Origin of the sequence: Paramylibacter kogurei (assembly GCF_002742285.1) — a bacterium.
Lineage (GTDB): Bacteria > Pseudomonadota > Alphaproteobacteria > Rhodobacterales > Rhodobacteraceae > Amylibacter > Amylibacter kogurei.
On record NZ_MDGM01000012.1, the window covers coordinates 1 to 113188 of the forward strand.

Here is a 113188-nt window from a genome sequence, read left to right on the forward strand (position 1 = left end):
TGCTAAACGCCGAATGGTTCCACAGTGTCAGGCAAGCACAGGTGGCTATAAATCTGTGGCTCAGAGAATATAACCACATCAGGCCACACCAGGCATTGAATATGCGCCCGCCAGTTCCAGAAACCTTATTAGAGAAAGCCAAAATTAGTGGTACAGAAAAATGGGGCTAGACAGACACATGAGCCGCGTCGCTCTGAAAATTGGTTTAATTCGGGTTACGGATTGTACATGACAAGTCGACTTGCTCGAAATGGTGGTAATTTCGTGATGGCGAGTGGCAACACCGCAATAAACCTAACGCCCAAAAATAAGTACAACCATGTAACTTCGTTTCCGGGTACAATTTTAAGAGTGAATCTAAATGTAGGTGAGATCGGAGACGTTCAGGATAGACTCAAAGAGTTCCAACAAGATGGGGCGAAGATCGCATCCCAAATCAAAGGGAGCGGAAATCGCCCTCCGTCGGCGATGTCGTTGTTGTTGAGGAAAGATTATAAATAGCTCCATAAGAAACGGTTATTGGTTTTAGTTGTATAACCCCAACAAAAACAGCACCCAACCACTTGCCACCCGCAGCTTTCCCTGATACTCCCCACCAATCAGCCGGCTTCGGATTCGTTCCGAGGCCGTTTGGTTTTGGAATAATTGGGGTTTTCCCTGAATAACCGTGGACCTATGGCGTTATCGCATAAGGGGCCACATACACTTGCGGACCTACGGGGCCGCGCAAACTTTCGGCCCGAATATTTCGGTGTCGAACACAAAACGGAAGACAGAAAGAATGGCACTTAAGTCGTATAAACCGACGACGCCAGGCCAACGTGGGTTGGTTCTGATTGACCGTTCCGAGCTTTGGAAAGGTCGCCCAGTTAAATCACTCGTAGAGGGTTTGACAAAAAACGGCGGTCGTAACAATACCGGACGGATCACAATGCGTCGCAAAGGCGGTGGGGCGAAACGCCTGTACCGTATCGTTGACTTTAAACGTAACAAATTTGACGTACCAGCGACAGTTGAGCGTATCGAATATGACCCTAACCGGACAGCATTCATCGCCTTGATCCGCTACGAAGATGGTCAACAATCCTACATCATCGCGCCACAACGTTTGGCAATTGGTGACAAGGTGATCTCTTCTGCCAAGGCTGACGTTAAGCCTGGCAACACAATGCCTTTTACTGGTTTGCCAATCGGTACAATCATTCACAACATCGAATTGAAACCTGGTAAGGGTGCACAGCTTGCACGTTCTGCTGGTACTTATGCTCAATTCGTTGGTCGTGATGGTTCCTATGCGCAGATCCGCCTGTCTTCTGGTGAATTGCGTTTGGTGCGCCAAGAATGTTTGGCCACTGTGGGCGCTGTATCAAACCCTGATCACAGCAACCAAAACCTTGGTAAAGCTGGCCGTAACCGCCACAAGGGCATCCGCCCGTCTGTGCGTGGTGTGGTTATGAACCCTGTCGATCACCCACATGGTGGTGGTGAGGGTCGTACATCCGGTGGTCGTCACCCAGTGACACCATGGGGTAAGCCAACCAAAGGTGCACGCACCCGTTCCAACAAGACCACGGATAAATACATTATCCGTTCGCGTCACGCCAAGAAGAAGGGTCGTTAATCGATGTCTCGTTCAGTATGGAAAGGCCCATTTGTCGATGCTTACGTGCTTAAAAAAGCCGCAGCAGTTCGCGAATCTGGCCGTAACAATGATGTAATTAAAATCTGGTCTCGTCGTTCGACGATTCTGCCACAATTTGTTGGTCTGACTTTCGGCGTTTATAACGGCCAAAAGCACATTCCGGTAAACGTATCAGAAGATATGATTGGCCAGAAATTTGGTGAATACAGCCCGACCCGTACCTATTACGGTCACGCGGCTGATAAAAAAGCGAAGCGGAAATAAGCCATGAGTAAGTCTAAGAACCCTCGTCGCGTTGCAGATAACGAAGCGTATGCCGTATCTCGCATGCTCCGCACTAGCCCACAGAAACTGAACTTGGTTGCGCAAATGATCCGCAACAAGCCAGTTGAAAAGGCGCTTGCTGATTTGACATTCTCCAAAAAGCGTATCGCAGAAGACGTAAAGAAAACGTTGCAATCTGCAATCGCGAATGCGGAAAACAACCATAACCTTGATGTGGACGAATTGATCGTTGCAGAAGCTTATGTTGGTAAGAACCTGACAATGAAACGTGGTCGTCCTCGGGCACGTGGTCGTTACGGTAAAATCCTGAAACCTTTCGCACAGGTCACGATCAAAGTGCGTCAGCCATCAGAGGAGCAAGCATAATGGGTCAAAAGATCAATCCAATTGGCTTTCGTATGCAAGTCAACCGTACATGGGATAGCCGCTGGTACGCCGAAGGCGAAAACTATGGTAACCTGTTGTTGGAAGACATCAAAATCCGTGAATTCATCAAGAAAGAGTGCATGCAAGCCGGTGTTGCACGTGTGATCGTTGAACGCCCACACAAAAAATGCCGCGTGACAATCCACTCTGCACGTCCTGGTGTGATCATCGGTAAAAAAGGCGCGGATATCGAAACTTTGCGTAAAAAGGTTGCAGCCCTGACAGAGTCAGAATTGCACCTGAACATCGTCGAAGTTCGCAAACCAGAAATGGATGCGCAATTGGTTGCTGAATCAGTTGCACAACAGCTGGAACGCCGTGTGTCTTTCCGTCGTGCGATGAAACGTGCGGTGCAAAACGCAATGCGTATGGGCGCGCTTGGTATTCGTATCAACTGTGCTGGTCGTCTTGGTGGTGCTGAAATCGCGCGTACTGAATGGTACCGCGAAGGTCGCGTTCCGTTGCACACATTGCGTGCGGATATCGACTATGCCCGTGCAGAAGGTCTGACAGCTTATGGTATCATCGGTATCAAAGTTTGGATCTTTAAGGGTGAGATCATGGAACATGATCCAGCCGCGCGCGATCGTCGTGTAGAAGAAATGCAAAACAGCGGTGGACCACGTCCACAAGGCGGCAATCGCCCGCCACGCCGTTAAGCGAAAGGGAGAGATATAATGCTTTCACCAAAACGTACTAAATTCCGCAAGGCGTTCAAAGGTCGTATCAAAGGCCAAGCCAAGGGCGGTTCTGATCTGAACTTTGGTTCATTCGGTTTGAAAACAATCGAGCCAGAGCGTATCACTGCACGTCAAATCGAGGCGGCTCGCCGCGCGATGACACGTCACATGAAACGTCAAGGCCGTGTTTGGATCCGTATTTTCCCAGATCTTCCTGTCACCAAAAAACCAACCGAAGTTCGGATGGGTAAAGGTAAAGGTTCTGTGGAATTTTGGGCTGCCAAAGTAAAACCAGGTCGTATCATGTTTGAAATCGACGGTGTGTCAGAGGCCGTTGCTGTTGAGGCGTTGCGCCTTGCTGCAATGAAATTGCCTGTAAAAACACGCGTCGTTCAACGCGAAGATTGGTAAGCAGCGAACCGCGTTCGTGAGCCAAATTTACGCGCAAGCGAAAATCTGGGGCTGCACACCAGTTTAAAAAATTTAAAACCCCTGACCGTTTGGTTGGGGGTTTTTACATTTGAATGTATCATCAACGCGTGGTTGAATAATGCGGTGAATATATTTGTGGGGTACATTATCGTGATGCGTAAATTTGTTACCAGTGTGTGGGTTGTGGCTGTTTTAGGGTTCGCGCAAGCAACCACATCATATGCCCAAACCACCCAAAGGATAGAGCCAAGCGATGAACAGATAGTCCAAGAGCTATTAGCCGGTGAAGACAAAGGCTTTTATATTGCGCTGGCAAAATATTTCCCGACCGAAGGGGAGGAATATGTTCAGGTGGTAAAACGCGTGATCACCGAAAAAGATGACGGTAAGCCAAAACTCGAACAATGGCTTGATGATACGGTGGATCGACTTAAATCCAATCTGGAATACGCGCCTGACGCATCGCTTAAATTGATTATTGATGAGTATGTTCAGAATCTGATCCGATTGCAGGATCGACCAGAGTTGTGTGAAATCTATGCGAATAAAGGTCTCTGGGGGCTAATGACTTGGGGCGAACACGATGCGCCAAAATTCGTTGAAACGAATTTTGAAACGCATTTCGCTGCTATGTATCAAGGTCAAAAAAATCCCGTTAAACGCGCGGCGACGACAGGTGATGATTTTCGGCGATTTAAAAACGCATTCTTGGAAAACGGTGGGACAGAGGCGGATTTAGATGTCATTCGTGGTAAGAGCAAAAAGGGTGCTGATAAGTGCGCATCTAACATTAAATATTTTGCTGCCCTGCGTGATAACGAGCTCGAAGGCGGTGATAAGGTTCGCGCCGATTTATTTTGGACTACTGCCAGTATACGCTGATGCGCGGGGCAACGGCATATCTTGTCACTGATCAACTCCGCACACGGGGGCGTGGCCACGCGCTCTTGATTTGCCGTTCGCGGGGGCGCGGACATAAATGATGCCGATCATGATAAATCAATGCTTATGAGATTTATTGTTCAATCCGTGCAAACCTTCCCCAGATATTTCATGTAAACATGCTCGTCCTGTTCTAGCTGGCGTTTGGCGTTAGCCTTGCGCTATGAAAGGGCATGACCCAGATCGAATCTCTCTTTGTGACCCGCCTATATCAATCCACGCTGAATGCGCATGGTGATGCCATTGATGCAGGGGAATTGGAAAACACGTGTTTGTCCATCGCCGATGATGACGAGGCGGGGCAAGAATGGTGCGAGGAAAACGATTTCCCTGGCTACACCAGTTATGCATCGCTTGATGATCTGGCGTGGCGCTTTCCGATTTTTAAGGACGTGGTTGCGGCATTGGATAAACATGTCGCCGCATTTGCCAAAGATTTGGAATTTGATCTGGATGGCAAATCGCTTTCACTTGATTCAATCTGGATCAATATCCTGCCAACGGGTGGGATTCATACATCCCACATTCACCCCCACAGTGTGATCAGCGGCACAACATATGTGACCATGCCAACCGATGCGAGCGCGATCAAATTCGAAGACCCGCGATCCGCCATGATGATGGCAGCACCCATTCGCAAGAAAGGTGCGCGCAAGGATCAACGCAATTTCGTTTATGTTGAGCCAAGCGTTGGTGATGTTCTGCTCTGGGAAAGCTGGCTGCGCCACGAGGTGCCGATGAACATGTCCGATGATGAACGGATATCGGTGAGTTTCAATTACCACCTGTCGGAGTAGGGCAAGCAGCGCCGCGGTATAGGCGAAACGAAGTTTCGACCACACCGCGTTGGGCAATGTCACAGATCAAGCCACCGTCAAACAGGCGCATTTTGCCAGATGGTTGATTTTTTGTGATGTGCTGCCTTGGATCAAACTGCCAATGGTGCCAAGCCCACGGCGCCCTGTTACTATCAAATCCGCACCGCAGTTTTCTGCTACCTTCACAATTTCTGTTGCAGGGTCGCCGATATCGGAATGGATGTGGGTGATGGTCTGCCCCATGGATTTTGCGATCTCTTTGCCAGAATTGATGATTTTATCAGAGGCCTCTTTCACCTCTGATGGGTCTGGCATGGTGGTGACCGCATGATACCCACCAACCGCGCCCATCGCATAGGCCACGGTTTGGGGCTGGGGCGTGTGCACCAAATGCAATTCAGACCCATATTTCCCCGCCAAATCACAGGCCATTTGCAACGCGGTTTCAGACATCGCTGATCCATCAAGCCCAACAACAATTTTACGAAACATGTTTTTACCCTTTCCGTTTGGATTTAAGGGTATTGTAACATATTACGGTGGGGCGTCTTTGATGTGGGTCAAGGTTGCGATACCACCTTTCGCCCAAATCCAAATGAGTCTGGCTTTCCCCCTTGCCATATTGGGGAATCCCCGCTAAAGAGCGCCTTCATCATGTACTCCACTGGAATCACGGTGACCTGCGCGTGTGCGATACACATGCAAATGGGGCCTACCAGTGATGTTGAAAGGAAAAGGCTATGAATGCCAACGAACTACGCGATAAAACGCCTGATCAGCTTCAAGAAGAGCTGGCTCAGTTGAAAAAAGAGCAGTTTAATCTGCGTTTCCAACAGGCCACTGGCCAGTTGGAAGGTACTGCACGTATGAAAGCTGCGCGTCGCGATGCAGCACGTGTAAAAACTATTCTAAACCAAAAAGCTGCTGCTGCAGCTGCTGAAAAGGAAGCGTAAGATGCCAAAGCGTATACTTAGCGGCACTGTGACCGGCGATCAAAACGAGCAAACAATCACTGTTTCTGTTCAACGTGCGTTTCAGCACCCTGTTTTGAAAAAAACGATCCGTAAGTCCAAAACATACCGGGCCCACGATCCAAAGAACACTTTTAAGATCGGCGATAAGGTTCGCATTCAAGAATGCCGCCCTATCTCTAAAACGAAACGCTGGGAGGTTTTGCCAGAGGCGTAAGCCAACAGCAAACCAACCGGTTTAACGAAACCGTGGGGCGTAAATTGCATCGTCCCCAAAGGTCGGAGGAAACTCAATGATTCAGATGCAAACAAATCTGGATGTAGCTGACAACAGCGGCGCGCGCCGTGTTCAGTGCATCAAGGTTTTAGGCGGCTCTAAACGGAAGTATGCTTCTGTTGGAGACGTTATTGTCGTTTCTGTGAAAGAAGCCATTCCACGTGGTCGCGTGAAAAAAGGTGACGTTCGCAAGGCGGTGGTTGTACGTACAGCCAAAGAAGTTCGTCGTGAAGACGGCACAGCAATTCGTTTCGATCGTAATGCTGCTGTTATCTTGAACAATTCAAATGAACCAATGGGCACACGTATTTTTGGCCCAGTTGTTCGTGAATTGCGCGCGAAAAACTTCATGAAAATCATCTCACTTGCACCGGAGGTGTTGTAAGATGGCTGCGAAATTGAAAAAGGGTGACAAGGTTATTGTCCTAACTGGCAAAGACAAAGGCAAAGAAGGTGTTATCGCATCTGTAAGCCCGTCAACAGGCAAGGCAATCGTAACTGGTGTTAACCAAGCGATCCGTCACACAAAACAATCACAAGCGTCACAGGGTGGTCGTGTTCCAACGGACATGCCAATCCAATTGTCAAACTTGGCAATCGTTGATCCAAAAGAAGGCGGCGCAACACGCGTTGGTTTCAAAATGGAAGGCGACAAAAAAGTACGCTTTGCTAAAAAATCAGGAGCGTTGATCGATGGCTGATTATACTCCACGTTTGAAAACTGTTTACACAGACAAAGTGCGTGCTGCTTTGAAAGAAGAGTATGCATACAAGAACGACATGATGATCCCAAAATTGGAAAAAATCGTGTTGAACATGGGTGTTGGTGAAACTGTTAACGACACGAAAAAAATCCGTTCTGCTGTTGCTGACATGACTGCAATCGCAGGTCAGCAAGCTGTGATCACGAAAGCAAAGAAATCAATCGCTGGTTTCCGCGTTCGTGAAGACATGCCTTTGGGCTGTAAGGTAACGTTGCGCGGCGCCAAGATGTACGAATTCTTGGATCGTTTGATCACCGTTGCTATGCCTCGTATCCGCGACTTCCGCGGTGTGTCAGGCAAAAGCTTTGACGGCAATGGCAATTATGCCATGGGTTTGAAAGAGCATATCGTGTTCCCAGAAATCAACTTTGATAAAGTTGACGAAATGTGGGGCATGGACATCGCAATCTGCACGACCGCGAATACAGATGCAGAAGCAAAGAGCCTGTTGAAGCAATTCAACATGCCTTTCACTAACTGATCGCGGAAGGAGAAACACTATGGCAAAAGCTGCAATGGTTCAACGTCAGGTAAAGCGTGAAAAATTAGTCGCACAATATGCTGCTAAACGCGCCGCGTTGAAAGAAATCATCAACAATAAAGATCTTCCAGTAGAAGAGCGTTTCAAGGCTGGCATGAAATTGGCCGAACTTCCGCGCAATTCTTCTGCAACTCGTCTGCACAATCGTTGTCAGGTAACGGGTCGTCCGAAGGCTTATTATCGTAAACTGAAAATGTCACGTATCGCGTTGCGCCAATTGGCGTCTGACGGTCAGATTCCTGGCATGGTCAAGTCAAGCTGGTAAGGGAGAGATTTTATGAACGATCCTATCGGTGATATGTTGACACGCATCCGCAATGCTCAATTGCGCGGCAAGTCAACTGTGAAAACACCAGCGTCAAAGCTGCGTGGTTGGGTGCTCGATGTTCTTGCGAACGAAGGCTATATCCGCGGTTATGAATCATCAACATCCGATGCAGGCCACCCTGAAATGGAGATTTCTTTGAAATACTTCGACGGTCAACCTGTGATCAAAGAACTGAAACGTGTTTCTACACCTGGTCGCCGTGTTTATTCCGCGTCCAAAGAGATCCCAACAGTTCGTCAAGGTCTGGGTGTTGCAATCGTTTCTACGCCAAAAGGCGTGATGTCAGATGCACAAGCACGTGCTGCCAATGTTGGCGGTGAAGTGTTGTGCACAATCTTCTAAGGGGGTTTTGATGTCTCGTATTGGTAAAAAACCGGTTGAACTGCCATCAGGTGTAACTGCATCTGTTTCAGGTCAAACTGTCGAAATCAAAGGCCCAAAAGGTGTGCGCACCTTTAACGCAACTGATGACGTAACAATCACATTGGAAGACAACGCGGTACAAGTAATGCCACGTGGTAAATCCAAACGTGCGCGTCAACAGTGGGGCATGTCACGCACACAGGTTGCCAATTTGGTAACTGGTGTGACCGAAGGCTTTAAGAAAGAGCTGGAAATTAACGGTGTTGGTTATCGTGCTGCAATGGAGGGTAAAAACCTGAAATTGGCACTTGGCCTGTCACATGATGTTATTTTCGCGGTTCCAGACACAGTGACTGTGACTGCACCAAAGCCAACTGAAATCATCGTCGAAGGTATTGATCAGCAAATCGTTGGTCAGGTTGCCGCGAAAATCCGCGAATACCGTAAGCCAGAGCCATACAAAGGCAAAGGTATCAAATACAAAGACGAATATATCTTCCGCAAGGAAGGGAAAACCAAGTAAGGAGCGCATAATATGGCTATTTCTCGAAGAACTCTGTTCCTCAAGCGCCGCATGCGCAACCGGAACAAAATGCGTAAGGTGGCTAACGGTCGCCCACGTTTGAGCGTACACCGTTCATCTAAAAACATCAGCGTTCAATTGATCGATGATGTGAACGGCGTAACATTGGCATCCGCATCCAGCCTTGAAAAAGGTTTGGGCGTTGTTGGCAAAAACAATGTTGAAGCATCCGCAAAAGTGGGTTCTGCAATTGCAGAACGTGCGAAAAAAGCAGGTGTTGAAGAGTGTTATTTCGACCGTGGTGGTTTCATCTTCCACGGCAAAGTGAAAGCACTTGCAGACGCAGCCCGCGAAGGCGGTCTGAAATTCTAAAATTGCAGGAGGGCGTTCTGCCCTCCTCGATGATCCGGGGGATGTTTTATCCCACTTGGATTGACATTAACGGGCAATGCCCAATCTTAGGAGGCCGCAATGGCTAGAGAAGATAACCGTGGTGGACGTCGCGAACGCGATGAAGCACCTGAATTTGCAGATCGTCTGGTTGCGATCAACCGTGTGTCCAAAACAGTAAAAGGCGGTAAGCGCTTTGGTTTTGCGGCATTGGTTGTTGTTGGCGATCAAAAAGGCCGTGTTGGTTTCGGTAAAGGCAAAGCGAAAGAGGTTCCAGAAGCCATTCGCAAAGCTACCGAACAAGCAAAACGCCAAATGATCCGCGTTCCATTGCGTGAAGGTCGTACATTGCACCACGACGTAAATGGTCGTCACGGCGCAGGTAAAGTTGTGATGCGCACAGCACCACAAGGTACTGGTATCATCGCAGGTGGTCCAATGCGTGCCGTTTTCGAAATGCTTGGCGTACAAGACGTTGTTGCGAAATCAATTGGGTCACAAAACCCATATAACATGATCCGCGCAACAATGGACGGTCTGACCAAAGAAGCATCACCACGCAATGTTGCACAGCGTCGCGGCAAGAAGGTCTCTGACATTCTGCCTAAAGAAGCTGCGGAGGCTTAAACCATGGCAAAAACGATTGTTGTAAAACAGATTGGTTCACCAATCCGTCGCCCAGCCAAACAGCGTCAAACGCTGATCGGTCTTGGCCTAAACAAAATGCACAAAACACGCGAGTTGGAAGATACACCAGCAGTACGCGGCATGGTGCGCAAAGTTTCCCACATGGTGGAGATCATCGAAGAGAAGGGTTAGCAACGGTTTTTGCCGCAAGGCAAAATACCGGACAGTTTTTGCCGTTAGGCAAAATACCTTACCTTACTTTGAGTTTAAAATTAGAACGCCTCGTAGGAAACTGCGGGGCGTTTTTTATTTTGCGGGTGAAAATTGTATTTTGATCTCGCTTGATTGGCGAGTTAAGTTCCGTTAACCTTTATTAATATTAGGTTAAATATATACTTATATTCATTTAGGAAATTCTCATGAAACTGGTACTTACACTCGCGTTATCATTGAATCTTTTAGTAATGACACCTTTTGCATCCGCTCAACAATTAGGGCTAAATTCCTTTTCAAATGAGACTGGTCATAGTGGTGGATGCCGAAAGTCATCACCTAAAGGGCAATGTTGTCATGCGGGTTCAAAGCCCCTGCACTGTCATTAATTTTGCTCTAAATAGCTGATTTTAAAGTTGGAATGTATAAAGTGGGGAATTGATTTGTAATTCCGTACATCTCATGGGGAGGGCGCTATCGCAACCACCCCGAAGTCCTGATGTTGCAATTTAAATGCACCGCCTATCTACCCCACCGCATTTTTTCGCGTTGCCAGATAGACGCCCACCGCTGCGATCACCATGCCAAGCCAGCCAATGGGTGGAAGGATTTCGCCAAGGCCGATCCATGCCATCAGGGCGGCGATGGGCGGGACGAGGAACATCAGCGAGCTTACCGCGCTGACGTCACCTGCGCGGATCATGGCGAGCAGCAATCCAATGGCAAGGATCGAGTTGCACAACACCAGATAAGCCACCGCAATGCCAAATTCCCAATTCCAATCGATATGCATTGTGTCGAGCGTCAACATGAATGGCAAAACCCCGATAAAGCCTGCGCCATATCCGATCATGTTTTGCGTAATCGGGTGATGCGAGCGCCCAAAGCGTTTTTCCCAAAGCGATGCAATGGTCATGCCAAGCAACCCCATGATCATAAAGAAATAGCCGATCAACCCAGCGCCAGCGACCTCGGTTCGTGAATTGATTACGATTGCCGTGCCGACCAATCCGATGATCAGACCAATCCAGCGGCGCATGCCAACGGGTTCACCCGTCCAACGCGGGGCGATCAATGCAACCAACACGGGCTGAAATGACATGACAAGTGCCACGGTTCCCGCCGCCACGCCCACGCGAAACGCCAGCCAGCAAAATCCGAAATACACGGTTTGGATTAAAAAACCGACGATGGCCAAATGCATCCAATCGGCACGGCGTTCGGGCAGGGGCGGGCGGATGATAAAAAACAGCGGGATCATAATGGCCAAGACACAACCGTATCGCAGCGCAAGCAGCGTCATCGGTTCGGCAGATTCCAGCGCGATTTTCGCAACGGTATAGCCACCAGACCAGAGCAGCAGAAAAATAACAGGGGCAAAGACCAACCAGCGTGGGGACATATTGAAACCTTAAATCAATTTATCGCCACGCTAGCGAAAATTGCCCCAAGGCAAAGCGGTTTATGACGGTTTTTGAAAGAATAAACCAAGGCGCGGGTTTTGCGCCACGCAAAGCGCCCGCCAATGTGGGGTACATTGGCAGGGGATAGCGATTATTGTCATCGTTATGGTAATTGGCGGGCCCGCCGTTGCGGTGTTGCCGTACAGGGGAGAAATCCTGAACCGTGTGCGCCGGGGCTTTAATCCGGTGCACAGATGATCGTATCGGTTATGGCGTATTGCACGTTTGTTAAGCGTGCAAAGGTTTACCACAGTGAGCTCAAGGATTGTTATACGCACCATCGGTTGCGATTTAGTTAAACTTGCGTGCGCTGTTGGGTCTTGAAACCCGATGCATTGGCGCGTATACGCCCCAAGTGGTTCTGGATTACCAGAATCAATTTTGTGAAACGCCGTGTTTGCCCCTTTGTCGCTAATCGGGGGTAGTTCCGGCAAAAGGAGATAGCGACATGAAACTGAATCAGCTTTCAGATAACAAAGGTGCCAACAAAAAACGCAAGCGCATTGGCCGTGGACCAGGTTCTGGTACAGGTAAAATGGGTGGTCGTGGTATCAAAGGCCAAAAATCACGTTCAGGTGTATCATTGAACGGTTACGAAGGCGGTCAAATGCCATTGTATATGCGTCTTCCAAAGCGCGGCTTTAACAACATCAACGCCAAAACACATGCTGTTGTGAACCTTGGTCTGTTGCAAAAATTTATCGACGAGAAAAAACTGGACGCGAAAAAGCCAATTACAGAGGCTGTATTGGTTGAATCAGGTTTGGTTCGTCGCGTGAAAGACGGCGTTCGTATCCTTGCCAAAGGCGAGTTGAAAGCGAAGCTGGACATCACAGTTTCCGGTGCTTCTAAATCAGCAATCGCTGCTGTTGAAAAAGCTGGCGGTAAACTGACAGTAACAACTGCGCCAAAAGCGGAAGCAGCGGCGGAATAACACTTGTAGGTCGCGCCGTCGCGACTTACATTTCAAACAGTTTCTTGCGTCGCGGTATCTGGAAACAGGATATCGCGACGTTTGTTTTTGAAAGGTTTACTAAACATGGCTTCAGCCGCAGAACAAATGGCATCCAACCTAAGCTGGGGTGCATTTGGTAAAGCAAAAGAATTGCAACAACGCATTCTTTTCGCACTTGGTCTGTTAATCGTGTACCGCATTGGTACATTCATCCCTGTTCCTGGCATCGACGCAGAAGCGTTGCGCCAATTCGTTGAACAGGCGCAAACAGGCGTTGGCGGCATTTTGAACATGTTCTCTGGCGGTGCGATTGGCCGTATGGCGATCTTTGCGCTGGGAATCATGCCTTATATTTCGGCTTCGATCATTGTTCAGTTGATGACGGCGATGGTGCCGCAATTGGAGCAGTTGAAAAAAGAAGGCGAACAAGGGCGCAAGAAAATCAACCAATACACCCGTTATGGTACGGTTTTATTGGCGTTCTTTCAGGCTTATGGCCTGTCCAAGGGGATCGAGGCCAGCGATCTGGCGCATTCACCCGGTTTCCTGACATTCCAATTGCCATGTATCATCACATTGGTGGGCGGTACGATGTTCCTGATGTGGCTGGGTGAACAAATCACCGCACGCGGCATTGGTAACGGTATTTCGTTGATTATTTTCGTGGGTATCGTTGCCGAATTGCCTGCGGCCTTGGCTCAGTTTTTCGTGCAAGGGCGTTCAGGCGCATTGTCACCAGCGGTGATTATTGGCGTGATGGTTATGATCGTGGCCGTGATTGCGTTTATCGTGTTTATGGAACGTGCATTGCGCAAGATCCACATCCAATACCCCAAACGCCAAGTGGGCATGAAGGTTTATGGTGGTGAATCAAGCCATCTGCCGATCAAATTGAACCCCGCGGGCGTGATCCCACCGATCTTTGCCTCTGCATTGTTGTTGTTGCCCACAACCGTTTCGACGTTTTCTGGCACGCAAACATCACCGTTCATGAACACTTTGTTGGCCTATATGGGCCCGGGGCAACCATTGTATTTGGTGTTCTTTGTTTTGATGATCGTGTTCTTTAGCTATTTTTACACCGCGAACGTATCATTCAAATCGGATGAGGTTGCGGATAACCTGAAAAAGCAAAATGGTTTTGTGCCAGGGATTCGCCCCGGTGCGAAAACACAGGAATATTTGGACTATGTAACCACACGTATTTTGGTTCTGGGTTCGGCTTATCTGTCTTTCGTGTGCTTGTTGCCCGAAATTTTGCGTAGTCAGCTGGCGATTCCATTCTACTTTGGTGGTACTTCGCTACTAATTGTGGTGAGTGTGACAATGGATACCATTAACCAAGTGCAGTCACATCTGCTAGCACATCAATACGAAGGCTTGATCGAGCGTTCGAAATTGACGGGCAAGAACCGTGCAAAGGCACGCCGCAGAAAGCCACGTCGCTAGTTTGGGAGGGCTCGCGCCAATGAACATTATTCTTTTAGGCCCACCGGGCGCAGGTAAAGGCACACAAGCAGAACGTTTGGTTGCCGAACGTGGCATGGTGCAATTATCCACCGGTGATATGCTACGCGCCGCGAAATCATCAGGCACCGAAATGGGCAAGATGGTTGCAGGCGTGATGGAACGCGGTGAATTGGTTACGGATGAAATCGTGATCGGTTTGATCGAAGAAAAGCTCACTGGCGGCGACGCGGGCAATGGTTTCATTTTCGATGGGTTCCCACGCACATTGGCACAGGCCGATGCATTGGGTGATTTGTTGGACCGTGTTGGGCAAAAGCTGGACACCGTTATTCAGTTGCAAGTGAATGATGATATTTTGGTCGAGCGTATCGTTGGACGTGCGCAAGAGGCCATCGCCGCTGGCAAAGAAGCACGCGCCGATGACAATGAAGAAGCGTTGAAAATTCGCTTGATGGCCTATTACAAGGATACGTCGCCATTGTTGGGCTATTACTATGCCAAAGGTCTGTTGCAACAGGTTGACGGGCTTGGCACCATTGACGGCGTTGCATCAGATATTGCCAAAGCAATGGATGCGGTATCTTAAGGGGTTATTTACCCCTTGTGCACTTGACGTTTTTGCCAATTTCCCATATGGCACACACTTCTAGGCCAAAACCCCTGTGGTTTTCCTGAAAACTGGCGAATCGCCAAAGTGTCAGGGTGGCGTAGAAACCTAAATCAGCCCAGCGCAAATCGCTGGGCTTCGTTGTGAAAATAGGTTCTGGAGATACGGAACCGCAACCTTGAAGGATAAACGACTTGGCACGTATTGCTGGCGTTAACTTGCCCACACATAAACGGGTTCCAATTGCCCTCACATATATCACAGGTATCGGCCACACATCTGCGGCGAAAATCTGTGAAGATGTAAAAATTGACGTAACACGTCGCGTAAACGAATTGTCGGACGCCGAAGTTTTGGCCGTTCGCGAATATATCGACGCGAATTTTGACGTAGAGGGCGACCTTCGCCGCGAAGTATCCATGAACATCAAACGCTTGATGGATTTGGGTTGCTACCGTGGTTTGCGTCACCGTCGCGGATTGCCGGTTCGTGGTCAGCGCACCCACACAAATGCACGTACACGCAAAGGCCCTGCAAAGGCCATTGCTGGTAAGAAGAAATAAGGGGAGCTGATAACATGGCACGTGAAACACGTACGAAGCGTAAAGATCGCAAAAACATCACATCTGGTGTTGCGCATGTAAACTCTTCTTTCAACAACACAAAAATCTTGATCGCCGATGCGCAAGGCAACGCCATTTCATGGTCGTCTGCTGGCACAATGGGTTTCAAAGGTTCACGTAAATCAACACCTTATGCGGCGCAGATGGCTGCTGAAGATGCTGGTAAAAAAGCACAAGAACACGGCATGAAAACTTTGGAAGTTGAAGTTCAAGGCCCCGGTTCTGGTCGTGAATCAGCATTGCGCGCGTTGGCGGCAATTGGTTTGAACATCACATCAATTCGTGACGTTACACCAATGGCGCACAACGGCTGTCGCCCACCAAAGCGTCGTCGCGTTTAATTATTATTGGCCGGTCCCTGTTCGGGGCTGGCCCTTCCGTCATTTCAACCTCGAGCGTTCACTGGTTCGGATCCATACCAGCGAACAAGAATGGAGGCCCATATGATCCATAAGAATTGGCAAGAGCTTATTCGTCCAACACAGTTGGAAATCAAGCCAGGCAATGACCCGTTGCGTCAAGCTGTTGTAACAGCTGAACCGCTGGAACGTGGTTTTGGTCTGACACTTGGTAACGCGCTGCGTCGCGTTTTGTTGTCATCTTTGCAAGGTGCGGCAATCACATCTGTGCAAATCGACAATGTTCTGCATGAATTTTCATCTGTTGCGGGCGTTCGCGAAGACGTAACAGACATCGTTTTGAACCTAAAAGGCGTTGCCATCGGCATGGAAGTCGAAGGTCCAAAGCGTTTGGCGATTTCTGCCAAAGGTCCTGGTGTTGTTACCGCAGGTGACATTTCAGAAACCGCAGGCATCGAAATTTTGAACAAAGAACACGTGATCTGTCACCTTGATGATGGCGCGAACTTGTTCATGGAATTGACCGTTGAAACGGGCAAAGGTTATGTCGCCGCTGACAAAAACCGCCCAGAAGATGCGCCAATTGGTTTGATCCCAATTGATGCGTTGTTTTCACCTGTTGTGAAGGTCTCTTATGACGTTCAGCCAACACGTGAAGGTCAGGTTTTGGATTATGACAAGCTGACCATGAAAGTGGAAACAGACGGGTCTGTATCACCAGAAGACGCAATCGCGTTTTCTGCGCGTATTTTGCAAGACCAGTTGTCTGTGTTCGTGAATTTCGACGAACCAGAAGCCGCAACACGCCAAGACGAAGAAGACGAGTTGGAATTCAACCCACTATTGTTGAAGAAAGTGGACGAATTGGAACTGTCTGTACGTTCTGCAAACTGCCTGAAAAACGACAACATCGTTTACATTGGCGATTTGATCCAAAAAACAGAGGCAGAAATGCTTCGCACGCCGAACTTTGGCCGCAAATCTTTGAACGAAATCAAAGAAGTGCTGACAGGTATGGGCTTGCACCTTGGTATGGATATCGTGGATTGGCCACCGGACAATATCGAAGAGCTGGCCAAGAAATTCGAAGACCAGTTTTAATGAATTCGGGCGGGCTTTCGGGCCCGCTCAACCCATCGGGATGCAACGACATCTTGGTGTAAAAATGCCCACGCATGGTGGGGAACATGACGGGATTGGCAACATGACTGTCTCGGGCAATAACGCCCCAAGGAGTGTGAGACCCACGCAGGCTCGCCAGACAAAGTAAAACGAGACGAAAGAAGGATATATATCATGCGTCACGCAAGAGGCTATCGCCGCCTAAACCGCACACACGAACACCGTAAAGCGTTGTTCGCGAATATGGCTGGCTCTTTGATTGAACACGAGCAAATCAAAACGACTTTGCCAAAAGCAAAAGAATTGCGCCCAATCATCGAAAAAATGATCACATTGGCAAAACGCGGCGATTTGCACGCGCGTCGTCAAGCAGCATCAAAATTGAAACAAGAAGCATATGTTGCGAAATTGTTCGAAGTTTTGGGCCCACGTTACAAAGACCGCAGCGGTGGTTATGTGCGCGTATTGAAGGCTGGTTTCCGTTACGGCGACATGGCACCAATGGCGATTATCGAATTTGTTGACCGCGACGTAAACGCAAAAGGCGCTGGCGACAAAGCCCGCGTTGCAGCGGAAGAAATCGAAGAATAAGACCGAAAACGTACGTTTACGTTACGGTAACTAAAAAAAGGCTCCGATTCTCGGGGCCTTTTGCATTTGGTGAATATTAAACCTGGCGCAAAATTACGACGTTACGACTTTGCGTTTACGATAGCGTCACTATTTTCTTGCAATAAATCGTTTGCCTTCATAACCTTAGCGCCTAATTCAGCAAGTAAACTCAACCGCTGGTCGATTGGATATTTCATGGCACTTAAGAATGCGATTGTGTTAATATTTGCTGCGTTCTGCATAATAAGGAACAGGCTCCTGTACGTTTCAAATAACAATTTAAGGTTGACGAGTTCAATTGCAACTTGTCTAAAAAGACATGTCTAGAATAATAGGTTTAGATAACGAGTTACATCGACTGGAGGCACTTTCGCCTTCTGGTTATTTTTTGGGAATGCATATTCGTTTCACGTCGCCGCTGATTACGCTGCGCACGTATTCACAAGAATGGCAGGATCATTACACCGCGAATGTATACGTGGTGCGTGATCCGTTGATCGCATGGGCGTTCTCTAAGAAAGGAGTGAATCGCTGGAGTGAGATTAAGATTCCTGATCCGTTCAATATTATGGGTCAGGCTGCAGAGTATGGTATGAAGTATGGTGTTGCTGTGTCGTGTGGCCCGTTAGGCTCGCGTTCAATTGGAACCGCTTCGCGTAATGATCGTGAGTACAATGATGAAGAAATGGCCGAAGTTAAACGGTTGGTTGAATATCTTCATGAAAAAACAGAACCGCCCGAGAGTCTGACACAGGCTCAACAGGAGGCTTTGGGACTAATAGCAGCGGGACATCGCCATGCGGAAGCGGCGGCACGACTAGGGATTTCAGAGAGTGCATTAAAGGTCAGGTTAACATCGGCTAGGAACCGATTGTTAGCTCGAACAACTGCCGAAGCAATACAAAGGGCAAAGGATTATCGTCTTTTGTAGGATTATGGACCGCCAGCTCAATTAAATACTGGGACAAGCTGGAGGCTTACAATGCAAACGACTACATTATCTTTCGACAATATTCACCATCATGGTGATTTGTTTTCTAATTTACTGCGCGCAAGACGTAACTGTTTTATCGTGGAAAAAGAATGGGATCTGCCAGAAGCGGACGGGATGGAATACGATCAGTATGACAATCCATCAAGCCGCTGGATTGCTGTGCATGAGAACAACCAAATTCTGGCTGGTGTACGTATGACACCAACCAATGCGCGCTGTGGTATCTATTCATATATGATTCGTGATGCGCAACGTGGATTGCTGGATTCGATTCCTGCAAACCTGATGGATGCAGAGGCACCTGTTGCCGCCAACATCTGGGAAGGATCACGTGTGTTTGTATCAAGCCACGTACCCGCAGAACAGCGCATGAAAGTTCAAATGAACCTGATGAGCGAATTGATCAAAGCATCACGCGAAAAAGGTGCGACACAACTGTTTGGTTTGGTTCCAGCATTGTGGCCACGTTGGGTCCGCCGTTTGGGCATCGAGGCAAATGCCGCTGGCCCCGTTTTGAAAATTGACGGTGTGCCGCATCAAGTTGCGCAAATGCATTTGGGAACACATTTACACTAATAATATTATCTCCAGCTGGCGGGTTTCCGAGGCTCTGCGGAAACTCGTCATAGGAATTTTTTATTGAAAGTATTATGATCTGCGGATGGCAGATTTATTCGATCACACCAGCACAGAAAATCAGACGCAAAATGCGCAGCGCCCTTTGGCGGATCGTATTCGCCCGCGTGCGCTTGATGATGTTATTGGCCAGCAACAGGTTGTTGGCCAAGGCGGCCCCTTGCGCACCATGCTGGATGCGGGAAGCCTGTCATCGTTGATATTTTGGGGCCCACCAGGGGTTGGAAAAACAACCCTAGCGCGATTGCTTGCGGATGAGGTGGACCTACATTTCGTCCAAATCAGCGCGATTTTTTCCGGTGTGGCAGATTTAAAGAAAGTGTTCGAATCGGCGCGACTACGCGCGCAAAACGGTCGTGGCACGTTATTGTTTGTGGACGAGATCCACCGATTCAACAAAGCGCAACAAGACGGATTTTTGCCATTCATGGAGGATGGCACAATTATTCTGGTCGGCGCGACCACAGAAAACCCATCGTTTGAATTAAACGCAGCGCTCATGTCGCGTGCTCAGGTCATGGTTTTAGAACGCCTGTCATTGGCGGAATTGGAATTGATGTTGCAACGCGCAGAAAAGGAATTGAAAAAATCCCTGCCACTGACGGGGCAGGCGCGTGAAACATTGTTGGAAATGGCCGATGGCGATGGGCGCAGCCTGTTAAATTTGGCGGAACAGTGTTTTGGCTGGTCTGATACCAAAAAGGTTGATGTGGATGAATTGGCCAAACGCCTGTCCAAGCGAGCGCCAAAATACGATAAATCGGGTGAAGAACATTACAATCTGATTTCCGCATTGCACAAATCCGTGCGTGGTTCCGACCCTGATGCGGCACTGTATTGGTTTGCAAGAATGCTCAAGGGTGGCGAAGACCCACGATATTTGGCGCGGCGCATCACGCGCATGGCGGTCGAGGACATCGGGTTGGCCGACCCGCAAGCGCAACATTTATGTTTGCAGGCATGGCAAACATACGAACGCCTTGGCAGCCCAGAGGGCGAATTGGCTTTGGGGCAAGCGGTGGTGTATCTGGCACTCGCGCCCAAATCCAACGCATCCTATGTGGCATATAAGGCCGCGATGAAAGCGGCGGAAAAAACTGGTTCGAAACCACCGCCCAAACATATCTTGAACGCGCCAACGGCGATGATGAAAGACATCGGTTATGGCGAAGGTTATGATTACGATCACGATGCCGAAGATGGGTTTTCTGGCCAAAATTATTTCCCCGACGATATGGCGCGCGGGATATATTATCTGCCTGTTGATCGCGGGGCTGAGCGGGAAATGAAAAAACGCATTGATTATTTCGCAAAGCTGCGCGCAAAGCGTGGCAAAGGTTGACAATGGGCGCGTTCCACGTGACAGACAGGCCATGAGTTTACTGCATGTTGCAATTGGTGGCGCCTTGGGCGCGATGCTGCGTTATCTCGTTGGGATCAGCGTGGCATTTCCGTATGGCACATTGGTGGTGAATGTATTGGGGTCATTCATCATGGGTCTGGTATTTGTGATGTTTGTGGACAATGGGTTGGATCGTTGGGTGCCATTGGTGATGGTGGGGTTGCTGGGTGGTTTTACCACATTTAGTGCCTTTTCATTGGACGTGCTTCGCCTTATTGAAACCGATCGTGCGGCGGCGGCATTTGGATATGTTCTGGCGTCCGTCGTATTGTCATTGGCTGCGATTTTCGTTGCTGTTTTTATCGCAAGGAGCTTTGCGCAATGAGTGGTGTTCAATTACTGGAAGTCGCCGAAGATCATGACGGGCAGCGCCTGGATCGTTGGATGCGCAAGATTTTCCCACATCTGAGCCAAGTGCGTATCGAAAAGATGTGTCGCAAGGGCGAAATCCGTGTGGATGGTGGACGGGTCAAGGCATCAACACGTGTTGAATCTGGTCAATCTGTGCGCGTCCCCCCGATCAGCGATGCCGAAGAAAAACCACGCGGTGAACGCGCGATGAATATCACCAAAGCGGATGCAGAAATGATCCAAGCCTGTGTGATTTACAAAGATGACGATATTATCGCGATCAACAAACCCGCAGGGTTGGCGGTGCAGGGTGGGTCGAAACAGACGAAACATCTGGATGGTTTGTCCGAGGCGTTGAAATTTGGATATGACGCGAAACCAAAGCTGGTGCATCGTTTGGACAAAGACACATCGGGTGTGATGTTGTTGGCGCGCAATGGCAAGGCCGCTGCCGGATTGGCCAAGGCATTTCAATCACGCGAAACCCGCAAGATTTATTGGGCCGCCGTGGCCGGATGCCCTACGCCAAATCTGGGCACGATCAAATTTGGCTTGGTCAAGGCCGCAGGGCATGGCCCAAACCAAGCGGGCGAAAAGATGATCTGTATCCACCCGCGCGAGGTGGAGCATCACAAGGGCGCGAAACACGCCACCACCGATTACATGGTATTAGAAGACGTGGGTAAACGCGCATCATGGTTGGCGATGGTGCCGATCACCGGTCGCACCCATCAATTGCGTGCACATATCGCCGAGCTGGGTAGCCCGATTGTGGGCGATGGCAAATACGGCACCAACGCGCAAACCAATGATGGCGATGGCTGGGGTGCGCAATTGGGTGGCGACATCAGCCGCAAATTGCATCTGCATGCACGGTCATTGACATTGACCCACCCGATCACAAAAAACAAATTGCACCTGACGGCAGAATTGCCAGATCACATGCAAAAAACATGGGACATGTTTAATTGGCAAACCAAATACGCCCCTGTTGACCCGTTTGAGGATATGAAGTGACACCATCGTTAAAGAAACGGTTCTGGAAAGATGTGACAATCACGCAAAGCGATGCGGGATTTGGCATTCAGCTGGATCAACACCATTTGCGCACACCAGAAAAGGCAATGTTTATTGTCCCAACACAAGCATTGGCAGAAATGGTGCGCGATGAATGGGATGCACCAGAGGGCAAAGTTGATTTATCGGTGATGCACGCTACGCGCATTACAAATGCAACGATTGATACGATCACGGTGAATACGCAAACGGTGGTGGATGGTATTGGTGAATATGGTGGCACGGATTTATTGTGTTACCGCGCTGACAGCCCAGAGGCGTTGGTGCAACGCCAAGCGGCGGCTTGGGATCCGATTTTGGCATGGGCGGCAAAGGAATTGAACGCACCACTTAATGTCACCACGGGTGTTATGTATGTGGCACAGCCCGATCAATCTGTGGCACAGCTAAAATCCAAATTACAGGACATGAACCCGTTTCAAATCGCGGCCATGCACGATCTGGTCGCGATATCGGGATCGCTGGTTTTGGCACTGGCTTTGGTTGCGAATCACCTGACGCTGGAACAGGCATTTGCCGCATCGCGCGTGGATGAGCACTGGCAAAAAGAACAGTGGGGCGCAGATGAAGACGCAGAAATCAAAGAAGCGGCGAAAGCAAAAGAATTTGAATTCGCGTTAAAGTTTTATCGTGCGTCCTAAATTTTAGGCAAGCGTCAAAAATTGATCAAAATGCAAATATTAAGTCAGCTTAGTTGACTTAATGCGCTGACAGCATAGCGGGTATGTGTTGCGATTGTCGCAAGTTTGAATAATTTTTTGCCATTGGGTAAGTTTTAGCGACCTAATTTTAGGCGTAAAATATTGTTACCTTACGACCCTTAATCAACCCTTGACCCATACGCCATATTCGCCCCACAATAACCGCCAGCGCTAAGGGGGAGTCTCTTGGCCTGTAAGTCTGATCGCAAGATTGGAATATCAGCCCGAATTCTAGGGCTACATCAGGATGAGGTAAAAATGAAAAAATCTACATTTATCGGCACAGTCGCCGCTGCCACGCTTGCAGCAGGTTTTGCTGCAGCTGGTACATTGGACGAAGTTAAAGCAAAAGGTTTCTTGCAGTGTGGTGTGACCACCGGCTTGGTTGGTTTTGCTGCTGCTGACGCGAATGGCAACTGGGACGGTTTCGACGTTGCAGTATGTCGTGCGGTTGCTGCTGCTGTTTTGGGTGATCCACAAGCGGTTAAATTCACACCAACAACAGGTAAAACACGTTTTACTGCGTTGGCATCTGGTGAAATCGACCTGTTGGCACGTAACACAACATGGACATTCAGCCGTGACGTTGACCTGAAATTCACTTTCGTAGGTGTAAACTACTACGATGGTCAGGGCTTCATGGTTCCAAAAGCATTGGGCGTAAGCTCTGCAAAAGATTTGGACACTGCAACTGTTTGTATCCAAACAGGTACAACAACCGAATTGAACTTGGCTGACTTCTTCCGCTCAAACAACATTTCGTATGAGCCAGTGCCAATCGAAACAAACGCAGAAGCACAAGCACAATACCTTGCTGGTGCATGTGACGTTTACACAACGGACGCATCTGGTTTGGCTGCGACACGTGCAACATTTGAAAATCCTGGCGACCACGTTGTTCTGCCAGAGATCATTTCAAAAGAGCCTTTGGGCCCACTTGTACGCCACGGCGACGACCAATGGGCGGATATCGCACGTTGGACATTGAACGCGTTGATCACAGCAGAAGAGCTGGGCATCACATCAGCGAACATCAAAGAAGCTGCGATGTCTGCGGGTGACAACCCTGAAATCAACCGTCTGTTGGGCACAGAAGGCAACCTGGGCGAAATGCTTGGTCTGTCTGCTGATTGGGCAAAGAACGCGATTGCTGCTGGCGGCAACTACGGCGAAATCTTTGAGCGCAACATCGGTGAGAAAACAGCGATTGGTATCTCTCGCGGTTTGAACGCACAGTGGACAAATGGTGGTCTGCTTTATTCACCACCATTCCGTTAATCGGAATTTGAAAGGGCGCGGCAATGACCGCGCCCTTTTGCCTATACAACAATAATAATAAAATGCAGGGAATTTCAGTCACCGCCGCGATTGCGACGATGCGGATTTTCTGTACCAAAAACAGGGGGACATTATGTCAGTTATAACGGACCCACCCCAAGAAGGGTTTCGAATAAGCCAGCTTTTGTACGACACGCGTTATCGTTCAATGACAATTCAAATTGTTGCATTGATTGGTTTCTTGTTGGCCATCGGTTGGTTGATAAACAACACATTGGTCAATTTGGCCGCGCTGGGTAAGCCGCTTGGCTTTGGGTTTCTGTGGGAACCCGCGGGCTATGACATTAACCAACGGTTGATTGAATATAATTCACAAATGACAAACGCCCGTGCGGCGTTGGTTGGTGTTTTGAACACATTATTGGTGGCCGTTTTGGGCTGCATCACCGCGACCATATTGGGCGTGTTGATCGGTGTTTTGCGTCTGTCTAAAAACTGGTTGGTGTCACGGTTAATGACCGTTTACATCGAAGGTTTCCGCAATGTCCCCGTATTGCTATGGATCCTGATGGCGATGGCGATTTTCATCGAAGTATTCCCACAACCAAGGGATTTTCGCGGTGAAGACCCTGCTGCGACGATGAAGATATTTGAATCCGTTGCGATTACAAACCGTGGTGTTTATCTGCCCGGGCCTATCTTTAACGCAGGTTCTGGCATAGTTATCGCGGCATTCATTGCATCATTGGCGGCGATCTTTTTCTTTGGCAAATGGGCCAAGGCGCGCCAAGAACAGACAGGGCAAATTTTGCCTACGTTTTGGATCAAGCTGGCGATTTTGATTGTACCTTCCTTGTTGATCTTTTTCATCATGGGCAAGCCGATTGATTTGGAAATACCTGCAATCAAGGGTTTCAACTTTGCTGGTGGTATTTATATGCGTAACTCGTTGATCGCGTTATGGTTGGCGTTGTCGCTTTATACTGCGGCGTTTATCGCCGAGACAGTGCGTTCTGGTATTATGGCCGTTTCCAAGGGCCAATCAGAAGCAGCCGCTGCATTGGGGTTACGCCCCGGGCGCATCATGAATTTGGTGATCTTGCCTCAAGCGTTACGCGTGATTATTCCACCAATGATTTCACAATATTTGAACCTGACCAAAAACTCGTCTTTGGCGATTGCGGTGGGGTATATGGATATTACCGGGACTTTGGGTGGTATCACATTGAACCAAACAGGGCGTGAAATGGAATGTCTGATTATCCTGATGGGGATCTATCTTGTGATTTCATTAACCATTTCAACGATCATGAACTGGTACAATGAACGCGTAAAGTTGCAGGAGCGCTGATATGTCAAAATTATCTTATGTCCGTACGGAAATGCTCCCTGAACAGGCGCCACCTGTGGCGCAAGCTGGGATCGTTAAATGGCTTCGTGAAAACCTGTTTTCATCGATTCCAAACAGCATTTTAACTCTCGCATCCTTGGCATTTCTTTATGTCATCCTCAGCCACGTATTGCCGTGGATGTTCCAATCATCTTGGACCGCAAATAGCCTGAGCGAATGTCGATCCATGATCGCAGCCGCATATGGCGAAGGAACGCATGGTGCATGTTGGGCGGTTATCCGTGAACGTTTTTTACAGCTTGTTTTTGGGTTCTACCCTGCCGAGCTTTATTGGCGTCCGATTGTTGCATTTATCTTGATGCTGGTTGCCTTGGCACCTGTGTTGTTTGATAAACTGCCACGCAAAATGCTTTGGTTTTCAGCGATCTTTCCATTCCTTTGCTTTTGGCTCTTGTGGGGTGGTTCAATCTGGGTTCCGATTGTTGCGCTTGCCGGTTTTGTTTTGGGCGGTGTTGCCTATGCGTTGATCGGGGCAAAGTTTGGTAATTTGCCAGCAACGATTGCGGCATTCCTTGTGCCTGTGTTGTGGTGGTTGCTGCTGGCAAATCCTGTTTCAAACGGATTGCACAGCATTATTCCACTGGGATTGGAAGCGGTTGAATCTGCGAAATTTGGTGGTTTCATGCTGTCGGTTTTGATCGGTATTACAGGGATTGTGATGTCCTTGCCGATCGGGGTTTTACTGGCACTTGGGCGCCAATCTGATCTTTTGATCGTCAAAGCAATCTGTGTTGGGTTCATCGAATTTATTCGCGGTGTGCCGTTGATTACGCTGTTGTTTGTGGCATCGGTTTTGTTGAACTACTTCCTGCCACCTGGCACGACGTTTGACATTATTTTGCGCGTTATCATCATGGTAACATTGTTTGCATCTGCCTATATGGCCGAGGTTATTCGCGGTGGTTTGGCCGCGTTGCCCAAAGGCCAATACGAAGGTGCAGACAGTTTGGGGTTGGATTTCTGGCAATCAACACGCCTGATTATCATGCCACAAGCGTTGAAAATTTCGATCCCATCGATCGTTTCAACCTTTATCGGTTTGTTCAAAGATACAGTGTTGGTGTCGATTATTGGTCTGTTAGATCCAATCGGTCTGACCACCAATATTCGTGCGGACGCTGCATGGAACGGGATTATCTGGGAACTGTATGGGTTTATCGCCCTTGTGTTCTTTATCTTCTGTTTCTCTATGTCGCGTTATTCGATGTATTTGGAACGCAAACTGCAAACCAGTCACTAATGTTTGCGCCTTGCGATGAGCAGGGCGCAACACCGAAACAACCGTGACCCTTGCAATCAAGCGCGTCACAGAAACAACGCTAAAGGGAGACCCTTAATGGCAAACGCAAAGAAAATGGACGTATCTGACGAAGTTGCGATTCAGATCGAAAAAATGAACAAATGGTACGGCTCGTTCCATGTGCTCAAAGATATCGACCTTACGGTTTATCGCGGCGAGCGCATCGTGATTTGTGGCCCGTCTGGTTCAGGTAAATCAACATTGATCCGTTGCATCAACGCATTGGAAGAACACCAACAAGGCAAGATCACCGTTGATGGTACGCATCTGTCGTCTGATTTGAAAAACATCGACGCCATCCGTTCAGAGGTGGGAATGTGTTTCCAACACTTTAACCTGTTCCCGCATCTGTCGATTTTGGAAAACTGCACACTTGCACCGATTTGGGTGCGCAAAATTCCGAAAAAAGAAGCCGAAGAAACGGCGATGCATTTCTTGGAAAAGGTTAAAATTCCTGATCAGGCATTGAAATACCCTGGTCAATTATCAGGTGGTCAGCAACAACGTGTGGCGATTGCGCGTTCATTGTGCATGCAGCCGCGTATCATGCTGTTTGATGAACCGACATCCGCGCTTGACCCCGAAATGATCAAAGAGGTTTTGGATACCATGATCGAATTGGCGGAAGAAGGCATGACAATGTTATGTGTGACCCACGAAATGGGTTTCGCCCGTCAGGTTGCCAACCGCGTGATTTTCATGGATGCAGGTCAGATCGTTGAACAAAACGAGCCTGAAGAATTCTTTAACAACCCACAATCCGAACGGACACAATTGTTCCTAAGCCAGATTTTGGGCCACTAAGAATTTTACGAATTTATTGAATGGGGCGATGGTGGAAACACCGTCGCCCTTTTTATGTGCGCAGATCACGCGGGGTGACAAAATCAACCGCCGTACCCGTGCCAAATCCGACAGATGCCCAATCGGGCGTGTCAAAATCGATCACGGTAATTGCCGCTGTTGGGTAATACATAAATTTGGGGTGGTTCGGTGCAAGTTTAACCAAACGTGCTGCAAAATCACCGATTCCGGGATTATGCGCCAACAGCATCACCGTATCCGTCGTTCCCTTTTGCAATTGCGTCATAAGACGTTCCGCCGTTGCGTGATACAGCGATTTTTCGTATCGCACGGGGGGATCAAATTGTGCCGCCATGCCAACCGCTTCCCATGTTTCCATGCATCGTGAAGCGGTGGAACAGATGACCTCTGTCGGGGTGTAACCCTTGGCCACGAGCCACGCCGCCATCATGGGGCAATCGGTTCGCCCGCGTTCATTCAATGTGCGATCATGATCCGTAAGGCGCAGATTATCCCAGCTTGATTTCGCGTGGCGCATTAAAATTAGTCGCTTCATTCATTCCCCCTAAACACCCGCATATAATGCGCGGATTGTGCAGCATCGCGTTTTGCGCCCGCGCTCATCGGACAGGCGCGTCGCACTGCACAGCCTTGGGACATGCAATCGTTTTTGGGGTTGGAACGCAAGTATTCTTTGCATTTCGGTACGTCATATCCTGATGGCGTGAGTGCATGAACAGGGCAGGCGGTGGCACAAGGTTTTGGGATACATGTTTCACAAGGGGATTGGCGTGGTGTGGCGGGCAGATCAAAGCGTTCATTAAACGCAAGCGCACCGCGATATGATATCATCAGGCCAAATTGATCATGGATCAACATGCCAACATGGCTGTTCCATGCGCGCCCCGATTGTTTGGCATAATCCAAAAACGGCGCATAGGGTGGCCCCCCAAATGGTAGAATTGCACGTGCATCTAATTGATCGGCGAGCATTGCAAAAACGCGGGCCGACCATCGATCAACAGGATCATCGCCGCGATATTCGGGTGCATCTGTTAGACGCGCCCAAAAATCAGCGGCGGGGGCAAATAGCACAAGCGTGCCAATATCAGGATCATCGGGATGAAACGCCCCAACCTGCGCAAGCCCCGCATCATTTGCTGCCTGTTCAATCCGCGCCAAATTCATTTGCGAAAGGGCAAGAGCAATGACCAGCCAAGCTTTGCCGGGCGATCATCCTGCCATTGCAACCCTGTAATCATATCATCATGCCCCGCTGTGGGTTGCGCGATATAGGTGCGAAACATTTGATCCCAGATGGAAAGGGAAAAGCCATAGTTGCTGTCGTGTTCGAACCGATGCACCGAATGATGCACACGGTGCATATCGGGGGTGACGATGATACGGCGCAGCATGGCATCCATTCGCGGTGACAGGCGGATATTGGCGTGATTAAACATCGCCATCCCGTTTAACATCACCTCGAATATCACCACGGCAATGGCCGCAACACCCAACAGATAAACCACACCGATTTTCAAAACCATCGACAGGGCGATTTCGATGGGATGAAACCGAATAGCGGTTGTTACATCCACATCGCGATCTGCGTGATGCACGCGGTGTAATTGCCACAACAGCGGAATTTTATGGCTGATCAAATGTTGCGCCCAGATGATGAAATCCAAGATCAAAACCGCAAGTATGATTTCCAGCCACGTGGGCAGGTTCAACCAATTGAACATTCCCCAACCCGCCGCATTTGCATCCATTGCTGCGCCAACGGCAAGCAAGGGCACAACAACCGCCATTAATTTCAATGTGATCGTATTGGCGATGGTGATGCCAAAATTGGTAAACCAACGGTGTTGGCGCGATTGCGCCCGAGACTTTCGCGGCAGTGCAAATTCCGCGCCGACCAACAGCGCAAGCAGCCCCAAAAATATGATCAGTCTGATTTCCATTTCCTGCCTTTAGGCGCGGATCATCGAACCCGCACCATAATCTGTGAACAATTCCAACAAACATGCATTGGCCATGCGCCCATCCATAATCACAACTGCGCGAACGCCGTCATTAATGGCATCTAGTGCTGTTTGGGTTTTTGGGATCATACCACCAGAGATCACGCCTTTTTCGGTCAGGTCGCTAACCTGTTCCGCGCTCAGGTTCGTGAGAACATCGCCATCTGCGTCTTTCACACCTGACACGTCGGTCAATAACAGCAAGCGGTTTGCCTTGAGCCCACCAGCGATTGCACCCGCCGCCGTATCGCCATTGACGTTGAATGTTTCGCCATTTTTACCCGTGCCAAGCGGCGCGATCACGGGGATAAAGCCCGATTCAATCAGGGAAAACACGACCTTTGCATTCACCGCAACAGGATCACCCACCATGCCCAGATCACCCGCGGCCTGTTCACAGACCAATAGGTTGGCATCCTTGCCCGACAGGCCAACCGCACGCCCACCTTGGCCGTTGATCGCCGATACGATGGATTTGTTAACCTTGCCCGACAAAACCATTTCGACAACATCAACGGTTTCAGGGGTGCTGACCCGTTTGCCATTTACAAATTCGGTTGGGATTTCCAGTTTTTCCAACATGGAATTGATCATTGGTCCACCGCCATGCACGATCACGGGTTTGATATTACATTGGCGCAGCATGACCATGTCGCGGGCAAATGATTTCATGGCCTCAGGGCTGCTCATGGCGTGGCCGCCCAGTTTGATCACAATAATCGCACCGTCGTGACGTTGGATATTTGGCAATGCCTCGCTTAACAAACGAGCGGTTGCGATGCTGTCACGTTTCATGGCTTTGGACTTCTCCATCTTGGGATCCTTATCTTGATTTCGATCTGCATAACGTATTTTGATACCCTGCGCCAAGGGGCTTGCATATATGGTGAAACTTGCGCCTAGTATGTGGTGAAAATACCTGAGTCGAAAAGTTGGGAATTATGGCGGATAGCGAACAAAAAACGATGTTGCTGACAGGGGCGAGCCGTGGAATTGGCCATGCCACCGTGAAACGCTTTGCGGCCGAAGGTTGGCGCGTGATCAGTTGTTCACGCCAAGCATTTTCCGACAAATGCCCATGGCCCGGCGGGGAGGCAAACCATTTGCAGGTTGACCTGTCCGATCCAAACTCGACCATTGATGCGATTGAGCGCGTTAAAAAGCGCCTGAATGGCGGCAAATTACACGCGTTGGTCAATAACGCGGGCATTTCACCCAAAGGCGAAGATGGCACAAGGCTCAGCACGCTTGATACCGATTTGCGCACTTGGGGACAGGTGTTTCATGTGAATTTTTTCGCATCTGTTGTTTTGGCGCGTGGATTGCGCGATGAATTGGCGGCCGCGCGTGGATCGGTGGTGAATGTCACATCCATTGCGGGGGTGCGTGTGCATCCGTTTGCAGGTGCAGCCTATGCCACATCAAAGGCGGCATTGGCGGCGTTGACGCGTGAAATGGCACATGATTTTGGCCCGCTGGGTGTGCGTGTGAATGCGATTGCACCGGGTGAGGTGGAAACAAGTATCCTATCACCCGGCACAGAAAAGATTGTGGAAAAACTACCGCTGCGCCGATTGGGGCAAACCCATGAGGTGGCCGATGTGATTTATTATCTGTGTTCAGATCAAAGCAGTTACGTATCAGGCACCGAAATCGAAGTGAACGGTGGCCAACACGTATAACGATTATACCAGCGTTGCGATGATATGGCGAAGCGTTGGGATGCCTTCGCCCTTTTCCGATGATGTCAGAACCAGTTCTGGATATGATGCAGGGTATTTTTTGATCACGGATTTGGTCTTTTCCAAAACCTTGTCCAATTCACCTTTTTTCAATTTATCGACCTTGGTCATGACGATTTGAAATGTCACAGCGGATTTGGACAGCAATTGCATGATTTCTTCGTCCGCGGTTTTTGGGCCGTGGCGTGAATCGATCAATAAAAACACACGGCGCAATGATGGGCGACCTGATAAATACGCCTTGAGCAAGCGTTGCCATTTTTCGACCACGGGCAGGGGCGCATTGGCAAAACCGTATCCTGGAACATCGACCAGATAATGATCGTCGGCCAATGTGAAAAAGTTGATTTCCTGTGTCCGCCCAGGGGTGTTTGATGTACGTGCCAACGCTTTGCGCCCTGTCAGCGCATTGATCAGGCTGGATTTGCCGACGTTCGATCGCCCTGCGAAACATACCTCGAGCCGATCAGCGGGGGGCATGCCGTCCATTGCAACCACACCTTTGAGAAAATCGGTTTCACCTGCGAACAGAACGCGTGCGGATTCGATTTCTTGGGCGGTTGGTTCGTCTGCAATGTTAAATTGGATATCCATCAAAGAATCTCGATCTTGCTATTGGCGTAAATGGTGCCAGATTTTGTAACCACACCAAAGACGCCAAAATTGATATGCCCCCAGTTGGATTTCAGCGTACCAAGGGTATCAACATCGCTGATCCCTGTGGCGGGGTTTACGGTTGTGGCAACACAGCGTTCAACGGGTTTGGTGATTTCAAATTCTGCGTCACCGATGCGGATAGTTTTGCCAATCCAGTTAAATTCTTCCCACGCATCAAATCCATCGACCCAGATATTGGCGCGAAAGCGACGTTGGTGCAATTCTGCGCCACATTTTTCAGATAGCGCCGCCAATGATGCGTTGGACAGGATAGAAAGGCTCGCCTCGCTGGAATCAGTCATGCCGCGCCCTGCGACGCTGACCACTTGTTTTGGCAAGGATCGGTTGGGGTTGCTGATCTGGCGCACCCATTCCACCAACGCGGCGGCGTCGGTTGCATTATCAGGATCGGCCAACAGATCATCCAGATCGGGATGAGAAAAGCGATGTTTGCCAGATGTTTCGTCATATTGCGAGGTGACGGCCATCAACGAATGCCCGCGTGCACCGCGCGCAAAATTCATGCAACGCGCCCATTCGGGGGCGTCGAAATTGAATTTGCTGTCTTCGTGGGCAATCGCCCAATGGCGATCAAGTGGCATTGTTTTGCCAGCGGCAAGTGCAACAGATTGCAATGCTTCGCCGCCGACACCTTTGACAGGGTGGCGCCACAGGTTTGTGACGTTTCCCATTTTATGCGGTATCTTTGTTTTTACGCAAAAATCCAAACATGTTGCCCCAGATATCTGGTTTCACGCCTTGGCTACGCATGATTGTGTATTGCTGGATGAATGTGATGGTGTTGTTGGCCACCCAGTAAATCACCAAACCAGCCGCGAATTGACCCAGCATGAACATAAATACCCATGGCATCCACGCAAAGATTTGCGCTTGTGTTTTATCCGTTGGGGCGGGGTTCAATTTTTGCTGCAACCACATGGTGACACCCATCAAAATTGGGAACACACCGATGGAGAAAATCGCAAAGAATGATGATGCATCAGGTGTTGACCATGGCAGCAATCCAAACAGGTTCAAGAATGATGTTGGATCGGGTGCAGACAGGTCATGAATCCAGCCAAAGAACGGCGCATGATACATTTCAATCGTTACAAAAATCACCTTGTAAAGAGAGAAGAAAATCGGGATTTGCAACAAGATTGGCAAACAACCAGCGGCGGGGTTTACCTTTTTGTCGCGATACAATTTCATCATGCCCTGTTGCAGCGCCTGACGATCATCGCCGTGTTTTTCTTTCAATGCTTCCATTTCGGGCTGCAATTCTTTCATGCGTGCCATGGAAACGTATGATTTATATGCCAATGGGAACAAGATTGCCTTGATGATCAATGTCAAACCAATGATCGCCCAACCCATGTTGCCAATCAGGTTGTTCAAGAAATGCATGACCTTGAAAATAGGCTTGGTGAGGAAGAAAAACCAACCCCAGTCGATTGAATCAACGAATTTGGCAATACCGCCATCCTCATAAGCTTTGATCACATCGTATTCTTTTGCACCTGTGAACAATGATGTAGTCACCGATTGTGTGGCACCAGCGGCCACCGCCATTGTTGGCAGGCGCATATCGGTTTGATATGTGTCATTGCTGGCAGAATATTTTGATACGGAATTGAATGCTTGGCCTGATTGCGGTGCAAGTGCGGTCATCCAGTATTTCGAGGTAAAACCGATCCAGCCTTCTGTTTCCACGCCAATCGCATCGATATTTGCGTTTTCGCGTGGATCCAGATCTTGGTCTGGCATATCGTCATAATCGATTTCTTGGATTTCACCGTCTGAATTACGCACCACACCTTCGTGCAGGATATAAAAACCGATGGTTTCAGGCTCGCCCTTGCGTGCGATAATACCATAGGGTGCCAGACGAATTTCAGCACCAGTGGCGTTTTCAACGCTTTGAGTGATGTCGAATTTATATTCGGCATCAACACTGATGGTGCGGCGGAATGTAAGACCAGAACCGTTTTCCCATTTCAGGGTAATGGGCGATGTTTCTGTTAATGTTGCGCCTTCTTCAACCTGCCAAACCGTTGTTGGTGTTGGGACATTGTCATAGGTCAAACCACCGGCAGGTGCCCAACCATACAATGTGTAATAGGCATCTGGGCCACCCGCAGGGGACAAGAGCGTAATTTTTTCAGATGGATCGTTCAGGCGCACGTTGTAATCGGTGAGCTGCAAATCATCAATGCGACCACCCGTCAGCGATAATGAACCAGACAGGCGCGGTGTTTTGATTTCAATGCGATTGGTTTTTGCCAGTGCCGTTTCGCGTGTTTGCGCAGGCGTTTCGGCAATCGCAGGGATCGCACCATCAGCGGCGGGTGCGGTTGCAACACCATCTGTTGTTTGCGTCACGGCCGTGGTTGCAGGTTCAACAGGTGGTTCTGGTGGGAATAGGAAAAACCATACCAATACCACAAGCGCGCTGAGCACCATCGCGAGGATCATATTTTTGTTGTTATCTTCTTCCATTTGCCTGTCCTAAAACCGATCTGATGAGTCCGCTTGGTTCAATACAAAAGGCGGCCAAAGGTCAAGGTTCTTGGCCGTCTTATTGTTTATTCGCGGGTAAATATCATGCGTGAGTGCACGTATGTTTTTATTTTGTCCATTTGGTTGGGTTTTTTGCCACTATTCTTTGGGATTTGGGCGCACCAATCCTGCGAAATCAAATAATTGCGAATCCAGCAGGTGGCTGGGGCGTGCGTTCATCAGGCTGCGAAACATCACTTGGCGACGGCCGGGGGAATTTTTTTCCCAAGTGTCCAAGATTTGTTTCACCTGTTGGCGTTGTAACCCGTCTTGGCTGCCACACAGATCGCATGGGATGATCGGGTAATTCATTTGATTTGCGAATTTTTCACAATCGGCCTCTGCTACGAATGCTAGCGGGCGATAAACGAATAAATCGCCCTCATCATTCACCAATTTTGGTGGCATGGTTGCCAAACGTCCACCATGAAACAGGTTCATGAAAAACGTTTCCAACATATCATCGCGATGATGGCCAAGCACGACCGCGCTGCATCCTTCTTCGCGGGCAATCCGATACAGATTGCCACGACGCAGTCGGCTACACATGGCGCAATATGTGCGCCCCGTTGGAACCTTTTCTTTGACGATGGAATAGGTATCTTCGTATTCGATCCGATGGGGCACGCCCATGCGTTCCAAAAATTCGGGCAATACGGTTGCGGGGAAATTTGGTTGCCCTTGATCCAAGTTACAGGCCAACAATTCCACAGGCAGCAATCCGCGCCATTTCAATTCGTGTAAGACCGCTAACAAAGTATAGCTGTCTTTGCCACCAGACAAACAGACAAGCCATTTGGCATCACGTTCGATCATGCCGAATTGCTCAATCGCCTCGCGCGTTTGGCGCACGATGCGTTTGCGTAGCTTTTTGTATTCGGTTGTCGATGGCGCGCCCGCGAACAGGGCGTGAATTTCGGTGTTTTCGTCCAACATGGGGCAGGCTCCTTGGCGTTGATGCTCTATAACCTGCCCTGTTGATATTGCCTAGGGGGCAACGATGTTGTGTTCGGGGCCATATGGGAAGCCAGTGATGTTTTCACTGTTGTCTTTGCCAACCACCAAAATGTCATGTTCGCGGTACCCGCCCGCGGCGTTGTCACCTTCGGGCAATGTGAGCATCGGCTCCATGGAAACCACCATGTTTTCGGTTAAAACCGTGTCGATATCTTCGCGCAGTTCCAATCCCGCCTCGCGACCATAATAATGGGACAGAACGCCAAACGAATGGCCATATCCAAATGATCGATATTGCAACAGGTTTTTATCGGCAAAAAATGCGTTGATCTGTGCACAGATATCGCTGCATTTCACGCCAGGTTTAATCAGGGATATGCCCAGTTCATGCGCATCAACATTGGCCTGCCAGACGCGCAATTCATCCGTGTTGGGTTCGCCAACAAACAATGTGCGTTCCAGCGCGGTGTAATATCCGTTAATCATCGGGAATGTGTTGAGCGATAGGATATCGCCCGCCTGTAATTTTCGCGTGGTCACAGGGTTATGCGCCCCATCGGTATTCAGCCCCGATTGAAACCAAACCCATGTATCGCGAAGCTCGCTATCGGGAAATGCTCGGGCGATTTCCAATTCCATCGCATCGCGCCCCGCCATGGCCACATCGATTTCACGTGTGCCAATTTTGATCGCATCGCGAATGGCCGCACCACCAATATCGGCAATCCGCGCACCTTCGCGGATAAGCGCAATTTCGGCAGGTGATTTGATCATACGTTGCTGCATGGATGCAGGTGCGACGTCAAAAACCAATTTGGGTTGCAGATGTTCCAGCATGGCACCACGCGCCATAACTGTCAGGTGATCAGCCTCGTACCCGACAGATTTTCGCGATCCGATCAATGATTTTACCGTTTGCCAATAATTGTCGCGCTGCCAGTCTGTATAAACGATGTTTTCAGTGGCAGATCGTCGCGCAGGTTGCCCCGCATCAATTCCAGCGGAAACGGTTGTGGCAGTGTCATGTGTGATGACACAGGCATATGGACGCCCGAAAGAGCAATATAAAAAACCAGAATAATAGGCGATGCCATGCATGGATGTCAGGATCACCGCATCCAACCCGTTTGCATTCATTATATCGCGCATCCCTGCGATACGCGCATCATATTCAGATTGCGCAAATGGCATAGGGGCGCGTTCGCCATTGTTAAAACGAAAGTTTCGTACACGTGTGTTAAGGCTTTGTTCCATCAAGGTCTCCTGTAAATCAGGGGCAAACCAAACACCCCCAAAGGAATGTCCGGGCGTGCAGGACCATAAGATGAAGCGCATGTCGCGCAGGTGACGCCATCACCTGATGTAAATATACGCGATTTTTTGTGGCTGTCTTGTGAAAAATGACAGGCGGATTAATCTGGGACGTTATCCACACCCGATCCACCCCACGGATGGCAACGCCCAATTCGTTTGGCTGCGAGCCATGATCCCTTGATCCCGCCATGTTTTTCCAATGCTTCAAGCGCATAGGCGCTACATGTCGGTTGATATCGGCACCCATGCCCGACCCATGGGCTAAAGATCAGGCGATAGGCGCGCACGGGAATCGCACATATTTTTGCAAACGGGGTCATTCATGCACCTTTTTCAGGGCATAACGCATGTCTTTGATCAAATCGTTGAAATCACGATTGGCGGTGACTTGGGATTTGCCGATCAGGACGTAATCCCAACCCGCGCGGCCCTTTTCAGACAAAACCAATCGCGCCACTTCGCGTAATCGGCGTTTGGCGCGGTTGCGGGCCACGGCATTGCCGACCTTTTTGGAACAAGTGAACCCAACACGCGTGGATGTGTCATCATCATTGCGATCACGTGCTTGCAGTACCAAACCCGTGGTGCCACGCCAATTTGCACGTGAACAGGCCAAAAAATCGGCGCGTTTCTTAATTGTTTGCAGGCAAACGGAAACCGCCGGTGGCGTTCCACCAGCGCCCTTTGGGGTGCTGATTGTTGCCTCCGGCGGTTTCATAATTCAGATACCCGTATGGGTGCGTCTTATGCAGACAGGCTCTTGCGGCCTTGTGCACGACGACGGTTCAAAATTTTACGACCGTTTTTCGTTGCCATACGCGAACGAAAACCGTGACGGCGTTTGCGAACAAGGTTGCTCGGCTGGTATGTACGTTTCATGTCGATCTCCTGATCGTATTGCGGCCAAACCTACAAGAGATTCGAAGCCGGTGGTGTTCAAGTGCCGCTGTTTAGGCCGATGATTTGCGTAAGTCAATTCAGTTTGGCACAGTTTTATTGCAAGAATGTCAGTTCTTTCCATTCAAATGTTACGGTTTTGAAGGTTTTACCCTGAAAACTCCCTAAATACTGAAATATTGATACACGCCCGATCAACCCGCTGTGAGCCCACTAGCGCAATCGCCGCGATTCATCCAATTAGGATGTAACAAACGCAAGGGGTGCGAAATATGAGCGATACAACAACGCCAAAGGGGTTTTCGATGAAACGGATGATTCCACTGCTGACAATTTTGGTTGTCGCGGTCGTGGGGTTCATTTTTTTGAAAGACTATCTGAATTTTGAAACATTGCGCGATAATCGCGAGGCGTTGATCGCATGGCGCGATGGCAATTATTTTATCGCAGCCCTGACATTCATCGCAATTTACGTGGTTGTCGTGGCATTTTCATTGCCAGGGGCAGCGATCATGACATTAACAGGTGGGTTCCTGTTTGGCATATTCCCCGGCGCATTGTTCAATATCCTTGGCGCAACAATTGGTGCGGTGGCGATATTTTTGGCGGCCAAAACAGGGCTTGGCGATATGTTGCAGCAAAAGCTGCAAAATGATGGCAAAGAATCCGTGCTGGATAAAATGGGGCGCGAGATAAACAAAAACGAGATCAGCTATTTGTTTTTGATGCGCCTTGTGCCTGCTATTCCGTTTTTCATTGCCAATCTGGCCCCCGCGTTTTTGGGGGTGAAATTGAAAAATTTCGTGCTGACAACATTTTTGGGCATTATGCCCGGTTCGGTTGTGTACACATCTGTGGGCGCTGGGCTTGGTGATGTGTTTGCAGCGGGTGAAACGCCCGATCTGGGTATTATTTTCGAGCCACATATCTTGGGCCCGATTTTGGGGCTATGTGCCTTGGCGGCATTACCGATTGTCATTTCAAAATTCAAAAAGGCGTAAGATTATGGAGCGTATCAAAACTGATCTATGTATTATTGGCGCTGGCTCTGGTGGTCTATCTGTGGCGGCTGGGGCTGTGCAAATGGGTGCATCTGTTGTCTTGCTTGAAGGGCATAAAATGGGTGGCGATTGCCTAAATTATGGCTGTGTCCCATCCAAGGCATTGATTGCGGCGGGTAAACATGCCCACGCGATGACGACAGGCGCACCATTTGGGATTAAACCTGTAAAGCCCACGGTGGATTATGCCGCCGCCAAGGATCATGTTGCAAACGTGATCAAGGGTATTGAGCCTCATGACAGTGTGGAACGGTTTCAGGGTTTGGGTGTGAATGTGATCACCGAATATGGTGCATTCATTTCCCCAACAGAGGTGCAAGCAGGTGATAAAATCATCACTGCGCGTCGATTTGTGATCGCCACGGGTTCATCGCCGTTTGTACCACCCATTGATGGGCTGGACGCTGTGCCCCATTTCACCAATGAAAATATATTTGATTTGAAAGAACAGCCCAAACATTTGATCGTGATTGGTGGCGGTCCAATTGGTATGGAACTGGCCCAAGCACATGTGCGACTTGGCAGCAAGGTCACCGTGTTGGAAGGCATGAAGGCATTGGGCAAAGATGATCCAGAACTTGCCGCGATTGCGCTTGAACGTTTGCGCGGCGAAGGAATCGAGATTGTTGAGGGCGCATTGGCCGAAAAAATCAGTGGTTCTGATGGTGACATCAACGTGCATACCAAAGATGGCAACACGTATAATGGCACACATTTGCTGATGGCGGTGGGGCGTAAGCCGAATGTGGATAAGCTGGATTTGGAAAAGGCAGGCATTGAACCCACACGCGGTGGGATCAAGGTTGATGCATCGCTGAAAACCACAAACAAACGTGTTTATGCGATTGGTGATGTGGCGGCAGGTCTGCAATTTACCCATGTTGCAGGTTATCATGCAGGTGTGATTATCAAATCCGCATTGTTTGGATTGCCATCAAAGGCAAAAACAGATCACATTCCATGGGCCACATATATTGACCCTGAAATGGCACAGGTTGGTTTAACCGAAGCACAAGCACGCGAAACACATGGTGAAAAATTGGAAGTGGTTCGATTTGAATACGCCGAAAATGATCGTGCGCGTGCGGAATTGGCCACAACCGGTTTGATTAAGGTGATGGTCGTCAAAGGGCGCCCTGTTGGGGCATCCATTGTTGGTGCGCAGGCGGGTGAGCTGATTCAGATTTGGGCACTGGCATTAGCGAATAATCTGAAAATGTCGGCGATTGCAAATATGATCGCGCCATACCCCACATTAGGCGAAGTGAACAAACGCGCCGCAGGCGCATATTTTAGCCCCCGCTTGTTTGAAAGCAAAATGGTGAAACGCATTGTAGGTTTTGTGCAGAGGTTCTAAACTCTTTCCAACACCAACTCTGTGGGCGCGTCATGTTTGTGAATACGTTATCCGGTCGCTTTTTATTGCTGACAGTCTTGTTCATCATGCTGGCCGAGGTTTTTATCTTTGTGCCTTCGGTTGCGCGGTTTCGGTATGAATATCTGCACGAACGTTTGGAACGATCACAGATTGCATCGCTCGCGTTGTTGGCTGCGCCAAATGATATGGTGGAAGAGTCACTTGAAAAAGAGCTTTTGAACAACGCAGATGTGTTAAACATCGTGTTGCGCCGCGATGAAATGCGCCAATTGGTTTTGGCATCTCCAATGCCAGCCGCGATTGATCGCACCTATGATCTTCGGAATAATCGCCCGTGGACATTGATCAAAGATGCGTTTCACACTTTGTTCAATGGCGGGGATCACGTCATTCGTGTGATGGGGTTTCCCGTCAAAGACGCGGGTCAATTGATCGAAATCACGATGAAAGAACGACCATTGCATGATGCTATGGTGGATTATGGCTGGAATATTTTATGGCTGTCATTGGTGATTTCATCCATTACCAGCGCCTTGTTGTTTTTTGCCGTGCGAAAATTGATGGTACAGCCGATCAATCGCGTGGTGCGCCAGATGCAAAGTTTTGAATCCGCGCCCGAAGATCGCAACAACATCATTCAACCCAAAGCAGGTGTAAAAGAATTGTATCAGGCCGAAGTGGCGCTGCAATCTATGGAAAAACAGCTGAGCAAATCGTTGCGCCAAAAAGAACGGCTCGCGGCACTTGGCGGGGCAGTATCGAAAATTAGCCATGATTTACGTAACATTCTAACCACAACGCAATTGTTGGCGGATCGCATGGAAATGAGCGATGACCCGCGCGTGCAAAAAACCGCACCAAAACTGGTAAGCTCGTTATCACGGGCGGTGAATTTATGTGAGCGCACGTTAACCTATGGCAAGGCCGAAGAAGCAGAGCCAGAGATCAAACAATTGTCACTATATAAATTGATCGAAGATGTTGCGGAAAATGAACGGCTCCCGCTTGAAGGTTCTGATATAAGTATTGAGATCGATATCAATAAATCTTTGCATGTTGCCGCGGACGAAGAACAATTGCACCGCGTGATTTCGAATTTGGTGCGCAATGCTGGTCAGGTTTTGGTCGCGCGTCAAATGAAAGGCGTGATTAATCTAACTGCGTCGGACACAAAGGATACCTGGGATATTTTGATCCGCGATAATGGCCCTGGTTTGCCAGCCAAAGCGTTGGATAATTTGTTCACCGCATTTGAAGGTGGTGCGCGTGCTGGTGGTTCTGGGCTGGGGCTTGCGATTTCAGCAGAGCTGATCAAAGGGCATGGCGGTAAATTGGAACTGGTTGAAACAGGTGAAAATGGCACGTTGTTTCGTGTAAGCCTGCCCAAACATCATAACACTGATCAATAAAAAACGCGCAGTATAAACCGCGCGTTTCCATTTTCATTCTTCGGGATTTATCCGATTGTTTGGCCGTCATTGCGACGTATGGCGATAACACCAGAACGCGGGATGCGATTGCCGCCATGTGGAAAATGGCTATTGCCCTTTTCACCGGGATGCTGGATGCCAACAAACATTGTTTTACGATCTGCAGACCATGACAGGCCTGTGACCTCTGCCTCTTTTGGGCCGACAAGGAAGCGGCGTATTTCGCCCGTTACAGGATCACCGACCAACATTTGGTTGTTCCCCATACCTGCAAAATCTTCTGCGTTGGAATAGTTGCCATCGGTTTGAATCCACAACATACCATTTGAATCGAAAATGATCCCATCGGGTGAATTGAACATATTCCCTGCATTGATGTTTTCTGACCCTGCATAAGTATCATCATGCACATCGGGGTTCCCCGCCAGCGCATAAATATCCCATGTAAATGTAGTGCTTGTATGATCTTGTTCATCCGGCACCCAGCGCACGATCTGGCCGTAATGGTTTTCAGCACGTGGATTTGGCCCCTCCACAGGTGATTCATCGCCACCTGCATTTGGTTTCACACCGCGGTTTTTATTGTTGGTCAGTGCAACATATGCCTCTACCCGCGTTGGGTTTGTTGCCACCCATTCTGGGCGATCCATTGTTGTTGCACCAACGATGGATGCGGCCTGACGGGTGTGAATGCAGATTTCCGCTAAATCAAGTCCAGTTGTTTCAGGCGTTAACGCCAACCATTCGCCGCGTTGATCTGCGCTAAATTTTGCAGCGTATAATGTGCCAGAATCCAACATATCATCGGTGTTCCCACCTTGGCTATAATATCCCTCTGATACGAATTTATACAAAAACTCACCGCGTTCGTCATCGCCCATGTAAACAACAACCTTGCCATTTGGGGCGATCACAACATCGGCGTTTTCATGTTTGAAACGGCCAAGTGCGGTGCGTTTTTTTGGTGTCGCGCTTGGGTCAGTTGGATCAATTTCAACAACATATCCAGCACGATTTGGTTCATTGGGGTTTTTGGAAATGTCAAAGCGTTCATCGCTGGTTGCCCATGCGTAACCCCAATCCTGCAATCCAATGCCATAGCGTTTCATGCGTGCAGGTACGTCAAAATTTTCATCAGAGGATGAAAAATAGCCGTTAAAGTTTTCTTCGCATGCCAGATAAGTTCCCCAAGGCGTTTCGCCATTGCCACAGTTATTCCAAGTGCCAAGCGATTTTGTACCCGATGGATCAGCGGCGGTTTGCATCAATTTATGACCCGCTGCGGGACCTGTTAGTTGCATCGGTGTGTCGGCGGTAATACGGCGATTGAATGGGCTGTCTTTGACAATCGCCCATTTGCCGTTGGTTTCGCTGATTTCGACAACGGTGACACCATGAGCATTTTTACCTTTGGCCACGTCATCGGCATTTTCAGGGCGCTGCGTTTCGCGATTGGCGTAAAGAGTGCTGAGGTTTGTGTATTCGTTGTTGGCAACCAAGATTTGTTTGCCCTGATGTGAAAATACGGACATACCATCGTTGTGATCGCCAAATGCGCGTGCTTGGCTGGCAGCGTCACCACCTGTTGTTTCATCCAGTTCAGCACCGTCTGACCACAATGGATCACCCCATTTCACCAACATATCCCAAGTGTATCCATTTGGCACCGTGATTGTATCATCCGTATTTGCCGCAATCGCATCAAAAGCAAAACGTGATGTATGCGCAAATGCTGGTTCGATCAGCGTAGAAGTGCCAACGACAAATGAACCTGCGCCAAATGTTAATACACCAGACAAAAACCCACGGCGTGAAATGGCGGTTTCAACCACATCGTCAAATTCACAGGTTTCAGGGCGTGGATAGTTTATTTCGTCAAATTCGTCGAATGAGATTTCTGTATCTAGGTCTTTCATCGTGTTTCCTCGAGTAGCTTGAAAGTTGATTTTTTCGCTCTCGACGGGGATAATTCTGGAAAATCACAGTTTGATAGATTTATTGAAACAAAATCTTAACGGAAAAAATAAAAAGGCGCGAAGGGTTGCCCCAACGCGCCCAAATAAACAGTGATTTGCAGCGTTAGCGGGACAATACCATGCCCATGATTTCCATGGCTTCATTAACGATGGGTTCTGCGATATTCGCGGCGCGATCTGCACCTTTGCCCAGAATCGCATCAATTTGAGATGTATCATTCATCAGGCGCGCGATTTCATCGCTGATCGGGCCGATTTTTGCCACGGCCAAATCCGCAAGTGCGGGTTTGAATTGGCCAAATTGCTGCCCGCCAAATTCACGCAGAACATTATCCGCGCTGGTTTCAGAAAGTGCCGCATAGATATTTACCAGATTGCGTGCTTCTGGACGTTCTTTCAAACCATCCGTTTCGCTTGGCAATGGTTCGGGATCCGTCTTTGCCTTGCGAATTTTTTTCGCGATTGTGTCTGCGTCGTCTTTCAGATTGATACGGCTCATGTCTGATGGATCGGATTTTGACATTTTCTTGCTTCCATCGCGCAAAGACATCACACGTGTTGCCACGCCCTCAATCACAGGTTCGGGCATTGGGAAAAAATCGACATCATAATCATGGTTAAACTTTGCTGCGATATCGCGGGTTAATTCCACATGTTGTTTTTGATCTTCGCCCACGGGAACATGCGTGGCCTTGTAAACTAAGATGTCAGCGGCCATCAGCGCCGGATAGGCATAAAGCCCAAGCGACATTTTTTCAGCGTTTTTTCCTGCTTTGTCCTTGAACTGTGTCATGCGGTTCATCCAGCCAACACGCGCCACACAGTTAAACAACCATGCCAATTGCGCATGGGCGGGGACTTGGCTCTGGTTAAACAAAATGGATTTTTCGGGATCAAGCCCACAGGCCAAATAAGCCGCCGCCAGTTCACGCGTTTGGCGGCGCAAATCATCAGGATTTTGCCAGACAGAAATCGCATGTAAATCCACCATACAATAAATGGTTTCAATTCCGCTATCTTGCATTGTCACAAACCGGTTCAACGCGCCAAGGTAATTCCCAAGCGTGAGATTCCCAGATGGTTGAATGCCAGAAAAGATGCGCTGTGCGTTCGCGGTTTCTGTCATGGTATTTGATCCTTGATTAGATTACTAAACATGCACGCCTTATCGCCCTGTGTGGGCGACGCGTCAACCAGTCAAAGAACGCAGTTATGTATGATCCAGACCACAACGCATCGCCAATAAACGCACTGCCTGTTGTTGTGGTTGTGTTGGCTGGGATTATTTGCGCCATAGAAATTATATTTCAGGCAGGAGAACACGGTTTTATCGGCGGGCCAGATGCCGTGGGTTGGCGCATCGCTTTGGCGCGTCAATTTGGGTTTTTTGATCAGATTTCCGATTGGATGATCCAAAACCGAATATTTGCGTTTGAAAACATTATCCGCCCTTTCACTTATGGTTTCATTCATCGCAATTTCGCAGAGGCAATGATCGTCTGCGTATATGTTTTGTCATTGGGCAATTTCGTTGCAAAAGAAATTCAATGGTTCGGTGTTTTTGCAATCTTTTTCATTAGCCAAGCAATTGGTGCGATCGGGTATGCGTTAATATTGGATGAACACACATTGTTAATCGGGGGATACCCTGCGGCGTTTGGATTGATTGGGGCATTTACATGGATTGTCTTTGCCGGACGAACACAAGAGGGCAAAAACGGAGTGCCCGCATTTCGTCTTATCGCGATGTTTATGGCGTTTCAGGCAGTTTGGAAAATCGTGTTTGGTGGCAATAATCAATGGCTGGCGGAAATCATCGCTTTTGGTACTGGTTTTGGCCTGTGTATGATATTGTTCACTGGCAAAGATGCGGTTTTGGAAAAACTCCGCCAGCGTTGAAATCTTGGTATTATTACGCAATAAGACACAATGATTTACAAGAAAGCCCCGAGATGAAAACCCTGTTATCGTTTGTTCAATTTGCGCCGATCTGGGTGATACTTAAGCTGTTTAAGATAATCCCCATCGAACCGCGAAGTCGAATTTTGGGGCGCTTGACGGGTGGAGTGATCAAGATATTACCAAGCATTCGCAAACGTGCAGATGATAATTTGGCACTAATTTTCCCTGATATGGCGATTGGTGAGCGTTTGAATATACGCAACAATATGGCAAGCCATGTGGGGCAAACGCTCGGCGAAATATTGTTTAACGAAGACTATGCCGCGCAAACCAAACGCTTTCATGCAAGTGGACCAGGGATAGATGTGTTGAAACAATGCAAGGCCGAAGGGCAGGGCGCGATAATTGTTTCTGGCCATTTTGGCCAATGGGAGGCGATCCGCCATTATTTGATGGCACATGGTATGGAAACGGGCGCACTTTATCGCCCAACCAACAATCCGTTTTATGAGAAGTATTTTCTGCGCGGAATCAAACGCGCAGGCGAGCCGATTGTCCCGCGTGGCACAGGTGGTGTGCGGACGATGATTAAAACACTTCGCAGCGGTGGCTTTATGGCGATATTGATCGACCAACGTCAAAATGACGGGCAAGATTTACCGTTTTTGGGATATAACGCGAAAACGGGAGTGGCCGCGGCGGAAATGGCGTTAAAATTAAAGGTGCCTTTGGTTCCTGTATTTGCCACCCGCGCACCAAACGGGCTTGATATCAATATAGATTTTCAGAACCCAATTGAACCAACCGATGCCGTGACAATGACGATTGATGCAAATCAACGCCTCGAGTCAAAAATCCGCGAATATCCAGCACAATGGTTTTGGGTGCATAAACGCTGGTTGATGAAATAAGCGCAATAAAAAAGGCAGCGCCGAAGCGCTGCCTCTTATTAACAGACCGAGGCCTGTTAAAATATTAGCTGTCGTCTGATGCGATCAAAGCAGCAACTACTGCAAGACCCAGCAATGGCAACAAGATGCCACCTGAACCAGCAGATGAACCTGTTTCTTCTTCAACAACTTCGATCATTGGTTCTACTTCTGGCTCTGCCAAAGAACCGGCGAAAGATGCTGTTGCTAGTGATACTGCTGCGAAAGTTGCTGCAGTGATTTTCATGATAGACATTTGAGAGCTCCCAAAAATGTTAGTACTAAAAGACCCCTATTGAGCCAGTATGTATTATCTAAGATTGCGCGTGAATGATGTCAATGGAACACCGCGTTTTGCCGCGAATGGCAAATACTGTGACACTTTCGCCGCTATTTTTACGATTTTGTGCTGAAAATGGAAAAAGGCAGCGCTTTTGCACTGCCTTTTAAAAAATTTGGAAGCTTTGAATATTAGCTGTCGTCTGATGCGATCAACGCAGCAACCACTGCAAGACCCAGCAATGGCAACAAAATGCCACCTGAACCAGCAGATGAACCTGGCTCTTCTTCAACAACTTCGATCATTGGCTCTACTTCTGGCTCTGCCAAAGAACCAGCCATAGATGCTGTTGCAAGTGATACAGCTGCGATAGATGCGGCAGCGATTTTCATGATATTCATATTTAATCTCCGAAATATTAGTACTAACGGACTCTCAAGGAATCTCACCCTATGGTATTGGTTGGGTGGTTGTTCTGTCAACTTGGCAGTGTGAAATCTGTGTTTTTGTATGAATTTGACGTTTTTTAACGCAATTTACCCATGTTTTATGGCAAATATACCAATTTTCGCAAAATAATGCTTCGGCGGTCTATCGCCGAACGGCACGGCGAAGTTCGGAAATTTTCAGGGCTTGGGTGAAATGTGCCGCTACAAAATAGCTAACCATGCCAATCGCCAACAAAATTACAAATGCCAGATATCGCGTTCCCGTTCCAAATAACCAGTTTTCCAGCGTATTTTGCGCCACAAATAATACCAATCCCATTATTAGTGATGACATGATGATACGCGGAACACGTTTTTTGAGCTGAGAATCAAATTGCGAGGCTGATCCCATGTTTCGTGTACCAATCCAAAGCAATATCACCATTGCCCAAGCCGCGGCTGTTGTTCCCAATGCCGCGGCCAAGAAACCGAATTTATATGCCAAACCAATCGCAATCGCGGCATTGATAATCATAGACAACAACGCGAAATAAAACGGCGTTTTGGTATCTTCGCGTGCAAAATACAGTGGCTGAAGCACCTTTTGTAAAACAAATGCGGGTAAACCCAGCCCATATATCGCCAAAGCCTGTGCCGTTGCCAACGAATCGCTATGCAAAAATGCGCCGCGTTCAAACAAAACAGACACAAGCGGCAGCGCAATCACCACCAATGCAACCGCGGAAGGCAGCGTCAAGAATAGCGAAAATTCAGTGGCACGGTTAAATGCGTCTTGCCCTGCCTTGTCATCACCCGCTTGTAATTGACCAGATAAGGTTGGCAATAAGACAACGCCAATCGCAATACCAACCACGCCAAGGGGCAATTGATACAACCGATCCGCAACCGCCAACCATTGAATTGCACCGTCATAATAACTGGCCACTTGGCGACCAACCAACAGGTTAATCTGCACAACGCCGCCTGCCATCGCCGCGGGGGCGGCGATAATGGCAAGTTTTTTCAGCTCTGGCGTCCATTTTGGCCAGCTTGGGCGGATTTTCAAGCCAAGTTTTTCCGCCGCATACCAAACGATGCCCAATTGAACCACACCAGCAACAGGAACACCCCAAACCAGCGCGGTTCCCGCATCCGTTCCCGCCCATAGAGCATAGAGCATCGCCCCTGTGAGGATGAAATTCAAAAACACCGGCGCAGCAGCGGCGGCCGCAAATTTTCCAGAGGCATTCAATACACCGCTGAACAATGCCGCGAGCGATATGAATAGGATATATGGAAAACACACACGGCCAAAAGTGATGGCCAAATCCATGCGCTCATCGCCTTGAAACCCGCTGGCCATTGCATAAACGAGCCAGGGCATCGCAAAAATTGCGATCACAGAAAGGGCGATTAATATCGTAGCCAACGCGTTAAGCGCATCATTGGCAAATTCCCCTGCATTTTCGCCCGCGCGTAGTTTTTTCGAAAACATGGGGATAAAGGCCATGTTAAACGCGCCTTCGGCAAAGAACCGGCGAAACATGTTGGGGAGGGCGAATGCGACCTGAAATGCCTCTGCCGTTGCAGAAGATCCGAACAGATTGGCAAACAGAATTTCACGGGCAAACCCTGCGATGCGGCTGATTAATGTCCAACCTCCAACGGTGACGAATGAGGCCATCAACCGAATTGGGTTGGTCATGACAGCGCCTCTTGTGTGCCTTGTTCAATCGCGCGGGTCAAACGATCAATGATTGTTTTTTGTTTGTCACGTGAATGGATTTTCATTCCAAACATATCTTTGACATAAAATACATCAACCGCCTGTGCCCCGTATGTCGCGATCACAGCGCTCGCAATATAAATATTCGCGTTGGACAATGTGCGGGTTAAATCATGCAAAAGGGCAGGGCGATCGCGGGTATCAACCTCGATAATTGAATAAAGTTCGGAACCTTCGTTATCAAATGTGATTTCGGTGGGCACCAGAAAATCGCGTTCGCGTTTTTTGAATTTATCCCGATCGCCAAGCTCTTTTTTCGCAACCACTTCACCCAACAGGGTTTTTTGAATCATATCGCGCAAACGTTTAATACGCGTGGTTTGATACGGTTTTTCATCTGCATCTTGTATCCAGAAAATTGCCGTCGCAAACCCGTCGGTTGACGTATAGGTACGTGCATCCACAACATTTGCACCAACCAAGGCAAGTGCGCCAGCAATCCGTGAAAATATACCGGGGTGGTCTTGCATCACAAAACAAGCGCGCGTTGCATCGCGATCAACATCAGGGGTGATTTCGCTGGCAAGTTTTTCATCACCAATATCGCGCAACATATTCGCAAATGTCACATGGGATTGGTGATCCAGCCCTTGCCAGTACGGATCGTAATGACGTTCCATTTCGATTTCTAAATCGTCGCGTGACCAATCTGTGAGCTTGGCTTGCAATTGTTCTTTGGCTTCGTCGACACGGTTGTAAACACCGATTTTATCAACGCCTGCCTTAATGCTGGAACGTGTCGCGCGGTAAAGATCACGCAAAAGCTGTGCTTTCCAATTGTTCCACGTGTTGGGGCCAACCCCGCGAATGTCGCAAACCGTAAGTGCCGTTAACAGGTTTAGTCGGGATGTTGTTTTCACATCTTTGGCGAAATTGATGACGGTGCGCGGATCAGATAAATCGCGTTTTTGCGCGACATCAGACATTAACAAATGATTGAGCACTAACCAAACAACGGTTTCGGTTTCTTTTTCGTTTAATCCCAGCCTTGGGCAAATTTGTTCGGCGATTTTTGCGCCGGCAATCGAATGATCTTCGGGCAGACCTTTGCCGATATCATGCAACAAAAGCGCAACGTAGAGAACTTTGCGATCAATTTTACCTTTGAAAACTTCGGTGAGGATTGGCAAATCCTCTTTCAAATCACCAAGTTCCAGCTTGGATAACCCAGAGATACATTGGATCGTGTGTTCATCAACCGTGTAATGGTGATAATTGTTAAACTGCATCAATGCGATAATGCGTTGAAATTCAGGGATAAATGCGCCCAAAACACCCAGTTCATTCATGCGGCGCAATGCGCGTTCTGGGTTTCCGTAGTCCAACAGCAATTCCAGAAAAATACGCTGTGCTTCTGGTGAATTGCGCACATGATCGTCGATCAAATGCAGATTATCCGCCATCAGACGCATGGCATCTGGATGGATCAATATGTCAGAGCGCAATGCCTCTTGGAAAAGGCGCATGATGTTAAGCGGATCAGACAGAAACGCATCATCATCCGCAATTGCCAGACGGTTATTTACGAAATTATAGCCATCGGGCGTTTCGTCTTCGTCATCGCTACTTCGGTTCCAAGGCATCGCATCCAACAATCGTTTGCCGATTGATGGAATGTCTTTCACATGTTGCGCTTCTAGCATGGATAAAAATACGCGTGTTAGATCGCCAACATGGGTCGCTTCGCGAAAATAATCCTGCATAAAGCTTTCTACGCCGCGCAACCCATCGGTGTCGCGATAGCCAAGACGTTTGGCAATATCGACTTGCGCATCAAACGTAAGCTGTTCTGTGGCGCGTTTATTATACAGATGTAGATGACAACGCACCGTCCATAAAAATGCATGTGCTTCTTCGAAACGTGTCAATTCGCTGGTGGTGAAATAGCCTTGGTCAACCATTGCCTGTGTGGTTTGAGCGTGGCTAACATGTTTGGTGATCCAATACATGGTTTGCAAATCACGTAACCCGCCTTTGCCCTCTTTCACATTGGGTTCCAGCATATAGCGCTGGCCGCCTTGGCGAATGTGGCGATTTTCGCGTTCAATTAGCTTTTCTTCGACATAGTTTTTTGCAGTGCCGCTAAACAGTTTTGCCCAAAGTTTACGATCAAGCTGATCGGCCAGCCGTTGATCACCCGCCAAAAAACGGCTTTCAAGTAGTGCTGTTTTAATCGTTTGATCTTCGCCGCCCAATTTGATGCATTCATCAATTGTGCGTGTCGCGTGACCAATTTTTAACCGCATGTCCCACAGGATATAAAGCATGGATTCAACCACGCTTTCTGACCAAGCAGAAAGTTTGTAGGGCGATAAAAACAACAAATCGACATCTGAAAACGGCGCCATTTCAGCGCGCCCATAACCGCCAACGGCCATCACACACAGATGTTCGTTTTTGGTTGGCGTTGGATTTGGGTGTAAAATGTCCGTCGCTGCCTTGAATGCAAAATCAACAATTCGATCGGTTAACAAGCAATAAGAATTGATTGCTTCCATCCCTGACCAAGGTGCTTCGCTTAATGCGGCTTCGATGGCGGCACGACCAGCTGCGTTTTGTGCGCTTAACAATGCAGAAATTTCGCTGCGGACTTGTTTGCCCGCTTGTTTTTTTGCGGTGATCTGCGTGTAGCGTTTTTGCACAAATTTTGTGTCAAAAATTGCGTCGGGCGCACAGATAAGTGCGCCCGTTACCGGCCCGTAGGCTTGGTTTAGAGGAGTCTTAACTACCAGCGCCACTGAACGAAGTCGGTGCGCCAGAAATAATGCGGAAAGTTTTTCCGTTGCCTTCGGCGATGGCTAGGGCACGTTCATTTGTGCCGTCTTTGTTGAAACGAAATACTCCGGTTGTCCCGCGAAATCCGCCGCGACGTGTCAATGCAGATTTGGTGAGCGCCTTGCTGCTCCCTGTTTGCAATAGCTTTGCCACCGCTGACACCCCGTCATAAGCAAGGCCAGCCAATGGATGTGGTGCGCCCCCATATGCTTGGGTAAAGCGTGCGTTGAATTGTTGTGCTGAAACGATATCAGGTGTTGTAAACCAACCGCCGACCAAGCCAGGTGCAGTTAAATTAGAGCTTGGGATATCCCAACGGGTGATCCCCAGATATTTCACACTTGCAGGTGATACGCCCGCCGCTGGCAACATGCGCCCAACAAATGGCAGACCAGTGTCGGAATCTGCGGTCAATACGATTGCAGTTGTGCCTGATGATTTTACGCTGCTGGCAATTGCAGGGGCCGCTGCGGATAAACCTGCGGGTGACATTTCGTAACTGTAATTACCTGTGTAGGTTACATTGGCCTTTGCAGCCGCAGATTTCACCGCGCTTGCTGAAATTTCACCAACGGTGTTTTGCGCAGAAACGGTTGCGATGCGGCGATATCCTTTGGATGCCGCAAATTTCACCACGCGGTTGGCTTTGTTTTCAAATGTGTCGCCCATGATGAACACATTGCCACCTGCAATTGCGGTGTTGTTTGAAAAGCTAAGCACATTCACATTTTGCGATGCAACGGCATTACCTGCGGCGTTGACTGACTCTGCAAATAATGGACCAACGATGATTTTTGCACCATTTGCAACGGCGGTTTTTGCAACACCCGCCGCTTGGCCAGAGTTGCCCCCAGTGCTGTAAACGGTCAGATCAATTTTGACATCCGAATAATCTTGTGTGGCAAGGCGAGCTGCTTGCACAAAGTTATTTGCCAATTTTTCAAGATTCCCATCACCAGAACCCGCCGGCACCAACAATGCAACCTTTACCGTTTCATTGGCGTTTACGGTTTGGCCCGTTTCGGCCGTGTCGCTCCCGATGCTGGGATTTGTTGGTACTTCGCAAGCAGATAGTATTATCCCAACAGCTGCGAAACCGATTGATTGGCGAATTTTAGAGACCGTCCCAAATCCCTGATGCATGATGTTACCCCGTTTAAGCTAGAAAATAGTGACTCGTTTGTGCGAAAAGGTACGAAATGCCCATGCAGAGTGCAACAGTGGCAGACATACAAAGGCTGAAATATAGTAATATGAATGATAAAAAGCTGCCAGTTGGGCTATATTTGGTATCAACACCAATTGGTGCGGCACGTGATATCACATTGCGCGCACTGGATATCTTGGCCAACGCGGATGTTTTGGCCGCAGAAGATACGCGCAATACGCGCCGATTATTGGATATTCACGGCATTGCACTCGGATCGCGGCGGATCATTCCGTATCATGATCATAACGGTTCGAAACAGCGACCAAAATTGATTGATGCGATACAAAACGGACAAACGGTTGCCTATGTTTCCGATGCGGGTACACCGTTGATCGCCGACCCTGGATATGGGCTTGCAAAAGAGGCAGGAAAACAGGGTTTGGATGTGTTTGCCGCACCAGGTGCATCCGCATTATTGGCGGCATTGGTTGTGTCTGGCATGCCAACGGATCGGTTTATGTTTGCGGGTTTTGCGCCGAATAAACAAAAGGCAAAGCAAAGTTTTTTGCAGGAATTTGCAGAGTTGCAATCAACGCTCGTTTTGTATGAATCACCCAAACGCGTGTGCGATACGCTTGAACACATGATAAAAATTTATGGCCCCTCGCGCCAAGTTGCGCTGTGCCGTGAATTGACAAAAAAATTCGAACAAATCTTTCGCGGAACGCTTGAAGACGTGTTGGCTCAGTTAAAAGAAGTAACAACAATCAAAGGTGAATGTGTGTTGGTATTAGGCCCGCCTGTGGCCAAAATAATTTCAGATGCGCAAATCGAAGATAAAATTAGGGAATTATTAGGGGAACATAAAGTAAAAGCAGTGGCACAGATTGCAGCGGATGAATTTAATATTCCACGCAAGCAGGCATATGAAATCGCTCTTAAGGTGAAAGATAACACATGAACGCGTCGCAAAACTATCACGCAGGGCAAATAGCCGAAGAAATTGTTGCGCAAAAATATGTTGCTGCGGGTTTTGACGTAATTTCCAAACGCTATCGTCGTCGTGAGGGTGAAATTGATTTGGTGTTGGGTCACAAAGACAAGCTATACTTTGTCGAAGTTAAGAAAAGCAGTAGTTTTGATAAAGCGGCGGAACGAATAAACCTTCACCAAATTTCGCGGATCAAAAACGCCGCGATGCGTTTTTTGGTCGATACGGGGCGTAAGTTGGAAACAGAAATGCGTTTTGACGCAGCATTGGTAAATGGTGTTGGTCAGGTAAAAGTGATCGCAAACGCGTTTTAGTGCGAAAAATACCTCCATTTTCGCTTTGCATCATTTGGCGCTCTGGTTCATGAAGTACCAAATCGTTTTATAAATGAGGTTTCTTCATGACCAAGTCTTTGAATGTGGCGATCCAAATGGATCCAATTGCGCCCATTGATATCAATGCTGACAGCACGTTTCGCATTATGGAAGAGGCCCAAAGGCGCGGGCATGAGTTATTTTATTACACACCTGACAAACTGGCGTTTCAACAAGGTGTGATCACAGCAAAAGGTTGGCCAGTTACGGTTCGCCGAGAGGTGGGAAATCATTATACACTAGGAGAGTTGCACGAAATTCCCTTGCAAACGCAAGATGTTGTTTGGCTGCGACAGGACCCGCCGTTTGATATGGGATATATCACAACCACACATTTTTTGGATATGATACACCCAGAAACGCTGGTGGTGAATGATCCAACTTGGGTGCGTAATTATCCTGAAAAATTGTTGGTGTTACAGTTTCCAGAATTGATCGCCCCCACAACCATCGCACGTGATTTGGAAACGCTAAAGGCATTTAAAGAAGAGCATCAGGATATCATTTTAAAACCACTATATGGAAATGGTGGTGCAGGTGTGTTTCGCCTTGGACCTGATGATCGCAATCTAAATTCGTTGCATGAGCTGTTTTCGGGTATCAACCGCGAACCATTAATCGCGCAAAAATTTCTGCCTGATGTATCAAAGGGGGATAAACGAGTTATTTTGATCAACGGCGAGCCTGTTGGCGCAATCAATCGCGTTCCTGCAAAAGGCGAAACGCGTTCTAACATGCATGTTGGCGGACGCCCTGAAAAGGTGGAATTGTCCAAACGAGATTTGGAAATTTGTGCGGCAATCGGACCGTTGTTGCGTGAAAAAGGACAGGTTTTTGTTGGGATTGATGTGATTGGTGGTGTTCTCACCGAAATTAATGTGACATCACCCACTGGCATACAAGAGCTTGAGCGATTTGATAATATAAATGTTGCCGAAAAAATTTGGCAAGTGATCGAAGATAAGTGCGCATAGATGCCGTCTATTCGTCTAAAAGCAATGTCTCTGATGACACGGATAAGTTTTAAATCTGTGTTGGCGCGTGCACAGGATGTGCAATTCTTGCGTCGTTATACGAGCAAACTTGCAAAGCGTACCGCGGTTGATCCCAAACATGCGATCTATGGTCAAGTTCAATTGGCCACTGGCACCACCAAGGTGAAGTTTATAACCGCAAAGGTCGATCCAAAATCGGATAGAGGCGCGTTATTGTATATCCATGGCGGTGGGTTTGTTTTTGGGACGCCTGAAATGTATCGTCATTTGGCGGCAGATATTGCTGGTCAAATGGGCATGATGGCATATTTGCCAAAATATCGACTGGCGCCCGAGAACCCTTACCCTGATGGTATCAACGATATAAAGGCAGCCTATCAGGCATTGCTTGATGCGGGAATTAACCCTAAATCGATAGTCATCGGTGGTGACAGCGCGGGTGGGTGTTTAATGCTTTTGCTGCTTTCACATCTATTGGAAAATGATTTGCCTTTGCCTGCTTGCTGTTTTGCAATCAGCCCAGTTGTCGATCTGACATTTTCAAGCGAAAGCATCAAAAAAAATGCGCGTGCAGATTGCGTACTACCAGCCAAGCGCGCAGATTTCTTGTGCAAATTATATTTTTCAGATAATGATCCAGCGGACCCTAAGGTATCGCCAATTACCGCTGATTTTACAGGTGCACCGCCAATATTGTTACATGCGTCTTCCAAGGAAATTTTGCGCGATGATTCCATTCGCATGACAAAACGCTTGGTTCAGCAAAAAGTCGAGGTGCGTACAAAATTTTGGCAAAACAACTATCATGTTTTTCATATTTTGCGCGGTCGCGTCAAAGAAGCGGATCAAGCAGTTTCGGAAATTGCCAAATTCGCGCTTAAGCATTTGCAGCAGAAATCAAACGATAACTGAGCGCCTCTGCGATATGGGTTTCGTTGATGATTTCGCTGGCTTCTAGATCGGCAATTGTGCGCGATACACGTAAAATGCGATGATATCCGCGCGCCGTAAGTTGAAATTTTTCAGCGGCACGCGCCAAAAAATCAAGCCCGGCACGATCGGGTGTGGCCACTTGTTCCAATAATCCCCCTTCAATGTCGCTGTTCAAACTTACGCTCGAGTGATCCGCATATCGCGTATATTGAATATCACGTGCCTTGGCCACGCGTTTGGCGACAATATGACTTGGTTCGCTTTCTGTTTTGATATTGAGGGCGTTGATGTCAACGGCTGGCACTTCAATGCGCAAATCAAAGCGATCCATAAGTGGCCCTGAAATGCGCCCCAAATAATCCTCGCCACATTGGGGGACGCGAGAACAGGCGCGGTTGGCATCGGCGAGATACCCGCATTTGCAAGGGTTTGCTGCACCAACCAACATGAACTTACATGGATAATGTGTATGTGCATTTGCACGTGCGACCATGACCTGACCTGTTTCAATCGGTTGGCGCAATGTTTCCAAGACTTGCCGATTAAATTCTGGAAGCTCATCAAGAAATAACACACCATTATGCGCCAGTGAAATTTCACCCGGTTTTGCGCCGCGCCCACCGCCAACGATGGCGGCCATTGACGCCGTGTGATGTGGATCACGAAATGGGCGCGTTTTTGAAATGCCGCCAGATGTCAACAAGCCAGAGACAGATTGAATCATGGATGTTTCCAATGCCTCTTGCGCATCAAGTGGTGGTAATAAATCGGGCAATCGCGCCGCCAACATCGATTTGCCCGCGCCAGGTGAGCCAACCATAATCATATGATGGCGCCCTGCGGCAGCAATTTCTAATGCGCGTTTTGCACGTTCTTGGCCTTTCACATCGGACAGGCACTTGCCTGTTGATTGCGATTGCACTTCGCCTGGCTGTGCAGGGGCGAGCGGTTTTCGCCCTGAAAAATGGTTCATTGTTTCCAGTAGCGTCGCGGGTGCGGTTACACATACTGCACCAACCCATGCGGCCTCTGCTCCGCAATCTTTGGGACAGACCAAATCGCAAGACGCCGCAGCGGCAGCAACAGCAGCAGGAAGCGCACCGTTCACAGGAATCAATTTTCCATCAAGTGAAAGTTCGCCAAGCGCGACCGTTCTTGCGACCTCGTCTTGGGGTAAAATATCCATCGCCGCCAACACGGCCAGCGCAATGGGCAAATCAAAATGCGACCCTTCTTTTGGTAAATCTGCGGGTGACATATTGACGGTAATTTTTTTCGATGGCATCGCCAAGGCCATCGAACCGATTGCAGATCGCACGCGTTCCTTTGCCTCGCTCACCGCTTTGTCAGGTAGGCCAACAATATTAAAGCTTGGCAATCCAGGGGACAGGGCGCATTGCACCTCTACCAACCGTGCATCGACACCTTGAAATGAAACCGTATATGCACGTGAAACCATTGTTTTCCCCTGTTAACCAAAGTTAACGCTATTTGGGGATTGGTTTACGTTTGGTAAATTTTTATGAAATTTGTCCACGCTTCGGGATCGGCAACGGTTTTATCACGGCAAAAAGCATTGCAAAATCCAAAAACGCGACCATCAATTTCCAAAAAATGGGTCACTGGATCGCCGGAATATGGACAGTGCGAATTTTCAGGTGTTCCCGTTTCAACAGGCTTTGCCAATAACGGTTTTGGACCTGGCCATTCCACGCTGGGCAGGTCAAGATCATAGCCTGGTTGAATATAGTTTTGCGCAATGCCCATTGCACGCCACATGCGAAATTTTTGATCCGCAAGATGTGTATTGATATAGGCCGCTGCGGTTTCACTTTGAGGTAAATTATAGCTGGCAAATCGTGTGGCAATAGGTGCGTAAAATACATCCGCGATAGAGTATTCGCCAAATAGCCATGGGCCATTTGCGCCAAATTCGCGGCGTGCATGTGTCCACAGTTCATCGATCCGCGCGACATCGGCCAACACCTGTTTGGACGGTTTGAAATCGGGATAGCATTTGCGCAAATTCATAGTGCAAGCCTCGCGCAAAGGCGCGAAACCAGAGTGCATTTCTGCGGTCATACTGCGGGCATATGCGCGCGCGGATGAATCGCTTGGCCACATGTTGGCATCGGGGTGGCGTTGGTTCAATTCCTCGGCAATTGCAAGGCTATCCCATAACACGGCACCATCCAATTTTGCGGCGGGAACCAATTTCGTTGGTGCAAATTCCGCGATCAATTTCGTGAATTCATCGGTATACATGCGCGCATTGTGAACGCGCACGTCAAAATCAAATTTTGCAAATAACAGCCAGCCACGCAAAGACCAGCTAGAATAAGTTTTATCGCCAATGGCAAGTTCATATGTCATCGGAAAATCTTGCCATAAGGCGCAAAAATTTCCTAATCGAAAATTGTTAATATGCCATCACGGATTATGATTAACACCAAGTATGCGCCACGCATCGCCCAGATGTTCCAGATGCGTTACGGACAGATTGTCAATTTTAAACCCAAGTGCGGATGCAGCGCGCATGTTTGCCGCACGTTGTAATTGAGTTAAAATTGCACCAAAATGCGCAACGATAATGATGTTTTGCCCTGTGTATTCATTGATCAATGCGTCAATCGTTGCAGAAATGCGCGTGGCACCTTGATTCCAGCTTTCGCCATTTGGTGGTGCGACGTCACCTGGATTTGACCAATAATCATAGGATAAATCCGGATGTGAATGCGCCACTTGTGAAAATGTTTTTTCCTCCCAATCACCGAAATGAAATTCGCGCAAGTCAGGGTGGTGGGGCAGGCGTGTTCTGTTTTCACAGATCGCATCGGCGGTATGAATGCAACGTTGTAAATCCGAAGAAATAACAAATGCATCAGATGGTAGATGCGCATTCAGACGTGCCAATGCATCCACATCGGAAAGATCAGCGCCGACATCTGTCCAACCGATTAAACCATCGCGATGGGTTGGCCCGTGGCGTACCAAATAAATATTGGTCATAATATCCCTGTGGGCATTTGGCCTTTAATTGCTGTTGGTATGCCTGCAATGACATGAACCACCAGATCGGCGCGTTTTGCGATGTCTTGATTCAATCGACCTTGGGCGTTTTGGAATTGTCGTGCCATTGCATTTTCTGGCACGACGCTTTGCCCAACTTCGTTACTAATTAAAATTACCGGTGCTTGTGTTTGGGTGATTGCCTTCAATAAATCGCTTGCCAATCCATCCAATGCATTTTCAACCATCAAATGATTGGAAAGCCAGAGAGTAAGGCAATCAACAAACACAACAGAACCCGCAGATGCATTCATAATATGTTGTGCCAATTCAAAAGGGGATTCGATTGTTACCCAATCCGTGCCACGATCAATGCGATGTTTGGCGATTTTTTCGTGCATTTCGTCGTCAAATGCTTGTGCTGTGGCAATGTAAAGTTTGGACTTTTCAGAAAAACGCGCCAAGGATTCCCCAAAACGCGACTTTCCACTGGCCGCGCCGCCAATGATCAAACTGAGTTTTGGAAAGTCGGGTGATGTCACTTTTGTATCCTTGTTCGATTTCGATATTTCCTATCACTGCATAGGTTGAATTGAAATATCAGAGTGCTGCGATTACACCTTTGGCGCAGTTCGCGTCAAACGCTTGCAGGTTATACAGGGCGTCACTACAGTATCGCCAAGAACAGTTGGGATAAAATGACATGTTACATGGCAGAAAAATATTGCTCATCATTGGTGGGGGCATCGCGGCGTATAAATCATTGGAATTGATCCGCTGTTTTCAAAAACGTGGTGCCAGTGTTGTGCCCGTTTTGACCAAAGCAGCGGAGGAATTTGTAACACCGCTTTCGGCTGGTGCATTGGCGGGAAACAAGGTTTATCGCGATTTGTTTAATTTAACGGACGAAGCGGAAATGGGACATATCGAATTGTCTCGTGCCGCCGATTTGGTTGTTGTGGCACCTGCCACTGCTGATCTTATGGCGAAAATGGCACATGGCTTGGCTACTGATTTGGCCAGCACGTTGTTAATGGCAACGGATAAACCTGTGATGATCGCGCCCGCGATGAATGTGAAGATGTGGGAACATGCCGCGACCAAACGCAATTTGGAAACCTTGAAACACGATGGCATTCATATCTGCGGCCCAGACGAGGGTGGCATGGCATGTGGTGAATTTGGTATGGGGCGCATGGCGGAACCAGAATTTATCGCCTCTGCCGCCAGTGATGTTTTGTTGAATGGCCCGCTGAAAGGTAAACATATTTTGGTGACATCTGGACCAACCCATGAACCAATTGATCCAGTGCGTTATATTGCGAACCGTTCTTCGGGCGCACAGGGTAGTGCGATTGCAAATGCGTTGATCGCATTGGGGGCACGGGTGACATTTATTACGGGGCCAGCGCGCGCAGACATGCCCATAGGCTGTGTGATTGAACGCGTGCAAACCGCAGGTGAAATGTTGAAAGCGGTGGAAAAAACGCTGCCTGTTGATGGTGCGATTTTTGCGGCCGCAGTTGCCGATTGGCGGGTGACATCCGCATCCGATAGCAAGATCAAGAAAAACAAATCGGGGGATTTACCAACACTAAGTTTTGCCGAAAACCCTGACATATTGGCGACAGTTTCACAGATGAAAAAACAGCGTCCGAAATTGGTTGTAGGGTTTGCGGCCGAAACGAATGATGTGATTGATAATGCAAAGGCAAAGCTTGCGCGGAAAAAATGCGATTGGATTGTGGCAAACGATGTCTCCCCTGAAACCGGAATTATGGGTGGTGCGGAAAACGATGTGACATTGATTACACCAACCGACACCCTAGATTGGCCACGAATGTCCAAGGATGCGGTCGCACAAAAATTGGCAGCGGAAATTGCAAAGGCGTTGAAATGACGGATCTAATCGTGGATGTGCAATATCTTCCCCATGCGGATCATGCGATCCCACTGCCTAGTTATGAAACATCGGGTGCGGCGGGTATGGATTTACGCGCAAACTTTGAAATCGGTCTTCGGGGTGATGGAATCACAATTGATGCGGGGCATCGCATGTTGATCCCAACGGGATTGGCAATCGCAATTCCAAATGGATACGAGGCACAGCTTCGTCCGCGTTCGGGACTTGCGCTGAAACATGGGATCAGCCTGCCCAACAGCCCCGGAACGATCGATGCGGATTATCGCGGGCCGCTTGGGGTGATTTTGATCAATCACGGCACGGAATCATTTCACGTTGCACATGGTGATCGTATCGCGCAAATCGTGTTTGCCCCTGTGTTGCAGGCCAATTGGCAACGGGTTGATGCGCTGGAGGCAACATCACGCGGTGGCGGTGGGTTTGGTTCAACGGGGCGCAAATAGGTGGAATTTTTAAAAAGTCTAATCCCATCCATTAGCGCCGAGGGCGCGGTTTTGATTGCCTTGTTGGCGGCTGTTTTTTTATACCTGTGGTTTTTGCGCGGGATGCGTAAAAACGCGGTGGAAAAAATGAATGAAACTCCCAATTCCGATGGGTTCTCCGATACGGAACTGGAACGTTATGCACGTCATATCGTATTGCGTGAAATTGGCGGAGCAGGGCAAACAAAATTGTCCAAGGCACGTGTTTTGATCATTGGTGCGGGCGGGCTTGGATCACCAGTATTGCAATACTTGGCGGCGGCGGGTGTTGGTACAATCGGTGTAATCGATGATGATACGGTCAGCCTTTCAAACCTGCAACGTCAAGTGTTGTTTGACGAAGACCAATTGGACAAACCCAAGGTTTTTGCCGCGCAACAACGATTGCATGCGATCAATCCACATGTTGAAGTTTTACCCTATCATCGCCGATTGGAAGAAAAGGATGCACGAGATTTGATTGGCGAATTTGATCTGGTGCTGGATGGGTGTGACAATTTCAAAACCCGTAGCATGGTAAATGCCGCCTGTGTGGCAACAGATGTCCCATTGATTTCAGGAGCGATAAGCCAATGGGAAGGCCAGGTTAGCCTGTTTCACCCCAAAATTGGTTCGCCGTGCTATGCATGCGTTTTCGACAAAGAACCAAGCGCAGGTCAGGCGCCAAGCTGTGCAGAGGCAGGCGTGATGGGGGCATTGCCCGGCATCGTTGGTGCAATGATGGCGACAGAGGCGATCAAATACATTACGGGCGCGGGCAAAACGCTTACCGGTGAAATGATTTTTGTTGATGCGCTGTTTGGTGAAAACCGCAAAATGAAATTATCGCGTCGTGCGGATTGCGCCGTTTGCGGTGCAAAACAGCAATAGGGTTACACCATATTGGGCAATATCAGGTTTGGCGGGCGATGCCCATCTTCCATCATTTTGATATTATAAACCAGCTTTTCACCCATTTCTTGGCGCGCCTCTTTCGTTGCGGAGCCCATATGGGGCAATAACATCAGGTTGTTTAAATCACGAAGCGCTGGGTTAATTTCGTGCCCACGCTCCAAAACATCCAAACCGGCACCTGCCAATTTGCCGTTTTTCAACATATCGGCCAAAACATCCTCGTCGATCAGCTCACCGCGTGCGGTATTGATTAAAAACGCATCGGGCTTCATCAATGCAAGAGATTGCTTGTTCAAAATTTTGGCGGTCTTGGAATTATACGGGCAACTTACAGATAGAACATCAATATCGGTGAGCATCAATTTCAGGCTGTCCCAATAGGTTGCGTTCAATTCTTTTTCGGTTGCAGGATGAACCTTGTTTCGGTTGTGATAATGAATGTCCATCCCGAATGCACGCGCACGTCGCGCCAATTCGGTGCCAACACGCCCCATTCCCAAAATACCAAGTTTTTTGCCCTGAACACGTGTTCCCAAAAAATCCGAAGGTGACCAGCCTGACCAATCGCCCGATGACATCACGGCGGAGCCTTCTTTGAAACGACGCGTGACCGCAAGGATCAGAGCCATCGCCATATCTGCCGTGTCGGCAGCAGGGCCACTTGGTGTGTTGGAAACCGCGATTTTGCGTTTTTGCGCAGCTTTGACATCAATGTGATCAAATCCTGAACCATAGTTGGCGATCAGCTTGAGCTGTTTGCCAGCCTTGGCCAATAACTTGGCATCAATGGAATCATTTAACGTGGATACCAATACGTCCGCTGTTTGCATGGCGGCTTCTAAATCTGCGCGGGTGAACAGCGTGTCATCGGTGTTTAAGGTCGTGTTAAATAACGCGGTTAAGCGTGCTTCGACGCTTTCAGGTAGACGTCGCGTTACGATCACTTTCAAAGACTTTGTTGACAAGTTGCCATCTCCACACTGGATTTCTGTGCTGCATTCTGGCAAAAAACCGATGTAAGGCAAGGCAAAAGCCACCAATCGCCGAAACTTCGGCATTTTAAGGATCGAGCAGGGTCTGAAGATGATTAAAAATCAGTATCTTGGCGCCTTGTGCGCTGTGTTTATGACATCCAGTGCATATGCCGAAACGGAACGCGGGCCTGTGACCAACCTGCCGATGCCTCGATTTGTTTCAATGAAAACCAACGAGGGCAATGTGCGTCGCGGCCCTAGCTTAACACATCGCATTGATTGGGTGTTTAAACACGAAGATATGCCGCTTATGGTTGTTGGTGAATACGGCCATTGGCGCCGTGTTTTGGATGCGGATGGTCAGGGGGGCTGGATGCATTTTCGCCTGTTATCGGGTGTGCGCACCGTGACCATTGAAAAAAACAGAACCCCGATGCGTCGCAAACCCTATGAAGGATCAGAAGCCGTTGCATTCGCAGAAGACGGGGTAATTGCACGCCTTGGTGAATGCACACTTGATTGGTGCAAGATCAGTGCGGGTAAAATTCGCGGCTGGGTCAAAAAAGGTGAAATTTGGGGTGTTGGCAAAAACGAATTGCGTGATTAGGCCAAGCAGTAATTCACCACTTGGCCAAATACATCAGGCGATTTTATCCAACCCACGCCCTTTCAACAAGGCATCCACCTTTGGCAACGATCCGCGAAATTCGGTATAGAGCACATCGGCGGGTTTTGATCCACCAACAGAATAAATGTGATCGTGCAGTTTTTGTGCGGTGTTTTTGTCAAACGCATCACCTGTTTCCATAAATGCAGCAAATGCATCGGCATCCATGACCTCTGACCACATGTAGGAATAATAGGCGGATGAATATCCATCGCCTGAAAAAACATGTGCAAAATGGGGTGTTGCATGGCGCATGGTAATGGCGGCGGGCATGTCCAATGCGGCCAACACATCTGCCTGTTTTGCCATTGGATCCGATGGTGCGGGTTCGGTGTGAAACGCCAGATCAACCAGCGCACTTGCGGTATATTCCACCGTGGCAAACCCTTGGTCAAAATTTTCTGCCGCCAACAAACGATCCAATAATTCGCGTGGCATGGCCTCGCCCGTGTCCGCGTGGCGTGCGAATTGCTCCAACACTTCTGGCACGCTTAGCCAATGTTCGTACAATTGGCTGGGCAATTCAACGAAATCGCGTGCAACGGATGTGCCAGAAATGAAACCATAGGTTACGTCGGACAACATCGAATGCAGCGCGTGACCAAATTCGTGAAACAATGTGCGCGCATCATCGAAGGTTAACAATGCTGGCTCGCCCTTTGGTGCCTTGGCAAAATTGCACACATTTACTGTAATCGGGCGAATATCGACGCCATTTTGCACCGATTGCCCGCGAAAGCGCGAACACCAAGCACCAGATCGTTTGGATGATCGTGCAAAATAATCACCGATGAAAACGGCCATATGGCGACCGTCTTTCAACACTTCCCAAGCGCGTGCATCGGGGTGATACAAAGGCACATCAAGCGGTTTGAAGGTTAGGCCAAACAGCTTGTTTGCACAATCGAATGACGCTTCGATCATTTGATCAAGCTGGAAATATGGTTTCAGTTCGCTTTCATCCAGATCATGTTCCGCCTTGCGCAATTTTTCCGCATAATACCGCCAATCCCACGGCGCTAAATCTTCGTTAATACCATCATCATGCATCAATCTGGTGAGCTTGGCTGCATCTGCGTTTGCCGCCGCCTTGGCCGGTTCCCAAACGGCCATCAGCAGATCGCGCACATTTGCGGGGGTTTTGGCCATTTCTGTTTCCAATTTGAAATCGGCGAATGTGTCATATCCCAACAGATTTGCACGTTCTTCGCGCAATTGTAGCGTTTCCGTAACGATATCAATGTTATCTGTATCACCGCCATTTTCGCCCCGTTTAACCCAAGCATTAAACGCTGTTTCGCGCAGATCGCGGCGCGGCGAAAATTGCAAAAACGGAACGATCAAGCTGCGCGATAGGGTGATCACATAACTATCTTTGTCGCGTTCTTGGGCAGCCTGATTTGCAGCAGATTTTAGAAAACTGGGGCAGCCATCCAAATCCGTTTCTGACAATTCCATGAACCAATCGCGTTCATCCGCTAACAGGTTTTGGGTAAATTCAGTGCCAAGTTCCGCCAGACGTTGCATGATCGTCGACAAACGTTTGCGATCATCACCCGCAAGGTTTGCACCCGCACGCACAAACATCCGATGATAAAGTTCAAGCACACGCAATTGTTCGGCGTTTAAACCCGCGGTTTCACGCGCTTGGTAAAGCGTATCAATGCGGGCAAATAATTTTTCATTCATCATGGTTTCAGAATGAAACGCCGCGTAACGAGGGGATAGATCACGTTGTAACGCCTCTAATTCTGGATTTGATACGCTGCCGGCCAAATTGTGAAAAACACCCAAAACCCGATCCATGATGCCGTCTTGATCAAGTGCGCCAATTGTATTGGAAAAACTGGGCGCATCTTTGTTATTGCCAATTTCATCAATATTCGCGCGTTCCACTTGAAATGCGTGGTCAAAAGCAGCGGCGAAATGTTGGTTTTCAATTTCATCAAATGGGGGAATGGAAAACGGTGTGTTCCATTCGCTCAACAAGGGATTTTGTTGTGTCATTGCTTGCTCCGGCATTGTTTGCGTTACGTTACTGCGCCACATCAAAATGTACCAGTCACAGAAAGGTTAGCAGGGCGGAAATTTTTAACTGTTGTCAGGGATATCTTGGATGTAATGTGGGCGTGTTCGCGAAATCTGACATTTGGGGGAAAAATGCGAAAAGTAGTCCTAGCGTTATTGTTAGCGGTGTTTGTGCTGTTCACTGGTCTTACAATTTGGATGCAGTTTAACCCAGAAATGCAAACGCAAGTGAACGCGGAAACATCGGCGAATTCCGCGACACCTGCATCAACGCCATCCGAAAATAATGCAACCAATTCCGAAGGTGAACAATCTGGCCCCAAACTTTCGTTATGGCAGCGTATTGTTGCGCTTTTTGGTGGAAAACCAAAGGATAAAGGATACGGATTTGGTTATGGCGAATGCGCACGCTGGGGTGTTGCGAATAAATGTAAGGTCAAAGATTGATCGATATCATTGCCGACAACTTTCCAAAATGTCGTAACAGGGATATGTCTGGTCGAGTTTTCGGCGCAAATTTGATGTGAATCCTGCAATGAATACGCACAAATTGTGCAAAAGGTAAATCCGATGAAAACCCATGTAAAAGCTCTTGTTGTTGGCGGTGGCGCGGTTGGCGCTGGTATTGCGTATCATCTGGCGAAATACGGCTGGAAAGATGTGATGCTTTTGGAACGCGATGAATTGACATCTGGTTCCACATGGCATGCGGCAGGTCTTTTGCCATTGTTTAACATGGGATATGCAACAACGCATTTACATGATTATTCAGTCGAATTTTATAAATCTCTTGAGGCTGAAACAGGCTTGAACGCTGGCTTTTCGGTTGTTGGTAACTTGCGCATGGCGCAAACCAAGGATCGTATGGATGAATATATGCTTTATGGTTCAACCGCGGAAACAGTGGGCATTGAATACCATCGTTTGACACCTGCACAGATCAAGGAACGCTGGCCTTTGATCCGCACCGACGATTTGGAAGGGGCGATTTATCACCCAACGGATGGCTATATTAACCCTGCAGATGTGACCATGGCCATGGCCAAGGGCGCGCGCCAACGCGGTGTAACGATCGAGCGTAAATGGCAGGTCGATGGGTATGAATGGACAGGTTCAGAATGGAAAGTGACCTGTACCAAAATGGTTGAAAAGGGCGGTAATTTGGTGCCATCCGATGAACAAATCATCATCACGGCCGAACATGTTGTCACCGCCACGGGCAACCACGCGCAACGCACTGCAAAATTGTTGGGTATCAAAATTCCAGCGATCCCAGTGGAACACCAATTTATTGTCACTGATGTTGATCCTGCTTTGCAAAAATGGCGTGCGGATGGAAATCCCGAACACCCCGTAATTCGCGATGCAGATGCGCAATCCTATGTGCGCGAAGAACGCGGTGGCTGGATTCTGGGTGTGTATGAAAAAAATGCGCCAGCACGTTTTGAATATGGCGTTCCCGACAGTTTCCGTGCCGATTTGTTCCCATTGGATTTGGAACGGATCGAAGACCAATATATGGCAATGATCCACCGTATGCCATCGTGTGAACAAAGCGGTTTGAAAGACGATTTCAACGGTCCAATTTGTTACACGCCCGACGGTAACCCATTGGTTGGCCCTGCGCCTGGTTTGCGCAATATGTGGCTCGCCGAAGGGTTTAGCTTTGGCATTACCGCCGCGGGTGGTGTTGGCAATTATCTGGCGCAAATGATGGTCGAAGGCGAGGCCGAGATTGACATGGCGAGCCTTGATCCAAAACGTTACGGCTCTTGGATGACAACGGAATATGCCGCGCGTAAAAACGAAGAATGTTACGATCACGTCTATATTCTGCACCACCCTGATGAAGAACGCCCAGCATGTTCTGCGCTGCGTACATCACCTGCGTATGATCGTCAAAAAGCGGCGGGGGCACAGTTTGGCCGTGTAAACGGTTGGGATCGCCCCAACTATTTTGGCCCTCTGGATGCCGATGAAAATTTTGATCATGATAGCCGATCATTCCGTCGTGGCGCATGGTGGGAATATGCTGTGGCAGAGGCCAAGGCGATCCGTAACGGGGTTGGATTGGTTGACGCAACAGCGTTCACAAAACATGTGGTCAAAGGACCGGGTGCAACACAATTTTTGGATTGGTTTACTTGCAACAAGCTGCCAAAAATTGGCCGTATCAATCTGACATATGCACTCACCGATCACGGCACAACGCGCACCGAATACACCATCGTGCGCAATGGCGAAGACAGCTATTATCTTGTTTCTGCGGGTGCATGGACAGCATATGATGCGGATTACTTGCGCAAAGCGGCAGAGGACAAAGCGGGTGAATTTGGATATATCGAAATCCAAGATGTCACCACACAATGGGGCGTGTTTGCCATTGCAGGGCCAAAATCACGCGATGTGTTGAAAAAAATCATTAAGGATGCCGATCCAGAAACAGCGCTTTCAAACAAGCGGTTTCCTTGGCTGTCAGCGCGGCAAATTGAATTGGGAATGTGCCCTGTGAATGCCATTCGTGTTGCATATACGGGTGAATTGGGTTGGGAATTGCACCACCCGATTGAAATGCAAAATTACCTGTATGATTTGATCATGGAGGCGGGCGCGGAACATGATCTGAAATTGGTCGGTGCGCGTGCTCAAAACTGGCTCCGCCAAGAAAAATCATATCGTGCATTTGGTACTGAATTGGGCCGCGATGCCACCCCACAAGAAGCGGATCTGCCAAGATTTATTGATCAGTCCAAGGATTTTCATGGCAAGGATGCGATGATTGAAACAGGTGTACGATTTAAATGCGTCACCTTGTTGATCGATGGACCAGCGGATGCTGATCCTTGGGGGCGCGAGGCATTATATGATGGTGACACCAAGGTCGGGCGACTAACGTCAGGCGGGTATTCCGTGGCGTTCGAAAAATCCATTGGCATGGGATATGTGACCCCTGACATGGCAACCGTTGGGCAAAAATTAAAGGTTAATATTTTGGGTGATCGCTATGATTGTGAAATTGTCGAAGACAGCCCATATGACCCAACAAACGCCACCATTCGCGTAGATGGTTAGGAATAATCAACACTTGTGATCGCATGGCGTTGGGCTAAACTCTGGATATGTTTCTAGCAATACCCAACGCCATCATTTCCGCCATCCCGATCTTACTTTTTGGCTTATACCTATCCTTGCCAGGATGGCATCGCGCGATCACGCCTTGGGCATTTGGGGTGACAGAGGTTGCGCCCGATATTTATTCCGACGCACCAGAGCGCGGTGCAGAGTTTGAGCGTATGGTGGCAAAGGCAAAAACAAACGCGGAAAAATTTTTCAAAACAACGCGGACAAAACCGATATATATTTTCTGCACGAAAAAACCGTGTCATGAATCATTTGGAAAATTCCCATCAGGCTTGGCGATTGGTTTTCACCGTGTGTTGATTGCCCCAAGCGGGATCAAACAAAATATTGTCAACCACGAACAAATCCATATGGAATTGCATCGATATGTGAATTCGGGAAATTTTTTGCAACCTCGGTTTCCCGCGTGGTTTGATGAAGGTCTGGCCGAACATTTATCTGGGCAACCACGGTTTTTTGCCCAAGTTTCTTCCAAGAGCAAAACAGATGTGCAAAGCGCAATCACATTTGGTGATTGGAATGGGTTGGTGCGGCGCAAAGGGCCTGCCTACGCCTATAGTGCGGCACAATCTTTGGTGACAAATATCATGCGTCAAACGGGGCGCGATGGTATGTTGGAAATAATCCAAACCACAAATTCACGTGGGGAATTTATGCGCGCCTTGCCCGATATTGCATTAAATCGTACTCGTTTTTGATCAGCTTTGATCGTCAAACAATTGCATATGCGCCATAATTTGCCCGTGGTCAGATGCCAGTTTGTTATACGGCGCCTCTGGATGTGAACCATCGGTTAGATGATCATTAAGCACGCTGAAATATTGCATTTCACCTATGCGCGCTTCGTTTTCAGGGTGGAAGTGGCGCGACATGAGTATTTGATCAATACTTTCATAAACACCGCCAAAGGCAGATGTATAAACCATGTCACGCATGCTTTTCTGAACGAAAAGTTTTTCTGCACTGATCATTCCAAATTTTTCAATCTTGCCACGAATGATTTCGTTTTCTTCATCCGAATAACGATCACTACGATTTTTGGCATCATGTCGGCGCATCCATGCATAGTTTTTAAACGGCTTTTCACCGGCGATAATTTCTGACGACACCGCATGTTCACCGTCATTATAATCCCCAAGAACCATAACTGGATTGCCAAGTGTCAATTCATCAATGATTAATTTGCGTAGCACGGCGGCCTCTGCCATGCGGCGCACAGTTGCACGCATTGCGCCCATTGCGCGGCCAAAGGGATCGTAATTAACCAAATCTGCTTCTGGTGAAAATTCAGCGCCTGCTGGTTTTAGATATTCACCCAGCTTCGATTTTAGGTGACAATTAAATACCGTTACCGTGCGATCCCCGATGGGAATTTTTGCCTTGATAATCGGGCGCGACAGGCGGGTGATTGTAAAACTTCCTGCATCGCCCCCACCAAGTTCGGGGAATTGAAAAGTAAGGGGTTTATCCAATTGTTGCACAATTTGTGGTGTCTCGGCAAAACCGTGTCGCGATAAAATTGCCAGACCTGGGCGGCGATGTCCCGGTTCACCATCATGAATGTTTGGGGCAAAAAATATCTGCGCAGGATCATATGGCTGATACAGCAATTTTTTAAAAATCGCCTTGCGATGATATCGTTTTGATTTGTCAGGAATCACATCCGCGTTGGCGGCGGTGCCACGTGCATTTGTTTCACCCACAACAGCGGTCAGAGATTCCAGATCAAAGATTTCCTGAAACCCGACAATATCTGCGTTCAAGGTGAAAAGCTGATCCGCCAACCAGTCTTGTTTCCATGCGTATTCTTCGGGGGTATAGGATTCAAAACGATAATATTCTTGATCCGCACCAATCAGGTTTTTCACGTTAAAACTGGCGATGGTGAATTGGGTCATGATTTTGCTCCGAATTTTTGCAAGGCTTGGATGAATACATCGGTGTCCACATTGCCACCTGTGGCAACGGCGATTATGTTTTCACTGTTTAATTCATCACCGTGAAATAATGCAGCGGCCAATGCGGCCGCGCCCCCTGGTTCAACTACAATGCGCAACCGTTCATAGGCAAGCGCCACGGCGTGCAGACATTCGTCTTCACTCACCACCAATCCGGCACCGCACAGGTTTTGCATGATCGGAAATGTGATTTCGCCCGGGGCTGGCGTGATAATTGCGTCGCAAATCGAACCTGATTTACGGGTGTTGGTTTCAATGTTTCCAGACATGAGCGATCGTGCCACATCGTCAAATTCTGCGGGTTCGCAAGTGCGCGTGGTGAAATTTGGCGCGGTGTCTTGCAATGCCAATGCGATCCCCGATGTCAGACCACCACCACCACAGCACACTAAAACCTCGCCCTGTTCGATCCCGTTTTCGTCTGCTTGTTGGGCGATTTCCAATCCAACTGTACCTTGCCCTGCGATTACTTGTTCATTGTCATAGGGTTTGATCAGGGTCATTTTCCCATTTTGGTTTACCTCGGCAGCGACATCATCGCGGCTTTGATTTTCGCGATCAAACAAAACCACCTCTGCGCCCAATGCGCGGGTGTTTTCGATTTTGATTTTGGGCGCATCACTTGGCATTACAATCACTGCCTTTGTGTTATGGCGCGCTGCGGCTAAGGCGACACCTTGTGCATGGTTGCCTGAAGAAAACGCGATCACACCATTGGCGCGTTGTATATCAGACAGTGCAGAAACCGCCGACCAGCCCCCACGAAATTTAAACGAGCCGGTGTGTTGCAAACATTCCGCCTTTACCCAAATTTTGCGCCCCGCAATGTCATCAAGAAACGGCGACGACAGCAGGGGTGTTTTACGCGCATGCCCGTTTAATCGCGATTGTGCTGCGCGGATCATATCAATGTTGCTCATGAAATGGCCTTTATGAATTTGTTAATCACATCCAAGGATTCAGGTTCATCCAAATATGGAATATGTGCACGATTTTTTGCTTCGACATATATCATATCAGGGCGGCGTTTTTGCATTTCTGTGACGGTATCACGCGACAAAAGATCAGAATTTTCCCCACGGATCAACGCGATGGGCTTGTCCGTAAGGGCATCGAAAAACGGCCACATATCGGGGGCGACGCTGTGATCGGCACCTTCAATCGCATCGCGCAATTTGGGATCGTATCGCAGATGCAATCCATCGGCGCGTTCTTCCCAACGATTGCGCACCTCTTGTTGCCATCTGTCGGGGGGAACATCGACAAAACCCGTTGTTATGGTGGGTAACGCGGCGGCGGCTTCGTCATAGGTTTTGAATTTTGGGCGGCGCCCCAAAAAGCCCATGATTGCGGATAATCCGTCTGGTTCCAAAACCGGCCCAATGTCATTCATCAATAACCCGCGCAAACGTGCAGGTACTGCGGCTGCCAATCCCATTCCGATTAAGCCACCGCGTGACGTTCCGATTATTCCGACATCGTACAGCCCAAGATGATCCAATAATTCCAGCGCATCTTTGCCTTCGCGCTCAATGGAATAGTTTTCGAAATTCGGATCAAAATCCGATTGCTCACGCCCGCGATAATCCATCGCAATCAAACGAGCATTGTTGATATGGGGCGTCATATAATCGAAATCTGTGCTGTTGCGGGTCAATCCAGACAGACACAATATCGGAACACCAGAACCATGTTCGCGATACGCAATTTTTAACCCATCGGAGGTTTTGAAAAACTTCATGAAAGCGTGCCAAATATTTTGGGGATATCGGTTAAATCCGACAGCACAAATTTTGGACCATGAGGTAGACGATCAACGGGTTCACCCGCACGGTTCACCCATGTGGTTTGAAACCCAAATCCAGATGCGCCCGCCACATCCCAACCGTTTGATGATACGAACAACACGTTTTCGGGTTTGCAATCAAACCAATCACAGACCAATTGATAAACGGATGCATCGGGTTTGAAAACGCCAACATCCTCCACACTTATCACTGCATCGAGTAGATCAGACAGATTTGCAGATTCCACCGCACCATCCAACATATCGGGCGAACCGTTTGATAAAATCGCCGTTTGGGTTCCTGCGGTTTTCAGCGCCGATAACATCTGCGGAACTTCGCCATAAGCTTCAAGTTCCCAATACAAATCCAACAGGCGTTGGCGCAGTGCATCATCGCCATTCAGGCCACTGTTTTCCAACGCGAAATCAAGCCCATCTTGGGTTACTTGCCAAAAATCACAGTGGTTTTTCGTGATCGCACGAAGCCATGTATATTGCAGCTGTTTCAGCCGCCAATCATTTGCAACCTTTGGCCAGACGTCTTTAAGTTTGCTGAAATTTGGTTCGGTGGCTGCCTTTCGTGCGGCGGCGGACACATCGAACAAGGTGCCATAGGCGTCGAATACGCAAACTTTGATCATCTGGAATCTCCTTTCTTCGGAGTAGAAAGGTTTTTATTCGCAGGGTCAAACGTCTTGGCGGGAAATATTTATAACCAATTCGCGAGGAAGCTGAAACCAGCGAAAAGGAAAAACGCAGCGGTCACAAGATAAGCCGCCAAAGCAATCAGCGCATGTGATTTTCGCATAGGGCGCACAACGGCGTAATGAACCGGTTGCAACGCAGATGGTAACGCGATGAGCGCAAAGCCAAGCAATAAATATGCACGCAAATAAAGAGCAAGTGCCGCCAATGCGATGCCCATGGTGATAGTGATTGCATTGGCGTATTTGGGGGCAAGTGCAAGCGCCAAAATACGTGTGCAGCGCCCGCCATCAAGTGGCCAAAGCGGGAGTAGATTGAAAAAATTCAATGCGCCGCTAAAGCTTGCAAATACCCACAAAAAATACCCTGCAGGCGGATAGATTTGATAGGCATAGGGGCTGATGAATAATGCCAGCAAGGTTGGCGCGATACATATCGCAGGCCCCAAAAGCGAGATATAAAAATCCTTGAGCGGACTGTCGGGCAATCGGTTCGATATTGCGACGCCGCCCATTAATGGGACAAGTCGAAACCGCGCATCATCATGCCCCGCCACGCGATAGGCCGCGACATGGCCAAATTCGTGGATAATCACGGTGACAATCAGCGCAGCACCAGCATATGCACCAATGAAATACACCGCACCCGCAACGGCCAAAGCACCCATAACCAATGCGTCTGGCGATGCTTCGAATGCCATTGCGCGGTTGCCCGCTGTCCAGCCCCCGCGCAAGATAAAATAAGTTACGACGCAAATGCCAAGTGCTGCGGCAATTTCCATGGAATTCCAGACTATACGTTACAGGTTTTCAGGCTGTGCCATACCCAACACGTGATAGCCGCCATCAACACAGATAATTTCACCTGTGGTGCACTCGCCGTAATCAGATGCCAAATAAACCGCTGTGCCACCAACAGATTCCAATGTGGCATTGGCGCGAAGGGGTGAATTTGCTTCTGTTGTGCGGAACGTTTTGCGTGCACCACCAATCGCGGCACCTGCAAGCGTGCGCATGGGGCCTGGGCTGATTGCATTCACACGGATTCCCTCGGGGCCCAGATCATTGGCCAAATAACGAACAGCGGATTCCAACGCGGCCTTGGCCACACCCATGACGTTGTAAAACGGAGTCACGCGATTTGAACCTTGATAAGTAAGGGTCAAAATCGTGCCGCCATCTGTCATCAACGGGCGTGCACGACGCGCAACCTCGATCAAGGAGTAACAGGAAATATCCAATGAGTTTTTGAAATTCGCGCGGGTGGTATCCGAAATACGCCCCGTCAATTCATTCTTGTCGGAATAGGCAATGGCGTGCACCAGAAAATCAATCTTGCCCCATTCTTTTTCAAGGGTGGCGAACAGATTATCAAGCGATGCATCGTCTTGAACGTCTGCCTCAACAACCACATTTGAACCAAGACTTTCGGCCAATGGTTTCACGCGTTTCCCAAAACCATCCCCTTGATAGGTAAAGGCGAGTTCAGCCCCTTGCGCCGCCATTTCGCGTGCAATGCCCCAAGCGATTGATTTGTCATTGGCAACGCCCATGATCAAACCGCGTTTTCCCTGCATTAATCCTGTCATAAGATTAGCCTTTATATTTGCTGAGCAGCATCGAACCATTCGTGCCGCCAAAACCAAAACTATTGGTCATTAATGTGTCTAATCCTGCGTTTTCCACCAATGATGTGGCGATTTCAGCGGGGTCGAGCGCGGGGTCAAGGTTTTCCACGTTGATTGATGGCGCAATGAAATCGTCTTGTAACATCAACAAACAAAAGATTGCCTCTTGTGCACCTGTGGCACCTTGGCTGTGGCCCGTCATGGATTTGGTAGAGCTGACGGGTGGTGTCGATCCTTGTCCAAAGACGCGGCGCACGGCTTCGATTTCACCAACATCGCCAACTGGTGTCGATGTGCCATGGGCGTTGATATAGCTGACTTTGCGACCCTCTGGCAGGGTTTCAAGCGCCAAGCGCATCGCGCGTTCGCCACCTTCGCCCGATGGGGCGACCATATCGTGCCCATCGGATGTTGCGGCAAACCCAGTAACCTCGGCATAGATTTTTGCACCGCGCGCAAGCGCGTGATCCAAGTCTTCCAATACGACCATGCCACCGCCACCAGCGATCACAAATCCATCGCGATCAGCGTCAAATGCGCGAGATGCCTTGGATGGGTCGTCATTGTATTTGGATGACATTGCCCCCATTGCATCAAACAGGCAAGACAGCGTCCAATCCAATTCTTCACCGCCGCCAGCGAACATTACATCCTGTTTGCCCATCATGATTTGTTCGGTTGCCGCACCAATGCAATGCAATGATGTAGAACAGGCGGAAGTGATCGAATAGTTGATGCCCTTAATTTTAAACGCAGTGGACAGGTTTGCCGAAATGGTTGAGCCCATACATTTTGGAACCGCAAATGGACCGATGCGTTTTGGCGCACCTTTTTCCAGCACGGTTTGATGCGCGGCAAACATCGCCGATGTTGATGGACCACCAGAACCCGCGATTAAACCCGTGCGCAGATTGGAAACCAAATCTTCGCCAAGTCCCGCATCGGCAATCGCTTGTTGCATCGCGATATGGGCATATGCCGCACCTGGTCCCATGAAACGCAATGTGCGTTTGTCTACATGTTCGGCGACATCAATATCGGGTTTTCCGTGAACCTGTGAGCGAAACCCACGTTCGGTATATTCAGGGGCGGCCACGATTCCTGATTTGCCAGCCTTAAGGGCAGCGGTCACTTCGGATGCGGAATTTCCGATAGACGAAACGATCCCGAGACCCGTTACAACAACTCGACGCATATGCGCTCTCCTTCGTATTGGAAGATTATTCGGCAGCGAGGCCGACTTTCATATCGCTTACTTGGTAAATCAATTCACCATCGGCTTCGACGCGGCCATTCGCAACACCGACCTTGATCTTGCGATCAATGACGCGGGTGAAATCAACGTGATATGTCAACATTTTGCGATCGGGTTTGACCATGCCGGTAAGTTTCACTTCACCAACACCCAATGCCATGCCTTTGCCAAGCATGCCGCGCCAGCCTAGGTTAAACCCAGTAAGCTGCCACAGGCCATCAAGACCAAGACAACCGGGCATAATGGGATTGCCAGGGAAATGGCATTCGAAAAACCAAAGATCGGGTTTGATGTCAAATTCAGCAACAACATGACCTTTGCCAAATTCACCACCATCAGCGGAAATATCTGTGATGCGATCCATCATCAACATGGGCGGTGCGGGCAATTGTGCATTCCCTGGGCCAAACATTTCGCCGCGTGCACATTTCAAGAGATCCTCATAGCCAAAGCTGGTTGGTCTGTCGGTCATTTTCGCCTGTTCCTTATCGTGTTTTTGTTATGCTATTCCTATCATTGGATGATTGATGCTTGCAATAGTGGGTTGAAAACAGCGGCAATGGAAAAGAATTTGAATTTCCTCGCGATTCAAGCCATATATAGATGTGCAACTTGCGGAAATGTAATGACATGACAACGGCAGCGGAACAACGCAGTTTAGAATGGTTGAAAAGTGCAGACGTGCGCCCGACACGCCAAAGGCTTGCTTTGGCTCAATTGCTAGTGGGCGATGGCGAGAACCGTCATGTCTGTGCAGAAAGCCTCCACGAGGCAGCACAGCTTGGGGAATCTTCGGTTTCCTTGGCAACGGTTTATAACACGTTGCGCGTTTTTTGTGATGCGGGCTTGATGAATGAAATCACCGTTGATGGGCATAAATCATATTTTGATACGCGGACAGATGAACACCCGCATTATTATTGGGAAAATTCATCCAAACTAACCGATGCCCCCAAAGACGCCGTTAAATTTGTTGGCTTGCCAAAGGCGCCAAATGGAACCGAAGTGGCCCGCATTGATGTGGTTATTCGATTGCGCGAAAAATAGGCGTGTTTTTTTAAAACCACTGACCAGGTTCCATAAAACCAATTTTCATCAATTGATGTGACGATTTTTCAAACGCTGCACTGCGCGACCAAGAAAGTTTTTGTATCGCTTTCGCATCAGGCGTGTTGATATGTAAATATTTTGTGGCACGAAATGATGCGATCACAATTGTCGGGCTGTTATGCCACGGCGCACCAATTGTTCCAAAATCGGCAAGGTTTCCATCCAGATTTTCGTCCAATCGCAGCCCCGGAATTGACTTGAACAGGTTCGTGCGATCAATACGCCGCCGATCGGGTGGAAAATATTCCTCTAGCCGCCATCGTAATCCTCCATAGGTTTCGACATATCGCATTGGCGTTTGATCGGCGTCTTCGCGATAATTTGCAAAATACCCAGATTCATCGAACAACCAATAATCGTTGGCATAGCCACAGGATTTTGGGGGATTTTTTTCCGTGTAAAGATCAACAATCGTACCCGCCATGCTTATTCTGCGTTCTTCGTCTGCAAAAATAAGAAAATCGGTAATGCTGCGCGTTTCACAAAATGGATAATAAATAAATTCACCGTTAAAACAGTGAAAAATCCATTGGTTTGGAAAAGCTTTGATGACCATATTTAAAAATGTCGAAATCGCATTTGTACGATCTGGATCGTAATCAAAAATATGAATGCTTTCGTCAGTGTTCAATTCTTGTGTCGTCAACATTGTGCCCGCCACAAAAATATTTGAAAAACCAACATTGCGCAGATGTGCAACCGTATCGACAAGCCCGATATTATCTTCGGCAAAGACGATCCCAATCGGGCCGGATTTTAGGCGTATATTCGAAAAAACAACATTCATGACGCATTCTTTAGTGGGTTTGATGATCGATGAAAACCACCACTTTGATGAATAATTTCACCAAGCATAAACGAGAAATCCAATTCAGCGAACTTGAAACAATAAAAAGATAACTTAACTAATCTGTATTGATGGTCTGGGGAGTATTGTTGTGAAAGTTGAATTTTTTAACGCGAATGAAGAAGAAATTACCGTGTCTGACACATCCGATCTGGTTGCGCAGACCGCCCAGATCGTTTCGTCGTTTTTAAATTCAAACAAGGTTCCTGCAAATGAGCTGCCTTGTTTAATTAAATCCGTCCATCAGACCTTGGAACAATTGGCGCAAAGCGCAACAAAAGACCGCGAAACACAATCCCCTGCCGTTGCAATCGAGGAATCAGTAACGCCTGATCACATTATTTGCCTTGAGGATGGAAAACCGTTCAAAATGTTGAAAAAACATCTGATGGCGGTTTACGGCATGACCCCAGAACAATACCGCACAAAGTGGCGTTTGGCGCATGATTACCCGATGGTTGCGCCAAATTACGCGATGAAACGCCAAGAATTGGCGAAAAAAAGCGGTTTGGGGCGCAAACGCAGCTAAACATTTGCAAGCAAAGTTGCGTCTTTTTCGCAAGGGGTATATGGGCAGTGTCACTGTGCGTATGCGCAACTAGATGCGGGAATCCAAAATGTCTGAACCAAAAAAGCTTTTCGTCAAAACCTATGGCTGCCAGATGAATGTCTATGATTCAGAGCGCATGGTTTCTGCACTTGGCTCTGATGGCTATACCGAGGTGGATACTCCCGAAGATGCGGATATGATTTTATTAAATACCTGTCATATCCGCGAAAAAGCAGCAGAGAAAATATATTCCGAATTGGGTCGGTTTCGCCCGCTTAAAAACGCGAAACCCGATTTGAAGATTGGCGTCACAGGTTGTGTGGCACAGGCCGAAGGTCAAGAAATTATCGCACGCCAACCGATGGTTGATTTGGTTGTGGGGCCACAGGCCTATCACCGTTTGCCCGATATGGCGGCCAAGGTGGGGAACGGCAAAACGCTGGTCGATACCGATTTTCCAGAGGAAGATAAATTTGATCACTTGCCACGTGGCCCAAAAATGAAACGCGCACCTTCTGCGTTTTTAACGGTGCAGGAGGGGTGTGATAAATTCTGTGCGTTTTGTGTTGTGCCATATACACGCGGGGCAGAGGTATCGCGCCCAGCTGAAAAAATCATGGCAGAGGCACGTGATCTGGTGGAACGCGGCGTGCGTGAAATCACGTTGTTGGGTCAAAACGTAAATGCCTATCACGGCGCTGGGCCTGATGGCGTTTGGTCGCTTGCACGTCTGATTACTGAATTGGCAAAGATTGAAAATTTGCTGCGCATTCGTTTCACAACATCACATCCCAATGACATGGATCAGGATTTGATCGATGCACATGGGACGCTGGATAAATTGATGCCCTATTTGCATTTACCAGTGCAGGCCGGTTCGGATAAAATCCTAAAGGCAATGAATCGCAAACACACCGCAGAAAGCTATTTCGCATTGATCGAAAATATCCGTGCGGCACGTCCAGACATCGCGTTGTCAGGCGATTTTATTGTCGGCTTTCCCGGTGAAACAGAAGAAGATTTTCAGGCCACTTTGGATTTGTGTGAAAAGGTGCGTTATGCGCAAGCCTATTCATTTAAATATTCCGAGCGCCCAGGAACGCCCGCCGCTGATCGTAAAACACAAGTGCCCGAAGATGTGAAATCCGAACGTCTGGCACGCCTACAAGCGTTGTTGTCAAAACACCAAGCAGAGTTCCAAGAAAGCTTGGTTGGAAAAACCATTCCAGTGTTGCTTGAAAAACACGGTCGCCTTGATGGGCAGTTGATCGGGCGTTCAGAATATCTTTTGCCTGTTCATGTTTTGGCAAATGCAGAAAAAATAGGCACGATTATCAATGTAAAAGTTGAACGTTCCGATCGAAATTCGCTCTCTGCGCGAGAGGTCGAATAAATTTTTGATGCGTGAGCTGCCGAAAAGGATAGCGCAAAACATTAAGTATTTAAAAACGTATCATTTATACATAGTATTAGGTTCAAGGCTTGGTAACGGGGATAATTCTTATGGCAATTTTGAGCCTAAATGTTTACAAGGTCTTGACGTCTTTCAATAGGGGCTAAAAACGTGAGAAAAAATATAGGTAAAATGGCAATTCTGGCTGTTGCAGGCACATTTGTTTCTGGTGCTGTATTTGCACAATCAGATTTGACTGAAACTTATGTTCCAACAATCTGGGTTGATCCAGATGGTTGCGAACATTGGGTGTTTGATGATGGCTTTGAAGGTTTTATGACGCCAAACGTAACACGCGACGGACTTCCAGTATGTCAACGTGGTTCATTGTGTTTGGTTGAAAATAGCGATCAACTTTTCCAAACAGGATCAGCTGTGATTAGCGCAAACGGGCGCGCATCATTGGAAGAATTTTTCAAAACACAAAATTCTGCAGAATATTTAATTAGTGGGCATACTGACTCTGACGGTGGCGATGCGTATAACATGTCGCTTGGTCAACGTCGCGCAGATGCGGTTGCCGAAATTGCACGATCAGTTGGCGCAGGTGTCACAAAAACACGTAGCTATGGCGAACGTGTACCTGTTGCATCGAACGACACTGCCGAGGGTAAAGCACAAAACCGCCGCGTGGAAATTCAATGTGCCGCTGAAACATACGGAGGCAAATTATAATGTATAAATCAATTTTTATCGCCGCGGCCGCGACACTTGCACTGGCAGGCTGTGAAGGTGGCTCCGTTGGTGGGGTTCAAGACAAAACCAAAGACTATGGTATTGATGCCAAAGGTTTGGAACAGCTAAAAGCGGGTATCTGGGTTGATCCACATGGGTGTGACCACTGGATCATTGATGATGGCACCGAAGGATATTTGTCTGCGCGTCTTGGCCCTGATGGCAAACCTGTTTGTTCAGGCATCGCCGTGCCAAATACCGCAACCGGTGGCTATAAATCTGGTTCAAACGTATTTGACCCAATCTAAGCGATTGCTGATATGAATTTTAAGGGTCGCATTTTTGCGGCCCTTTTATTTTGATCTTTGGCTTGCGTCGTTCACATGGTTGGGGCAACATTGAATCAAACGAAATGATATTCAAAGAAAGGTTTGTCGATTTGACAACAGATACAATGACCCCTGCATCCAACGCAGGCGCGCCAACCGACGTTGTTCTGAACTTTCCTGATAACCGATTGTTAATTGACCTCTGTGGTGAATTTGACAAAAACCTGACCCAAATCGAAGCCGCATTGCAGGTTAAAATTATCCGACGTGGTAATGAATTGGCACTGGTGGGTGAAATGCAGCCCACAGCAGATGCTGCACAGGTATTGCAACAGCTTTACGAACGTTTGGAAAAGGGCAAGGATCTTGAAACGGGCGATATTGATGGTGTTATTCGCATGCGCCAATCGGTGCAAGGCACAGGTGTGCGCGATGGCGATCAAATCGAAATGTTCAAAGGTGGCGGGATGGAAATCCGCACGCGCAAAAAAACCGTTGAACCGCGTACTGTCACCCAAGGTAAATTTGTTCAACACCTCTTCGAAGAAGAATTGGTGTTTGGTTTAGGGCCGGCAGGGACAGGTAAAACCTATCTTGCGGTTGCGGTTGCTGTGTCGATGTTCATTGATGGGCTGGTTGATAAAATCATCCTATCGCGCCCCGCGGTCGAAGCGGGTGAACGGCTTGGTTTTTTGCCAGGTGATATGAAAGACAAAGTCGATCCATATATGCAGCCATTATATGATGCGTTGAACGATTTTTTGCCGGGAAAACAACTGGCAAAATTGATCGAAGAGAAACAAATCGAAATTGCACCATTGGCGTTTATGCGTGGGCGTACATTGTCAAATGCCTTTGTCGTTTTGGACGAGGCGCAAAATGCGACAACGATGCAAATGAAAATGTTTCTTACCCGTCTTGGTGAAGGGTCGCGCATGGCCATAACCGGTGACACCAGTCAAATAGATTTGCCGCGCGGTGTGAAATCAGGCTTGGTCGAGGCGGAAACCGTTCTGCGCGATGTCAAAGGCATCGGGTTTGTGAAATTCAAAGCAGAAGACGTAGTACGTCACCCAATGGTTGCCAAAATCATCAAAGCTTATGATGCAAATTCTGATCGCAATGGCTGACATCTGTGAATTGGATATCGACGATCCGCGTTGGAATGACATCGAAATAGAGAAACTTGCCGAAACTGCATTTGCCAGTGTGTTAAAGCATCACAAATTGGGTGCAGATTGGCAAATTGGTGTTTTGGCCTGTTCTGATGATCGTATTGCCGAATTGAACGATACCTATCGCGATAAAAACAAAGCAACGAATGTTTTATCTTGGCCAAATTTTGATCTAAGCCCCGCAAACGCTGGCGAAATACCGCCACCCACAGGGTTTGATGACAGTCTGGGCGATATTGCTATTTCGTATGATACTTGTGTTCAAGAAGCGCAACTGGGCGGAATTGCGGTGCAATCGCATTTAACGCATTTGTTAATACATAGTTGTTTACATTTGCTTGGATATGATCATGAAACTGATGCAGATGCTCAACGCATGGAAAATTTGGAAACTGAGCTACTTGCAAAACTGGGTATAGATGACCCATATAAGAACGGCGCCGATGGTGGCGTGCATTTCGGATAGGAGCCATGGGCGACACAACTGACGGATCTTCTAGCGCAGCGCAGCGCGCGCAAACGCAAGTTGAACAGAAAAAAGGCGGATTTTTGAAACGCCTCTTTGCACCCTCTGAAACCACAGAGATCGTGCAGCATCACACACATGAACATATCACAATCATGCCAGCGGGTGGTTTGGGTAATCTGCGCAATTTACGCGTGGACGATGTGGCGATCCCGCGCCCCGATATTGTGGCCGTGGGCAATGATATCGATTTGGACGGTTTGGTCGATGTGTTTCGCGACAGCGGATATTCACGCGTGCCTGTATACAATGAAACGCTGGATGAACCTTTGGGGATGATCCATCTGAAAGATGTTGCATTGAAACACGGCTTTAACGGTAAAACCCGTCAGTTCAATGTTGAAAAAATGATGCGCCCATTATTGTTTGCCCCGCCATCCATGCCCATTGGCGTGTTGTTGCAAAAAATGCAAACGGATCGATTGCATATGGCTTTGGTGATTGACGAATACGGCGGTGTTGACGGCTTGGTCACCATCGAGGATTTGGTTGAACAGGTTGTCGGGGAAATTGCCGATGAACATGACGCCAAAGAAGACGAACCATGGGTCGAAGAAAAAACAGGTGTTTATTTGGTGCAAGCGCGCGCCGATCTGGAAGATTTCGAAAAAGTTCTGGGTGTTGATCTGCTTAACGATACAGAGGATGAAGACATCGACACGATGGGTGGCTTGGTGTTTATGCTATCAGGGCGCGTCCCCACACGCGGCGAAGTGATTTCGCATCCATCTGGATATGAATTTGAAATTGTAGAGGCCGATCCGCGCAGCATCAAAAAATTGCGTGTCTTTAAAAACAGCAAATCTCCTGCGCAAGGATAACCATGTGATCAGCTTGGCGGAACTTTCGCAAAAACTGTGGGGTTCACGTTTTGCCAGCGTGGGATTGGGGTTGGTCTTGGCGCTCGCGCATGTGCCATTTTCAATCTTCCCTTTGATGTTTGTTGCAATTCCCATTGTGGGACAAATGTTTCTGTATTGTCCAAAACCACGACAAGCGTTTGGCATGGGGTGGTTTGTTGGGTTCGGTTATTTTGCGTTAAACTTGCATTGGATTGTTGAACCTTTTCTGGTGGAGCCAGAAATATTTGGATGGTTGGCGCCATTTGCGTTGTTCTTAATGGCGGCAGGGGCAGCATTATTTTGGGCGGTTCCATTTGGGCTGGCGAAACGGTTTGGGCGCGATCACGTGTCACAAATTATCCTGTTGGCCTGTCTATGGACCGTTAGCGAATATTTACGCAGCTTTATTTTCACAGGGTTCCCGTGGTCATTGCTGGCCTATGTTTGGATTGATACACCACTGGCGCAAATCTTTGCCTTTGTTGGGGTTCATGGTGCAGGGTTAATCACGCTATTGATTTTATTCATCCCTGTGATGATGACACGAAAGATGCTGGCTGCAGCGTTTGCAACAGCATTGATCGGCATCATTGCAATCCTTGGTTGGTTGCGCATGCCAGATCACGCACCAAATCATGCCAGCGATACAATTGTGCGCATGGTGCAACCCAATGCAGAACAGCATATGAAATGGCGCCCCGATATGATTGAGGTGTTTTTTGATCGTGGGGTTTCTTATACATCTGCTCGGACATCGCGCCGCCCCGATGTTGTGATCTGGCCGGAAACCAGTCTGCCGTTTTTGCTTGGCCATGATCATCAGGCATTACAAGTTGTGGCAGACGCCGCTGGTGATGCTTCGGTCATTGCGGGAATTCGCCGCGTTGATGACAATGGCGGATATAATTCGCTGGTATATCTTGATCCGCGCGGGGGTGTTACGGCCGTTTATGACAAACATCATTTGGTGCCGTTTGGGGAATACCTTCCATTTGATGCACTGTTTTCAAAAATTGGGCTGAGCGCGATTGCCGACAATATCGGTGGGTTCAGTGCAGGCACCGGACCACGTGTGATCAATGGAAACAACGTGCCCGATTTTTTACCGCTGATATGTTACGAGGCAATTTTTCCATATAGCACACATACAAATACCCGCCCCGAATGGATGGTGCATATCACCAACGATGCTTGGTTTGGCACGTTTTCAGGCCCCTATCAACATCTGGCACAAACCAAGGCGCGCGCAATTGAAACCGGTTTGCCCATCGCGCGTGCGGCGAATACAGGTGTGTCTGGTATGATTGATCCCTATGGGCGCATGGTGAAATCGCTGGAACTTGGTCAATCGGGCTACGTTGATGTGGCGCTACCTGCATCGATTGGCAAAACCGTTTATGCATATGTTGGTGAATGGCTCTGGCTTTGCTTTGCTGGACTGCTGGCCTTGTGTTGTTTGTTGCCCGCAACCAGAACACAAAGCAGCGCACGGTGATATTATTAGATTGACCATCCGAGATGGGCAATCTAGTCAGGGAAGATCAGCCCCACAACGGCTTCCTGACGTGGTGGTATTACAATATTGGAGCGTTATATGTCCCGTAAGAATTATTTGTTCACCTCGGAATCCGTGTCCGAAGGTCATCCCGATAAAGTGTGCGATCGCATTTCTGATGCCATTCTAGACGCCTTTATCGGCGAAGAAGAAATGGCACGCGTTGCCTGTGAAACATTCGCCACAACTGATCGTGTTGTGATTGGTGGCGAAGTTGGGCTTTCCACCCCAGAAAAACTTGATGAATTCATGGGGCGGGTTGAAGGCATCGCGCGCGAATGTGTGCGTGATATCGGCTATGAACAAGATGGGTTTCATTACGCCAATTTTGAATTACAGAACTACCTGCACGCACAATCCGCCCATATCGCACAAGGCGTTGACAAAGATGGCGCAGGTGATCAGGGGATCATGTTTGGTTATGCGGTTGATGAAACCAGTGAATTGATGCCTGCACCAATTCAATATTCCCATGCAATTTTGCGCAATCTTGCGCATGCACGTAAATCTGGTGAGGCATCCGTATTAGGCCCGGATTCCAAATCACAGCTTTCTGTGAAATACGAAGATGGCAAACCAATTGGTGTTACATCCATCGTATTGTCGACACAGCATTTGGATGAAAACATGTCATCCGCAGATGTACGCGATGTGGTGGAACCATATATTCTGAAAACCTTGCCCGATGGCTGGGTCACGCCCCAAACCGAATGGCATGTGAACCCAACCGGCAAATTTGTTATCGGTGGCCCCGATGGCGATGCGGGTCTGACGGGTCGTAAAATCATCGTTGATACATATGGCGGTGCTGCACCCCATGGTGGTGGCGCGTTTAGCGGCAAAGACCCAACCAAGGTTGATCGCTCTGCCGCCTATGCCGCGCGTTATTTGGCGAAAAATGTTGTTGCTGCTGGTTTGGCGAAACGTTGCACAATTCAGGTGTCATATGCGATTGGCGTGGCAAAACCATTGTCGATTTATTGCGATACTTACGGCACTGGCGAAGTCAGCGAAGCCGCGATTGAAAAGGCCGTTTCACAAGCGTTTGATTTAACCCCACGTGGGATTATCGAACATTTGCAACTGCGCCGCCCGATTTACCAACGCACCGCGGCCTATGGCCATTTTGGCCGTGCGCCAACGGATGATGGCGGGTTTAGCTGGGAAAAGACCGATCTGGTGGATGCGTTGAAACGCGCAGTCTAATAAATTTCGGGCGGGTCTTTCCCGCCCTTATTTTTGCATATGCGCAAGGTTCTAGACCTTGCCACGCACCTGCGTTATAGCCCCCATCATGAGAGACAAACACACATCAGGCGCCCCTTGGCGCAATTTTTATGGCCGGATCAAGGGCAAAGGCCTGCGCGACAGCCAAGAACGCTATTTGGCCGAAGATTTGGGAAAGCTCGCACCAAGCGGCGTGACATGGGATGAAAACCCAGATCGCAATCTTGCCGATTTAACAACGTGGTTTGGCGATGATCGCGATGTCTGGCTAGAGGTCGGATTTGGCGGCGGCGAACATATGGTGCATCAGGCGGCGAATAATCCCGATGTTGGCATTATTGGATGTGAACCTTACATCAACGGTGTTGCGATGTTGCTGGGTAAAATCCGTGATGCTGGCGTTGAAAACGTCAAGGTTCACGCAGGTGATGCACGTGATATGATGGATGTCTTGCCCGAAAATTCAATCAGCCGTGCGTTTTTGCTCTATCCTGATCCATGGCCGAAAAAGAAACATCATCGTCGCCGGTTCGTAACCCCAGAACATCTTGAGCCATTGGCCAAAGTGTTGAAATCAGGCGCGATTTTTCGTGTCGCCACCGATATCGAAGATTACGTGCGCCAAACCTTGGAACAGGTTTTGGCCAGTGGTGAATTTGATTGGCTAGCCGAAGGTCCCGATGATTGGCGCAAATCCTGGGATGATTGGATTTCCACGCGTTACGAGCTGAAAGCATTGCGCGAAGGGCGCACACCACATTATCTGACATTTCGCAAACGCTAGGCCTGTCGGTTCTGGACGCGATTGACAAGCTGGGCTAGTAAGAACGCGCTGAAATAAAGGAAATACAATGTCTGGCCACGGTACCCCCATCCCAATGACCTCGCGCGCATCTGGTGCGCTTACTGGAACGGCCAATGTCCCGGGCGATAAATCGGTTTCGCACCGCTCTTTGATCCTTGGTGCCTTGGCGGTTGGGCAAACCCATGTGACAGGTTTGCTGGAAGGGCAGGATGTTCTGGACACGGCCAAGGCGATGGCCGCATTTGGCGCGGATGTAAAACGTTTGGGTGATGGTGAATGGACAATCAATGGCGTTGGTGTTGGTGGCTTTGCCGAACCAGAAGATGTGATTGATTGTGGCAATGCGGGCACTGGTGTGCGCCTGATTATGGGTGCGATGGCAACCAGCCCAATCAATGCGACATTTACAGGTGACGCAAGCTTACGATCACGCCCCATGGGGCGGATTACCGAACCCCTTGCGCTGTTTGGTGCACAGGCTGTGGGCCGCGCCAAAGGATTGTTGCCATTAACAATGGTTGGTGCGCAAAACCCGATGCCCGTGCGATACACATCCCCACATCCATCAGCGCAAATTAAATCCGCAGTATTGCTGGCGGGCTTGAATGTGGCGGGTGATACCGTGTTGATTGAAAAGGAAAAAACCCGCGATCATTCTGAACGTATGTTGCGTGGGTTTGGTGCGGATGTAACCACGGTTGAAACGGATGACGGTTTTGAAATCACCCTAAAAGGCCAACCTGAATTAAAGGCGCAAACCATCGCCGTGCCACGCGATCCAAGCTCTGCTGCATTTCCTGTTTGTGCGGCCTTGATTGTCGAAGGTTCGGATATCCTTGTGCCCAATATCGGGTTGAACCCAACCCGCGCTGGGCTGTTCACCACTTTGGTTGAAATGGGCGCGGATATTACATTTGAAAATAAACGCGAAGAGGGCGGCGAACCCGTTGCTGATTTGCGCGTTCGTGCCAGCAAATTAACGGGCGTCGAGGTACCACCAGAACGCGCACCCAGCATGATCGACGAATACCCGATCCTGTCAGCTGTGGCCGCATTTGCCAGCGGAAAAACCGTGATGCGTGGCGTCAAAGAGTTGCGGGTTAAGGAATGCGACCGCATTGATGCGATGGCTCGTGGGTTGGAAGCAAATGGCGTGAAAATCGAAGAGGGCGACGATTTTTTAATCGTACACGGCCAAGACGGAAGCGTGCGCGGCGGGGGTACTTGTGCCACGCATTTGGATCATCGCATTGCGATGTCATTTCTGTGTATGGGGCTGGCGACGCAAGAACCTGTGAGCGTTGATGACGGTGGGGCAATCATGACAAGTTTCCCAATATTTCAAGAGCTTATGAGCGATTTAGGGGCGCAGATTACGCGCAACAACCGATGAGCTTTACCGTCGCCATTGATGGTCCAGCGGCGGCGGGTAAGGGCACGATTGCCCGTGCATTGGCGGATCATTTTGGATTTGCATATCTTGATACGGGATTGCTGTACCGCGCGGTTGGGCGCAAGGTTTTGGATGCGGATCAGCCCCTGACAGATACCGTATTTGCATTGAAAATGGCGCAAGGATTACACGAATCTGATCTATTGCGCGATGACCTGCGCAATATGGAAACGGCCACCGCGGCAAGCGCTGTTGCGGCGATGGGTGATGTGCGCAAAGCATTGGTTTCATTCCAAAAAAGCTTTGCCAAGCGCGATGGCGGTGCGGTGCTGGATGGGCGCGATATTGGCACGGTGATTTGCCCCGATGCGGATGTGAAACTGTTCGTGACAGCCAGCGAAGACGTGCGCGCAGAGCGACGATATAAAGAGTTGTCAGCCAAGGGTGATGACACCAGTTTTGACGCGGTTTTAAGTGCGTTAAAAGCGCGTGATGCACAGGATGCAAAACGCGATGTTGCACCAATGGTGCAGGCGGATGATGCGGTGTTGATTGATACGTCAAACATGTCGATTGCGGATGCGTTGGCGGCGGCGGTTGATGTTGTGAACAAAACGTATAAATCCGCTTAAACCCCTAAAATCATTGAAAATATACGGTATGACAACCGTCGGACAGGTGTCGGACATCCGTGGGACATGTGGCGGACGGGTTTGCCCGCCAAAATGCGCCATTTTTGGCCGACAAATCGCGGCAATGAGCCAAAATATGCCTGTGATTTTTCACACCCAAAAAATAGATTTTGCAGTTTCCAAAAATGAGATTAATGATCCGATTTAAGATCAGCATTTTGATCTTGGCGTGGGTGATTCCCCGCCTTTTCATATCGGAGAAAAACATGAAAAAAGCTGCTGTTGTATTGCTTGCAATGGTAATGGGTACTGCTGCGTTTGCAGCGGAATTCGCGGTGATGGACACAGACCAAGACGGTGCATTGTCCGTTACTGAATTCGAAGCTGCGTACCCTGATGCGGACGAAGATTTGTTTGGTGCAATCGACACCAACACAGATGGTAGCCTGGACGAAGTAGAAATCGCGGCGGCGATTGGCGAGGAACTTTTATCCGCCGAATAACGATTGGCGCTGACAAATATCAACGGGTGTTGAATTTTGTCAGTAACAGTTGAAAGATGTCAAACCCCTGTCACGATGTGGCAGGGGTTTTTTGTGTGCGCGTTGCGATTTGTAAGCTGATAACAATGATGATGATGCCAAAGATTTGGATAATGGAGAGAGCTTGCTCCAAGAACCACCATCCGAGCAGCACCGCAGCAAGGGGGCTGAGATATCCTAAGCTTGAAACGATGTTTGGGCTGATTCGCGAAATTCCGCGAAACCAGAGAACATATGTTAGTGCAGCGCCAATTAAGCCAAGATAAGCAAAGCCAAACATATTGCGCAATGTCAGAGCTGGCAGCGCGGGTTCAAAGAACAGCGCGATTGGAAGTAGTATAATCCCGCCTGAGGACAATTGCCACGCGGTAAAAGTAAGAAGTGACACAGGTGGTTGCCATTTCCGAGTTAATACTGTGCCAAGCGCCATAGATATCGCACCCGCCAAGCCAGCAAGGATACCAATTGGATCAAGCGTAGCAGAGGGCCCAAGTATTAAAAACGCAACGCCAACAATTCCAAGAAGGGACGCAAAAATAGCGGTTGGCCGAACTTGATTTCCAAAAATTGCGCGCATCAGAAATATTATGATCAAGGGTTGAATTGCGCCAACCGTTGCTGCGACCCCGCCAGGCAAACGATACGCTGCGATGAAAAGCATTCCCCAAAATATTGCGAAATTCAGTGCGCCAAGAATGAACATTCTGCCCCACCAAATGCCGCGTGGTAATTGGCGCACCAATAGCAATATCAACAACCCAGCAGGTAATGCCCGCAACATTGCGACGGTCAATGGATAACCCGCGGGCAAAAATTCAGTGGTAACAATATAGGTGCTGCCCCAGATGATTGGAGCGATTGCGGTAAGCATGAGATCAAGTGGTTTGGTCATTGCTGATTCCCTTATCTTGACGTCAAGATAACTATTTTTAACTTGACGTCAAGATATATCCTGCGAGGATAGAAATATGGATCATGTTGATAAAATTGTTAGCCAGTGGAACTCGGAGCGCCCCGATTTAAATGTTGAACCAATGGAATTAATTGGGCGTTTTGGGCGAATAGCGCGATACTTAAGCGATGAAATGGCGCGAACATTTGTCAAACATGGTCTGAATTCTGCCAGTTTTGATATGCTTGCCACCCTGCGCCGTGCGGGTACTCCTTATGCGCTCTCGCCTAGTGCGCTTATGGCGAGTACCATGGTGACATCGGGTACAATGACCAATCGCATTGATCAGTTGGAGAAGGCGGGGTGGGTTACACGACGCCAAAACCCCAAAGACAAACGCGCATTTATCATCGCCCTGACAGACGAAGGTTTTGCGTTGATCGATCGAGTGGTGGGTGAACATGTCGAAACCCAAGAACGATTGGTTTCGGGCTTAGACAAAGAAGAGTTTCGCACCCTAAACGATTTATTGCGACGTTATTTAGAGAATTTCCAAGATTGATATAGAGCTGGGTAATATCATTCTTTGTAGCCTTACTGCTTTGTTTTATTGCCCCATCACCCCTTTACCATCACCTAAAAATCCCCTATACGCGGCGCTAATCGCGCAAAGCGGCGGGGCAATGACCCCATTGAGTGAGCAGGGCTGGATAAATTCTGGCCCTTTGTGTGTTTGAAGCAAACTCTTGCACGCGTGATTGTAACGAAACCCAAAGACCCGTGGAACCAACCGCGCGGCCCGTATAAATGACTATGATAGGAAACTGATATATGTGCGCTAAAGCCACTATGGACGAGTTTGAAGCACTCTTGCAAGAAAGCTTCGAAATTGACACACCTGAAGAGGGTTCTGTTGTCAAAGGTAAGATCATCGCAATCGAAGCTGGCCAAGCCATCATCGATGTGGGCTATAAAATGGAAGGCCGCGTTGATCTCAAAGAATTCGCAAGCCCTGGCCAACCAGCAGAAGTAGAAGTCGGCGATTCTGTCGAAGTCTTCTTGAAATTGGTTGAAAATGCCCGTGGCGAAGCCGTGATTTCACGTGACGCAGCGCGTCGCGAAGAAGCATGGGATCGTTTGGAAAAAGCATATGCCGCAGAAGAGCGCGTTGAAGGCGCAATCTTTGGCCGCGTTAAAGGCGGGTTTACTGTTGATCTGGGCGGCGCTGTTGCGTTCTTGCCAGGTTCACAAGTTGACGTACGCCCCGTGCGTGATGCTGGCCCATTGATGGGTATGGCACAGCCGTTCCAAATTTTGAAAATGGACCGTCGTCGTGGCAACATCGTTGTATCACGTCGTGCAATCCTTGAAGAATCACGTGCAGAACAGCGCGCAGAGATCGTTGGCAAATTGGCCGAAGGCGATGCAGTTGAAGGTGTTGTGAAAAACATCACTGAATACGGTGCATTCGTTGATCTGGGCGGCGTTGACGGTTTGTTGCACGTTACCGACATGGCGTGGTCACGTGTGAACCACCCATCAGAAGTGTTGGCAATTGGTGAAACTGTGAAAGTCCAAGTTGTGAAAATCAACAAAGACACACACCGCATTTCATTGGGCATGAAACAGTTGCAAGACGATCCATGGGGCGATGTTGAAGCACGCTATCCATTGGAATCTGTGCACACTGGTCGTGTTACAAACATCACCGATTACGGTGCGTTTGTTGAACTGGAAGCCGGCGTTGAAGGTTTGGTTCACGTGTCTGAAATGTCTTGGACCAAGAAAAACGTACACCCAGGCAAAATCGTTTCCACATCACAAGAAGTGGAAGTTATGGTTCTGGAAATCGAAACAGCGAAACGTCGTGTTTCACTTGGCCTGAAACAAACACAGGGCAACCCATGGGAAGGTTTTGCGAAAAACTTCCCAGAAGGTCAAACTGTTGAAGGTGAAGTCAAGAACATCACCGAGTTTGGTTTGTTTGTTGGTCTAGAAGGCGACATCGACGGTATGGTTCACTTGTCCGATTTGGACTGGAACCGTTCTGGCGAAGAAGCGATCCAAGACTACAAAAAAGGCGACATCGTGAAAGCGGTTGTAACAGATGTTGATGCAGAAAAAGAACGCATCAGCCTGTCAATCAAAGCGCTGGAAGGTGACCCATTTGCAGATGCAACAGCTGGCGTAAAACGTGGTGCGGTTGTAACTGTTGAAGTGACCAAAATCGAAGATGGCGGCATCGAAGTAGAATATGATGGCATGAAAGCATTCATCCGTCGTTCAGACCTGTCACGTGATCGCGCAGAACAACGCCCAGAGCGTTTCAGCGTTGGTGACAAAGTTGATGCACGTGTAACATCACTTGATCCAAAAACACGCAAACTTGGCCTGTCAATCAAAGCACGCGAAATCGCAGAAGAAAAAGAAGCAGTACAACAGTACGGCTCTTCAGATTCTGGCGCGTCATTGGGCGATATCTTGGGCGCGGCGTTGAAAGACAAAGAATAAGTTTTTCAAACAAATTTAAAATGATTGAAGCGGCGTCCATCTGGGCGCCGTTTTCTTTTTGGTGTCAAATCCCATGTACGAATCACCGTTGTCGTGAACTGGATCAAATAGGTGGACGTAGCGTAAGGCGCTGATACTTTTCTGCAAACCTATGTAAACTCGCAATAAATTTTGAATTTTTTGGAAAAATATGCATCATTTACGAGAATAATCGAAACGACTTCTTTGCGAAACGCGCAAAGTCTGTATTATTTGGAAGAGTCCGCACCGGCTGCTCGGTGATAGAGACATAAAAGATTTGGGGAGAATGCTGGCGATGATCCGTTCGGAACTGGTGGATAAGATAGCGGCCGAAAATCCGCATCTTTATCAAAGAGATGTTGAACTGATCGTTGCGACGATTTTCGACGAAATTATTGATGCGATGGCCAATGGGGATCGTGTTGAACTGCGCGGTTTTGGATCGTTTTCTGTTAAAAAACGCGAAGCACGTATCGGGCGCAATCCGCGCACCGGTGAATCCGTGCAGGTCGAAGAAAAATATGTGCCGTTTTTCAAAACCGGAAAACTTTTGCGCGATCGCTTGAACGGCGGCTGATACAAGATTACATCTTGTGTAAGACTTTGCTGATCAAAGGGGCCGTATCATGCGCTATATCCGTTATGCATTCTTTTTTGTCATCGGGCTGTGCCTGATCCTGTTGGCCTTGGCGAACCGTCAAATGGTGACGCTGAATGTATTACCCCATGAATTGTCTGGGGCGTTTGGCATTTCTGAATCCATCACATTGCCATTGTTTTTGGTTATCCTTTTGGGTGTGCTGATCGGGTTAATGATCGGTTTTATTTGGGAATGGATGCGCGAATATAAACAACGCCGCGAGTTGGGTGCCAAAGCCAAGCAAGTGCGCGGGTTAGAGCGCGAAGTCGAAAAGCTCAAAGCGAAAGCAGGCGAAGAAAAAGACGACGTATTGGCGTTGTTGAAATAAGCCACGCTTGCGCGGTATCAGGCTTTTGCTTGATATGTTTCCCTGTTAGGGACAATCGAACAATTTATTTATGGGTGCGGTCATGCGCGTGAAAATCTGTGGTTTGTCCAATGTGGAAACGCTGAATGCTGCGGTGACGGCGGGTGCGGCCTATGTCGGATTTGTGTTTTTTACAAAATCCCCGCGCCATGTGTTGGTGGAACAGGCCAGAACATTGGCGCAAACTGTACCCGTTGGCATTTGCAAGGTTGCATTGACGGTAAATGCGGATGATGCGTTTTTGGATGAAATGCTTGAATCCGTTCCCATTGATATGTTGCAATTGCACGGTAGCGAAACACCCGATCGCGTGGCGGATCTGCGTACGCGTTACGGATTGCCCATCATGAAGGCCGTTGGCATCGCCGATGCCGATGATTTGCCCGCAATTGCCGATTACGCACAGGTGGTGGATCAATTGTTGATTGATGCCAAGCCCCCTAAAAACGCAGACCTGCCAGGGGGGAATGGATTGGCGTTTGACTGGCGTCTGATTGCAGGGCGGCGTTGGGCGGTTCCGTGGATGTTAGCGGGTGGTCTTCGCCCCGATAATGTGGCAGAAGCAATCCGTCTGACAGGGGCGCAACAGGTGGATGTTTCATCCGGTGTTGAAACCACGCCAGGCATCAAAGATGAAAAAATGATCGCGGAATTTATCCGCGCTGCGGGAGGCAAAAATGGCCACTGATATGTTTAATTCGCTGATGAATGGCCCAGATGAACAGGGGCGGTTTGGTGATTTTGGCGGGCGGTTTGTATCCGAAACCCTGATGCCATTGATTTTGGATCTAGAGGCCGAATATGAAAAGGCTAAGACCGATCCAACATTCTGGGCGGAAATGGATGATCTGTGGAAACATTACGTTGGCCGCCCATCGCCGCTGTATTACGCGGATCGTTTGACCCAAGAATTTGGTGGCGCGAAAATTTATCTCAAACGCGATGAATTGAACCATACGGGTGCGCATAAAATTAACAATGTTTTGGGGCAAATTCTGTTAGCGCGACGCATGGGTAAAACACGCATTATTGCCGAAACGGGCGCGGGACAACACGGCGTTGCCACGGCGACAGTTTGTGCGAAATTTGGTTTGAAATGTGTGGTTTATATGGGTGCGCATGACGTTGAACGCCAAGCCCCCAATGTGTTTCGCATGAAATTGCTGGGTGCCGAAGTTGTGCCCGTGACATCTGGTCGTGGCACATTGAAGGATGCGATGAATGATGCGATGCGTGACTGGGTCACATATGTTGATGAAACATTTTATTGCATCGGAACGGTCGCAGGTCCGCACCCATACCCCGCCATGGTTCGCGATTTCCAAAGCATCATCGGCAAAGAAGTCAAAACCCAAATCATGGAGGCCGAAGGCCGTTTGCCCGATTCTGTGGTGGCCTGCATCGGTGGTGGATCAAATGCGATGGGTCTGTTTTATCCGTTCTTGGATGATAAATCCGTGCGCATTATCGGGGTCGAGGCTGGCGGTAAGGGCGTGAATGACAGGATGGAACATTGCGCATCGCTTACGGGTGGTCGCCCGGGCGTGTTGCATGGCAACCGCACCTATTTGTTGCAAGATGACGATGGGCAGATCCTTGAGGGGCATTCGATTTCTGCGGGGCTTGATTACCCCGGCATCGGGCCAGAGCATTCATGGTTACATGACATTGGCCGCGCGGAATATGTTTCAGTGACTGACACAGAGGCATTGGACGCATTTCAGTTATCCTGTCGTACCGAAGGTATCATTCCCGCACTTGAACCAAGCCACGCATTGGCGCATGTGGCCAAGATCGCGGGCGATTTACCATCCGATCATTTGCTGGTGATGAATATGTGTGGTCGTGGTGACAAGGATATTTTCACCGTTGCACGTGCACTTGGTTGGGACATGTCCACATCAGATGCATAAATCCGCGCGTGTTGATCGCGCGGGTTTTTGGATATTTAGACAAAATGGAATAGGGGCGTATCCGCATTGGATGCGCCGCGTTTTATCTAGGTGTTTTTACCACGCGTTGTAACCACCATCGACATTGATGAACTGACCCGTCATGTGATTGGCGGCATTTGAGCTAAGGAAAAGTGCCACGTCGGCGATTTCGTCTGGCTGTGCCATGCGGTCCTGCATGATCAGGGATGACACGCGTTTTTGAAATTCCTCAGAATGGCCGTTGAATACGGCACCGGGTGCGAGCGTGTTTACGGTTGCCTTTTTGCGCCAATAGCTTGCAAGCCAAAGCGTGATGCCGTGAACACCTGCTTTGGTGGCCTGATAGGCGGAAAAATTTTTAAACGGCATGCCATCGTAAATATCGTGATGGGGCGCACGCAGCGCATACATCGATGCGATATTGATCAATTTCAGATCCCATTTGCCGATTATCTGGCGATCAATTTCACGCGCAACAAGGAATGGCCCCGTGAGGTTCACATCAAGCGTTTTGTTCCAAGAGGCAAGCGTGGTATTGGCGAAATCGGGAAATTCAGCGCCATCTTTCATCAACATTTCACCCGTAATGGACGCATTGTTGAAAAACACATTGGGTTTATGCCCATCGCCCAAAAAGCGATTAAAGGTTTCTGTTACGGCGTCTTCGTCCGAAACATCCATTTCATAAAGCGCAAAGTTTTCATTTTTACCGAATGTGTCGTGAAGTCCATCGTATCGCGCACCTTTAAGCTCGGATGCGACAACTTTGGCGCCTGCGTCCAACATGCGGCGCACATATGTGGTGCCAAGAACACCGCCAGAGCCTGTGAGAAATATGGTTTTTCCAGATAAGCTGTTCATTATTTTTTACTTTCGCTCATTTGGCGCGACAGGCGCCATTCTGCATATTCGAAATCTTCGATTGCATCGATATCATGGGCACGATCAGAAGGCACAACACATGGGATCACACGCCCGTCATACAGGAACGTACCACGGCGCAGATATGCCGGATCAAGCACATAGGTGGACGCTGCGTGTTCGTAGACAACCGGCGCTTGTTGGCGTGCAACGACATTCCCAGGCAATGGTTTTGACACGTGAAGTGCGCCTGTTTCGTCCGCCTCCATCAGATTGAAATAGGGGTTTCGATCAGCAATGGCACAGGTCATCACCATGTCGGGTTTTTCCGCCTGAAACAATTCAATGGCCTTTGTGATATCGACGCTTTGGCGCAGAGGTGCGGTTGCGTCCACGTCAACAAATACGGATACGGATTTACCTGTAACCTCTTCTACTGCGCTCAATGCGTGACGCCAGACATCCCATTTTGATGCGGTGTCATTGGCCAATTCATCGGGGCGCAGGCCGATATCAATAGCGCCGCGATCAGTGGCGAATTTCAACATATCCGCACCGTCGGTGGATACCACAACGGCATCAATCAAAGGATGTTCCAACAATTGATCAAGGCTCCATTGCAACAACGGTTTGCCAAGTAGCAGTTTCATGTTTTTTCCAGGTAGCCCCTTGGAACCTGCGCGCACGCCAATATGGCCAAGTATCATGTTTTGCTCCTTATGTTACCAGTGAACTTGCGCTGTTCATAAGCCGCGCAAATCAAATGGCAGGTTGGCATTTCATTGGATAGGATTGGTGCAATCGGGTTTTCCAAAACGTCCCCACGCACAAGGCGAATGAAATCCGCCATCGTATTTTGAAACATGACTTGGCGATCAATGGTCAGATCAAGGTTTTTCACACCATCATCAGTTTCAATTTGATAGTTGTTATTGGCAAGATCAAACGTGATTTTTTGTGATTGCCCCCACAGGACAAGCTTTCGCGTGCTGATGGGGCTAAGATAATCCATACAGACCGTGCCGTGCGTATTATTATTATGAAGCGCAATACGCGTGGAAAAATCCACGCCTGTGTGATCGGGATGAGACAGACAGCTCGCGGTATCAAGGGTGAGCGCACCCATGATTGTATGGGCCATGTCCAATTCATGGCACAGATCAAGCAACACGCCCCCACCATCGGGGCTGGCGGCGTAGCTGTCGGCAAAATTCCAATTTTCGCGCCATTGATGAACATCATGCCCAATGTCAAAACTAAACCGATATGTGTCCAATTCCGCTGTTGCCAAAAATCGCACGGCGGGATGATAGCGCATCATAAACCCAGCAAAACTGCGATCCGCAAGCGGGCCGAGCTGTTTCATAATCAAGTCCATATCCGTCCGACGATAGGCAACGGGTTTTTCAATATAGATTGGCAGTTTGTGCGCGGCCAAAATTTCAGTGATTTCTGTGCGAATTTGTGTGGCGGTGCACAGGATTGCGGCCTCAAACTTTTCTGATTTTAGGCGCCGTTTTAATCCATCAATTCCATCTGATTGCATTGAAATGCTGACAACATCTTCGCCAAGGTGCGACAGGTTATTTGCATGGCGTTTTCCAATGGCGCCTGTCCCGATCACAAGAAAACTCATAATGGATTCCGATCCGTGTATCCTGCATTTTTCAACAATTCTGGCAATGCCGCCAATGTGCGTTGTGTTGCACCAGAATGATCAATGTTGAACTGCTCTGCAAGGGCAGAGAATTGAGCGTTCCCTGTGTTTGAATAAATCTGATTGATCAAGCGTGCAGCCATATCATCAGTATCGGTGCAATGGGCAAGCACCCCTGCCGCAATCGCATCATGTGCGGGATATTCGATTGTCCAAATTTCAGGGCCGACATAAACGGGTTTTTTCAACGCAAGGGGTTCGATCACGTTATGCGCACCCTTGGGATGGAACCCACCACCAACGATAACCGCGTTGGCGAGCTCAAGATAAAAATACATTTCACCCATGGAATCGCCGAGCAAGATATCGGAATTGATCGGGGTTGTCGTTTCCAAATCTGGGGATAAAACCTGACCACGGCGTTGCACGGTCTGACCTTGTGTGGTGAGCCAATCACCCGTGCTGGCAAAACGTTCTGGTGCGCGGGGCACATAAATAAACAATGGGCGTGGGGCGTTGATTGCATCGGCGTGGCGTTGAACGGTTTTGATGACGTGCAGATAACTTTCGTCTTCGTTTTCAACAACACTGGCAAGCGTGATGACAGGGCGCGGTGAAAAGTTTATCGCCCGTGCCGCACTGAGCAAATGTTCACCAATGGGTTGTTCAAACCGCAATTCACCCGTGATTGCGATATTGCTTGCCCCCATATGTTCAAAACGATCGACCTGTGACTGCGATTTCACAAACAAACCCGCAAAACCACGGGTCAATTCACCACGCAGGCTGGTTTTATCGCGGTCACGATTAAAGCTGCGTTCAGGATATTGGGCGTTACACATGAACAATGGCACGCGACAACGCGCAGTGCTGGCAATCATGCGTGGCCAAATTTCGATTTCCATGACCAACCCGTATTTTGGGGCGAATGCATTGAAAAAACGACGGTAACACCAGTGAAATTCAAATGGCACGTAAACGGGCACAAGTTTACCCGCGCCAATAGCATCGGGGAACAGATTATGGGCAGATTTGCGCCCAGCAGGTGTAAAATGTGTTGTGACGATGGTTTCGCCCCGATCCAGCAATTCCTGTACCAATGGCGCAGCAGATCGCATTTCACCAAGCGATACGGCGTGAATCCAAACGCTATTTTTTTTAACCTTCGGATAAAACCCAAACCGTTCAGGAATGTGGGCGCGATATGCGGGATCTTTGCGCCCGCGCCACCAAAGATAAAACAAGATCAGTGGAAATAACACGACCCACAAAACGGTGTAACACAAAAGGGCCACACGCATGCGCAAGCTGGGAAAGGGCGAATGTTTTGTCATGCCGCGCTAGTCAACAAAGGTTTTTTGCAAGCTGCGATCCCAGAACGTGTCATCGTTCAACACATCAACAAATCGTTTGGCGGTATCGCCGCCACCAAAACCAGTGTCGGCATCAAATTTTTGCCCCCAAGATGTGGCGAAAAACGCAGCGATTTTATCGCGGTCATTGGCCGCTGTTTGGGTGATGGATGGTGCGTTAGAACGATTTGTTTGGCGCGTGCCAACATCAAGGCTCGGCACACCTAAAAATGGTGCTTCACGCACCCCTGCGGAGCTGTTGCCGATCAGCGCCTTTGCATTGCGCAACAGCTCGGAAAAATACAAGAAACGCATGGATGGAATTTGGCGGAAACGATCCGCCGGTAATTTGGCGATGGCGTCAAAAATCTCTGCCGAGCCGGGATCATTATTGGGCAAGATTACAACGAAATTTTTTCCGCTTTGATCCAAGGCTGAAAACAAATCACGCGCCTGTTGTCCCATGGTTTTGGTTTCGGATGTCACAGGATGAAAGGTAACGATACCATAGTCATCAAATGGGATTTCATAGCGGGTTTTCACCTGTTCAAGGCTTATCCCCGTTGGAGCGCCGTGCGCATCCAATTCGGGTGATCCGATGGTGTAAATGGTTTCGGGTGCCTCTCCCAAGGCCATGACGCGTGATTTTGCATTTTCAGAACTGACAAAATGCGCGGCCGCCAATTTGGAATTACAATGGCGGAAAATTTCATCGATGGTGCCGGATACTTCGCCGCCCTCGATATGTGCACAGCGCACATAGTTTGTGGCACAGACCAAGGAACAGGCCAATGCTTCGACGCGATCACCGTGGATAACCACCAGATCGGGTTGGCTTTCACGGATAAAATCGGAAAATCCCAGCACGGTTTTTGACAGGATCAAATCCTGTGGGTCGCCTTCGCGTTGGTTTATGAATTCTGCGATTTCAACACCCGTCACACGCTGTACCTCGATCTTGGTCAGGCCATATCGTTGCATCATATGCATGCCTGTGACGAAAAACGTAACGCGATATCCTGCATCGCGCGCAGCAATGGCCAGCGGTTCCATTTTGCCAAAATCCGCGCGTGTGCCCGTGACGAAAACCAGATGTTTCTGGGAATTAGGCATCTTCAAAATCAGACCATTTAAGTTGCTGATTACGTTTGACCGCAACATTTAATTTGCGCCCAAGTACCGCGTCAAATTCAAAGCCCGCGATTTCACCACTGCCGGGGCGGCGCGCCCAAATATCAGATTCGCCAATCACGGTGCCAGCGGGTAAATCTTTGTCGGCGACAAGTGATCCGCGTGCAAAACGATACACATCCTCTTCGGGACCTGTGCGTTCCTTTTTGTTGTGCAAAGCTGTGTGAATGTGGCGTGATTTTTCAATGATTAATGCCAATTCCGCAGGGTCCATTGAACAGACGATATCGGGACCAACGCGTTCCATCGTATCGGTAAAGTGGCGTTCCAAAATACATGCACCCAAAGCCACAGATGACAGCGCCATTTCTGGCCCAATGGAATGGTCGGAAAATCCAACAACCGCATTTGGAAATGCTTTTTGCAAATCAGTGACACCTTGGAGTGACACAATTTCAGGGGGCGATGGATACAGGTTGGTACATTCCAACAGCGCATATTCAATGCCTGCATTATCCAAAATTTCAACCGATGCGCGAACAGTGTCGATGGTTTGCATGCCCGTTGACATAATCACAGGTTTCCCAAAACTCGCGATATGTCGGATCAGGGGCAGGTTGTCTGCCTCGCCCGAACCGATTTTATATGCGGGCACGTCCAGACTTTCTAAAAAATCGGCGGCGGCGCGGGAAAATGGGGTGGAAATGAATATCATCCCCAAGGATTCGGCGTATTCTTTTAATGCTTTTTCATCTTCGCGTGACAGGGCGCATTGTTCCATGACCTCCCATATCGACACGTCCGCATTGGGCGGAAAGATTTGTTTCGCTTCTTCTGTCATTTCATCTTCGACGATATGGGTCTGGTGTTTGATCATTTCACAGCCAGATTCATGCGCCAAACGCACCATGTTTTTGGCAACCTCCAGATCACCGCCGTGGTTAATGCCAATTTCGGCAATTACAAGCGGCGGATGGTTTGGAGAAATTTCGCGATTACCAATTTTCATGGGGTAAGTCCTTGTTGTTTTGATTGGTTTTAAACCGCATTTCGAGGGGAGGCAAACAAAGAAGCACAGATTTGACGTTTAGGCATTATGCCACATAAGCGTTACTTGACCCCGCTGGGTGAAAAAGGGGAAAAGAGGGCCGAAATTGGAGCAAACCCTATGATCCCTGAATTTGGACATCTGGCATTAACTTTGGCCTTGGCGATTGCATGTGTGCAAAGCGTGCTGCCCATTCTTGGCGCAGGGCGGGGCAATGTGCAGTGGATGCAAACCGCACGCACAACAGCGATATTACAAGCGGTGTTGATCGCGATTGCCTTTGGTGCGTTGATGCGTTCATTCATGGTAAGCGATTTTTCCGTATTAAACGTTGTGGAAAATTCACATTCGTTAAAACCCATGCTGTTTAAAATGGCCGGAACATGGGGGAGCCACGAAGGTTCATTGTTGCTCTGGGTATTTATCTTGGCTGTGTTTGGCGCGGCCGTGGCCGTGTTTGGCAGCAATATTCCATTGTCGTTAAAGGCACGAACATTATCGGTTCAGGCGTGGATCACGGTTGGATTTTTATCATTCCTGTTGTTCACATCAAACCCGTTTTTGCGGGTATTCCCAGTGCCGCTTGATGGCAATGATTTGAACCCGTTATTGCAAGATGTCGGATTGGCGATCCATCCGCCATTGTTATACATCGGCTATGTTGGGTTTTCGATTGTGTTTTCATTCGCTGTAGCGGCATTGATCGAAGGGCGTGTTGATCCTGCATGGGCGCGTTGGGTGCGGCCATGGACATTGGCCGCATGGGTGAGCCTGACCGCGGGGATCACGCTTGGATCTTGGTGGGCTTATTACGAGCTTGGCTGGGGCGGCTGGTGGTTTTGGGATCCTGTGGAAAATGTTTCCTTTATGCCTTGGTTGTTGGGAACGGCATTGTTGCATTCTGCAATCGTGACCGAAAAACGCGATACGTTCAAAAGCTGGACGATATTATTGGCGATTTTAACGTTTTCATTGTCTCTGCTTGGCACATTTATTGTGCGCTCTGGCTTGTTAACATCTGTTCATGCTTTTGCTGTTGATCCCGAACGTGGGGTTTATATCCTCGCGCTTTTGGGCGTGTCCATTGGCGGATCACTAACATTGTTCGCAGCACGTGCAGGCGCGATGGAACCGGGTGGAATTTTTGGAACGATCAGTCGCGAAACGGGGTTGATGATTAATAATCTGTTGTTGGCGACGGCGACGGCAACAGTGTTGTTTGGCACATTATATCCATTGTTCCTAGAGGCCATCGCGGGCGAAAAAATATCCGTTGGCCCCCCATTTTTTAACGCTAGTTTTATTCCCATCATGTTGCCATTGGTGATCGTAATGGGCGTGGGGCCGTTTTTACCATGGAAACGTGCCGATCTTCCCGGAGTATTGACTCGGCTAAAATGGGTGGCGGGAATATCAATTTTGGCGATGATTGGTGTTTGGTATTGGACAACCAAGGGACCCGCGCTTGGCGTTTTATCCATTGGTGCGGCGGTATGGCTCTTGTTGGCCACGATGATGGAATGGAGCAAACGGGTAAAGCTATTCCAAGAACCCTTTGGTGCATCTTTGCGCCGTGCACGTAATTTACCCCGCGCAAGTCATGGCATGACGTTGGCGCATGCAGGGCTTGCAGTTTGTATTCTTGGCTTTGTTGGGTCGAGTGCGTGGAAAGAAGAAGTCGTTACATTTGTGGAACCGGGAACAGATGTGAAAATCGCAGGGTTTGATGTGCGCTTCCAAGGCGTGGAACGTGAAATGGGTCCAAACTATATCACCCAAATTGGCACGCTCGTCGTGGCAAAGGATGGTCAGTTTATCACCACTTTACACCCAGAGCGGCGCACATATCCCGTGGCACAATCAACCACGACGGAATCGGCCATTCGCCAAACCGTTGCGGGTGATCTTTACGCATCCATTGTGGAGCCAAGCGCACAATCAGCACGCGGGAAATGGACATTGCGCATTATTTACGAACCCTTGGTGAATTTCATTTGGTTTGGCGCAGCGTTAATTGTGTTGGGCGGATTGTTTTCGCTGTCAGATCGCCGGTTGCGCGTGGGTGTGCCAAAGAAAAGAATATCGCGGGCAGTTCCCGCTCCAGCGGAGTAAATGTGATGAAACGAATTTTGATGACATTACCCATGGTATTGGTGCTGATTTTGGGTGCTTTTTTGTATTGGGGTTTAAACCCTGATCGTAATCCAAATGAAATCCCATCGCCGCTGTTGGGGAAATCCGTGCCAGATTTTACGCTTGCTGGAATTGATGGTGTTGATGTTGGCGGATTTGGTTCCGCAGAGCTATCTTCGGGTGGGATTAAGCTGGTGAATGTGTTTGCATCATGGTGTGTGCCTTGTCGTGCGGAACATGGTGTTTTGATCAAGCTGGCGGCGCGTGAAAATGTGCAACTTTATGGTATCAATTACAAAGATAAGCCCACAGATGCACAACAATGGCTGGCCGAAATGGGGAACCCATATGCCGCTGTGGGTTCAGATTTTTCAGGACGTGTCGGCATTGAATGGGGCGTGTCTGGTGTGCCCGAAACATTTATTGTGAGCCCTGATGGCGTGATTTTATACCATTACCGCGGGCCATTGGTTGGTGATACGGCGCTGCGCGATTTTGGCGAAGGGCTGCGCCGCGCACGTGAACAGATCGGGCAATCTTGATGTTTAAGCACTGTGTTCTGATCCTTGCCTTTGTTATTGCGCTGCCAAGTTTTGCCGTGGAACCCGATGAAATTTTGGACGATCCCATCTTGGAAACGCGCGCGCGTGATATATCAGCGAATGTGCGTTGTGTTGTTTGCCAAAATGAACCCATCGATTCATCAAACGCAGGTGTTGCACGTGATTTACGATTGTTAATTCGCGAACGATTGGTTGCAGGCGACAGCGATGATCAGGTTTATGATTTTCTGGTGGCGCGGTATGGCGATTATGTGTTGTTCAAACCCCCGTGGCGACCCAGTACATATTTGTTATGGCTTGCACCATTTTTGATTTTGGGTGGTGGCATTATTGGCATGGTTTACGCACTGATGCGAAAACCCCAAAACCCACACGCAGGTTTGAATGCCGATGAACAGGCGCAATTGGATGAATTAATTGGTTCCAACAACGAAGGGGATGCGACATGATTTGGGGTGCTGCGTTCATTCTGGCGTTGATTTGTTTTGGGATATTGTTGCATCCCGTGTTGCGCCCATCACAAACCAAACAACTTGTTCATGGCGAAACAGCACTTGAAATTTATAAGGATCAATTGGCGGAAATCGATCGGGATTTGGCACGCGGTTTGATTGCAGAGTCAGATGCCGCGGTGGCGCGATTGGAAATTCAACGCCGTATTTTGGCGATGGGCAAAGGGGTACAAAAGCGACCATTTTCCCCCACTTCAAATCGGATCATTATGATAATCGCTGCGTTGTTTGTACCAATCGTTGGTGTTGGTGTGTATTCCATTACAGGTTCACCAGATGCACAATCTATGCCCTATGCATCACGTAGTGAAGAGGTGGCACAGGCGCGTGAAATCAATGACCTGGCCCAGCGTTTGCGCGAAAAACTTACCAATCATGCGGATGAGGGACCATCAGAAGGCTGGATGTTGTTAGGGCAGACATATATGGGCATGGCGCGGTATAACGATGCCGCCGAGGCGTTTCGTGTTGTTGCAGAACGTGAGGGAGCGGATTCCGTAGTGTTTTCACGATATGGCGAGGCGCTGATTGCTGCGGAAAATGGCAACATAACCCCGCTTGCAGAAACACAGTTGGATCGCGCGTTGGAGTTGGACGCGCGTAACCCCGCGCCGAGTTATTACAAAGCATTGGCGTTTCAACAACGCGCCGATTTACAAAGCGCATACCAAATTTTGGCGGATCGTGTGGCGTTGGATCAAACTTGGCAGCCTTGGATGGAAAGTTTCGCCCAGTTGGCGAATGATATTGGCGCACAGATTGATCGCCCGGCATTAACATTGCCTGAACGCCCAGCTGGACCGAGCGCGGCAGATATGCAGGCCGCCCAAGACATGGATGCGGATGAACGCGCAGCTTTCATTCAATCTATGGTGACGGGACTTGCAGAACGATTGGCACAAGATCCAAACGATTTGGATGGTTGGTTGCGTTTGGCGCGCGCGTATCAAGTGTTGGGCGAAACCGCCAAGGCCAAAGAGGCGTTTCAATCAGCGAAACCATTAGCGGATAAACTGGGCAATGATGATCCGCGCAAAGAAATCGTTGCACAGGGATTGGCACAAAATTAACGCGCTGCGTTTTCCAATGCATCCAGCACAGATTGCGTTGTCAAAACCTCTGGCAAAGGAATGCCATTGGGTGCCTTGGGGCCATAAACAATATTGAAAGGGATGCCGTAACGTTGGTTGGCTGCCAAAAATTGCGCAATGGTGTCGTCTGGTTTTGTCCAATCGGCAATCATGGGAACAACATCATCTGTGCCTAGAATTGCAGCGATATCATCACGTTCCATAACCAATGTTTTATTCGCCTTACACGTCAGGCACCAATCGGCAGTCACATCGACAAATACGGTTTTACCCTGTGAAACCAGAGTTGGAATATTCCCACGATCAAAATTTTGCCATGGGATATTTGATGCCGTGGCGTTTGGTTTTGTTGGTGACTTTGCTAGCACAATGGGCGAAGAAATAGCGATGCCCACCATCGCCAATGCAACAAGTTTGCGCAAATTCCCAACCACGTGTTTTTGCGCCAAGACCATGATGGAAACAATTGCCATCAACAACGTGGCAATGACCACATAACCCCCTGCAATTTTCAACAATACCGCTGCTAGCCAAAGGGCCGTTAGGACAAGCAATAAGCCCAGAACCAATTTTAGCTTATTCATCCACGCACCTGGTTTTGGCAGATAACAAATCCATTTGGGGCGCAGTGCCAGAACAATATAAGGAAGCGCCAATCCAACGCCAAGTGCGGTGAATATCGCGATGGTATCAACGCCAGTTCCCGATAATGCGAATGCCACAGCAGTACCCAAAAATGGTGCAGAACAAGGTGTTGCCAATAATGCTGCAAACGCTCCCGTCAGATAATCGCCAATCAGACCATCGTTGCATTCAGAATCCGCAAGCGCGGTGTTGATGGATTGTGGCAATGCGAATTCAAATAACCCCATCATATTTGCGGCAAAGAGCAAGAGTAATGAAATCACGAATGTTAAAAAATATGGGTTTTGGAATTGTATACCCCATCCCACGGAATGCCCCATGGATTTGGCAATAATCAGTGCCGCGGCCAGTAACCACATGAATGATAAAACGCCCAAGGTCGACATCCAGAAACCTTGTTTGATACGTGTTATCGAGTTGTTTCTTGCCTTGATCGCGCTGGTGATCTTGATTGACAAAACGGGCAATACACAGGGCATAATATTGAGAATGACACCGCCAAGAAATGCGATGAAGATCATCCAAAATATGCTGGCACGAATGGGTGTGTTATTGGAAAATGGCGCATCGGATAATGTGCCAGATGTTGCATCAAAACTGGCGGACGTTTGACCATCGACGATGGTTACACGTAAATCTTGTGAGGTTTCATCATTTTGTAAAACGGGAAAACGGGCCCATAAAATCTTGGCATCGTTTTGTGTTATAATCTGTGGTTTTCCAAACCGTGTTTGTCCAAGTTCGGGAAATACATCGGCGTTGAAAAATTGATCACCTGTTTTAAATTTGGCTGTAAACGTATGATCATCGCTATTCATTTCAGCGCCAAGCAATTTTATCACACCGCTTGTATTTAACGGGGGAACCAATGCGTTTGATTTTGCGATCCGCTTTGCCGACAAACCATCAATGCCAACACCATTAGGGATATCAAGTTTCAATTCAAATGTTTCGGGAATGCAAATATCCGAACAGACAAGCAAGTTGATCTTTGCATCTAAAACAACGGGTTTTCCCGCGTTCGCCAATTGAATGTGCAAAGGAAATGTAACGGCATCTTTGTAGCCGAAATTTTCAATGCCAAATGCGCTAAACCGTGTCGGGGCGGGCCATTGAAAATCAACATTGTTAAGGTTGCTTGAACCTGTCCAATCAATTTCAGGGGGCAAACCCACTTCGCCAGGGGAACGCCAATAGGTTTTCCAATCATCCTTTAGCGTGATGTGAAGTGCTGCGGATAACGTTGTTTGATCGGGTGCAACCCCATCATGTGCACTGATGAGCTTGGCTGAAAGTGAATGCGAATAATAACCCTTGGATTCCAGTGCAAAAACCTGTGATCCCAAAAGGAGCACAGTTAAAAACGCAAATATACGCGTTGCCATTGATTTATATTTCACATCTGAATTCATAAACCTTCTTTGGTTTGAACTTTCGGTTACGTCAATCAACATCTGTGTCACATTCACGCGAAGAATATGTCAAATCGCGTCAAGTTTACTTGATGTACACCGTCAGGCATGATTGAACATAGCGAAGTTTTCCAACAAAAAGGTGTCCTTTATGAAACGTTTAATGTTTGCCACGCTAAGCGCAATTGGGATGTTCTTAATGACACCCGTCGCGGCACAAGATTTTAGCGAAGAAGACATCAAGCGTCTTGCCATAGAGGCGATTTTAGAAAATCCGCAAATCGTGATGGATGCTGTTCAAATCTTGCGCGACCGTGAAGCGGCGCAAAAAGAGGCTGATACCGCACAGGCACTTGCTGAAAACAAAGACACAATAATGGATGTGTCCAACGCGGTTGTGTTGGGCAACCCTGATGGGGACGTTACCATCGTTGAATTTTTTGATTACAACTGTGGTTATTGCAAACGCGCTGCCCCAGCAGTGCATGATCTAATCGATTCAGACAGCAACATTCGTGTGATTTACCGCGAATGGCCAATTTTAAGCGAAGGTTCCGTTGCCGCAGCAAAGGTTTCATTGGCGGCACGCAACCAAGGCAAATACGAAGAATTGCATTGGGCATTGATGGATTTACAACAAGTTGACGAAGCGGCTGCTTTGCGCGTTGCAGAGGGGCTTGGCATGGATATCGCACAGCTTAAAATCGATATGGAATCTGACGCGGTTGCCGAACATATCGCAACATCGCGGAACATCACATCTGCGCTTGGTCTGACAGGGACACCGTCATTCATCGTGGGTGATACGGTTGTCCCAGGTTTCGTTCCCAAAGAAAGCCTTGAAGAATTGGTGGCAAAAGTACGCGCAGAAATGTAATTACTTGCCCTTCCAAACAGGTGCGCGTTTTTCTGCAAATGCGCGTGCACCTTCCAATTGATCCTCGGAATTGTACAGCACATCCACGGTTTCAAATTGGCTTTGGGTGATTTTGTTCATCGCATCTTGGAATTTCATGTTTTCCGCTTCGCGCACGATCTCTTTGATCGCTTCGTTCACCAATGGCGGACCTGATGCGATGAGCGTTGCCATTTCGCGGGCTTTGGCCATCAATTGATCGGCTGGATGAATGTGGTTGATCATTCCCCAACGCGCGGCTTCGGCGCTGTCTAACCAACGGCCAGTGAACAACATCTCCATGGCGATGTGATAGGGGATGCGTTTTGGCAATTTTATTGATGCGGCATCGGCGACGGTGCCACTGCGAATTTCGGGCAGGGCAAATGTGGCGTGTTCCGCAGCGATGATGATATCGGCAGACAGCGCCAATTCCAAACCACCGCCACAGCAAATGCCGTTAACGGCGGCGATGATGGGTTTGTTTAAGCCGCGCAATTCCTGCAAACCGCCAAATCCACCGACCCCGTAATCGCCATCAACGGCATCGCCATCCGCCGCGGCCTTAAGATCCCAACCAGGGCAAAAGAATTTTTCGCCAGCACCAGTTATGATCGCAACACGCAATTCAGGATCGTCGCGAAAATCGCGAAATATTTCGCCCATGATACGACTGGTTGCCAAATCAATTGCGTTTGCCTTTGGGCGATCAAGTGTCACTTCCAATACCGCACCGTCGCGCTTGGTTTTGATTGGTGTTTCAGTCATCTTTGTCTCCTAAAATGATTAAGGCATCGGCGGCGATTGCACGGGTTGGCGTACAGATCAGCGGGTTTATTTCAACCTCTGTTACGCGCCCTGCGTTGGCAATAACATAGTTTTGCAAAGATAGCGCAGCGTCAACGATAGCCTGCTGGTTCGCCGCGGGTTTCCCGCGATACCCTGACAGTATTTTGTTGATTTTTAGCGATGATATGCCCGCGATTATTTCGTTGCTACATGTTGGAAGCGTGATCGAAACGCTGTCAGTCAATAGTTCGGATAAAACACCCCCCGCCGCAATGGTCATACAATATCCATGTGCAGGGTCGAGCGTGACCCCGATTAGTAATTCAGCAACGCCATCGGCGATCATTTCCTCGATAAGAAAATCATCACAAGGCATTGATTTCGCAGCCGTTTCAATTGTTTCCCCATCCGAAAGGTTTAAAACAACAGCGCCCATTTCTGTTTTATGCGCGATCCCTTGCCCTTTGAGCGCGACGGGAAATCCGATGTTTCGTGCGATTGCACCGAGTGTCTCGATGTTTGTCGATGATGTTGATTTTGGCACAGATATACCAAATTCATATAGCCGTTGTTTGGACGATTCTTCAGTGAGGGGCCGTGCATTGGTTGGTAATTTTGCCGTCAAAACAGGTTGATCGTGTATGTCCAACTTGGCAATTTTTGATACCGCCGCAATGGCGGCGAGTGCATCATCAAGCCCAAGGAGAGGAATGATATTGGCACGCATCAGCGCATTTGCCAAATCCTCTGGCATGTTTTCTGGTAGGGTTGCGAGAATGGCCATCGGCACGCCGCTTTGATCGCGCGCATCAATGACGCATTGAATGACATCTGTCCAAGCGGATTGATCACAAATATCACCACGTGGAAAGTCCAACACCAAAATCCCAAGCGCAATATGTGGTTCCAACATGGCGCGAAAGGTAGCGGTCATTTTGGTGGCATGGCCCCAAATATAAGTGTGATAATCCAACGGATTTGACAGCGCCACCATCGGGCCAAGTGCGATTGATAGGTTTGTTTTTTGTGTTTCGCTCAACGGTGGAAAGTGCACATCATACCCCAAGGCGCAATCGGCAATCAAACTTGCCTCGCCACCAGAGCAAGACATGGAAGCAATTGCATTGGATGCAAGTGGCCCAACACAGTGCAAGATTTTCAATGCCTCTAACATTTGTGGCAGGCTTTCAACCTGTGCAATCCCAAGCCGTGTGAATAATGCGCGCGCGCTTGCCTCGCTCCCAGCGAGAGACGCGGTATGAGAGAGGGTTGCAGATTGCGCGCGTTCCGATTTACCGACCTTAAGCGCCACAATTGTTTTCCCACGTTCCCGCGCATTGGCAGCCAATTGTTGAAATTCGGACAGGTCGGCAATACCCTCAATATGAAGTCCGAGTGCAGTGACACGCGGATCTGACAATAGATGTTCACCGATTGCGGACAGGCTAATCTGTGCTTGATTGCCAGCGGTCACGACATAGGCAATTGGCAAACCGCGTTGTTGCATTGTGAGGTTTATCGCAATGTTGGAAGATTGAGTGATGATCGCAACCCCGCTGTCAACCGGCTGCCCACCATGTTGATCAGGCCACAGCGCGATACGATCAAGGTAGTTGATGAAACCATAGCAATTGGGGCCAATGATTGGCATATCGCCCGCCGCAGTGAGCAATGCAGATTGAAGGTCTGCACTGGCTTTGTCTTCTGCAATCGCTTCGGAAAAACCGCTGGCAAAACAGATTGCTCCACCGGCACCGATTTTTCTGAGCTGTGAAACGATATCTATGGTTGCGTGTCTGTTCACCCCAATGAAACAAGCGTCTGGTGGCGTTGGCAATGCGTTGATCGTTGCGAAACACTTTACGCCTTGGATTTTTTCTTTGGTGGGATGGATGGGGTATATTGCACCATCAAAGCCAATTTTGAACGCTTGTTGAATAATGTTATCACACCATGTACCGCCGCCAATCACAGCGATGGTTTTTGCGCGAAACAACCGATCAAGATTGCGTTTCATTATGCACCCAAGGGGCGGAGTAAATCGCGGCTGATAATATGACGTTGAATTTCAGAAGTGCCATCCCAAATACGTTCCACCCGTGCATCGCGCCAAAATCGTTCGATCGGGAAATCATCCATCAAGCCCATTCCGCCAAAGATTTGCAAAGTGGTATCGGTGACACGTGCCAGCATTTCAGTGGCATATAATTTGGCGCTCGCGATTTCACGATTTGCGGGCAATCCTTGATCAAGCCGCCAAGCCGCCGCGAGCGTGAGCCAATCGGCGGCATCAATTTCGGTAATCATATCGGCGATCTGAAAACCCACGCCCTGAAATTTACCAATAGGTTGGCCAAACTGTTTACGCTCGGCGGCGTAGTTCAACGCATAGTCAAAACATCGCCGCGCACGACCAACGGACATGGCCGCAACCGTCAGGCGGGTTGCGTAAAGCCATTCGTTCATAACGGCAAAACCACCGTCAACTTCGCCCAAAACCTGTTCTTTGGGCAAACGACAATCATCAAATGTAAGGATACAGTTTTTATATCCTTTGTGGGATACGGAATTATATCCATCACGCACATCAAATCCGGGCGTGCCGCGATCAACTAAAAACGTCGTGATACGCTTTTTGGGGCCACGCGGGGTATCGTCAACACCAGTGGCAACGAATACAATGAAAAAATCTGCGTGT

General features: G+C 48.7%; 125 protein-coding genes and 1 riboswitch (1 of these 126 cut by a window edge). Of the genes, 78 read left to right on the forward strand and 47 right to left on the reverse strand.

Features of this window, described 5'->3' with window-relative positions:
* From BFP76_RS14835 to BFP76_RS05420, 8 genes are all read left to right on the forward strand, one after another.
* On the forward strand, positions 1-170 hold a 170-nt coding region (locus tag BFP76_RS14835; RefSeq protein ID WP_165775636.1), incomplete at its 5' end, for an integrase core domain-containing protein.
* 611 nt (positions 171-781) lie between these two features.
* Positions 782-1621: a 50S ribosomal protein L2 gene (gene rplB / locus BFP76_RS05390; protein ID WP_099592166.1), complete on the forward strand. Its 840-nt coding sequence runs from the start codon at positions 782-784 to the stop codon at positions 1619-1621.
* Positions 1622-1624: 3 nt separating this feature from the next.
* Positions 1625-1906, forward strand: a complete 282-nt coding sequence (gene rpsS, locus BFP76_RS05395) for a 30S ribosomal protein S19 (RefSeq protein WP_099592167.1) — start codon at positions 1625-1627, stop codon at positions 1904-1906.
* 3 nt (positions 1907-1909) lie between these two features.
* Positions 1910-2293 carry a 50S ribosomal protein L22 gene (gene rplV, locus BFP76_RS05400; RefSeq protein WP_099592168.1) on the forward strand — a complete coding sequence of 128 codons (384 nt, stop codon included), beginning with the start codon at positions 1910-1912 and terminating at the stop codon, positions 2291-2293.
* Complete coding sequence (gene rpsC, locus BFP76_RS05405) at positions 2293-3012, forward strand: 30S ribosomal protein S3 (RefSeq protein WP_099592169.1); 720 nt, start codon at positions 2293-2295, stop codon at positions 3010-3012. Before rplV ends, rpsC begins: the two co-directional genes overlap by 1 nt.
* A gap of 18 nt (positions 3013-3030) precedes the next feature.
* The gene (rplP, locus tag BFP76_RS05410) at positions 3031-3444 is read left to right on the forward strand and encodes a 50S ribosomal protein L16 (RefSeq protein ID WP_099592170.1); all 414 of its coding nucleotides are present in this window, start codon (positions 3031-3033) and stop codon (positions 3442-3444) included.
* A gap of 132 nt (positions 3445-3576) precedes the next feature.
* The gene (locus BFP76_RS05415) at positions 3577-4347 is read left to right on the forward strand and encodes a hypothetical protein (RefSeq protein WP_133117392.1); all 771 of its coding nucleotides are present in this window, start codon (positions 3577-3579) and stop codon (positions 4345-4347) included.
* 233 nt (positions 4348-4580) lie between these two features.
* Positions 4581-5204 carry a TIGR02466 family protein gene (locus BFP76_RS05420; protein WP_099592172.1) on the forward strand — a complete coding sequence of 208 codons (624 nt, stop codon included), beginning with the start codon at positions 4581-4583 and terminating at the stop codon, positions 5202-5204.
* A 66-nt stretch (positions 5205-5270) separates the two neighbouring features.
* On the opposite strand, the gene BFP76_RS05425 is transcribed toward BFP76_RS05420, so the two are convergent.
* Complete coding sequence (locus tag BFP76_RS05425) at positions 5271-5717, reverse strand: universal stress protein (RefSeq protein WP_099592173.1); 447 nt, start codon at positions 5715-5717, stop codon at positions 5271-5273.
* A gap of 248 nt (positions 5718-5965) precedes the next feature.
* On the opposite strand from BFP76_RS05425, the gene rpmC reads away from it, so the two are divergent.
* The 11 genes from rpmC (at position 5966) to rpmD (ending at position 10201) form a co-directional block, all read left to right on the forward strand.
* Complete coding sequence (gene rpmC, locus BFP76_RS05430) at positions 5966-6178, forward strand: 50S ribosomal protein L29 (protein WP_099592174.1); 213 nt, start codon at positions 5966-5968, stop codon at positions 6176-6178.
* 1 nt (position 6179) lies between these two features.
* Positions 6180-6413 carry a 30S ribosomal protein S17 gene (gene rpsQ, locus BFP76_RS05435; RefSeq protein WP_099592175.1) on the forward strand — a complete coding sequence of 78 codons (234 nt, stop codon included), beginning with the start codon at positions 6180-6182 and terminating at the stop codon, positions 6411-6413.
* 76 nt (positions 6414-6489) lie between these two features.
* Positions 6490-6858: a 50S ribosomal protein L14 gene (rplN, locus tag BFP76_RS05440; protein ID WP_099592176.1), complete on the forward strand. Its 369-nt coding sequence runs from the start codon at positions 6490-6492 to the stop codon at positions 6856-6858.
* Between the two features lies 1 nt (position 6859).
* Positions 6860-7174 (forward strand): 50S ribosomal protein L24, encoded by a 315-nt coding sequence (gene rplX, locus BFP76_RS05445; protein WP_099592177.1) that lies wholly within the window; start codon positions 6860-6862, stop codon positions 7172-7174.
* Positions 7167-7718: a 50S ribosomal protein L5 gene (rplE, locus tag BFP76_RS05450; protein ID WP_099592178.1), complete on the forward strand. Its 552-nt coding sequence runs from the start codon at positions 7167-7169 to the stop codon at positions 7716-7718. The genes rplX and rplE overlap by 8 nt, the downstream gene beginning before the upstream one ends.
* A gap of 19 nt (positions 7719-7737) precedes the next feature.
* The gene (gene rpsN / locus BFP76_RS05455) at positions 7738-8043 is read left to right on the forward strand and encodes a 30S ribosomal protein S14 (protein WP_099592179.1); all 306 of its coding nucleotides are present in this window, start codon (positions 7738-7740) and stop codon (positions 8041-8043) included.
* Between the two features lie 12 nt (positions 8044-8055).
* A complete protein-coding gene (gene rpsH / locus BFP76_RS05460; RefSeq protein WP_099592180.1) occupies positions 8056-8448 on the forward strand; it encodes a 30S ribosomal protein S8 in 393 nt (130 codons plus the stop codon).
* 10 nt (positions 8449-8458) lie between these two features.
* On the forward strand, positions 8459-8992 hold the full coding sequence (rplF, locus tag BFP76_RS05465) for a 50S ribosomal protein L6 (protein WP_099592181.1): 534 nt from the start codon (positions 8459-8461) through the stop codon (positions 8990-8992).
* A 12-nt stretch (positions 8993-9004) separates the two neighbouring features.
* A complete protein-coding gene (rplR, locus tag BFP76_RS05470; protein WP_099592182.1) occupies positions 9005-9364 on the forward strand; it encodes a 50S ribosomal protein L18 in 360 nt (119 codons plus the stop codon).
* A 99-nt stretch (positions 9365-9463) separates the two neighbouring features.
* Complete coding sequence (rpsE, locus tag BFP76_RS05475; RefSeq protein ID WP_099592183.1) at positions 9464-10009, forward strand: 30S ribosomal protein S5; 546 nt, start codon at positions 9464-9466, stop codon at positions 10007-10009.
* A gap of 3 nt (positions 10010-10012) precedes the next feature.
* On the forward strand, positions 10013-10201 hold the full coding sequence (gene rpmD / locus BFP76_RS05480; RefSeq protein WP_099592184.1) for a 50S ribosomal protein L30: 189 nt from the start codon (positions 10013-10015) through the stop codon (positions 10199-10201).
* A 547-nt stretch (positions 10202-10748) separates the two neighbouring features.
* Here rpmD and BFP76_RS05485 read toward each other — a convergent pair.
* The gene (locus BFP76_RS05485) at positions 10749-11624 is read right to left on the reverse strand and encodes a DMT family transporter (RefSeq protein WP_099592185.1); all 876 of its coding nucleotides are present in this window, start codon (positions 11622-11624) and stop codon (positions 10749-10751) included.
* 509 nt (positions 11625-12133) lie between these two features.
* Between BFP76_RS05485 and rplO the strand changes: the two genes are divergently transcribed.
* The 17 genes from rplO to BFP76_RS05570 all read left to right on the forward strand — a co-directional run bounded on the left by rplO (position 12134) and on the right by BFP76_RS05570 (position 27387).
* A complete protein-coding gene (gene rplO, locus BFP76_RS05490; RefSeq protein ID WP_099592186.1) occupies positions 12134-12619 on the forward strand; it encodes a 50S ribosomal protein L15 in 486 nt (161 codons plus the stop codon).
* A gap of 105 nt (positions 12620-12724) precedes the next feature.
* Positions 12725-14089: a preprotein translocase subunit SecY gene (gene secY, locus BFP76_RS05495; RefSeq protein ID WP_099592187.1), complete on the forward strand. Its 1365-nt coding sequence runs from the start codon at positions 12725-12727 to the stop codon at positions 14087-14089.
* A gap of 19 nt (positions 14090-14108) precedes the next feature.
* On the forward strand, positions 14109-14696 hold the full coding sequence (locus BFP76_RS05500) for an adenylate kinase (RefSeq protein WP_099592188.1): 588 nt from the start codon (positions 14109-14111) through the stop codon (positions 14694-14696).
* A 215-nt stretch (positions 14697-14911) separates the two neighbouring features.
* Positions 14912-15280, forward strand: a complete 369-nt coding sequence (gene rpsM, locus BFP76_RS05505; protein WP_099592189.1) for a 30S ribosomal protein S13 — start codon at positions 14912-14914, stop codon at positions 15278-15280.
* A 14-nt stretch (positions 15281-15294) separates the two neighbouring features.
* On the forward strand, positions 15295-15681 hold the full coding sequence (gene rpsK, locus BFP76_RS05510; protein ID WP_099592190.1) for a 30S ribosomal protein S11: 387 nt from the start codon (positions 15295-15297) through the stop codon (positions 15679-15681).
* 102 nt (positions 15682-15783) lie between these two features.
* Positions 15784-16800 carry a DNA-directed RNA polymerase subunit alpha gene (locus tag BFP76_RS05515; protein ID WP_099592191.1) on the forward strand — a complete coding sequence of 339 codons (1017 nt, stop codon included), beginning with the start codon at positions 15784-15786 and terminating at the stop codon, positions 16798-16800.
* Between the two features lie 195 nt (positions 16801-16995).
* Positions 16996-17412, forward strand: a complete 417-nt coding sequence (gene rplQ / locus BFP76_RS05520; protein WP_099592192.1) for a 50S ribosomal protein L17 — start codon at positions 16996-16998, stop codon at positions 17410-17412.
* Positions 17413-17752: 340 nt separating this feature from the next.
* On the forward strand, positions 17753-18364 hold the full coding sequence (locus BFP76_RS05525; RefSeq protein ID WP_099592193.1) for a helix-turn-helix transcriptional regulator: 612 nt from the start codon (positions 17753-17755) through the stop codon (positions 18362-18364).
* A gap of 51 nt (positions 18365-18415) precedes the next feature.
* Positions 18416-19003: an acyl-homoserine-lactone synthase gene (locus BFP76_RS05530; protein WP_099592194.1), complete on the forward strand. Its 588-nt coding sequence runs from the start codon at positions 18416-18418 to the stop codon at positions 19001-19003.
* Positions 19004-19088: 85 nt separating this feature from the next.
* Positions 19089-20405 carry a replication-associated recombination protein A gene (locus tag BFP76_RS05535; RefSeq protein WP_099592195.1) on the forward strand — a complete coding sequence of 439 codons (1317 nt, stop codon included), beginning with the start codon at positions 19089-19091 and terminating at the stop codon, positions 20403-20405.
* A 31-nt stretch (positions 20406-20436) separates the two neighbouring features.
* Complete coding sequence (gene crcB / locus BFP76_RS05540; RefSeq protein WP_099593897.1) at positions 20437-20790, forward strand: fluoride efflux transporter CrcB; 354 nt, start codon at positions 20437-20439, stop codon at positions 20788-20790.
* Positions 20787-21833, forward strand: a complete 1047-nt coding sequence (locus BFP76_RS05545) for an RluA family pseudouridine synthase (RefSeq protein ID WP_099592196.1) — start codon at positions 20787-20789, stop codon at positions 21831-21833. Before crcB ends, BFP76_RS05545 begins: the two co-directional genes overlap by 4 nt.
* Complete coding sequence (locus BFP76_RS05550) at positions 21830-22534, forward strand: ATP12 family chaperone protein (RefSeq protein WP_099592197.1); 705 nt, start codon at positions 21830-21832, stop codon at positions 22532-22534. The genes BFP76_RS05545 and BFP76_RS05550 overlap by 4 nt, the downstream gene beginning before the upstream one ends.
* Before the next feature lie 318 nt (positions 22535-22852).
* The gene (locus tag BFP76_RS05555) at positions 22853-23872 is read left to right on the forward strand and encodes an amino acid ABC transporter substrate-binding protein (RefSeq protein ID WP_099592198.1); all 1020 of its coding nucleotides are present in this window, start codon (positions 22853-22855) and stop codon (positions 23870-23872) included.
* 133 nt (positions 23873-24005) lie between these two features.
* The gene (locus BFP76_RS05560) at positions 24006-25223 is read left to right on the forward strand and encodes an amino acid ABC transporter permease (protein ID WP_099592199.1); all 1218 of its coding nucleotides are present in this window, start codon (positions 24006-24008) and stop codon (positions 25221-25223) included.
* A gap of 1 nt (position 25224) precedes the next feature.
* Positions 25225-26523 (forward strand): amino acid ABC transporter permease, encoded by a 1299-nt coding sequence (locus BFP76_RS05565; protein WP_099592200.1) that lies wholly within the window; start codon positions 25225-25227, stop codon positions 26521-26523.
* Positions 26524-26619: 96 nt separating this feature from the next.
* A complete protein-coding gene (locus BFP76_RS05570; RefSeq protein ID WP_099592201.1) occupies positions 26620-27387 on the forward strand; it encodes an amino acid ABC transporter ATP-binding protein in 768 nt (255 codons plus the stop codon).
* A 52-nt stretch (positions 27388-27439) separates the two neighbouring features.
* Here the strand turns inward: BFP76_RS05570 and BFP76_RS05575 are convergent, their stop codons facing one another.
* Genes BFP76_RS05575 through argB form a run of 4 tightly spaced genes read right to left on the reverse strand, consistent with a single transcriptional unit; the run spans position 27440 to position 30224 of the window.
* The gene (locus BFP76_RS05575) at positions 27440-27943 is read right to left on the reverse strand and encodes a SixA phosphatase family protein (RefSeq protein ID WP_099592202.1); all 504 of its coding nucleotides are present in this window, start codon (positions 27941-27943) and stop codon (positions 27440-27442) included.
* Entirely contained in the window at positions 27940-28575 is a 636-nt protein-coding gene (locus tag BFP76_RS05580; RefSeq protein ID WP_099592203.1) for a ferredoxin, read from the reverse strand. The genes BFP76_RS05575 and BFP76_RS05580 overlap by 4 nt, the downstream gene beginning before the upstream one ends.
* Positions 28572-29351: a sterol desaturase family protein gene (locus tag BFP76_RS05585; protein WP_099592204.1), complete on the reverse strand. Its 780-nt coding sequence runs from the start codon at positions 29349-29351 to the stop codon at positions 28572-28574. Before BFP76_RS05585 ends, BFP76_RS05580 begins: the two co-directional genes overlap by 4 nt.
* Before the next feature lie 9 nt (positions 29352-29360).
* Positions 29361-30224 (reverse strand): acetylglutamate kinase, encoded by an 864-nt coding sequence (gene argB / locus BFP76_RS05590; protein WP_099593899.1) that lies wholly within the window; start codon positions 30222-30224, stop codon positions 29361-29363.
* A 128-nt stretch (positions 30225-30352) separates the two neighbouring features.
* Between argB and BFP76_RS05595 the strand changes: the two genes are divergently transcribed.
* Positions 30353-31093, forward strand: coding sequence for an SDR family NAD(P)-dependent oxidoreductase (locus BFP76_RS05595; RefSeq protein WP_099592205.1), 741 nt, complete (start codon positions 30353-30355; stop codon positions 31091-31093).
* 3 nt (positions 31094-31096) lie between these two features.
* On the opposite strand, the gene yihA is transcribed toward BFP76_RS05595, so the two are convergent.
* From yihA to rpmH, 8 genes are all read right to left on the reverse strand, one after another.
* Positions 31097-31747 carry a ribosome biogenesis GTP-binding protein YihA/YsxC gene (gene yihA / locus BFP76_RS05600; RefSeq protein WP_099592206.1) on the reverse strand — a complete coding sequence of 217 codons (651 nt, stop codon included), beginning with the start codon at positions 31745-31747 and terminating at the stop codon, positions 31097-31099.
* Positions 31747-32502 (reverse strand): MOSC domain-containing protein, encoded by a 756-nt coding sequence (locus BFP76_RS05605; RefSeq protein WP_099592207.1) that lies wholly within the window; start codon positions 32500-32502, stop codon positions 31747-31749. Before BFP76_RS05605 ends, yihA begins: the two co-directional genes overlap by 1 nt.
* 1 nt (position 32503) lies before the next feature.
* On the reverse strand, positions 32504-34309 hold the full coding sequence (gene yidC / locus BFP76_RS05610) for a membrane protein insertase YidC (RefSeq protein ID WP_099592208.1): 1806 nt from the start codon (positions 34307-34309) through the stop codon (positions 32504-32506).
* 159 nt (positions 34310-34468) lie between these two features.
* Positions 34469-35305, reverse strand: coding sequence for a tRNA 2-thiocytidine(32) synthetase TtcA (gene ttcA, locus BFP76_RS05615; protein ID WP_099592209.1), 837 nt, complete (start codon positions 35303-35305; stop codon positions 34469-34471).
* 51 nt (positions 35306-35356) lie between these two features.
* The gene (locus BFP76_RS05620; protein ID WP_099592210.1) at positions 35357-36580 is read right to left on the reverse strand and encodes an aminopeptidase P family protein; all 1224 of its coding nucleotides are present in this window, start codon (positions 36578-36580) and stop codon (positions 35357-35359) included.
* Between the two features lie 158 nt (positions 36581-36738).
* A complete protein-coding gene (gene yidD, locus BFP76_RS05625; RefSeq protein ID WP_099592211.1) occupies positions 36739-36960 on the reverse strand; it encodes a membrane protein insertion efficiency factor YidD in 222 nt (73 codons plus the stop codon).
* Positions 36957-37358 carry a ribonuclease P protein component gene (rnpA, locus tag BFP76_RS05630; RefSeq protein ID WP_099592212.1) on the reverse strand — a complete coding sequence of 134 codons (402 nt, stop codon included), beginning with the start codon at positions 37356-37358 and terminating at the stop codon, positions 36957-36959. Before rnpA ends, yidD begins: the two co-directional genes overlap by 4 nt.
* Before the next feature lie 26 nt (positions 37359-37384).
* A complete protein-coding gene (rpmH, locus tag BFP76_RS05635; RefSeq protein WP_099592213.1) occupies positions 37385-37519 on the reverse strand; it encodes a 50S ribosomal protein L34 in 135 nt (44 codons plus the stop codon).
* Positions 37520-37809: 290 nt separating this feature from the next.
* Between rpmH and BFP76_RS05640 the strand changes: the two genes are divergently transcribed.
* Genes BFP76_RS05640 through BFP76_RS05650 form a run of 3 tightly spaced genes read left to right on the forward strand, consistent with a single transcriptional unit; the run spans position 37810 to position 41385 of the window.
* A complete protein-coding gene (locus tag BFP76_RS05640) occupies positions 37810-38538 on the forward strand; it encodes a TVP38/TMEM64 family protein (RefSeq protein ID WP_099592214.1) in 729 nt (242 codons plus the stop codon).
* Between the two features lie 4 nt (positions 38539-38542).
* Positions 38543-39955, forward strand: coding sequence for a dihydrolipoyl dehydrogenase family protein (locus BFP76_RS05645; RefSeq protein ID WP_099592215.1), 1413 nt, complete (start codon positions 38543-38545; stop codon positions 39953-39955).
* 32 nt (positions 39956-39987) lie between these two features.
* Positions 39988-41385: a sensor histidine kinase gene (locus BFP76_RS05650; RefSeq protein ID WP_099592216.1), complete on the forward strand. Its 1398-nt coding sequence runs from the start codon at positions 39988-39990 to the stop codon at positions 41383-41385.
* Between the two features lie 47 nt (positions 41386-41432).
* Here the strand turns inward: BFP76_RS05650 and BFP76_RS05655 are convergent, their stop codons facing one another.
* Positions 41433-43322 (reverse strand): PhoX family protein, encoded by a 1890-nt coding sequence (locus BFP76_RS05655; RefSeq protein ID WP_099592217.1) that lies wholly within the window; start codon positions 43320-43322, stop codon positions 41433-41435.
* Positions 43323-43485: 163 nt separating this feature from the next.
* A complete protein-coding gene (gene trpS / locus BFP76_RS05660; protein WP_099592218.1) occupies positions 43486-44508 on the reverse strand; it encodes a tryptophan--tRNA ligase in 1023 nt (340 codons plus the stop codon).
* A gap of 86 nt (positions 44509-44594) precedes the next feature.
* On the opposite strand from trpS, the gene BFP76_RS05665 reads away from it, so the two are divergent.
* Positions 44595-45281 (forward strand): rhomboid family intramembrane serine protease, encoded by a 687-nt coding sequence (locus BFP76_RS05665; protein ID WP_099593901.1) that lies wholly within the window; start codon positions 44595-44597, stop codon positions 45279-45281.
* Between the two features lie 53 nt (positions 45282-45334).
* The gene (locus BFP76_RS05670) at positions 45335-46195 is read left to right on the forward strand and encodes a lysophospholipid acyltransferase family protein (protein WP_165775667.1); all 861 of its coding nucleotides are present in this window, start codon (positions 45335-45337) and stop codon (positions 46193-46195) included.
* Positions 46196-46259: 64 nt separating this feature from the next.
* Here BFP76_RS05670 and BFP76_RS05675 read toward each other — a convergent pair whose 3' ends face one another.
* The 5 genes from BFP76_RS05675 to BFP76_RS05695 form a co-directional block, all read right to left on the reverse strand.
* Positions 46260-46469, reverse strand: a complete 210-nt coding sequence (locus BFP76_RS05675; protein ID WP_240513989.1) for a hypothetical protein — start codon at positions 46467-46469, stop codon at positions 46260-46262.
* A 215-nt stretch (positions 46470-46684) separates the two neighbouring features.
* Positions 46685-46894, reverse strand: coding sequence for a hypothetical protein (locus BFP76_RS05680; protein ID WP_099592220.1), 210 nt, complete (start codon positions 46892-46894; stop codon positions 46685-46687).
* Between the two features lie 190 nt (positions 46895-47084).
* Positions 47085-48626, reverse strand: coding sequence for a murein biosynthesis integral membrane protein MurJ (murJ, locus tag BFP76_RS05685; RefSeq protein ID WP_099592221.1), 1542 nt, complete (start codon positions 48624-48626; stop codon positions 47085-47087).
* Complete coding sequence (locus tag BFP76_RS05690) at positions 48623-51445, reverse strand: [protein-PII] uridylyltransferase (protein WP_099592222.1); 2823 nt, start codon at positions 51443-51445, stop codon at positions 48623-48625. The genes murJ and BFP76_RS05690 overlap by 4 nt, the downstream gene beginning before the upstream one ends.
* Positions 51429-52625, reverse strand: coding sequence for a penicillin-binding protein activator (locus BFP76_RS05695; RefSeq protein ID WP_099592223.1), 1197 nt, complete (start codon positions 52623-52625; stop codon positions 51429-51431). The genes BFP76_RS05690 and BFP76_RS05695 overlap by 17 nt, the downstream gene beginning before the upstream one ends.
* Before the next feature lie 110 nt (positions 52626-52735).
* Between BFP76_RS05695 and rsmI the strand changes: the two genes are divergently transcribed.
* The 4 genes from rsmI (at position 52736) to BFP76_RS05715 (ending at position 55904) form a co-directional block, all read left to right on the forward strand.
* Positions 52736-53593 (forward strand): 16S rRNA (cytidine(1402)-2'-O)-methyltransferase, encoded by an 858-nt coding sequence (rsmI, locus tag BFP76_RS05700; protein WP_099592224.1) that lies wholly within the window; start codon positions 52736-52738, stop codon positions 53591-53593.
* The gene (locus tag BFP76_RS05705; RefSeq protein ID WP_099592225.1) at positions 53590-53937 is read left to right on the forward strand and encodes a YraN family protein; all 348 of its coding nucleotides are present in this window, start codon (positions 53590-53592) and stop codon (positions 53935-53937) included. Before rsmI ends, BFP76_RS05705 begins: the two co-directional genes overlap by 4 nt.
* A gap of 86 nt (positions 53938-54023) precedes the next feature.
* The gene (gene gshB, locus BFP76_RS05710) at positions 54024-54971 is read left to right on the forward strand and encodes a glutathione synthase (protein WP_099592226.1); all 948 of its coding nucleotides are present in this window, start codon (positions 54024-54026) and stop codon (positions 54969-54971) included.
* Between the two features lie 33 nt (positions 54972-55004).
* On the forward strand, positions 55005-55904 hold the full coding sequence (locus tag BFP76_RS05715; protein ID WP_165775668.1) for an alpha/beta hydrolase: 900 nt from the start codon (positions 55005-55007) through the stop codon (positions 55902-55904).
* Here the strand turns inward: BFP76_RS05715 and BFP76_RS05720 are convergent.
* From BFP76_RS05720 to cobU, 4 genes are read right to left on the reverse strand one after another with little or no spacing between them, the layout of a single operon-like run.
* Positions 55870-57384 (reverse strand): YifB family Mg chelatase-like AAA ATPase, encoded by a 1515-nt coding sequence (locus BFP76_RS05720; RefSeq protein WP_099592228.1) that lies wholly within the window; start codon positions 57382-57384, stop codon positions 55870-55872. The two genes, BFP76_RS05715 and BFP76_RS05720, sit on opposite strands and share 35 nt — an antisense overlap.
* A 44-nt stretch (positions 57385-57428) precedes the next feature.
* A complete protein-coding gene (locus BFP76_RS05725; protein ID WP_099592229.1) occupies positions 57429-58298 on the reverse strand; it encodes a glutathione S-transferase in 870 nt (289 codons plus the stop codon).
* Between the two features lie 57 nt (positions 58299-58355).
* Positions 58356-58934: a histidine phosphatase family protein gene (locus BFP76_RS05730; RefSeq protein WP_099592230.1), complete on the reverse strand. Its 579-nt coding sequence runs from the start codon at positions 58932-58934 to the stop codon at positions 58356-58358.
* Positions 58931-59476, reverse strand: coding sequence for a bifunctional adenosylcobinamide kinase/adenosylcobinamide-phosphate guanylyltransferase (cobU, locus tag BFP76_RS05735; protein WP_099592231.1), 546 nt, complete (start codon positions 59474-59476; stop codon positions 58931-58933). The genes BFP76_RS05730 and cobU overlap by 4 nt, the downstream gene beginning before the upstream one ends.
* Before the next feature lie 161 nt (positions 59477-59637).
* Between cobU and coaBC the strand changes: the two genes are divergently transcribed.
* The 3 genes from coaBC to BFP76_RS05750 are packed head-to-tail and all read left to right on the forward strand — an operon-like array spanning position 59638 to position 62210.
* Positions 59638-60834 carry a bifunctional phosphopantothenoylcysteine decarboxylase/phosphopantothenate--cysteine ligase CoaBC gene (gene coaBC, locus BFP76_RS05740; RefSeq protein WP_099592232.1) on the forward strand — a complete coding sequence of 399 codons (1197 nt, stop codon included), beginning with the start codon at positions 59638-59640 and terminating at the stop codon, positions 60832-60834.
* Entirely contained in the window at positions 60831-61301 is a 471-nt protein-coding gene (gene dut / locus BFP76_RS05745; RefSeq protein WP_099592233.1) for a dUTP diphosphatase, read from the forward strand. The genes coaBC and dut overlap by 4 nt, the downstream gene beginning before the upstream one ends.
* The gene (locus tag BFP76_RS05750) at positions 61302-62210 is read left to right on the forward strand and encodes a HesA/MoeB/ThiF family protein (RefSeq protein WP_240513991.1); all 909 of its coding nucleotides are present in this window, start codon (positions 61302-61304) and stop codon (positions 62208-62210) included.
* 2 nt (positions 62211-62212) lie between these two features.
* Here the strand turns inward: BFP76_RS05750 and BFP76_RS05755 are convergent, their stop codons facing one another.
* Positions 62213-63199 carry a 2-hydroxyacid dehydrogenase gene (locus BFP76_RS05755; RefSeq protein WP_099593906.1) on the reverse strand — a complete coding sequence of 329 codons (987 nt, stop codon included), beginning with the start codon at positions 63197-63199 and terminating at the stop codon, positions 62213-62215.
* A gap of 118 nt (positions 63200-63317) precedes the next feature.
* Between BFP76_RS05755 and BFP76_RS05760 the strand changes: the two genes are divergently transcribed.
* The gene (locus tag BFP76_RS05760; RefSeq protein ID WP_099592234.1) at positions 63318-63815 is read left to right on the forward strand and encodes an SH3 domain-containing protein; all 498 of its coding nucleotides are present in this window, start codon (positions 63318-63320) and stop codon (positions 63813-63815) included.
* A 33-nt stretch (positions 63816-63848) separates the two neighbouring features.
* Here BFP76_RS05760 and BFP76_RS05765 read toward each other — a convergent pair whose 3' ends face one another.
* Entirely contained in the window at positions 63849-65882 is a 2034-nt protein-coding gene (locus tag BFP76_RS05765; RefSeq protein WP_099592235.1) for a M3 family metallopeptidase, read from the reverse strand.
* Positions 65883-66035: 153 nt separating this feature from the next.
* Between BFP76_RS05765 and BFP76_RS05770 the strand changes: the two genes are divergently transcribed.
* From BFP76_RS05770 to BFP76_RS05780, 3 genes are all read left to right on the forward strand, one after another.
* Positions 66036-66350, forward strand: coding sequence for a hypothetical protein (locus BFP76_RS05770; RefSeq protein WP_133117393.1), 315 nt, complete (start codon positions 66036-66038; stop codon positions 66348-66350).
* Between the two features lie 123 nt (positions 66351-66473).
* Positions 66474-68975, forward strand: coding sequence for a GcvT family protein (locus BFP76_RS05775; RefSeq protein ID WP_099592237.1), 2502 nt, complete (start codon positions 66474-66476; stop codon positions 68973-68975).
* 47 nt (positions 68976-69022) lie between these two features.
* Complete coding sequence (locus tag BFP76_RS05780; protein WP_099592238.1) at positions 69023-69742, forward strand: hypothetical protein; 720 nt, start codon at positions 69023-69025, stop codon at positions 69740-69742.
* On the opposite strand, the gene BFP76_RS05785 is transcribed toward BFP76_RS05780, so the two are convergent.
* The 8 genes from BFP76_RS05785 to fabA form a co-directional block, all read right to left on the reverse strand.
* Positions 69743-70942: an endonuclease/exonuclease/phosphatase family protein gene (locus BFP76_RS05785; protein ID WP_099592239.1), complete on the reverse strand. Its 1200-nt coding sequence runs from the start codon at positions 70940-70942 to the stop codon at positions 69743-69745.
* Positions 70939-71922, reverse strand: a complete 984-nt coding sequence (locus tag BFP76_RS05790; protein WP_099592240.1) for a threonine ammonia-lyase — start codon at positions 71920-71922, stop codon at positions 70939-70941. Before BFP76_RS05790 ends, BFP76_RS05785 begins: the two co-directional genes overlap by 4 nt.
* Entirely contained in the window at positions 71919-72743 is an 825-nt protein-coding gene (locus tag BFP76_RS05795; protein ID WP_099592241.1) for an alpha/beta fold hydrolase, read from the reverse strand. Before BFP76_RS05795 ends, BFP76_RS05790 begins: the two co-directional genes overlap by 4 nt.
* The gene (locus BFP76_RS05800) at positions 72740-73429 is read right to left on the reverse strand and encodes a haloacid dehalogenase type II (RefSeq protein WP_099592242.1); all 690 of its coding nucleotides are present in this window, start codon (positions 73427-73429) and stop codon (positions 72740-72742) included. The genes BFP76_RS05795 and BFP76_RS05800 overlap by 4 nt, the downstream gene beginning before the upstream one ends.
* A 68-nt stretch (positions 73430-73497) precedes the next feature.
* Positions 73498-74274 carry a metalloprotease gene (locus BFP76_RS05805; RefSeq protein WP_099592243.1) on the reverse strand — a complete coding sequence of 259 codons (777 nt, stop codon included), beginning with the start codon at positions 74272-74274 and terminating at the stop codon, positions 73498-73500.
* Positions 74275-74292: 18 nt separating this feature from the next.
* A complete protein-coding gene (locus BFP76_RS05810; RefSeq protein WP_099592244.1) occupies positions 74293-75081 on the reverse strand; it encodes an enoyl-ACP reductase FabI in 789 nt (262 codons plus the stop codon).
* Positions 75082-75085: 4 nt separating this feature from the next.
* Positions 75086-76315: a beta-ketoacyl-ACP synthase I gene (gene fabB, locus BFP76_RS05815; protein ID WP_099592245.1), complete on the reverse strand. Its 1230-nt coding sequence runs from the start codon at positions 76313-76315 to the stop codon at positions 75086-75088.
* A gap of 25 nt (positions 76316-76340) precedes the next feature.
* On the reverse strand, positions 76341-76847 hold the full coding sequence (fabA, locus tag BFP76_RS05820) for a bifunctional 3-hydroxydecanoyl-ACP dehydratase/trans-2-decenoyl-ACP isomerase (protein WP_099592246.1): 507 nt from the start codon (positions 76845-76847) through the stop codon (positions 76341-76343).
* Positions 76848-77005: 158 nt separating this feature from the next.
* Here fabA and irrA point away from each other — a divergent pair, with 158 nt between their 5' ends.
* A complete protein-coding gene (irrA, locus tag BFP76_RS05825) occupies positions 77006-77422 on the forward strand; it encodes an iron response transcriptional regulator IrrA (RefSeq protein WP_099592247.1) in 417 nt (138 codons plus the stop codon).
* Positions 77423-77432: 10 nt separating this feature from the next.
* Here the strand turns inward: irrA and BFP76_RS05830 are convergent, their stop codons facing one another.
* Positions 77433-78272: a hypothetical protein gene (locus BFP76_RS05830; RefSeq protein ID WP_099592248.1), complete on the reverse strand. Its 840-nt coding sequence runs from the start codon at positions 78270-78272 to the stop codon at positions 77433-77435.
* A 151-nt stretch (positions 78273-78423) separates the two neighbouring features.
* Between BFP76_RS05830 and BFP76_RS05835 the strand changes: the two genes are divergently transcribed.
* From BFP76_RS05835 to BFP76_RS05895, 13 genes are all read left to right on the forward strand, one after another.
* The gene (locus tag BFP76_RS05835; RefSeq protein WP_276307901.1) at positions 78424-78861 is read left to right on the forward strand and encodes a Ros/MucR family transcriptional regulator; all 438 of its coding nucleotides are present in this window, start codon (positions 78424-78426) and stop codon (positions 78859-78861) included.
* Positions 78862-78949: 88 nt separating this feature from the next.
* Entirely contained in the window at positions 78950-80275 is a 1326-nt protein-coding gene (gene miaB, locus BFP76_RS05840; protein WP_099593910.1) for a tRNA (N6-isopentenyl adenosine(37)-C2)-methylthiotransferase MiaB, read from the forward strand.
* Between the two features lie 171 nt (positions 80276-80446).
* The gene (locus BFP76_RS05845) at positions 80447-81010 is read left to right on the forward strand and encodes an OmpA family protein (protein ID WP_099592249.1); all 564 of its coding nucleotides are present in this window, start codon (positions 80447-80449) and stop codon (positions 81008-81010) included.
* Positions 81010-81318 (forward strand): hypothetical protein, encoded by a 309-nt coding sequence (locus BFP76_RS05850; RefSeq protein ID WP_099592250.1) that lies wholly within the window; start codon positions 81010-81012, stop codon positions 81316-81318. Before BFP76_RS05845 ends, BFP76_RS05850 begins: the two co-directional genes overlap by 1 nt.
* 131 nt (positions 81319-81449) lie before the next feature.
* Positions 81450-82469, forward strand: coding sequence for a PhoH family protein (locus BFP76_RS05855; protein ID WP_420818657.1), 1020 nt, complete (start codon positions 81450-81452; stop codon positions 82467-82469).
* Complete coding sequence (ybeY, locus tag BFP76_RS05860; RefSeq protein ID WP_338064500.1) at positions 82441-82980, forward strand: rRNA maturation RNase YbeY; 540 nt, start codon at positions 82441-82443, stop codon at positions 82978-82980. The genes BFP76_RS05855 and ybeY overlap by 29 nt, the downstream gene beginning before the upstream one ends.
* Positions 82981-82985: 5 nt before the next feature.
* Positions 82986-83861, forward strand: a complete 876-nt coding sequence (locus tag BFP76_RS05865) for a hemolysin family protein (RefSeq protein ID WP_099592252.1) — start codon at positions 82986-82988, stop codon at positions 83859-83861.
* A gap of 4 nt (positions 83862-83865) precedes the next feature.
* Entirely contained in the window at positions 83866-85377 is a 1512-nt protein-coding gene (gene lnt, locus BFP76_RS05870) for an apolipoprotein N-acyltransferase (RefSeq protein WP_099592253.1), read from the forward strand.
* Between the two features lie 46 nt (positions 85378-85423).
* Positions 85424-85472: riboswitch (SAM-SAH riboswitch) on the forward strand.
* A 4-nt stretch (positions 85473-85476) separates the two neighbouring features.
* A complete protein-coding gene (gene metK, locus BFP76_RS05875) occupies positions 85477-86643 on the forward strand; it encodes a methionine adenosyltransferase (RefSeq protein ID WP_099592254.1) in 1167 nt (388 codons plus the stop codon).
* Positions 86644-86731: 88 nt separating this feature from the next.
* Positions 86732-87448: a tRNA (guanosine(46)-N7)-methyltransferase TrmB gene (gene trmB, locus BFP76_RS05880; RefSeq protein ID WP_099592255.1), complete on the forward strand. Its 717-nt coding sequence runs from the start codon at positions 86732-86734 to the stop codon at positions 87446-87448.
* 67 nt (positions 87449-87515) lie between these two features.
* Complete coding sequence (aroA, locus tag BFP76_RS05885; protein WP_099592256.1) at positions 87516-88862, forward strand: 3-phosphoshikimate 1-carboxyvinyltransferase; 1347 nt, start codon at positions 87516-87518, stop codon at positions 88860-88862.
* Positions 88859-89494, forward strand: a complete 636-nt coding sequence (cmk, locus tag BFP76_RS05890; protein WP_099592257.1) for a (d)CMP kinase — start codon at positions 88859-88861, stop codon at positions 89492-89494. The genes aroA and cmk overlap by 4 nt, the downstream gene beginning before the upstream one ends.
* 266 nt (positions 89495-89760) lie before the next feature.
* Complete coding sequence (locus tag BFP76_RS05895) at positions 89761-89997, forward strand: EF-hand domain-containing protein (RefSeq protein ID WP_165775669.1); 237 nt, start codon at positions 89761-89763, stop codon at positions 89995-89997.
* Between the two features lie 70 nt (positions 89998-90067).
* On the opposite strand, the gene BFP76_RS05900 is transcribed toward BFP76_RS05895, so the two are convergent.
* Positions 90068-90928 carry an EamA family transporter gene (locus BFP76_RS05900; protein ID WP_099592259.1) on the reverse strand — a complete coding sequence of 287 codons (861 nt, stop codon included), beginning with the start codon at positions 90926-90928 and terminating at the stop codon, positions 90068-90070.
* A 76-nt stretch (positions 90929-91004) separates the two neighbouring features.
* Between BFP76_RS05900 and BFP76_RS05905 the strand changes: the two genes are divergently transcribed.
* From BFP76_RS05905 to trpB, 6 genes are all read left to right on the forward strand, one after another.
* Positions 91005-91490: a MarR family winged helix-turn-helix transcriptional regulator gene (locus BFP76_RS05905; protein WP_099592260.1), complete on the forward strand. Its 486-nt coding sequence runs from the start codon at positions 91005-91007 to the stop codon at positions 91488-91490.
* Positions 91491-91759: 269 nt separating this feature from the next.
* The gene (gene rpsA, locus BFP76_RS05910; RefSeq protein WP_099592261.1) at positions 91760-93439 is read left to right on the forward strand and encodes a 30S ribosomal protein S1; all 1680 of its coding nucleotides are present in this window, start codon (positions 91760-91762) and stop codon (positions 93437-93439) included.
* Positions 93440-93755: 316 nt separating this feature from the next.
* Positions 93756-94037, forward strand: coding sequence for an integration host factor subunit beta (gene ihfB, locus BFP76_RS05915; RefSeq protein WP_099593913.1), 282 nt, complete (start codon positions 93756-93758; stop codon positions 94035-94037).
* A gap of 49 nt (positions 94038-94086) precedes the next feature.
* Entirely contained in the window at positions 94087-94428 is a 342-nt protein-coding gene (locus BFP76_RS05920; RefSeq protein WP_205661380.1) for a LapA family protein, read from the forward strand.
* Between the two features lie 82 nt (positions 94429-94510).
* The gene (locus BFP76_RS05925) at positions 94511-95155 is read left to right on the forward strand and encodes a phosphoribosylanthranilate isomerase (protein WP_420818658.1); all 645 of its coding nucleotides are present in this window, start codon (positions 94511-94513) and stop codon (positions 95153-95155) included.
* Positions 95145-96380, forward strand: a complete 1236-nt coding sequence (gene trpB, locus BFP76_RS05930; RefSeq protein WP_099592264.1) for a tryptophan synthase subunit beta — start codon at positions 95145-95147, stop codon at positions 96378-96380. The genes BFP76_RS05925 and trpB overlap by 11 nt, the downstream gene beginning before the upstream one ends.
* A 96-nt stretch (positions 96381-96476) precedes the next feature.
* Here trpB and BFP76_RS05935 read toward each other — a convergent pair whose 3' ends face one another.
* From BFP76_RS05935 to BFP76_RS05960, 6 genes are read right to left on the reverse strand one after another with little or no spacing between them, the layout of a single operon-like run.
* A complete protein-coding gene (locus BFP76_RS05935) occupies positions 96477-97262 on the reverse strand; it encodes an SDR family NAD(P)-dependent oxidoreductase (RefSeq protein ID WP_099592265.1) in 786 nt (261 codons plus the stop codon).
* Complete coding sequence (locus BFP76_RS05940; RefSeq protein WP_099592266.1) at positions 97262-97969, reverse strand: acylneuraminate cytidylyltransferase family protein; 708 nt, start codon at positions 97967-97969, stop codon at positions 97262-97264. Before BFP76_RS05940 ends, BFP76_RS05935 begins: the two co-directional genes overlap by 1 nt.
* Entirely contained in the window at positions 97966-98898 is a 933-nt protein-coding gene (locus tag BFP76_RS05945) for a Gfo/Idh/MocA family protein (RefSeq protein ID WP_099592267.1), read from the reverse strand. The genes BFP76_RS05940 and BFP76_RS05945 overlap by 4 nt, the downstream gene beginning before the upstream one ends.
* Complete coding sequence (locus BFP76_RS05950) at positions 98895-100253, reverse strand: 3-deoxy-D-manno-octulosonic acid transferase (RefSeq protein WP_099592268.1); 1359 nt, start codon at positions 100251-100253, stop codon at positions 98895-98897. Before BFP76_RS05950 ends, BFP76_RS05945 begins: the two co-directional genes overlap by 4 nt.
* Positions 100254-100259: 6 nt before the next feature.
* The gene (neuC, locus tag BFP76_RS05955) at positions 100260-101384 is read right to left on the reverse strand and encodes a UDP-N-acetylglucosamine 2-epimerase (protein WP_099592269.1); all 1125 of its coding nucleotides are present in this window, start codon (positions 101382-101384) and stop codon (positions 100260-100262) included.
* Positions 101377-102411, reverse strand: coding sequence for an N-acetylneuraminate synthase family protein (locus BFP76_RS05960; RefSeq protein ID WP_099592270.1), 1035 nt, complete (start codon positions 102409-102411; stop codon positions 101377-101379). Before BFP76_RS05960 ends, neuC begins: the two co-directional genes overlap by 8 nt.
* A 159-nt stretch (positions 102412-102570) precedes the next feature.
* Here BFP76_RS05960 and BFP76_RS05965 point away from each other — a divergent pair, with 159 nt between their 5' ends.
* From BFP76_RS05965 to ccmI, 4 genes are read left to right on the forward strand one after another with little or no spacing between them, the layout of a single operon-like run.
* Entirely contained in the window at positions 102571-104562 is a 1992-nt protein-coding gene (locus tag BFP76_RS05965; RefSeq protein WP_099592271.1) for a heme lyase CcmF/NrfE family subunit, read from the forward strand.
* Between the two features lie 5 nt (positions 104563-104567).
* Positions 104568-105125 carry a DsbE family thiol:disulfide interchange protein gene (locus BFP76_RS05970; protein WP_099592272.1) on the forward strand — a complete coding sequence of 186 codons (558 nt, stop codon included), beginning with the start codon at positions 104568-104570 and terminating at the stop codon, positions 105123-105125.
* Positions 105125-105595, forward strand: coding sequence for a cytochrome c-type biogenesis protein (locus BFP76_RS05975; protein WP_099592273.1), 471 nt, complete (start codon positions 105125-105127; stop codon positions 105593-105595). Before BFP76_RS05970 ends, BFP76_RS05975 begins: the two co-directional genes overlap by 1 nt.
* Entirely contained in the window at positions 105592-106728 is a 1137-nt protein-coding gene (ccmI, locus tag BFP76_RS05980; protein WP_099592274.1) for a c-type cytochrome biogenesis protein CcmI, read from the forward strand. The genes BFP76_RS05975 and ccmI overlap by 4 nt, the downstream gene beginning before the upstream one ends.
* Here the strand turns inward: ccmI and BFP76_RS05985 are convergent.
* Positions 106725-108806, reverse strand: coding sequence for a protein-disulfide reductase DsbD family protein (locus BFP76_RS05985; RefSeq protein WP_165775670.1), 2082 nt, complete (start codon positions 108804-108806; stop codon positions 106725-106727). The genes ccmI and BFP76_RS05985 overlap by 4 nt on opposite strands.
* 151 nt (positions 108807-108957) lie before the next feature.
* Between BFP76_RS05985 and BFP76_RS05990 the strand changes: the two genes are divergently transcribed.
* On the forward strand, positions 108958-109683 hold the full coding sequence (locus BFP76_RS05990; protein WP_099592276.1) for a DsbA family protein: 726 nt from the start codon (positions 108958-108960) through the stop codon (positions 109681-109683).
* Here BFP76_RS05990 and BFP76_RS05995 read toward each other — a convergent pair whose 3' ends face one another.
* The 3 genes in view from BFP76_RS05995 to BFP76_RS06005 are tightly spaced (each overlapping or abutting the next) and all read right to left on the reverse strand, a layout consistent with a single transcriptional unit that may run on beyond the window.
* Positions 109684-110469, reverse strand: coding sequence for a carnitinyl-CoA dehydratase (locus tag BFP76_RS05995; protein WP_099592277.1), 786 nt, complete (start codon positions 110467-110469; stop codon positions 109684-109686).
* On the reverse strand, positions 110462-112507 hold the full coding sequence (locus BFP76_RS06000; RefSeq protein ID WP_099592278.1) for an acetate--CoA ligase family protein: 2046 nt from the start codon (positions 112505-112507) through the stop codon (positions 110462-110464). The genes BFP76_RS05995 and BFP76_RS06000 overlap by 8 nt, the downstream gene beginning before the upstream one ends.
* Positions 112507-113188, reverse strand: the 3' portion of a protein-coding gene (locus tag BFP76_RS06005) for an acyl-CoA dehydrogenase family protein (RefSeq protein ID WP_099592279.1). Its footprint extends 479 nt past the window's final position; only the last 682 of its 1161 coding nucleotides appear in the window; the start codon falls outside the window, past its right edge — the gene reads right to left on this strand; it ends in the stop codon at positions 112507-112509. The genes BFP76_RS06000 and BFP76_RS06005 overlap by 1 nt, the downstream gene beginning before the upstream one ends.

What these genes read in the sequence shown, in the direction of transcription:
- rplB (WP_099592166.1), top strand. Translation starts at nt 782, where the DNA reads ATGGCACTTAAGTCGTATAAACCGACGACGCCAGGCCAACGTGGGTTG.
- rpsS (WP_099592167.1), top strand. Translation starts at nt 1,625, where the DNA reads ATGTCTCGTTCAGTATGGAAAGGCCCATTTGTCGATGCTTACGTGCTT.
- rplV (WP_099592168.1), top strand. Translation starts at nt 1,910, where the DNA reads ATGAGTAAGTCTAAGAACCCTCGTCGCGTTGCAGATAACGAAGCGTAT.
- rpsC (WP_099592169.1), top strand. Translation starts at nt 2,293, where the DNA reads ATGGGTCAAAAGATCAATCCAATTGGCTTTCGTATGCAAGTCAACCGT.
- rplP (WP_099592170.1), top strand. Translation starts at nt 3,031, where the DNA reads ATGCTTTCACCAAAACGTACTAAATTCCGCAAGGCGTTCAAAGGTCGT.
- BFP76_RS05420 (WP_099592172.1), top strand. Translation starts at nt 4,581, where the DNA reads ATGACCCAGATCGAATCTCTCTTTGTGACCCGCCTATATCAATCCACG.
- BFP76_RS05425 (WP_099592173.1), bottom strand. Translation starts at nt 5,717, where the DNA reads ATGTTTCGTAAAATTGTTGTTGGGCTTGATGGATCAGCGATGTCTGAA.
- rpmC (WP_099592174.1), top strand. Translation starts at nt 5,966, where the DNA reads ATGAATGCCAACGAACTACGCGATAAAACGCCTGATCAGCTTCAAGAA.
- rpsQ (WP_099592175.1), top strand. Translation starts at nt 6,180, where the DNA reads ATGCCAAAGCGTATACTTAGCGGCACTGTGACCGGCGATCAAAACGAG.
- rplN (WP_099592176.1), top strand. Translation starts at nt 6,490, where the DNA reads ATGATTCAGATGCAAACAAATCTGGATGTAGCTGACAACAGCGGCGCG.
- rplX (WP_099592177.1), top strand. Translation starts at nt 6,860, where the DNA reads ATGGCTGCGAAATTGAAAAAGGGTGACAAGGTTATTGTCCTAACTGGC.
- rplE (WP_099592178.1), top strand. Translation starts at nt 7,167, where the DNA reads ATGGCTGATTATACTCCACGTTTGAAAACTGTTTACACAGACAAAGTG.
- rpsN (WP_099592179.1), top strand. Translation starts at nt 7,738, where the DNA reads ATGGCAAAAGCTGCAATGGTTCAACGTCAGGTAAAGCGTGAAAAATTA.
- rpsH (WP_099592180.1), top strand. Translation starts at nt 8,056, where the DNA reads ATGAACGATCCTATCGGTGATATGTTGACACGCATCCGCAATGCTCAA.
- rplF (WP_099592181.1), top strand. Translation starts at nt 8,459, where the DNA reads ATGTCTCGTATTGGTAAAAAACCGGTTGAACTGCCATCAGGTGTAACT.
- rplR (WP_099592182.1), top strand. Translation starts at nt 9,005, where the DNA reads ATGGCTATTTCTCGAAGAACTCTGTTCCTCAAGCGCCGCATGCGCAAC.
- rpsE (WP_099592183.1), top strand. Translation starts at nt 9,464, where the DNA reads ATGGCTAGAGAAGATAACCGTGGTGGACGTCGCGAACGCGATGAAGCA.
- rpmD (WP_099592184.1), top strand. Translation starts at nt 10,013, where the DNA reads ATGGCAAAAACGATTGTTGTAAAACAGATTGGTTCACCAATCCGTCGC.
- BFP76_RS05485 (WP_099592185.1), bottom strand. Translation starts at nt 11,624, where the DNA reads ATGTCCCCACGCTGGTTGGTCTTTGCCCCTGTTATTTTTCTGCTGCTC.
- rplO (WP_099592186.1), top strand. Translation starts at nt 12,134, where the DNA reads ATGAAACTGAATCAGCTTTCAGATAACAAAGGTGCCAACAAAAAACGC.
- secY (WP_099592187.1), top strand. Translation starts at nt 12,725, where the DNA reads ATGGCTTCAGCCGCAGAACAAATGGCATCCAACCTAAGCTGGGGTGCA.
- BFP76_RS05500 (WP_099592188.1), top strand. Translation starts at nt 14,109, where the DNA reads ATGAACATTATTCTTTTAGGCCCACCGGGCGCAGGTAAAGGCACACAA.
- rpsK (WP_099592190.1), top strand. Translation starts at nt 15,295, where the DNA reads ATGGCACGTGAAACACGTACGAAGCGTAAAGATCGCAAAAACATCACA.
- BFP76_RS05515 (WP_099592191.1), top strand. Translation starts at nt 15,784, where the DNA reads ATGATCCATAAGAATTGGCAAGAGCTTATTCGTCCAACACAGTTGGAA.
- rplQ (WP_099592192.1), top strand. Translation starts at nt 16,996, where the DNA reads ATGCGTCACGCAAGAGGCTATCGCCGCCTAAACCGCACACACGAACAC.
- BFP76_RS05525 (WP_099592193.1), top strand. Translation starts at nt 17,753, where the DNA reads ATGTCTAGAATAATAGGTTTAGATAACGAGTTACATCGACTGGAGGCA.
- BFP76_RS05530 (WP_099592194.1), top strand. Translation starts at nt 18,416, where the DNA reads ATGCAAACGACTACATTATCTTTCGACAATATTCACCATCATGGTGAT.
- BFP76_RS05535 (WP_099592195.1), top strand. Translation starts at nt 19,089, where the DNA reads ATGGCAGATTTATTCGATCACACCAGCACAGAAAATCAGACGCAAAAT.
- crcB (WP_099593897.1), top strand. Translation starts at nt 20,437, where the DNA reads ATGAGTTTACTGCATGTTGCAATTGGTGGCGCCTTGGGCGCGATGCTG.
- BFP76_RS05545 (WP_099592196.1), top strand. Translation starts at nt 20,787, where the DNA reads ATGAGTGGTGTTCAATTACTGGAAGTCGCCGAAGATCATGACGGGCAG.
- BFP76_RS05555 (WP_099592198.1), top strand. Translation starts at nt 22,853, where the DNA reads ATGAAAAAATCTACATTTATCGGCACAGTCGCCGCTGCCACGCTTGCA.
- BFP76_RS05560 (WP_099592199.1), top strand. Translation starts at nt 24,006, where the DNA reads ATGTCAGTTATAACGGACCCACCCCAAGAAGGGTTTCGAATAAGCCAG.
- BFP76_RS05565 (WP_099592200.1), top strand. Translation starts at nt 25,225, where the DNA reads ATGTCAAAATTATCTTATGTCCGTACGGAAATGCTCCCTGAACAGGCG.
- BFP76_RS05570 (WP_099592201.1), top strand. Translation starts at nt 26,620, where the DNA reads ATGGCAAACGCAAAGAAAATGGACGTATCTGACGAAGTTGCGATTCAG.
- BFP76_RS05575 (WP_099592202.1), bottom strand. Translation starts at nt 27,943, where the DNA reads ATGAAGCGACTAATTTTAATGCGCCACGCGAAATCAAGCTGGGATAAT.
- BFP76_RS05580 (WP_099592203.1), bottom strand. Translation starts at nt 28,575, where the DNA reads ATGAATTTGGCGCGGATTGAACAGGCAGCAAATGATGCGGGGCTTGCG.
- BFP76_RS05585 (WP_099592204.1), bottom strand. Translation starts at nt 29,351, where the DNA reads ATGGAAATCAGACTGATCATATTTTTGGGGCTGCTTGCGCTGTTGGTC.
- argB (WP_099593899.1), bottom strand. Translation starts at nt 30,224, where the DNA reads ATGGAGAAGTCCAAAGCCATGAAACGTGACAGCATCGCAACCGCTCGT.
- BFP76_RS05595 (WP_099592205.1), top strand. Translation starts at nt 30,353, where the DNA reads ATGGCGGATAGCGAACAAAAAACGATGTTGCTGACAGGGGCGAGCCGT.
- yihA (WP_099592206.1), bottom strand. Translation starts at nt 31,747, where the DNA reads ATGGATATCCAATTTAACATTGCAGACGAACCAACCGCCCAAGAAATC.
- BFP76_RS05605 (WP_099592207.1), bottom strand. Translation starts at nt 32,502, where the DNA reads ATGGGAAACGTCACAAACCTGTGGCGCCACCCTGTCAAAGGTGTCGGC.
- yidC (WP_099592208.1), bottom strand. Translation starts at nt 34,309, where the DNA reads ATGGAAGAAGATAACAACAAAAATATGATCCTCGCGATGGTGCTCAGC.
- ttcA (WP_099592209.1), bottom strand. Translation starts at nt 35,305, where the DNA reads ATGTTGGACGAAAACACCGAAATTCACGCCCTGTTCGCGGGCGCGCCA.
- BFP76_RS05620 (WP_099592210.1), bottom strand. Translation starts at nt 36,580, where the DNA reads ATGGAACAAAGCCTTAACACACGTGTACGAAACTTTCGTTTTAACAAT.
- yidD (WP_099592211.1), bottom strand. Translation starts at nt 36,960, where the DNA reads ATGACCCCGTTTGCAAAAATATGTGCGATTCCCGTGCGCGCCTATCGC.
- rnpA (WP_099592212.1), bottom strand. Translation starts at nt 37,358, where the DNA reads ATGAAACCGCCGGAGGCAACAATCAGCACCCCAAAGGGCGCTGGTGGA.
- rpmH (WP_099592213.1), bottom strand. Translation starts at nt 37,519, where the DNA reads ATGAAACGTACATACCAGCCGAGCAACCTTGTTCGCAAACGCCGTCAC.
- BFP76_RS05640 (WP_099592214.1), top strand. Translation starts at nt 37,810, where the DNA reads ATGAGCGATACAACAACGCCAAAGGGGTTTTCGATGAAACGGATGATT.
- BFP76_RS05645 (WP_099592215.1), top strand. Translation starts at nt 38,543, where the DNA reads ATGGAGCGTATCAAAACTGATCTATGTATTATTGGCGCTGGCTCTGGT.
- BFP76_RS05650 (WP_099592216.1), top strand. Translation starts at nt 39,988, where the DNA reads ATGTTTGTGAATACGTTATCCGGTCGCTTTTTATTGCTGACAGTCTTG.
- BFP76_RS05655 (WP_099592217.1), bottom strand. Translation starts at nt 43,322, where the DNA reads ATGAAAGACCTAGATACAGAAATCTCATTCGACGAATTTGACGAAATA.
- trpS (WP_099592218.1), bottom strand. Translation starts at nt 44,508, where the DNA reads ATGACAGAAACCGCGAACGCACAGCGCATCTTTTCTGGCATTCAACCA.
- BFP76_RS05665 (WP_099593901.1), top strand. Translation starts at nt 44,595, where the DNA reads ATGTATGATCCAGACCACAACGCATCGCCAATAAACGCACTGCCTGTT.
- BFP76_RS05670 (WP_165775667.1), top strand. Translation starts at nt 45,335, where the DNA reads ATGAAAACCCTGTTATCGTTTGTTCAATTTGCGCCGATCTGGGTGATA.
- BFP76_RS05675 (WP_240513989.1), bottom strand. Translation starts at nt 46,469, where the DNA reads ATGTCTATCATGAAAATCACTGCAGCAACTTTCGCAGCAGTATCACTA.
- BFP76_RS05680 (WP_099592220.1), bottom strand. Translation starts at nt 46,894, where the DNA reads ATGAATATCATGAAAATCGCTGCCGCATCTATCGCAGCTGTATCACTT.
- murJ (WP_099592221.1), bottom strand. Translation starts at nt 48,626, where the DNA reads ATGACCAACCCAATTCGGTTGATGGCCTCATTCGTCACCGTTGGAGGT.
- BFP76_RS05695 (WP_099592223.1), bottom strand. Translation starts at nt 52,625, where the DNA reads ATGCATCAGGGATTTGGGACGGTCTCTAAAATTCGCCAATCAATCGGT.
- rsmI (WP_099592224.1), top strand. Translation starts at nt 52,736, where the DNA reads ATGAATGATAAAAAGCTGCCAGTTGGGCTATATTTGGTATCAACACCA.
- BFP76_RS05705 (WP_099592225.1), top strand. Translation starts at nt 53,590, where the DNA reads ATGAACGCGTCGCAAAACTATCACGCAGGGCAAATAGCCGAAGAAATT.
- gshB (WP_099592226.1), top strand. Translation starts at nt 54,024, where the DNA reads ATGACCAAGTCTTTGAATGTGGCGATCCAAATGGATCCAATTGCGCCC.
- BFP76_RS05715 (WP_165775668.1), top strand. Translation starts at nt 55,005, where the DNA reads ATGACACGGATAAGTTTTAAATCTGTGTTGGCGCGTGCACAGGATGTG.
- BFP76_RS05720 (WP_099592228.1), bottom strand. Translation starts at nt 57,384, where the DNA reads ATGGTTTCACGTGCATATACGGTTTCATTTCAAGGTGTCGATGCACGG.
- BFP76_RS05725 (WP_099592229.1), bottom strand. Translation starts at nt 58,298, where the DNA reads ATGACATATGAACTTGCCATTGGCGATAAAACTTATTCTAGCTGGTCT.
- BFP76_RS05730 (WP_099592230.1), bottom strand. Translation starts at nt 58,934, where the DNA reads ATGACCAATATTTATTTGGTACGCCACGGGCCAACCCATCGCGATGGT.
- coaBC (WP_099592232.1), top strand. Translation starts at nt 59,638, where the DNA reads ATGTTACATGGCAGAAAAATATTGCTCATCATTGGTGGGGGCATCGCG.
- dut (WP_099592233.1), top strand. Translation starts at nt 60,831, where the DNA reads ATGACGGATCTAATCGTGGATGTGCAATATCTTCCCCATGCGGATCAT.
- BFP76_RS05760 (WP_099592234.1), top strand. Translation starts at nt 63,318, where the DNA reads ATGATTAAAAATCAGTATCTTGGCGCCTTGTGCGCTGTGTTTATGACA.
- BFP76_RS05765 (WP_099592235.1), bottom strand. Translation starts at nt 65,882, where the DNA reads ATGACACAACAAAATCCCTTGTTGAGCGAATGGAACACACCGTTTTCC.
- BFP76_RS05770 (WP_133117393.1), top strand. Translation starts at nt 66,036, where the DNA reads ATGCGAAAAGTAGTCCTAGCGTTATTGTTAGCGGTGTTTGTGCTGTTC.
- BFP76_RS05775 (WP_099592237.1), top strand. Translation starts at nt 66,474, where the DNA reads ATGAAAACCCATGTAAAAGCTCTTGTTGTTGGCGGTGGCGCGGTTGGC.
- BFP76_RS05780 (WP_099592238.1), top strand. Translation starts at nt 69,023, where the DNA reads ATGTTTCTAGCAATACCCAACGCCATCATTTCCGCCATCCCGATCTTA.
- BFP76_RS05785 (WP_099592239.1), bottom strand. Translation starts at nt 70,942, where the DNA reads ATGACCCAATTCACCATCGCCAGTTTTAACGTGAAAAACCTGATTGGT.
- BFP76_RS05790 (WP_099592240.1), bottom strand. Translation starts at nt 71,922, where the DNA reads ATGAGCAACATTGATATGATCCGCGCAGCACAATCGCGATTAAACGGG.
- BFP76_RS05795 (WP_099592241.1), bottom strand. Translation starts at nt 72,743, where the DNA reads ATGAAGTTTTTCAAAACCTCCGATGGGTTAAAAATTGCGTATCGCGAA.
- BFP76_RS05800 (WP_099592242.1), bottom strand. Translation starts at nt 73,429, where the DNA reads ATGATCAAAGTTTGCGTATTCGACGCCTATGGCACCTTGTTCGATGTG.
- BFP76_RS05805 (WP_099592243.1), bottom strand. Translation starts at nt 74,274, where the DNA reads ATGGAAATTGCCGCAGCACTTGGCATTTGCGTCGTAACTTATTTTATC.
- BFP76_RS05810 (WP_099592244.1), bottom strand. Translation starts at nt 75,081, where the DNA reads ATGACAGGATTAATGCAGGGAAAACGCGGTTTGATCATGGGCGTTGCC.
- fabB (WP_099592245.1), bottom strand. Translation starts at nt 76,315, where the DNA reads ATGCGTCGAGTTGTTGTAACGGGTCTCGGGATCGTTTCGTCTATCGGA.
- fabA (WP_099592246.1), bottom strand. Translation starts at nt 76,847, where the DNA reads ATGACCGACAGACCAACCAGCTTTGGCTATGAGGATCTCTTGAAATGT.
- irrA (WP_099592247.1), top strand. Translation starts at nt 77,006, where the DNA reads ATGACAACGGCAGCGGAACAACGCAGTTTAGAATGGTTGAAAAGTGCA.
- BFP76_RS05830 (WP_099592248.1), bottom strand. Translation starts at nt 78,272, where the DNA reads ATGAATGTTGTTTTTTCGAATATACGCCTAAAATCCGGCCCGATTGGG.
- miaB (WP_099593910.1), top strand. Translation starts at nt 78,950, where the DNA reads ATGTCTGAACCAAAAAAGCTTTTCGTCAAAACCTATGGCTGCCAGATG.
- BFP76_RS05850 (WP_099592250.1), top strand. Translation starts at nt 81,010, where the DNA reads ATGTATAAATCAATTTTTATCGCCGCGGCCGCGACACTTGCACTGGCA.
- ybeY (WP_338064500.1), top strand. Translation starts at nt 82,441, where the DNA reads ATGATGCAAATTCTGATCGCAATGGCTGACATCTGTGAATTGGATATC.
- BFP76_RS05865 (WP_099592252.1), top strand. Translation starts at nt 82,986, where the DNA reads ATGGGCGACACAACTGACGGATCTTCTAGCGCAGCGCAGCGCGCGCAA.
- metK (WP_099592254.1), top strand. Translation starts at nt 85,477, where the DNA reads ATGTCCCGTAAGAATTATTTGTTCACCTCGGAATCCGTGTCCGAAGGT.
- trmB (WP_099592255.1), top strand. Translation starts at nt 86,732, where the DNA reads ATGAGAGACAAACACACATCAGGCGCCCCTTGGCGCAATTTTTATGGC.
- aroA (WP_099592256.1), top strand. Translation starts at nt 87,516, where the DNA reads ATGTCTGGCCACGGTACCCCCATCCCAATGACCTCGCGCGCATCTGGT.
- cmk (WP_099592257.1), top strand. Translation starts at nt 88,859, where the DNA reads ATGAGCTTTACCGTCGCCATTGATGGTCCAGCGGCGGCGGGTAAGGGC.
- BFP76_RS05895 (WP_165775669.1), top strand. Translation starts at nt 89,761, where the DNA reads ATGAAAAAAGCTGCTGTTGTATTGCTTGCAATGGTAATGGGTACTGCT.
- BFP76_RS05900 (WP_099592259.1), bottom strand. Translation starts at nt 90,928, where the DNA reads ATGACCAAACCACTTGATCTCATGCTTACCGCAATCGCTCCAATCATC.
- BFP76_RS05905 (WP_099592260.1), top strand. Translation starts at nt 91,005, where the DNA reads ATGGATCATGTTGATAAAATTGTTAGCCAGTGGAACTCGGAGCGCCCC.
- rpsA (WP_099592261.1), top strand. Translation starts at nt 91,760, where the DNA reads ATGTGCGCTAAAGCCACTATGGACGAGTTTGAAGCACTCTTGCAAGAA.
- ihfB (WP_099593913.1), top strand. Translation starts at nt 93,756, where the DNA reads ATGATCCGTTCGGAACTGGTGGATAAGATAGCGGCCGAAAATCCGCAT.
- BFP76_RS05920 (WP_205661380.1), top strand. Translation starts at nt 94,087, where the DNA reads ATGCGCTATATCCGTTATGCATTCTTTTTTGTCATCGGGCTGTGCCTG.
- BFP76_RS05925 (WP_420818658.1), top strand. Translation starts at nt 94,511, where the DNA reads ATGCGCGTGAAAATCTGTGGTTTGTCCAATGTGGAAACGCTGAATGCT.
- trpB (WP_099592264.1), top strand. Translation starts at nt 95,145, where the DNA reads ATGGCCACTGATATGTTTAATTCGCTGATGAATGGCCCAGATGAACAG.
- BFP76_RS05935 (WP_099592265.1), bottom strand. Translation starts at nt 97,262, where the DNA reads ATGAACAGCTTATCTGGAAAAACCATATTTCTCACAGGCTCTGGCGGT.
- BFP76_RS05940 (WP_099592266.1), bottom strand. Translation starts at nt 97,969, where the DNA reads ATGATACTTGGCCATATTGGCGTGCGCGCAGGTTCCAAGGGGCTACCT.
- BFP76_RS05945 (WP_099592267.1), bottom strand. Translation starts at nt 98,898, where the DNA reads ATGAGTTTTCTTGTGATCGGGACAGGCGCCATTGGAAAACGCCATGCA.
- BFP76_RS05950 (WP_099592268.1), bottom strand. Translation starts at nt 100,253, where the DNA reads ATGACAAAACATTCGCCCTTTCCCAGCTTGCGCATGCGTGTGGCCCTT.
- neuC (WP_099592269.1), bottom strand. Translation starts at nt 101,384, where the DNA reads ATGCCTAATTCCCAGAAACATCTGGTTTTCGTCACGGGCACACGCGCG.
- BFP76_RS05960 (WP_099592270.1), bottom strand. Translation starts at nt 102,411, where the DNA reads ATGAAAATTGGTAATCGCGAAATTTCTCCAAACCATCCGCCGCTTGTA.
- BFP76_RS05965 (WP_099592271.1), top strand. Translation starts at nt 102,571, where the DNA reads ATGATCCCTGAATTTGGACATCTGGCATTAACTTTGGCCTTGGCGATT.
- BFP76_RS05970 (WP_099592272.1), top strand. Translation starts at nt 104,568, where the DNA reads ATGAAACGAATTTTGATGACATTACCCATGGTATTGGTGCTGATTTTG.
- BFP76_RS05975 (WP_099592273.1), top strand. Translation starts at nt 105,125, where the DNA reads ATGTTTAAGCACTGTGTTCTGATCCTTGCCTTTGTTATTGCGCTGCCA.
- ccmI (WP_099592274.1), top strand. Translation starts at nt 105,592, where the DNA reads ATGATTTGGGGTGCTGCGTTCATTCTGGCGTTGATTTGTTTTGGGATA.
- BFP76_RS05985 (WP_165775670.1), bottom strand. Translation starts at nt 108,806, where the DNA reads ATGAATTCAGATGTGAAATATAAATCAATGGCAACGCGTATATTTGCG.
- BFP76_RS05990 (WP_099592276.1), top strand. Translation starts at nt 108,958, where the DNA reads ATGAAACGTTTAATGTTTGCCACGCTAAGCGCAATTGGGATGTTCTTA.
- BFP76_RS05995 (WP_099592277.1), bottom strand. Translation starts at nt 110,469, where the DNA reads ATGACTGAAACACCAATCAAAACCAAGCGCGACGGTGCGGTATTGGAA.
- BFP76_RS06000 (WP_099592278.1), bottom strand. Translation starts at nt 112,507, where the DNA reads ATGAAACGCAATCTTGATCGGTTGTTTCGCGCAAAAACCATCGCTGTG.